This window comes from Desulfoplanes formicivorans, from assembly GCF_001748225.1.
In the GTDB taxonomy this organism is placed as follows: domain Bacteria; phylum Desulfobacterota; class Desulfovibrionia; order Desulfovibrionales; family Desulfomicrobiaceae; genus Desulfoplanes; species Desulfoplanes formicivorans.
The window spans coordinates 1-115,343 of sequence record NZ_BDFE01000016.1; the positions used below are offsets into that span (position 1 = coordinate 1).

Consider the following 115,343-nt stretch of genomic DNA (forward strand, 5'->3'; position numbering starts at 1 on the left):
TTAATTTCGATAATATATACTAAATTTTGTATATTTTGTAAATAGTATAGGTAGTAATTTTTCGTTATTGTAGAGAGTTTTTGCAGTCAAATCTGAACAGGTGTGATGTGGGCTGGCAGGATTTTTCTTCCGAGACCATGCAGACCTTTGCCCGGGAACTTCAGATCATGAACCGCGAATGGGGACTGGAACTGACCACCTGCGGGGAATCCATTGATTTGAGCCCCTGGGGAGTGGAACACGGCCGATGCATTGATGATCGGCTCATGGTGCGCCTGTTTTCCGAGGACAGGAAACTGATGGCGTTCCTGGGAGCCCGTCCTGCCCTGTTCGGCAAAATGGAATGGGAATACATGAAAGACAAGGGACAACGAAAGGAATGCGGGTGCATTGTCAGCAAGGACATCGGCATGTACAATACCTGCCCGCACCTGTGCAGATATTGTTATGCCAACACCTCGGAAAGCGCAGTCATGAAAAATCGTCAGGGACACGCCAGTACCAACGAAAGCATTGTACCCTTTTGAGGATGCCGGCAAAGACCGTTGTCCCCACATTGTCCCATAAGGGCCATCAGACAATCGAGTAGGGTGAAGCAGAGTGATCAACTCTGCTTCACCCCTCTCACAGAACCGTGCGTACAGGCCTCGTACACGGCTCCTGTTCTATCTTATCCCCGATTTATAGGGGGGAAGCTCACCCGTACCCCTGTGTCAGGGAAGTTGTCGCCTCTTCTGAAATAATTGCTTTTTTAACTAAAGAAATTTTTGTAATTCAGTATTTCAATTGTTTACCACGACACATATTGATTTTTATTTAATTGCATAACGCCACCATAATTTAACGTTTGAAGCGCAGCGTAATACGTTCAAGTTAATAGCTTTGTTAAGATTATTCCACAAAATCTGCATTTGAATGTCCTAAAAATCCGCTTAAGGGGTGTCGTAGTGGCCCTTCACTACCGAACTTATTAACCAAACCGTCATTCAGCCATTTGATAAACTCTTTAAGATCGCTAATGCATTTTTTTGCATTCTTTTTTGAAACAATTTTTTCAAAACTACTTGATATAGCTTCAGGGTGTTCGCCCGATTTATGTTTAACTCTCACTTCGAATGGATCAGGTTTGCCATGAGCTACTGATGCTCGCAGTTTTTAAAGCACTTTAATACTCTGATAAGGTCTCAGCATCGGGAAAGTTTAATGACGATAATTCTGAGAGCTTTTTGAGTTTTCCTGGAGTTCCGTAATAATCTTTACCCGTGAAGTAGGTCCTCTCGTGTTCGTATATGTCTGGAGCAACTTTGTGGAGCGCGTGATTAAGATAAGCTTCATAAGCAAAATAAGCCATACTCATAGACGTGAGCCAAAAATATATTTTACCATCCGGTATTTTCTCGGCCAGTTCAATCTGTCTCTGGCAACAAGACCAGAGAATTTCGTATGTATATCTTTCGCCACTAACGTCATATTCTTTAGTCATATCTATTCAGCTGGCATTAACATTGCGATAATCGAATCTGTTTTTAGTATCCTGTCAATTGGTTTATCGTGATATTATGTTATATTTCGTTAATATTGTAACACCTACTTGTTATGCTCTTGCATTGCAGAAATTCTTTCTTAACGATTCCAGTTTCGACAATACATTAAGCCATAGCTTTTTATCATTAAATCATATTTTTCAGGTTCAAATTTTTTAAGCTTAAGCAAACCATAAACTTTATTGCTCGCCTCAATCATCAATTGTTTCATTTCTTCATTTGAGATCCTGCTTATTGATTTATCTTTCAAAAGGTCTGAGGCTTCTCCAGCATGAAGGTCTTCTATCATGCCATTTCGAAAACAATATGCAGTTATTGCATTAGCCTCATCTTTTAACGAAAAACCATCAGGAAAGAAATCCTCAATTAATTCTTTGGGCAATTTATCCAGATCCATACAAAACCTCCTCCTTTTAAGAGCACAACAAGCTATCATGTGGTTCCTGATAAATCTAGGAAACCATGCCATTGGCAATATAAAATCAGATGTAGGTAATTTCTAACATGACAACTCTGAATTTGGCATGCTATCAAGATTTGACACTGCTACAGATTTGATGAGTCGGAGTGAATCCATTATCCTGCAAAGGCAGGAAAGATGGTTGTACTTTTCTATTCGATAACAAGATGAAACATTAATAGTATTTATTTAGTTGTTTTAAAAATCTTTTAGAAGAATTGAGACTAAGATAAAATCCAAAATATTCATGGCCTTTAGAATAAGTACATTTTCTAATTCTATAAAATACAATCGAGTAATCTGATTCCTTCTCTATTTTTAGATGATTATTTTTATACTCGACTTTCGGGGTTAAGCGTTAGCAATTAAATGCATGTTTTTATTGATAATAAACGTTTTTTCGCTGGTAAAACTATTCATATTTTCTTGAATCATTTCCAAAATTTTGTTGCGGATATTCGCGGGTACTGCTTTGATTTTATGAAGATTTTCTACGATTTCGCAGAGAATTCTGCCGTTGGTTTTCAGTGCTTAACTACGAAGGTCAAAGTTTTTATCTCCACAAAGGCTCGATTTTATTGTCACAAAATTGTTTTTATGGCAAATGTATCCTTGCGAGAGCTCGACTTACTTCTTGACAAGTATCTGGAGAGTTTCCCATTGCCTGTTCTCGAGCATGAAATGCAGTGCCACTTATGTATATAGAAAGGTATGTTTTGTGTTCCGCAGATCCAGGAGGAAATTGCCTGTCAATCCACTTGCCGACCCTATGAGATTCATATTGAGTATCGATTCCGCATCCCGAAGCTCTTCCTAAAATTACTGCATATGTTGTCAATTTATCAATAACATCTTTTTTTGATAAATCGTTATTATTGCTATACGGATACGAATTATCTTCTATGCTTAGTCTTCTGTGTCTAGTGTTCTCTTTTTTTAAACCTTTATTTTCGAATTCTTCATAAAAGAGTCCTGTATCGTTTGGATTTTCTATCTTTCTACTTTCTATTCCTAAAAAAGATGATACTAAAAATGGAGATAAAAATATACCTAGCAATATAAGTAATTTTTTCAGTTTTTCTTTATCACTTTCGTTATCCATAGCGAACTCACCATTTTTATTTTTTTTAAGAACGATATAATTTATTTATATTCATTTTCACTGTGTCTGGAAAAATTGTTTTTGCTGCAGACTTGATGAAATTTGAGCCGAGATTCTATCACGAAATTAACCTAGAAAAGTGGACGAATAATATTACCATGAGCTTTGATGCTTTTCAAATAATAAGAGAATATGCTGTCAACCATCACTTTTTTGTAATTTGACCCTATAGCATCACCCCCTTATATGACACAACCCCCTCTTTGAGATTTTTTTGATGAAAAATCGGCAAAAAATGTGATTTTGCGAAAATTTCATGAGGATGATTTTTTCGCAGAGGCTATCCTCGATTTACTCTTGCCCGTCATATTTTTGGATTCCAAAATTTTTGGTAAACCCATCTCCCAGGATACCCCCTTCCCTTCGGCATCGTCGCCGACATTTTTCTAATATTCTTCCGCATCTCACTCGCATATTCTTCCGCATTCAAAAAATGCGGAAGAATATGCCCGCTCGTGCATGATATAATGCTTTTGGTGAAAATTGTACTCATTTTCGTTGCATATACGATCCATCTCGGACTCGATCTCTCTTGCCCAAGCTTCAGCATCACCTTTTGTCTCAAATGTTTTTGTTTGCAACGGACAGCCTTTCCGTCGAATTTTGACTTGCCATTGTCCTTTGCCGCGTTTGGTGAATGTCGCCATGGGTTCCTCCAGTGTAGCTTGGTTGTCCCAGGAGAAGGCCGTTGTCCCCACATTGTCCCAAAAAGGCCATCAGACACAAAAAAGGGGTTAGATTTTCATCTAACCCCTTTTATTTGCTGGTGCGCCCGGCAGGATTCGAACCTACGACCCTCTGATTCGTAGTCAGCCCCAGGATCAAAACAAAAGGCCAGTTAAAAAAAATTATCTTTTAAAAACAATAACTAACGTTAATACAATATAACTCGATATAACTGAATTTTAATCTTGAGTGTCCCAAAATTGTCCCAAAATTGTCCCAAAATTAGGACGATGCTGATTCCTCGTAATTCTTCAAAATGTATAATAAAAAATAAAATCCAAAGCAAGCTTTTTTCAGTATAATATCGATGTCAGAGGCTGGCAAATTTTGGGAATCTCCGAACTGTCCAGCGTTATTACCATAGTTTGGTAGTTGTTGTCAGATGGATGGTTCAACTGGATTTCCACTCAATTTTTACATGATCAATTATTTTTATTTATTTACAACTCCAAACGGTATATAAACTGAAGGCAACACAGAAGATGAAGGTTTTAAATGTAGTTTTTGATCATCAAAGAATATATGAGGCTTAAGTATATTTAGAACTTTCGACTTTTCTACACCGCCCATAAAGAATGCTTCATTCACATAAATATCCCACGTTCGCATTGTATTAATTACACGTTTATGCGAAGGAGCATTTCGTGCAGTTACAATAGAAATATTCAACATAGGTGAATATGTTGAATCTTCGTTTTTCTTTTTAGATTCAAGTTTTTGTATATCAGATATCCGTTGCAAAAATTTTTTTAATGGACCTGGGTTATGCGGCACATCTACTAATTCTAATTCATGTGCATAGAAATCTTCTATCTGACCTGAATTTTGATAGATACCTTCAGCTTCATCGTCCGCAATCACGCCATCAAAGTCAAAAGCAATCCTTAGTTCCAAATCATTAATGTCGTCTGTAATGTCTCCCTTAAGGATTTGTCCTGCTGGGTAACCGGCAAGAACAGCTTGACGAACATCTTGGTAGTTTGCGGACAGAAACAGATCAATATCGAATGCTGGTATATAAATATAAGGAGATTTTCCTTGAAGAAATACTGCTCTCGTAATTCCTAGTTCGTAATGCTCTATTGAATTCATTACCCGTAAACCTGTATCAGGATCATTGCGTGAAAGCAAAATAACTTCCACTAGAGGATCTTTAGGTCGTAACATATTTAACTTCAATATACGTCGTACAAACGGAAAAGCTACCCCTCTTTGAAGAGGACTATCCTGTTTTGTTCTCTGATAATTCCTATAAACTTCTTCACCTTGTTCCCTGAAAATTTTATCAGAATTTTGCAAATCGAATAATGCGCTTGAAGATAATCCAACAACAAGTCTTTTGGTTAAATCATATGGCACTTTTATTATCTCCTACATAATAACGATTTACAGACAACGGTGCCCGCAGGGAAGAATCGCTCTTTGCGAGACTCTGATTCTACGCTACTCGTTGGTAAGGGATGATTTCCTTTATCTGGAAAAACAAAGTAGTTTTGACGTCTCAATCAACACCGCGAAATAGATACAATCTCTGTACATACCACCATAATTTCATCGAAATACAAAATCGTACTACAATTATTTGGCCACATTACGACGCTACGTTTAAACTCATCATCATGGCTCCTGCGAATATTGCTCATCCACTCCTCGTGGTTGCTTGTCATTATAGTGGCTTAATTCCGACTCCTCAAGTCTGTAGCAGGACCAATGCGGAGTACTTTTCGTATGGCTAACGGCCCGCGGATGAGCGGTGGCCGCAGGGACAAGTTTACTTGGACTTGTGGACATCCGCTCGATCCGCTTGTTGTGAGGCTCTTTGCGCCGAGCAACAAGCGTCCGGCAACAACGCTGCAAATCACCGGAGGCCAAAAGCAGAGCAAGGGACGAACGGCGCTTTTGGCCTCCGAGTGCGTTTGCCTTGTTAGGCGATTTTTTACCAATCCATATTTCCGGTACAATCATACACTCCTATTAGGTAGTCAACAAAGCTCTCCATATCCGCTGTCGAGGCCATAGCATCTCGATATGTGGAGTCTGATGCGTACGTGAGAATACTTGGCAGTGTGCTTTTAACATAAATTACTTCCGGAAAATCGTTTGACTCCCAATAGAACTGCATAAACTCTTCAATAGCGCTTATTGCTTCTTCTTCCTGGAACTCAGTTCCGCCTTGCATTGAGAAGCGAGAACTTCCTTTCTGATGCGGCATAAGCAATGGAACTGCTCCCGCTCCAGAATGGATTTCAAAAGCTTCACCGTTCTTACCAAATGCCCCATGAGTCATGTAGTTTCTTATTTGCCTTTTGATCACGACTAATCTGTCATAGTGCGGCTTTACCGAATTGTCCTGAACATCAAGACATGCTTTGAATTTTGATGCCCAATCTTTGTCTGCTAAATTTGCTACATCCTCGCCTGTCAACAAATGACCTTTCAAAATTGCAGCATGGATAAAGACATGCTCAGTAAAACTGTAAAACGCATCAATTGCTGAAAGCGCCAACCATTCTGATTCCTTCTTCAGTTCATAATATGGCATACGAACACTCCAAGAGCGTTCAGAATGCTGCGTCTTTATTCTTTCGTCCTTCCTAGAAATTGCCTCTTCTAGCTTTTTCTTATACTCCATTAATAGAAACGTATATCTATCATGCAATCTCATGCTGTGATTCAAAACATTTAATTTTGATTGTTTTGCAGCTTCATTCGCATGCCACTCGAAATACGGTTGGGCTGCTTTTGCCGCTTTTTTTATCTTCCTTACAATTTCTTGGCATTCACCTTCTTGGTTTTCCTTATCCGCAGCAAATAAACCCATCCCCATTTTTCTGTGTTCTAGAAGATAGGCTGTCCCGTTATACTCAATTGGTACTGACCATGCGACTTTCTCAAATTGACCTAGGTTTTTATAACCGAGTAAATCCACAAATAGAAAATAAACCAGATAATATGGAGGCAAGCTCCTCCCGGCATCTGTTCGGTTAGCTGTAAATAGGAAATCCTTCACAGCCTTGGCACATCTATCTGACGCTGATGCAATGGGGTCAAGGATCTTCTGAATTCGCTCTCTCAAGCTATCAATATCATTTGGAAGATTCATCGCCTTTTTCCTACACGCCTAACACATCGTTAAGAGACAAATAATATGTTGGCTAAAATTAGCGACGCAGGAGCAAAAGCAAACTGTTATTTGCCTTTATTTAACGACTTGTTATACGCTAAAGTTATAGTGTTGCCCAGTTTCATAATCATATATGGAAACAAAACTCCCATTGATATTGCCTGAAAAATGATTACTGCTGTGATAGTCGTAACCAGAAAACTTACTGCCTTCCAACTTTAACTGGACATGAGAAGATGTCTCATAATCGTAAAAGTCCAATTTATCATTACTACCACCAGAGAAGTGACTTGAACTACCATAATCAAAGCCAGAAAGTGTTCCATTTTCCACTTTTGCCGATATGCTCTTATGTGAACCTGTAGAATAGTCGTAGACTGACGATACACTCTTTTTCTTATATGCAGCTCCGACGGCGGCTGCGACTTTTGCTCGAGTTGAATCTTTCATAGGTGCTCCTTGCGTATAACGGCCCGCGGATGAGCGGTGGCCGCGGGGGCAAGTTTACTTGAACCAGTGGACACCCGCTCGATCCGCTTGTTGTGAGGCTCTTCACGCCGAGCAACAAGCGGATGGTATCCGCGGGCCGATGTTGCCGGCGCGAAGCGTCCGGCAACAACGTTGAATTCACTGGTTTCGCGCTGTTTGCGAAATCCAGTGGAATGACTTGTTCGGCAAAGCCGATTATCACGAACCACTTTTCTTTGATAGATTGTCAATGGATTCAAGAGCCATTCGCAATAGGTCAACTATTGACCCGGATGTCTTTGACCCATTAATCACTGTCGAATTTTCACTCTGCGCAAAAAGCCGTGAAGCCAATTCCTCTTTTATTTTATGACGTGTTTCAACAGGCAACTCTGAAAGATAAGGGTCTATAGCAGCAAGTTCTAGTTCCATTTTTCTATTTTTTCTTTCAGCTTCTTCATGCTTATCAGCCTGCCGAGCAGCATATGCAGCTAAGATACCAAAAGTAATAGCAACGAATACCCTGGCCCCGACCTTTCCCCAGTGCAAAGTTTCTGAGAATGTTGCTTTGAATGCGACTATAGCGAATGCTATTAAACCAAGAAATGAAAGAACTGCTATGACTTGCCAAATTATTGACGATGTTTTTGCCTTATTTGCAACGGTTTGATAGCCACCAACCATTCCAGAGTTAGTTATTATTGTCACTAACTCTGAGGCCTTTTCTTTTTGTTTTTCGATTTGCTTAATTATTTCTTCCGCCGAAAGTGTCAGTTCTTTATGGGCCTTGTCTCTGCTTTCTTTGACGGCATCTAGGAGCGATTGGAACTTCTCCTGTAACTTTTCCAAGTTGGAATTAAATGACTCTTCAATATCTCCAACAAGAGTTTCGTAGTCTTCCTTACGTTTATCTTTTGCTTGTTCAAATTGCTCTCTTCTTCTGTCTTCTGCCTCTGAAAATTGTTGTTGAAATTGAGTAATAGCTGTATCTAGCCGTCCTTTTTGTGTGTTGATTTCTGCCGTTATGCCTTCAAATTGCTGAGAAATGGCTTCATATTTAGCTGCTAAATCATTATGTTCTACTTCAAGATTTCTTATAAATTGTCCTGCTGATCTTCTAAAAGAAGTTACAGATTCCCTAATTCCATCAATGTCACGTGGCAAACTAGGCGAGACTATATTTGACAAGTTTACAAGAACATTGTCTGCATGATTATTTGCATTCGTTAGGTGGCCTACGTTTCCATTGCTATTGAAAGCATTAATTTCTGACACAACCTGCCTTATTTGATTGTTGAGATTCTGTAGAGGTGCCGCCGGGAACAGCAAAGGGTCGATGCTATCAAATTTGGATTTTATTGCATCCAGTATTAACTTTAATCTTTCGTAACTTTCTATGGCATTAGTGTCTTCTATTTCATCAACAATCCCTTCCGCTGAAGCGATAAGTTGCTCGAAAGATTGAATCTGACCGTGAACTGGGTGATTATCAAATCTATCTAACCATTGACCCATTCAATTTCTCCATTTTTTATGCCGAACGCCCGGCTCACGCGCCGGTTTGGAGCTGCGAAGCAGCGGAAAAGCGGTCGCCGTGCAGCCGATTGTTATGCACTGTACTGTCCGCTAAGTAAACGAACAAGCACCTGAGCCCATTTGATACTATCAAATACAAGCGGTTTGAAAACAGGCTTTGTGCCATGCACATCAGCCATGTTAGCTCGAAGAGTTTGCATTATGAATGCAGCCTGATTTAGTGCACCTTCGAAATTTTTTCGAAACGGAACTAAACCAGACACTTTCCATTCAATATCACGAAGCTCTTGATTTACAGCATCAAACACGCCCACCTTATTTAAGGAAACTTTGCATCGCTCTTGAAATGATGCCTTTGCCGCATCTCCCAACCCATGCTTTTGATATATTTTAACCGTTAGGCTATCAACCGCCCCACATGCTGCTGACAAAGCCCCACTTAAATCACCGTCTCTATATCTGGTTGCAGCTTTAATTAAGTCTTGTTTGGAAACCTCATCAAGTTCAATCATGTCGTCACGATCAAGAACTTCAATGGGTAAAACCTTGTTCTCAATAACCTGCCAACCCAGCCTCGTTAAATATCTTTCAAGCTGCTCTTCAACTCCTGAGCAGCGAGTTAACATTTCTTCTATAACGATATTCAAAAAGTGTCGTTTATCATTATCGCTAAAATTATTTAACTCTCTTTCGATCTCAGATATTAGTTGACCTTTACTTACTGATGAGCCGGATTTCTGAACAAGGTGTGCAATTTTTCCTGTATCAAAGCCAGCCAAGCCAACAATTTCTTTAATGTCATAGAAAGAGAACGTGTTTTTCAGGACAGCGCTTGTCGCACTCCAGGCTGAATTAACATTTAGACTCACGATTTCTCCTTATGCATAACGGCCCGCGGATGAGCGGTGGCCGCGGGGGCAAGTTTACTTGAACCAGTGGACACCCGCTCGATCCGCTTGTTGAGAGGCTCTTTGCGCCGAGCAACAAGCGGATGGTATCCGCGGGTTGTTGTTGCCGGCGCGTAGCGTCCGGCAACAACAAGTTATTATGTGGTTTCCTGATAACTCCAGGAACCCCTGGCCATTGACAAAAAATTAAGATTGGATGTTAGTAATCCCTAACGTGATAACTCCGAATTTGGCTTGTTATCGAGATCTTTTTAGCGATCAAAGGCTATGATTAACATTTCAAAAGATATTCGAGATAATTTTGAGAAATGCCTCGCTCATGAGTCCATCTCCGAGAGGGTGAGGCCCTTCTACCGCAAATGGCTGAGGTATTATCTTGATTTTTGTCATAAGTATCAGCATGACCTATCAGACCGGACAAGTTTGAATCTCTTTATGGAAAAGCTTGCCGCGAAACATCAACCAGGCAATTTGATACGGCAGGCATCTCATGCCGTATCGATTTTCTACAAACATTGCCAAGCCGACCAGATAAAAGGAAAAGACCACACCCGCAAGCATCCTTGTCTTCTTTTCAATCCAAAGGCTCTCAAATATCATCTGTAGTTACTGTTATTACTCCCTCGGCTTCCGTCATTCTTTTGCCAGCCATCTGCTCAAAGTCAAATATGACATCCGGACCATCCAGAAAATGGACCATGGTCTATACTCAATGCTATCAAGAGCACGACCAAAAAAACAGAAAGAGACCGCTGGATTTTTGATTCCGAAAACGGCCTTCTGTTGCAGGAACGATCAGTGAGTCCGCGGCTTATGGTAATAGCCGTATCCTTCTGTGCGGTTGGTCATGTTTGGGATGACTGTGGAATGTGTCAGCCTGGAAGATTTCCCGCCTGATTGTCTGATCCTTCCCATAATGTATATCATATCCAGCCAAGCATCACCTTTTGGTGCTTTGTTTTTAGCATCACGTCCATGTATGACACAACCCTCCCCTGTTGAAATTTTTTTTAAAAATCTCCCCCAAAAAAATTTTAGTTTTTTTTGGGGGTAATCACGAGGGGTGATTTTTTGGCGCGACTATCCTCGGTTGACTTTTGGACCGACATATTTTTTCGGGATTCCCAAAATTTTGGTAAACCCTTCCACTAGGATACCCCCCTCAACTTCGGCATCGTAGCCGACATTTCTTTGATATTCTTCCGCATCCAACACGCATATTCTTCCGCATTCCAAAAATGCGGAAGAATATGCCCGCTCGAGCTACATGATGAAAATTTTGGATAAACCTGATCATTTTATCCACACATCAACGTATCATTTCTGAGAGCGGGCACAGGGTATCCCTACAACAGGTTTACCCTGTGGATGGAAATCCATTTTACAGGCAATCCATATGGAACGAGGAAGACATAAATTTATCAGAAGATCGCCAAGTCCCTTCGTGTCTTGCATTTTGAGATCTATATATTATACTACTAATAGATCTTAAATTTGAGGATATCGATATGAAATTAAAAGAGGCTGTTTCATATGCAAAAAAAATAGTTCGTGATATTGGTATAAAAGACGTAGAGGATAAAACAAAAGATGAATACATGAAAATATTCAAACAAATAACAAAAAATAAAGACGGATTTTTATATAAAGGTTCAAAAAGCTACTACTACAAAAAGAAAGCTGCTTTGCGGTATTGTATACAGCAATATATGATGTTGTATCTCAGAAAAATGAATTCAAATTCTCTGGATGAAAGTAATCTCAAAAAAAATAAAAGGATGTTACTCTATCTCATCAAGTTGTACCAGGAACACGGTCGAAATACTGGAAATTGTCCAGTGAAAACAAAAAGCCCTGGAAAATCTAAAAGGAAAGCGTTGCGGGGAATGGCCACAAACTGGCGTGAAATAATGTGGGACCGGTGCAGTAATGATGATTACAAAGGTGCGCTTGCCATTCTTCACCTCACAGGGGCCAGGCCGAGCGAAATCGAACGGGGTGTAACCGTGATTGGAGATGAGAACTCGGAATTTTTAGAATTTGTCATCAGGGGTTCAAAGGTAGGCAAGGCAAAACAGAATGGGCAGCCCGAACGAAAAATTTTTATCAATATGCGTGGCCTTGTCTATGATGGCTCACCCGTAGATTACCTGTTGAGCTGTGTCGCGGATTCCGGACGTGTTGTCATTAGAGCAAAAGCCAAAAGATTGAATGATTATGTACGCAGACTTTCTCAGAAAATCTGGCCGCGGAGAAAAAATCACATTTCACCGTACTGCTACAGGCACCAGCTATCAGCAGATTTAAAGGGGGAGAAATGCCTGCCTCATAAAATTTCGATGATTTTGGGGCACAGATCAACACTCTCCAAAAAAAAATATGGGACCAGCGGACAGGCTCGGGGAAATACGCATATAGAAGATGTCCAATGTAGTCATGCACTCAGGGAACCACCCTCAAGTCCGTTCGGGGAAGAGGTAGCAAGTTACGATATTGGTTTAAGACCATGAGTACCATTTGAGTATAACGAGGGCGAGATGAGCTAAAAATAAAAAAAACTTCAATTATACCACAAATTTTTCACTGAAAAAAAATAATGTTTTTTTGATCATGAATAAGCGAATTTGAAAAAAATATTTTTTACCCACAGATGATGTAACCATCTAATATATAAGCATTTTCGATACATGCAGCAATTATGGTATATACTTATACCCGTTTGCATGACTTTATTATAACAAATATTGTTTACATTTTGTTTATTAAATTTTTTTTCATATACTTATAAAAACGTGCATGAGCACACAATCAATTCAGGAAATGTTTATAGAAAATTTTTCAACTGCACTTACAAAAAATGATGTTGCTTAGTATTTAAGAGTCGACAAATCAACCGTTTTCTCCTGTTTCAGGGAAGTTTTCGCCTCTTCTAAAATCAATTTAATGATACCACTTCACAATACAACAACTCGAGTCATAATATTCAACAAAACAAGCATTTTTAATGGTTAGAAAAAATTTCGCTACATAAAGCAAAGAAAACGTTGTCGAGGAAACATATGAAAAAACTTTTAACAGTAAAAGATTTGGCAGCCATTTTTAAAACATCAGAAGCAAGCATTCGCATGTCAATGTATCGGAAACGCTGGGATTGCGTTCCGCCGCCCATAGAAGTTGGTAAACGCCGGTATTGGCGAGAATCACAAATCGAAGAATGGCTAAACAAAAAAATTGAAATGGCAAATAAAAAAGCCTTTGCCAGCCATCCGCGAAAAAAACGTGGAAGGCCGACAAAGACAGATACAATCATCCAGCAGAATACTCCAGTTATGTAAAACGGATTGAGCTTAACGCATTGAATTGCTTATGATTACTGTTAATGCGGAGTTGTTTCGACTTAAACCGAAACCTTGTGGCCACAATAAAGCAGGTAACTTGGTGTGGCAATTTGTAGTATGATCATATAGTGGCAACATTTGACTACATAATTTTATAGAAAGTTCAAAAAAATTAGAATCCAATCTGTAATTTTTTGTTTTTTATTTTTTTTATTTTATAATGAAAGTAAAAAACAAAATAAGGTGATCAGATTGGAATTTTTAAAAAAAATCAAAAAATCAAAAAAATTTATTGGCGACAAAATTACTCAAAAAGACATTGAATCATTTTGCTTTCCAACAAATAAAGAAAGCACATCATAGAAATTTGCTGGTAAAAATAAAAAACATGAACGATTTAGATACTACGATGCAGAAATGATCAATGATCACAAATTTCTTTACTATAATCAATTTCAAACAAAAATATTGGCTATAGATGTTGATGACATTTATATAGACAAATTGCCTTTAAATAATCCAGAGTCAAAATATGAGCCTGGTCTTGATAAGAACACATTCTGCGATATTCCGGCACCAAATTTTACTGTTTGTACTGGCAAAGGGCATTTTCAAGCTTTTTGGCGTTTGAAAAACCCGATTCCAATGCGAGGAGCTGCACGAACTCATGAGTACTATTCTGATGTGCGAACAAAATTAAACATCGCACTTAATGGAGATTTTGCATTTAACAAAAGGGGAAGTGCAAGAAATCCATTTTATAGAAATTATTGGGTTAGAAAATGGCATGACGATGAATACGAACTTAGTGATTTAAATTTGAACATCAATTTATTCACAAATGTATCAATTTGTGGATTGAACAAAATCTATGAACATGGTAATAGGAATATAGCGACTTTTTATCGTGCTCTTTATTATTATAAAAAAAATACAAATATTTCATTCGATGATCTTTTAAAGAAAACTATTTCTTGGCAACAAATGCAGGATGAAGAAAATCTTTCTCAACGAGAAAATATATCCATTATAAAGTCAGTTTTAAGAAATGGATACAAATATAAAATACGTGCAGATAGAAATTATGGCGCGATGAATTTGCCGAAAATCGATTGGAAAGCAATGACAGCAAGAAAACGCAAGAATGAGATCCGAAGAAGACAATCACTTGGAGCTCATTATGTTAATAAAAATCAAGTTATTAAAAATTCTAAAATTGTTCGTGATTACTTTAAAGCCAATCCTCACTCAAGCATCAAAAAAGCAGCTCGTGAGCTTAAAATGAGTCGTAATACTATCAAAAAATACTACCAAAAAAGTTAAATTATGATATGGGGGGGGTCAAAATGGTTAACAGGTATCTACGGTGGTGTTGTATACATAGGCCATATAACCTATATGATCTCACTCTCAACACCACCGTTTAAAATATGAATTTATAATTTCTTGATTTTGTAATTTGTATTTATGATTCTAAATATAAATCGATATCTATCATTTTACATGTAAAATATTTTTAAGAATCAAATTACAAAATCTTAGTCGTTTTAAGAATTATTATTATGTTTTAATTTTTGGAACAAACAATTCAAACAAATAATAATAAATAAGATTTTAAATATATAATCATTCTTTTAATAAACTGTATGATATACTGATTTATATTTTTATTTTTAATATATTTTGCAACAAACATCTTATAATCAAATTTCAAATTATAAATAAAATTAAATTTTATGTTTCAGATGATTAAAAAACAAAATAGAGCATCAAAAATTGATAACTTTTATTTATTAATACAATCTATTTTTAACAATATTGCAATCATTTTTAAAAAACTATTATCTATAATATTAAGTTAGAATGAATAACTTTTATATATGCATATATTTACAAAACATAAACTATATCTCTAGATCAATTCAATAAATAAAAATAACATATCAAGACAATTTACTATACAGATTACCAGAAACACATTAATAGAATCTCGAATTTCGAGGTTTATTTTACTTTGAAAAACAAAACAAACATGCTGAAATGACTGTTTTTCACCTGAAGAGATCCTTGTAATTTAGTATTTCTGTTGTTTCCATGCAATAAGAAACAAGAATTTCATATGTAACCTACGATTAAAGCTATTGATTTGCAATTTGTAAGGAACGAATGCAGCCACCGAAGTGACTCGTTTTTCAAGAGATTTCGCATTGCAAGTTTTTTCTGAAACTCTCAAACAAAAAATAAAAATGATATTCATCCGTCTCCATACTCAAAAGCATTTTTATATTTCCGTTTGTAGTAAAAAATATTTATCGAAGTATTGTAATCAATCCAGAACCTAAAATTACTAAAGATGCAATATATGACTTTCTTCGTTCCAGTCGTTTTAGCTGGAGAAGATTTCTTTTGGCCTGGGGGCTTCAGTCTCATGAAATGATTGATGAATTGACGAGTAAGGCACATAATCCAGTACTTATCTTTGATGATTCAACAATATCACGTCCCAGGTCAAAAAATGTTGAGCTTTTGGCCAAGGTTTTTGATCACACAACAGGGAGGTACCTGAAGGGTTTCAGAATGCTCACCATGGCCTAGTCTGACGGATCGACACTACTACCTCTTGATTTTGCCCTTCTCTCGTCGACAAAAAAGAAAAATCGATACCAAAAAGCTGCTAAAAATCTGGATAAGCGAACGTGCGGAGCCAGAAGACGACAAGATGCAGTGACCAAGGCCACAGATCTGATTACCCCTATGATCGAAAGAGCATTACGTGCTGGAATCAATACAAAATATGTCCTTATGGACAGCGGGTTCGGAGTGCCATCTTTGATTGCCAAAGCTCGCAAGCATTTAGATGTCATCTGCATGGTCAAACGGACCCCAAAAATTCATTATATCTTCGAGGGACAAGAACTCAACGCGATTCAAATCTATCGTAAAATCAGAAAACGCCGGGGGAAAGCGAAAGTTCTCGCCAACGCTCAAGTTCAGATGAAAGATGGAGGCACGGCAAAATTGGTTTTTGTCCGCAACCGGAGCAAAAAAGATTGGCTTGCATTACTGTGTACAGATAAAAATCTTCCGGATGAAGAAATTGTGCGTATCTACGGTCGGCGCTGGGATATTGAAGTTTTCTTCCGTACGGCCAAACAGCATCTTGAATTGGAAAAAGGATGCCAGAGTAGTGATTTTGATGCGCTCATCGCTCACACAAGCATTGTAATGGTTAGATATATCTTTCTCAGTATAGAAAACGTCGGGCAGACGATCCAAGGACTCCGGGTATCCTATTCCATCACTTCTGCGAGGAAGCTGTGGACTGCCCCCCTGATTGAGGCACTCGGCAGAATTCTCGGCGAAATCGTAGAAAATCTTCATAAAATCAAAGCAGTGCCCGCGAATATCCGCAACAAAATTTTGGCAATGATTCAAGAAAATATGGATAGTTTTGCCAGCGAAAAAAACGTTTATTGCCAATAAAAACATGTGTTTAATTGCTAACGCTTAACACCGAAAGTCGAGTTAAAATGTATAAAAAAAGGGCCATCAACCCTCTCTCCCTCTGGATCAATGGCCCTTTTCTTCTTTTTCTCACATCTGGAAGTTGCTATCTTTCGGCTGGATTAGTTTGCTGTACACCCCGCTTTTCTCCTTCAAGTCGTTTTGCGAGTCTATCAGCGCGTAAATGGGCGTATCTTGCAAGCATTTGTAAAGTTTTATGCCCTGTTATTCCTTTTATTTCCATCACGTCCAAGTCAGTGTTCTCGAAAAGTCGACTGGTGGCTTCATGGCGAAGATCGTGGAATCTCAGATTTTTGATATTCGCTTTCAGGCATGCAGCACGAAAATTTTTGGAAAGTCTCCCTTTGGACAATTGAAACACCCGTCCATGGATAGGGATGGTTTTGTCCGGAATGAGCTCCTTGAGAATTTTGATAGCTTTGGGTGACAAGGGGACAGTCCGGGCTTCGCCGTTTTTTGTGTGCGGTAAATAGGCGGTTCGGGTTTCAAAATTCACTCTGTCCCAGGTAAGCGTTACAATTTCTTCACGCCGCATGGCAGTTTCCAGTGCAAACTTGATAATGGGCTTCAAGCGTTTTGAAGCATGTTGCAAAAGCAGAGTTTCTTCACTCATAATTTTTCCATCAACTTCAACTTGCCGCTTCAAACGCCTATCCCTTCCTTGCGGAATTTTTGGCTTGGTCATTCGCTTTACAGGATTAGATAGGGAGTCCATGCCCCAGTCTTTTCTTGCAACCTCAAAAATCTTGGAAATCAGTGCCAGGTCCAGCCTGATAGTGTGGGCTCCTACCCCCTCTGCTTCCCTGGTTTTTATGTATTCGATAAGATGTTTCGTCCTGATCGAAGCCATAAACTGTTCGGCCAAGGGATAGTTGAGCAAATGATTGAGCCGACTTTCTTCCTTCTTTGGATGTGCATATCTCGGTATGTACTCTTCCCTGAATCTCTCGATCACTTCTCTGAATGTTGAGCATTCTGCTTCCTTTCGCGACACAAAAACACCTCGATCCATCTCGGACTCGATCTCTCTTGCCCAAGCTTCAGCATCACCTTTTGTCTCAAATGTTTTTGTTTGCAACGGCCAGCCTTTCCGTCGAATTTTGACTTGCCATTGTCCTTTGCCGCGTTTGGTGAATGTCGCCATGGGTTCCTCCAGTGTAGCTTGGTTGTCCCAGGAGAAGGCCGTTGTCCCAAAATTGTCCCAAAAAGGCGATCAAGCACAAAAAAAGAGGTTAGATTTTCATCTAACCCCTTGTTTTTACTGGTGCGCCCGGCAGGATTCGAACCTACGACCCTCTGATTCGTAGTCAGATACTCTATCCAGCTGAGCTACGGGCGCGACAGGAGAGGTTTCTAGGGAGTGGGGTCCATTTAGTCAAGAAAAAAATTGAAAAAATATTTTTTTTATATGAGGACATCTATTATTTCAGATGATGTCATGCACCGGCGCATGACAGATTCCCGCGCCAGACGGAGCTCAAAGCGCATTCACCGGAGATGGAGAAAGTTCATCATGAAACTGGGAACAAAACTTTTCTTGGGCATTTTCGGCATCGCTTTTCTGGTTTCAGGAGCAACAGGCTCCTACTTCTATGTCCAGGCACGAGATGCCGTGATGCAGACCCTGCAACAGGAACTCAAGAGCACGGCGCGCTCGGCCGCCCGCCTCATCAATGGCCGGGCCCTTGATAGCCTGCAGACCCCGGACCAGGCCGACTCTCCGGCCTACAAGGATATTCAGCACATTCTTCAGGCCGTGGTGGATTCCAATCCCGATTTTCTCTACGCCTATACCATGCGCCTGGTAAAGGGCGAAGTCCGTTTTGTTGTTGATTCTCCTCCCTCGGACGACAATGGGGACGGCAAGATATCCGACGACGAGCTTCCCCAGGACATTGGAGCCTTGTATGACGATCCAGCCCCCAGCCTGCTCAATGGATTTCTCAAGCCCAGTGCCGATGACCAACCTTATGAGGATGAATGGGGATGGACCCTTTCAGGGTATGCGCCCATTTTCGATGATGCCGGACGATCCGTGGGCCTTCTGGGTATCGACATGAGTCTTGATCAGGTGGCTGCCAAACTCAAGGCCATTGAGCGAGCCGGAATCTTTTCCCTGGGCATCACGGCTGCCCTGGCCTGCATCCTCACCTTTTTCTTCAGCCGCCAGGTGGTCAAACCCATCAGATCCCTTCAGCAGGCCTTTCAGGACGTGGCCCAGGGAGACTACACCGTACATCTCAAGCCCTCTTCCCGCGATGAAATGGGCGAGCTGGTGCGCCACTTCAACCTCCTTGTGACCGAACTCAAGGAAAAAGCGCTTATGAAGTCCCATTTCGGCAAAATCGTTCCCCCGAAAATCGTGGAACAAATGCTTGCCTCGGATTTCAAACAGAACAGCGAAGTGGTCAACGTCACGGTTCTTTTCTGTGATCTCAGGGGATTTACCACCATGAGCGAAAACCTGCCTCCTTCCATGCTCGTGGGACTTTTGAATGAATATTTCACCGCCATGGTCCAGATCATTGAATCCCACGGAGGCATGGTTGACAAATTCGTGGGAGACAAGGTCATGGCTGTTTTCGGTCATCCCGTTCCCCTGGCCAACGAACAACAGGCGGCTCTGGATGCCGCCCGGAAAATGCTCGCCACATGCGATGCCTTGAACCAGAAACTCTGCCTGACGGGCAACTTCAAACTGGTCAACAGCATTGGCATGCATTCGGGCCCGGCCCTGGCCGGGATCATCGGGTCTCCGGATCGCTCCGAGTACACCCTCATCGGTGACAGCGTGAACGTGGCGGCCCGCCTGGAAACCAAGACCCGTCAGCTTGACACGCGCCTGGTTATTTCGGCTGACGTGGCCAAGGGCCTGGACACCATACCCTCCGACCTGGTTGCCAAAGGGGCCCATCAGGTGCGCGGTCGTCACGATCCCATTGAAATCCTTGCCCAGAAGGATATTGAGCATTGACATTTTCTGTTTCGTGATAACACATATCCCCTTGCATCTGCACCTGGCCGATGAATTGTTCTTTTCTGCCCGGCACATGCTGCAACAACACGCTCATGAATACCTGATACAGGTTTGATGGAGGATATAATAGAGTGACACAGGAAATGCACGGGACCACCATTCTGGCGGTCAAAGACAAAAACGGTGTTGCCATGGCCGGTGACGGTCAGGTTACCCTGGGCCAGTCCATTGCCATGAAACATGGAGCCAGAAAGGTTCGCAAGGTGTACAAGGACAAGGTTCTTGTTGGTTTTGCCGGGGCCACGGCCGATGCCTTCACCCTTCTGGAACGCTTCGAGGCCAAACTGGAAGAATTTGCTGGCAATCTGCTTCGGGCCAGCGTGGAACTGGCCAAGGACTGGCGCATGGACAAATACTTGAGACGGTTGGAAGCCATGCTTCTGGTTGCCGATGCCGAACATGTGCTCATATTGAGCGGCACAGGGGATGTTATTGAACCCGACGACGGCGTAGTAGCCATTGGTTCGGGAGGTCCTTATGCCCTGTCCGCTGCCCGGGCCCTGGTGCGCAATACCCAGTTGCCGGCAGAGGAAATCGTGGCCAAGTCCATGGCCATTGCTGCCGAACTTTGCGTTTTCACCAACGACAACATTATTGTCGAAACCGCACCCCAAAAGAAGTAACGAGGATTTGCATGAGTACCCTTACCCCACGGGAAATCGTTTCCGAACTGGATAAATTCATCATCGGACAGAAAGAGGCCAAGAAGATGGTCGCCATTGCCCTGCGCAACCGCTGGCGCAGACAGCAATTGTCCGATGCCCTGCGCGATGAGGTCGTGCCCAAGAACATTATCATGATCGGGCCCACGGGTGTGGGCAAGACGGAAATCGCCCGCCGCCTGGCCCGCCTGGCCGGTTCGCCTTTCTTCAAGGTTGAAGCCACCAAATTCACGGAAGTGGGCTATGTGGGCCGGGATGTGGAGTCCATGATTCGTGATCTCATGGAAATCGGCATCAACATGGTTCGCAAGGAAGAGGCCGAAAAGGTCAAGGTCAAGGCCGAGGCCAACGCCGAAGAACGGTTGCTGGATCTGCTCCTGCCCGCCAAAAAATCCTCTGGCCCCCAGGCCAGGTACGGAACCAGCACCCCGGCTCCGGGAGAAGCCATTCCCCTGGACAACGGAGAGGACTCCACCCGGGAAAAACTGCGCAAACTCTGGCGCGACGGGAAGTTGGATGATCGCATGGTTGAAATCAATGTGACCACCTCCGGCGCCAATGTGGAGGTCATGGCCATTCCCGGCATGGAAGGCATGGAAATGCAGATGCAGGACATGCTCAGTCGGGTCTTTCCCAAAAAACGCAAATCCAAGAAGGTCCGCGTCAAGGACGCCTATGACATCCTGATCCAGGAAGAAAGCGAAAAACTCGTGGACATGGACAAGGTCACGGAAATCGCCAAGGAACGGGTGGAAGAATCCGGCATCGTGTTCATCGACGAGATCGACAAGATCTGTTCGGGAGGCCAAGCCTCCACCAAGGCCGATGTCTCCCGCGAAGGCGTGCAGCGCGATCTCCTGCCCATTGTGGAAGGTTGTGTGGTCAATACCAAGTACGGCATGATCCACACGGATCACATCCTGTTCATCGGAGCCGGAGCCTTTCACATGTCCAAGCCTTCGGATCTGGTGCCCGAGCTCCAGGGTCGCTTCCCCCTGCGGGTTGAGCTCCGCGCCCTGACCAAGGAAGACTTCTACCGCATCTTGACGGAGCCCCAAAACGCCCTGACCACCCAGTACATCGGCCTTCTGGCCACGGAAAATGTGGAAATCCAATTCACTGACGAGGCCCTGCTGGAACTGGCCGCGTTCGCCCAGGAAATCAACGAGGAAACCGAAAACATCGGTGCCAGACGGTTGTACACCATCATGGAAAAGATCCTTTCGGACCTCTCCTTTGATGCCCCTGACAGATCCGGTGAAAAGGTGGTCATTGATTCCGAGTTTGTGCGCGAACAACTCAAGGACGTGAAGGAAGACAGGGATCTGTCGCGGTACATTCTCTAACACATCATTGCCCGACACGTGGGGGATTCCCCTGCCCCCACGCCCTCACCATATCAGCCAACAAGGAGAACAAGGTGGAGCAGGATATTTCCAAGGCCAGGGTCTTACTGGAGGCCCTGCCGTACATCCGTGAATTTTATGGTCAGACCGTGGTCATCAAGTACGGCGGGCACGCCATGAAGGATGAACACCTCAAAAAGAGTTTTGCCCTCAATGTCATCCTGCTCAAATATATCGGGATCAACCCGGTCATAGTCCACGGGGGCGGCCCCCAGATCGGCAACATGCTCAATCAGCTGGGCATTGCCTGCCAGTTCAAGGAAGGCTTGCGGGTGACGGATCAGGCCACCATGGACGTGGTTGAAATGGTGCTGGTGGGCAAGGTGAACAAGGAAATCGTCAACCTCATCAACCTCAACGGCGGCAAGGCCGTGGGCCTTTCGGGCAAGGATGGAGAAACCATCCGGGCCAGAAAACTGGAAATGGCCGTGCAGCATGATGACGCTCCACCGGAAATCATTGATCTGGGCAAAGTGGGCGAGGTGGTGAACATCAAGACGAGCCTCATTGGCACCCTGGAACGGGAAGGATTCATCCCCATTATCGCCCCGGTGGGCGTGGATGATGCGGGCGAAACCTACAACATCAATGCCGACTCGGTGGCCTCCAGCGTGGCCACGGCCCTGCAGGCCAAGAAACTGGTCCTGCTTACGGATGTGCCCGGCATTCTGGATGAAAACAAAAATCGCATCTCAACTTTGGATCGCAAGAAAGCGGCCAGGGCCCTTGATTCAGGCATCATCACCGGCGGCATGATCCCCAAGGTCAAATGCTGCATGGAAGCTGTCGAGTCAGGAGTGGAAAAGGCTCACATTCTGGATGGCCGTCAGGAAAACTGCATCATTCTGGAAATGTTTACCAAGGGCGGCATTGGTACGCAGATCGTGGCCGGATAAACGGGCTGTAGCGACCAATTCCCATAACAAGGTCCAGGGCAAATGCCTTGACAGCACGAGGTCATACGTATAATCGGTTCTCCTCGTTTTTACGAGAACATGCCCCCGTAGCTCAGGCGGATAGAGCACGGGATTCCTAATCCCGGTTAGCCCAGGTTCGAGTCCTGGCGGGGGCACCACAAACCAGCAAAGGCCAATGGGTAGCTACCCATTGGCCTTTTGTGTTTCGTTGTCCGGCAGCCTTCACTGCCAAAAGCCTTCACAAACAGATCATCATCCTTCCGGCTGGACAATGGTCCCGTTGGCCAGCATTTCCTCCATCTGGGCCACGTCCTTGTCGCCACGACCCGAGAGGTTGACCACGATAATCTCTTCCCTGCCCAACGTGGGGGCAAGGTTCATGGCATGGGCCACGGCATGGGCGGATTCCAGGGCCGGAACAATGCCTTCGGTCCGGGACAGGGCAAAAAAGGCGTTCACCGCATCCTGGTCGCTGGCCGTAAAGTATTGGGCCCGACCCATATCCTTGAGAAAGCTGTGCTCCGGGCCCACGCTGGGGTAGTCCAGGCCTGCGGCAATGGAATAGACAGGACCGGGTCCGCCTTCATGGTCCTTGATCATGTAGGAATTGAAGCCGTGAAGTATGCCGGGGGTTCCCGTTGTCAGGCTGGCCGCATGATCCCCGAGGTTCATGGACCTGCCCGAGGGTTCCACCCCGTGGAGCTTGACTTTCTCGTCCTTAATGAATTCCGCAAACATGCCGATGGCGTTGGACCCCCCGCCCACACAGGCCACAAGATAATCGGGCAATCTTCCTTCCTTTTCCAGAATCTGTTCCCGGGCCTCCTTGCTGATCACCGACTGGAAATATTTGACCATGGTGGGATAGGGATGCGGGCCCACAGCCGATCCCAGCAAATAAAAACTGTTGTCAATATCTCCAACCCATGCCGCAATGGCCTCATCCACCGCCTCCTTCAGGGTCTGCTGACCGCTCATGGCCGGTACCACCCGGGCTCCGAGCATCTCCATGCGAAAGACATTGTGGCGTTGACGCTTCATGTCTTCGGCACCCATGTAGATGGTACACTCCATGCCCATGAGGGCGGCCGTGGCCGAGGTGGCGACCCCGTGCTGGCCCGCTCCGGTCTCGGCAATGATCCTTTTTTTGCCCATGCGCTTGGCCAGAAGAATCTGACCAATGGTGTTGTTGATCTTGTGCGCGCCCAGATGATTGAGATCTTCGCGCTTAAGATAGATTTTTGCCCCGCCCAGCTGGCTGGTCAGATTGCGGCAAAAATACAGGGGAGTGGGACGACCCGAATAATCCTTGAGATAGGATTCAAATTCCCGGACAAAAGCGGGATCTTGGATGCTGGCTTCAAAAGTGGCGGCCAACTGGTTCAAAATGACCTTGATGGGCTGGGGAAGGAATTGTCCACCGTACTCGCCGAAAAATCCATCGGCCCCGGGATTGGATTGCATGTCTGCCTCCTTGGTTGGTCTGGGCAGTGCAAATGCGGGCAAACAAAAAAACCGCGGTCAGTTTGCACTGCCGCGGTATTGTTTCAGGGATTTCCTTGTTTCGATCTACGCCATACCGAATTGCCGCGGCTCTGTGTACCAGAGCCACCACCAGGAACCAATGTGCAGGGTATGGGAAGTCGTCATGTTCATATGGGGTTTGTGACCAAGATTCATGGACATGTCAAGAATATGCAGCCTGTTTGCCGGGTGAATCAGATCCCGGCCCCCTGCTCGTAACTGGCTTCCATGGGGCGTGATTGGCGGATCTGCGCACCAGCCGGAATATCCCGGGTAATCCAGACGTTGCCGCCAATGGTTGCCCCTTGGCCCAGACGCACCCTTCCCAAAATGGTTGCCCCGGCATAAATGGTCACATCATCCTCCACAATGGGGTGCCGGGCCAGACCCTTGACCAGGGAGCCGTCCTTGCCCTTGGGAAAACTCTTGGCCCCCAGGGTCACTCCCTGATAGATGCGCACGTTCTTGCCGATGATACAGGTCTCGCCAATGACGGTCCCGGTTCCATGATCAATGAAAAAATGCTCACCAATGGATGCCCCCGGATGAATGTCGATCCCGGTTTGGGAATGGGCCATCTCGGAAATGATTCTCGGAATGATGGGCACACCGAACTTGTACAGCTCATGGGCTACCCGGTGATGAATCAGGGCACTGATGGACGGATAACAGAAAATGGTCTCCCCCGGAGTTTTGGCTGCCGGATCGCCCACATAGGCAGCGTCAACATCAGTGGTCAGCAGATGACGGATGCGGGGCAAGGCATGAATGAATTCCCAGGCAATATCATGGGATTTGGTCTCGCAACGAAGACACTCGGGCCCGGGCTGTTTGCGACAGACAAAACATTCTCCGCGCAGAATCTGCTCTCCCAAAGAACGTTGCACTCGGTCCAGATAGCCTCCGATGTGGTAACGCATGGACGTGGAAGAAACATCCGAGGGTCCAAAATAGCCCGGGAAAAGTACGCTTCGCAGGTCATGGACAAGGGAGGCCAGAATATCCACCGAGGGCATGGGGGCTTCCCCGTGCTCACGCAGACAGACTCTGCTTCCTGTATTCTGTTGGCACAGGGCCTGAACAACAGCATCTATATCGTTTTGGGGCATAGGGGCATTGTTTTCTTGAGTCATTATGTTCCAGATGAATGGTATGGGTTAAACAGGGAACCGGCCTGACTCCCACAACCCGTTTTCAGAACAAAACCGGTGTCATCATGCGCTGTCTTCCAGGAGAGGCAGGTGCGCATGCCCAAAGGGGGATGAACCAGGATCGCAACAAAAGGCAATCTGTTGGCCCTACATTTCTCCAAAAAGAGCCGTACTCAGATAGCGTTCACCTGTATCGCAGACAATGAACACGATGGTTTTCCCCTGATTTTCCGGCCTCCTGGCCAACTCCATGGCCGCATGGCAATTGGCTCCCGAAGATATCCCGCAGACAATACCCTGCTCACACATGAGTTTCTTGGCTGCAGCAACCGCATCTTCGTTGCTTACGGGAACAATCTCGTCAAGAAGGTTTTTGTCCACCACCTTGGGCACAAATCCGGCACCAATGCCCTGGATCATGTGCGGTCCCGGAGCATTGCCCGAAAGCACGGCCGAATCCTCGGGTTCCACGGCAACGATCCGGATCTGGGGATTGCGTTCCTTGAGATACCTGCCCGTGCCCATGATGGTCCCACCGGTGCCCACGCCTGCCACCAGAATGTCCACACTTCCATCGGTATCTTCCCAGATTTCAGGCCCTGTGGTCTCATAATGCATGGCTGGATTGTCCATGTTGTCGAACTGCATGGGCATGAACCCTTGGGCAGAGGCCTCCAGCAGCTCCTGGGCCCGTTCAATGGCCCCCTTCATGCCCTTGCTGGCCGGAGTCAGTACCAGTTCAGCCCCCAACCCCTTGAGCATTTTCCGACGCTCAATGCTCATGTTTTCGGGCATGGTCAGAATGAGACGCAACTTTTTGACCGCACAGACAAAGGCCAGACCAATACCCGTGTTCCCACTGGTGGGCTCGATGATGACGGAATCAGGACCAATGTCCCCGCGGGCCATGGCCGCTTCAATCATGTGCAGGGCAATTCTGTCCTTGACGGAGCCGCAGGGGTTGAAAAATTCCAGTTTTCCCAAAACCTGTGCCCCGCTTTCCACAGCCGTGTTCTGAACCCGTACCAGGGGTGTTTTCCCCACCAGGTCCAGCATGGAATCAGCAATATTCATTATCATTCTCCCTTGTTGCAACAAGGTGGTCTTGTACCTGAAACCCCTGGCAACCCTGCCATGATCAGGCAACATGGTGCCTCGTCGCATTGTTTCAACTATACCACCACAGGAATACTTCAACCCGATGGCCGGGGTTGAATCCACCCGATCCATGCCCCAATGGGCAACGGATGCGGATCAACACACGCCCTCATCCCTGGGCAGGCCCTGAAAATTAACGACAAGTGGCTCCCTGTCAAATACTCATGGTCCCGGGAACACATCGGCCAAAACTCAATGACATCATCCTCATGCTCTTGAAATGCGTCACAGGGTAACCCGATGAGCATATACATGCCACCAGGAAGTTATGTCTTCCCTCAACATCATCACCAAGGGCTCAAGCGACCTCAAAGCCGTGGCCCTGATCTGTTTCATCATGACCTTCAGTGTGGCCCTGTTCTCAAGGTATCTGGAAAGAGTATTCAACATCGGATCCATCTGATCACCTCATCCCATCAATGGGGAACGATCTTCTCATACCGTTCGTAGTAGCCGAGCAGTTCCCCCCTCTCATCACGTACGGCCCGCATGTACGTGTACTTGCCGTCTTTGTTCGATATGCACTCTTCCTCAAGACCTTCCTGCATTCGAGCCCAAACCATACGAATGGTTCGACACGAGGCCGGATTGTGGTAGTCGAACAAGGAGTTTCCAACAAGTTCGCCTCCACCGTATTTTTGCAACTGCACACAAGCTGCGGGATTCATATACCGAATAATGTGTTCTGCATCGACGAAAACAATCGGCTCCATCAGGCTATTCAGCAAACATTCACAAACCTGCCCGTCCATCAATTTCCTCCTCATCACCTCTGCAATCAACAAGAACATGCGCGTTACCTCATCCAGAGGTCACGCGCATGCAAGTCATGCTCACAATGATGAAATATTGCCAGGATTACCGGCAACATACAAGCATCTCTTTGCCCCTTTTCTCCAAGAAAAAGAGGCATCCTTTTCAGCCAACATAGCACACGATAAACCCGGCGTGTATGGACCATCTGCCCATATGCGCCGGGTTTTTTACATGCCCCTTTCCTTTGGAAATATAATGCGTTGGCCGTTACAAGATCTGGCCCAGAAACTCCTGGGTCCGCTGTTGCTCAGGGTGATTGAAAATGGCCTCTGGAGTCCCGAATTCCAGGATGGATCCCCCGTCCATGAATCCGACCGTGTCGGCCACCTCCCGGGCAAAACCCATTTCATGAGTGACTACGATCATGGTCATCCCGTCCTCGGCAAGATTGCGCATGACGCTTAAGACTTCACCCACAAGTTCCGGATCAAGGGCTGAAGTCGGTTCGTCAAAGAGCATGGCTTCAGGCTCCATGGCCAAGGCCCGGGCAATGGCCGCGCGCTGCTTCTGCCCACCGGAAAGGGTTTGAGGATAAGCATCCTCCTTATCGGACATCCCCACTTTGGCAAGATAGTGCCGTCCGATCTCAACTGCTTCCTTTTTCTTCATTTTTTTGACCTGGGTGGGACCCTCAATGACATTTCCAAGAACGGTCATATGGGGAAACAGATTGAAATTCTGAAACACCATGCCCAGCCGGGCGCGCAGCTTGTTGATGTAGCCCTCGTCCTCTGGCACATCCTCCCCGTGAACCCTGACAACGCCCTTTTCATACGTTTCCAGACGATTCACGCAACGAAGCAGAGTACTCTTTCCTGAACCGCTGGCCCCGATGATAACGATGACATCCGAGGAATCAACGGTCATGTCCACGCCCTTTAAGACATGATGTTCGTCAAACCATTTGTGAAGACCACAAATTTCAATGGCTGGTTGCTGAAGGTTCATGTGTTCTCCTTGCTTTACCCGGCCTGACTGACATTAAGGCGGGTTTCAATCCGGTTAAACAGCCAGGTGAATATCCCTGTGTACACGAGATAGAAAAAGGCTGCGATACTCAACATTTCCATCATCATGAAATTGGATGAAGCCAGTTGCTGGGATTTGAGCAGCAGTTCGTTGATGGTGATGGCACTGGCCAGAGACGAGTCCTTAAGGGCAATAATAAATTGATTGCCCAAGGCAGGAACAGCCCGCTTAAAGGCCTGGGGCAAAATGATTCTGATCATGGCCCGCATATAGGACATACCGATACTCCGGGCTGCCTCCATCTGTCCGCTGGAAACCGAGACAATGGCCCCACGAAAAATCTCCGCAATATAGGCCCCGTTATGAAGCCCGAGAGCCAGAACCGCTGAAGGCAGTGCTTCCAGTCCAACAAGCCCGCGCATGCCAAAATAGATGAACAGCAACTGGAGTAAAAGAGGTGTTCCCCTGATGAGATAAATATAAGCAAGCGTCGGAAACAGAAATATCCTACGCTGCGAAATCCGCATAAATGCCGTGATAAGGCCAAGAATAAGACCCAATCCGATACCGAGAACGGTTATCTCAATGGTCATCCATGCAGCAGGTAAAAAATAGGGAAAGTATTCTGCCAGCACTGTAAAGTCATAGTACATTATAAATTAATCCTTTTACTTAACAGTAATATCAACCCCAAGCCATTTTTGACTCAATTTTGAAAGCACTCCTTCAGCATGCATATCCTCAAGAATGGCGTTGACTTTTTCCCGGAGGGTGCTGTCGGACTTGCGAAAAGCCACGGCAATATCCTCACTGCGAATAGGATTGCCTACAAGTTTGATCTTAAAGCCACCATTATTCATGGCATTGACCCCCACGACCCTGTCGGTGATGACCGCATCAATGACGCCATTATTGAGTTCCATAAGGGTTTGGGTGTCGTCTTTGTACAGACGGACCTCTCCGGCACCCAATTGTTTAGCATCCTCTTCAAAGGTGGTGCCGGTCACAAGCCCGATGGTTTTGCCCCTGAAGGCCTGGGGTGTGGTTTCAAGTGCGTCTGCGCGAGCCATGACCTGGGCACCTGAATAATAATATGGTACGGAAAAATCGACCACTTCCTGCCGTTTGGGGGTTACGGCCATGCTGCCAAGAATCCCATCATAAGTGCCTGCACGCAGACCTTCGATGATCCCGCTCCACTCGGTGGTCACCGGTTTGAGCTTTACATCCAGTCGCTTGGCTATTTCTCTGGCCACATCCACATCAAATCCCACCAATTCGTTCATGTCATTGTAAAAATTGAACGGAGGATACCCTCCGCTCATGGCAAAGCTGATCACCCCGGCTTTCTTCACTCGTTCGAGTCCGTTTTCTTGTTCATTGGAACATGCACCAATACATAAAGACATAGATACGATAATGGCACAAAGAAACCATGTGTATTTCATGATAACTCCTTGTTTTGAAGATATGAACTCACTGCATGAAAAAAATTTTACAACATACTGTTTTCCATACAGGAGATTCCTTTATGGTCTATCTACGGTTTTTCGAGCATGAGAATACAAACAGGAACCACTCTTCAGGACAAGGTGATAAATGGGGGAGGAATCGGGTAGAGGGGCCTACCCAATGGGAAGCAAATGATGAGACTAACAATCACTATCCAGATCGTAAGGATTGTTTTCTCTTGCCTTGAATGTCCCGGAAAAACAGGCTCTTCTCAAGGGCAACCTGCGTATTCACCCCTGATTGAACGACAAGGACATGAAAGGGTACACCACACAACATGATGTACCCAGAATCAACATCTTGATTTTTATGGGAGGAGAAACATCAGAGTCACAGAAGACCCCATGGGCCTTTGCAGGACAGAGGGCAGTGAATGAAAAACAAAGGGCACAGTCAAAACATCATCCCGAACCTGATCCGGGATCTTGGATAAAAAGACGACAGATTCACATCAGAGAGAATTTTCATGTGGTCCGATACCCAACCTTGGCCCGAGACCACGGAAAAGATCCCACAAATGGTCTGAAGTGCGGGTCAATACAGGTTGTTGTTTCCATCAGGATGCACCCAGATACCCCTGGCTGTTCAAAAAGGCATACAGAGAAACACGTTTTCCCCGGATACCCAGTTTCTTACGGATATTTTTGCGATGGGTCTGGATGGTATCAAAGGATGAGCCCAGCAATTCACCGATTTGCTTGCTGCTCTGGCCAGCAGCTATAAGTTTGGCGATTTCCAGCTCCCGGGGGGTCAGGGTGAGGACAAGGGCGTCCAGGGGATCAGCAGGATCATGGGTGACAGCAACGAGACGGTCCTTGAGCAGGCCGTAGTAGTCTTCACGTACCTCAGGACACTCCTCCCGAGCCATTCTGTCCAGGGCAGGCAGGATCTGATCCTTGACCTGTCTGGAAATCTCCTCACGCAAATCCTGTTTTTCCTCTTCAACGGAATTGAGCACATTACGCAGCGTCACATTCATGCCTTCGACCTGGGCCTTGCTCTTGTGCAGGCCCTTTTCCAGGGTGTTAAGTTCTGACAGATCCCGCAGAACAAGGTGATAAACACGCGAGGCATTGAGATCCACCCTTCTCAGAGTGAGCTCCACGGGAAGCCGTTTGTCCATACCTTCCAGAACATGCATCTCCCTGGTCCAGGATTTGCCGGGCCGAAGGGTTCGCATGGCCTCGTGGAGGATGTCGGGGTCTGCCGGGCGGATGATCTCGAGGCAGTTCTTGCCCGGAGAATACGATTCCTTGTACAATGCCTTGGCGGCATCATTGGCTGAAAGCACACGCTGCTTGGCATCCACCAGAAAGGTCGGATCCGCAGTGGTCTCGAACAGGGCATGAAAAAGCGCCATGCTGTCATCCCATGCAGTGATGTTATCGGACAACCGTTGCTCGTAGGCGCCGCACAAATCCATGAGCGGAGAGTTGCTGGTGACCACGACCACGAATCCCCCGGAAGCACAAAAATGCTCGGGCAAAGGTACGATACGCAGGCAAAAGCTCTCGCTTTGATGAGCCGAAAAAATCTCCTGAATATCCTCGGGAGGATATTTGGCAAGCAGCTCGGAAATGTCATTTACCTTAAGGCCGAGAACCGACCAGACCGTCCTGCCTATCACATGATCCGTCTTGAAAAAGGTAGATATGGGCCCCTTGGTGCCCACAATGAATCCGGCAGCATCAACGTATAGAACTACGTCACAAAAATCTTCGACAACCGTGGACAACTCAAGGGAAAAAACATCGTTGGAAAGAGAGGAAGAGGACATGACGTGGGGGATATTCTTGGGCAGCTCTATGACAGATCGAAACAGAGCACCATTCCGGATTTGATTCGAAACCTTATGAACTTGGCGTTGCCTTGACGTTTTGGACACGCCCTTGGCCTTCACGAATGCGGTCTAGGCCGCGAATAGCGACAAAGAACGAATTTGATTTGAAAAAAACAGTTTTTTTTCACAACATGAAACGGAAAGGCAGTAAAAATGAAAAGACATCTATCAATTACAACACACTGGAATAACATACAGAAGAATCGCAAAAAAATGAAAGACTGTTCCGGCAAGGACAAACAGGTGCCAGATGGCGTGATTGAATTTCAGGCTCCGCCACACATAAAAAATAACGCCCAGGGTATAGCAAAGCCCCCCGGCAACAAGCAGCTTGATTCCTCCCGGAGGCACAGAGGCCAACAAAGGTTTGGCCGCTACGACCACAGCCCACCCCATGCCCAGATACAGCCCGATTTGAAGCGTACGCCATTTTCGAAAGGGGGAAAGCTCGATCGCTATACCGGCAACAGCCAGGCACCAAATGGAGACAAAAAGGGTCCATCCCCACACGCCGTGCAGACTGACCAGAGTAAACGGGGTATAGGTTCCGGCAATCAGCAGAAAAATGGATGAATGGTCCAGCACCCGCAGGACCATCTTGACCCGGGGAAGGGGAATGCCATGATACAATGTTGATGCCGTGTACATGATGATCATGGTCCCGCCGAAAATGCTCACGCTGACAATATGCCACCCATTGCCAAAGGCCGTGGCAAATGCGGTCAATACCCCCAGCCCGGCAATGGAAAAAAGAACGCCCAGACCATGAATGACGCTGTTGGCAATCTCCTCGGTCAGGGAATATCGGAGAGTCAGAGAGGATGTATCCATAAAGATCTCCCATTGATGCTGTTTCGATCCAAGCAGCCGGTATTGGCGTCCCGGCATGAACCGCGTATACAAAGAGTTTACATCTATGCCCAAGTATTCGCACAAAGGCAAGCACTCACCACAAAACAACACCTTTCCCACCACGCGTATTCCCCCATATTTCTTGTGAAGACAGACCATGACCTGATCGCCCGAGCCTCGAAATCATGACAACCAGCATCCCTGTTTCATGCACACAACACGGAACACCCATTGGCCCCGACCCGGGATTTGAAGCAAACACTTCCTATTGCCCGCACTGGCCACAAGGAGTACAGGCTTCCCTTCCGTAAGGCAAAGAAGAATACAAACATATGCCTACCAGGGGAGTATCATGAGCGACACCCGAAAACCCATGCATTTCTGGCAAGATCATTCTGACAATTATATCAAGATGGCCTTCAGTTACGAACGGAGCAAACGCATTGAAAACCCCGACGGGTACGGCAGGCAGACCGGACAGTGCGGGGATACCATCGAATTGTTCCTGCTCATGGACAACGACCGCATCAGCCAGGTAACCTTTGAGATTGACGGGTGCCTGCATACCCGTGCCACGGCCAATACGGTTGCCATCCTCAGCGAGGGCAGACGCCTGGAAGAGGCGTGGGATATCCACCCGGAAACCGTATGCAACTATCTTGAAACCCTGCCCAAAGACCATTTTCACTGCGCCGAGCTGGCTGTGGGTGCCCTCTACCTGGCGCTGGCTGATGTGGAGCACAAGCAGGCCGCACGTCTGAAATAAGGAAGCATCTCTCTGCTGCTTCCACGCACAAGGGGCCAAAACATGGTGTTTTGGCCCCTTGTGCGTGTGCTGTTGCGTCCTGTGAGCCCCCAAGGCCCTGAAAACTATTTCATGTTCACGAACTGAAACGGCTGCTCAAAGCCCCCTTCCCTGACCAGACTGATCACGGCCTGCAAATCATCGATCTTTTTGCCGGTCACCCGGACCTGATTGTCCTGAATGGCGGCCTGGACCTTGAGTTTGGCTCCCTTGATCAACTTGACCAGTTTCTTGGCCGTTTCCTTGTCAATACCTTCCTTCAGGCGGACCTGCTGCTTGAGCTGCCCCTTGGACGTTCCTTCAGGTTCGCTGAAATCCATGATCCGTGGGTCAATCTTGCGCCGCACACAATGGGCACTGAGCATGTCCCGCAACGCCTTGATCTTCATCTCATCCCCGGTGAGGATGCTGATCCGCTTGTCCTTGCGATTAAAGGTGATTTCCGTGGTCACGCCCCGAAAATCATACCGGGAATCGATTTCTTTCTTCACGTTGTTGATGGCATTGTCCACTTCCTGCAAATCCACCTGGCTGACAATATCAAAAGACGGCATGTCTGTTTCCTCCCTATAGATAGCAATATTCTGCAATTATATCCTTACATCTAACGTCAACCCTGATCAGCACCAGGCCCTGCCTGGCCTGTTGATTGGCTCCCGGGCTGTGAAACAACCCTGCCAATGCCATCAGGGGGCACACTCGATCAGGCAGCGCGCAGCCTCATAACCGCAACCTGCCGAACACCTTACCCTTCATCGCTGGTACAGACTTCCACGGCTCCCCGGAACAACCGGACAGGACTGATCTCGATGCCCAGTTCTTTTCTGAACCGTTGGACAATCCGGACCTCCTGGGGGGTAACCAGGGACAAGGCACAGCCCTGGGCCCCGGCACGGCCGGTTCTGCCCACACGGTGCAGGTAATCCTTGCTGCTCGACGGAATATCCACATTGAAAATGTGGGTCACATCCCGGATATCCAATCCCCGTGCTGCCACATCCGAGGCCAACAGCAGGCGAACCCTGCCCTTTTGCAAATCCTCAATGCCCTTTTGACGACTGAGCTTGTCGTGAGCTCCGTGAATGTCGGCCACAGGAAGCTTGTGATAACGCAGCCTGTCGGCAATGATTTCTGCGGTTCTGTTTCTATGCACAAAGGCAATGGCCCGATGGGGATGAAGGGCATGCATGAGCTTTCGCAAAACATCACCCTTTTCCCGTTCCTCGCATACAAGATACTGATGGCTGATGGTCGAACTGACCTGGTTGGCATGCACATGGATCTCGATCACTTCAGGCGCCAACACCTTCACTTCCCGCAGACTTACCGGCTGCACCGTAGCGGACACGTACACAAGTCGTCTGGACCGTGATGTGCGGGCTATGAGATCCCGGACCTTTTCGGTTGTGTCGCCACCCAGCAACCTGTCCACCTCATCCACCACAACCGTAGTTATGGTATGCCCATTGATCTTTTTCAAATCCATCAGATGGAGTATCCTTCCGGTCGACCCCACAATGAGATGCGGCTTGTGCTTGAGCCCTTCAATCTGGCGTTTGACAGCAACCCCGCCAATGAGGGCCAGGGTGCGAACCCCCATGCCGGAAGATTCAGCCAGTTTCTTGGCCTGCCTGAAAATCTGCATGGCCAGTTCGTGGGTGGGAGCGATAACCATGGCCTGCACGCTCTTTTGCCGGATATCAATGTTCTGAAAGAGTGGCAGCAGGTAGGCCAGGGTCTTGCCCGTACCTGTGGCCGAGCAGACATAAACGTCCTTTTTCTGCAAAAGAACCGGAATGGATCGTTCCTGGATGGGCGTGGGCGTGGTGATACGCTCGTCCGCAAGCCCCTTGACCAGTTCTGGGGCAAGTCCCAATTGTTCGAATGTCATCATGTTTCCTTTTTGTGCAACTGATCATTTGTCGGCAAGGCCGCACAGCATGAACCCCAAAATGGGTTGACATTTTTCCGTGCATGCCGGGTAGAACCTTCCATGCTTCTTGCTGCCCGAACGGTTTTCAAGTCCCCAATAAAATTCGGCAATACCCAAGGGAATCCATTGATTGTGCACGGCATGGTTGAGCAATTTTGGGGCACAACAATCTCCGGTGCCCGTGGGCATGCCTCCAGGCCCCTCAAAAACATCCGCCATCAACCGCGTTTCTCCGCGAAAATTGGAAACCGTATACAATCCATGAATCTTTTTCATCAGGCCTTTTGAAAGGGCCCGACGCTTGTTCACCAGATCCCTGCGCAAGGGGTCATCATCCGAAAGCCCGGCAATGGTCCTGCCAAGTTCCTTGATGGTGCGTTCCACCGGTCTGCTGATCCGGTCCATTTCACTGGTATCCACAAGGGGACCAACCCAGCCGTCCACATGCCATATGCCATTGTATTGACCGGAAAAAGCCTTGGCACAACCAACCTGTCCCCGATCATCCACATATTCCATGACCCCGAACATCTGCCCCCGGGCCGGACCAAACAGATAATCTGTTGTCAGCCTCGGGTCAGCCTGCTTTGGGGGAACATGCCAGTCAATCCGTTTTGTTTGCTCCAGCTCGAGCATCAATCCCCGGCACAGGTCGCGGGCATGGCCCATGGGAAGAGTGTGTACCTGCTTGCAGCGTCTGCACCATCCATAGCACGACCCCAGACGGGTTGCATGCTCATTATTCGCTTGTTCCGGGCACATAGGCTTCCACTCGATTTCGTCCCTTTTCCTTGGCCATGTAGAGGGCCTGATCGGCCATGCTGACGAGCTGCTCATCGGAAAGAGCGTGTTTGTCGGGATAGGATGTTGCTACACCAAGACTCATGGTGACCACGCCCCCCTTGAGTTTTTCATGGGGTATTTCCAGGCCGAGAATGTTGTTCCGGATTTTTTCGGCCACAAAACAGCCTCCCTGAAGCGAGGTATTGGCAAGGATGGCAACAAATTCTTCACCACCATAACGTGCACAAAAATCTCCCGGGCGATCAAGACTCTGCTGAAACGCATGGGCAACCTTTTTGAGACACTCGTCACCTTCCCGGTGCCCATAGGAATCATTGTACCATTTGAAATGATCCACGTCTCCCATGATCACCGTAAGGGGAGTCTGCTCCCTTTGACTGCGATCGCATTCGTTTTGCAGCCGTTCCATTAAACTGCGGCGGTTGGATATGCCGGTCAGGCCATCTGTATGAGACTGCTGTTTGATGGATGCATAGGCATGTTCCAGCCGGCCACCCAGTAAAACAATACCGAGCAAACCGACCAGCCAGATGCTCACATGCCCTATCTGCAAGGCAACAAGGGAAATCTTCGGGACAAAGGGCAGGGTCACACTGATGCCACCGCGTATATCTCCCTGCGCATAGCCCTGCTTGGCATGACAGGACAAACAGGACTTTTCCGTACGCAGCGCCCCCATGTAAAAAAAAGAACGATGGCCGTCTTGCACCATGACCCGACCGATCTCCCGGGTTCCGTTATCAAACAGCACAAGGCCCTCCCGCTCCAAAGGGGTCGGCCGATTTTCGGGCCGTAACGGATTCAGGCTGGTAATATGGAAGCGAACCCATTTTTCCTGCTCGGACAAGGTGGAAATCTCTCTGGTCATGAATGCAGGATTGAGCTTGGTCAACGTCAAGGTCGCATTGAAGTGCAGATCACGATGAGGATCTTCAAGATATATGTTGGGGCGGGTAGACTCGGTCACGGGCACATAGACGCCGTTATGCAGAGCGTTCCACCGTCTTGTGATCAGGATCTGATCAAAAAAGCTCCGGGCCGTTTGCAACGCCAGCCGGAACTCCACCTTCCTGGCACTGTGATAGCTGAACAGAAACGAAGCTCCAATAAAACAGGACCAGATGAGAGCAACGAGGACAATCCGCCTGGACACCATGCATGCTTGAAAATATGTGATCATCTTGTCCCGGATTCACGCTTGGTACTTGTCGTTGCCCGATGCAACCTGTCTCAAACCCATTTTCTACAAGTATCATCAGGCAAGGTCAATCTGCCCCCTCTGCCCTCTCCGGAACCCTCCACGCAGGAAAAACCATTCTCGGCCGAGGCTTTCTGCATCGCGTTTTTGCGGAAAGAGGAAGGTCGCCTGAAGGACACCGTTGCCATCACTCTGACATTGCCCATATATCTGCCTGACCTGCACCCGAGTTTGACCTTCCTGCACATGCCATGCATAAATACGGCATGAGTCCATTATCCAATATTTTTCCAAGGAGTTCTCCATGCCCGATTCCGTTCATACCTCAGTAACCCAATCGACTCTGGAAACCCTGAAGCAGACCATGGCTCACGAAGCAGACCAAATAACACCATGGTTCTATGCCAACATGCACCCCTACTACTTCAAGAGCCATACCCGGGAAGAAGTTCTGACCCATCTGCACGGCATTGTGTCCGGACAGGTGACAACCATGAACAGAACACTGACCTTACGAAGTCCCTGCAAGACCAGGGTGACCTACATCAACCCGGGAACAGCCACCAAGGATATGGTGGACATCCTTGAGGGATTGAAAGGAACCAACCTGCAGACAGCGCGCATTTATACCAGTGCCGACAAGGCCATCACCCTGTGCACCTTTCATCAGGCCCCCCAAAAACTGGCCGACCCGGATGATCCAAGCATGCATAAGGCCCTGGCCAAGCTCAAGGAACTTTCCCTGGTGCCTGCCAGCGAAGAAGATTCATTTTCCTCGTTCCTGACCTGCGCCTCCCTGGACTACATCGAAAAGTTCGACCCCCAACGGGCTGCCAGGCATTACGAGATCATCCGCCAGATAAGGGGCACGGAACGGGTTCACGTCACCATGGAACCCCTGCCCAACAACCAGGACCGTATCACTATTGCCATGACCGAGCCCATGCAGGACGGCATGCTCCTTGAAGTGATCAAAATCCTCAACCGAGCCGATGTCCGCATTCACCGGGCCTATGCGGATCTTTTCGATCTCGGCCAGGAAGGCAACGTGGGCATCGTCAGTCTGTATGTGAGCTGTGCCAATGGCGAACCGGCTTCCACGGGACATTGCTCGGCCATACTCAAACAGGAGCTTGCATGGATCAAATGGCTGCAGCCGGGCGACCTGGAACGCTTTGCCGACGATCACGGGTGTACCCTGGCACAGGTCGCACTCATTCAGGCGTCCTGCCTGTTCGTGCATCAGTTTTTGCACCGCAAGGACAAATATGCCTATACGTTGAACCGTATTCGCCAAACCGTTCTCAAGCATCCGGAAGCAACCCGGGCGCTGGTGGACTATTTTGAAGCCAGATTCGATCCCCAGGAAACCCGCAGAAACGACCGGGTCCAAACCGCCCGGGCATCGGCCACCCAGATCCTTGATACCATTCCCCAGGATCTGGAGCAGTCCATCCTCCAATGCATCCTGCAGTTCATGGATCACGTTCTCAAGACCAACTATTACGTGACAAACAGGTTTGGTCTGGGTTTTCGCCTGGACCCGGCCATGCTCAAGGACCTGTTCGAGGGGGAACTTCCCTACGGCATATTCTTTTTTATCGGCCCCCGCTTTCATGGATTCCATGTCAGATACCGGGACATGGCCCGGGGTGGGGTCAGGGTTGTGCGTACCCGAAACAAGGAACATTTCGAACTGGAGAACGCACGCCTGTTCGACGAGGCAACCGCCCTGGCCAGTTCCCAGCAGCTCAAAAACAAGGACATTCCCGAGGGCGGATCCAAGGCGGTACTGCTCCTGGCCCCCAACGGTTCCGTGGATCTGGCGGTCAAGAGCATGACCAACACCCTCCTGGACATGATCATTTCTACCAGGGAGCTCACCTCACCTGACAACGTGGTCGACTATCTGGGACACCATGAAATCATCTATCTCGGCCCCGACGAGAACATTCTCCCCCGACACATCGACTGGATCGTGGAAAGGGCTGAAAAGCGCGGCTATCCATGGGCCCGGGCGTTCATGAGCTCCAAACCGGGTGCCGGGATCAACCACAAAGAATACGGTGTCACCAGTCTCGGAGTAATCGTTTTCATGGAAGAGATTCTGAAAACCCTGGGAATAGATCCGTCCAAGGATGTTTTCAGAGTCAAGATGACGGGCGGACCTGCCGGGGACGTGGCCGGAAACTGCCTGCGTATCCTCCTTGCTAAGTATCCAGAAACAGTACGCATCGTGGCCATGACGGACGGCCACGGGGCCATCTTTGATCCTGAGGGACTTGATCATGAAGAACTCAAGCGGCTGCTTGATCAGGGAGAACGATGCAATGCCTTCTCCCCACACAAACTCCACTCTCCCGAAGGCCTGGTTGTGGACGCCTCAACTCCCGAGGGCGCCAAGATCCGCAACAATCTGCACAATACGGCCCAAGCCGAGGTGTTCATTCCGGCAGGCGGCCGACCCGACACCATCAACGCCAAAAACTGGGGACAATTCCTGCTTCCTGACGGTACCCCCTCGGCCAAGGCCATTGTTGAAGGAGCGAATATTTTCATCTCTCGGGAAGCCCGGGACCACCTCCAGGAAGCCGGAGTCATCTTCCTGCACGGCTCGTCGGCCAACAAAACCGGCGTGATCTGTTCGTCGTATGAAGTTCTGGCAGGACTCATTCTTTCGGCCGATGAATTTCTTGCCATCAAAAAGGAGTACATAGCCCAGGTTTTGACCATCCTTGAACACCGGGCCCGGTCCGAAGCCAGGATGCTGACCAGGGAATTCCGATATTCCGGGGGCAAGACCCCCATGACCGAAATCTCCTTTGCCGCTTCACGCGAGATCAACGAACTCGGTGACATGATCAGCGATATTCTGGCCGAGCATGTCTCGGATCTTCACGGAGATCCCGACCTGTGTGAACTCATCCTGGATTATTGTCCGCCCGTACTGGTTGCAAAATACCGGGATCGAATCATCTCGGACATCCCGGTCCGGCATCAATTCGCCCTGCTCGGAGCCGTGTTCGCATCGTCCATGGTGTACCGCGAAGGCCTGGGCTGGCTCAAGCGGATCAGCAAACTGAGGAACATTCTGGACGTGATCCATGCGGATTTGCAGGAACGCAAACATCTTCGACGCATTGAGAAAATCATTGCCTCCTCGAACCTTGACGACCGGGAGACCATTTTAAACATCGTCAGATCCCGGGGGCAAAGGTATCTGACAACGACGCGACTGGGACTGGAAAACTAGCCAACAATGGAGGGCAGCATGAGTCATGAACACATCAATACGGATGAACGCCTTCTGGAACAGGTGGACCAGGTCAAGCGTCAACGGCGTCAGGCCGGTCTTTCCGGGCTTGTGGGGGGGCTTGAATGCGTCATCATCAACACCGAGGAGAATCGTTTCGAACCAGCAGTCAAGGAACTGCTTCGTTATACGGGCCTTGATTGCAGCCTTGCCTTCCAGGATACGGCACGCAAGGTGGCCGTGCTCCAAAAACAGGGATCTGCGGATTTTCTGATCACGTCGGGCAAACCCGGCGTCAATCCGTTTGCCCCTTTCAATCAAGGGCCCAAGTCAGCGCATCTTCCCAACACCAGACTGGAAACCCTGGTCTTCAGAACCAAGGATCTTGCCGCCTACGTGGACATCCAGAAAAAACGGGGCAAACAGTTCATGACCGAGGAAATCATCAGGGCCCCGCATTTCTCGTTCATCCAATCCCGACCATCCCCCTACACCGGCAATTCCCTGGGATTCATTGAATGGCACACCCAAGAACGCAATTACATGGGCACCAAGGCCCGTTCCCTAGACATCTCCTTTGCCAAACCCGATCTGCCCCACCTGGCGCATATCGGCCGTCTCGACCATTGCGCCACCCGGGTGAGGGCCGAAGAACGCGACAAGGCCATTCTGGAATTCATGGACATGACCGAATATGATTTCGAATTCGCCATATACGTCGAATCCCTCAATTCCATCACCAACGTGGCCCGACTGCGTCTCGGAGAATTTGCCATGGTCTTTACCTCGGGCATTGCGCCATTCACGGATGTAGACCATTCCGGACCAACCGAACTGTATATCCACAACTACGGTACCCGGGTTCACCACATGGCCTTTGAAACCGATCACATTGAAACAACCTTCCAGGCACTCAAAAAGGACGGCATGGGATTTCTGGTGGATCTGGTCGGGTCACCGGATCAGGGCCTCAAACAGACCTTTTCGGCCATGTCACCCAACACGTTGCTGGTGAACGAATATATTCACAGATACGGCGATTTCACCGGATTCTTCACCAAGAGCAATGTCACCATGCTGACCAAGGCTACGGAAAAGCAATGACAGACTGAACACGTTTTGGATCTTGCCGGCATGGGACCGTGGCGCTCTGGAGGGGATGAGGCATGCATGGACGCCTCCAGAAACGACAAAGGCGTATCACCGCCTCCGTCCCTGCCCGGCAAGCACGCAAACACGCGCGGCTTGGGAAGAGTATTCCCGGGCCGCGCGTTCACGTTCAGGCAAACAACTAGGTGAAGGCCCTGCCATGGCGAATATTCAGATCATGCTTCTTGAACAGTTCATAAAGGCGGGCCCTGGAAAGTCCTGAAATGGAGCAGGCCTTGCTGACATTGCCACAGGAAACCCTGGCAAGGGCACTCAGGTAGGAAACTTCAAGGGTGGAAATCGTTTTGTTGCGGACCTCTTTAAGGGTAGGCAGGTTTTCCGGTTCCAGCTCCGGAATATAGATCTGGGGATCGGTCACATCCAGCTCCTTCTCCAAGGGGCTGTGGCCGCCGTTACCGGAAAAGGAAGACTTGGCCACGGCCACCCGAATGTCAAGGGGAAGGTGGTGAGGGTAGATTATCTTTTCATTCAACGCGTTATCAATGCAGGCATACACCGTATTGACCAGCTCACGCACGTTTCCCGGCCAGGTATAGCGACAGAGAACACGCATCAATTCCCTTGAAACCGATTTCAGGGCAATGCCGTACTCATTGCAGATCTCTTCCATGTAATGCCGGGTCAATACAGGGATGTCCTCCTTGCGTTCCCGCAAGGGATGCAAATGCAAATTATGGGCGTTCAGACGATAATACAAATCCTTGCGAAAGACACCATCCTCGACCATTTTCCGCAGGTTCTGATTGGTTGCGGCTATGACCCTGAAACTGCTCGAAACCTCGACATTGGCGCCCACAGGACGAAATCGCCCTTCCTGCAACACCCGAAGCATGGATTTTTGAAGGGGGGAAGCGAGCTCGGCTACTTCATCGAGAAAAATCGTTCCTCCATCGGCATTCTTGAACAATCCGATTTTCGATTCATGAGCCCCGGTAAAAGCGCCCTTGACATGACCAAAAAGCAGTGACTCCCGCAGTTCCCTGGGCAAATTCGTGCAGTCAACAACAACCATGCGCCCGTCCCTGCGATCGCTGTTGTCGTGAATGGCCCGCGCAAAAAGTTCTTTCCCGGTTCCTGTTTCACCGGTTATGAGCACGTTCCCCTTGCTGCGTGCCGCTCTGGCAAGCTGTTCCAGCGAAGCAATAAGTTGTCTGCTCGTACCGATTATCTTGTCCCTTCGCACGGTCTTGTGACTGAGAAATTCCTTTTTCTTGTTCCTGTATTCCAGAGAACGCTTCAAGATTGTCCGCAACGTTGTCATGGCAATGGGTTTTTCAATATAGTCCCAGGCCCCGTTGCGCAGTGCCAACTCGGCACCATCCCCATCACCATATTCCGTAATGATGACCACTTCCGGAGAGGAAGGTGCCATCTGGAAATGTCTGATCGCCTCCAATCCGTTGCCATCAGGCAAAATCACATCCAACAAAACAAGATCATACGGATGGGCAAAGACCTCCTTTATACCTTCGGCAAGAGACCTTGTGCCCACATGACGTTGTCCCATGTGGGTCAATACGCGACCGAGTGCGTTCAAAAATTCAGGATCATCATCCACAATGAGTAAACGAGGCATATAACGACAATGTTGTGTTGAGGGGTTGGTATGATGGCCCCGTGAAGCCGTGCTTCACGCTACGCCTGCCTGGATGCCTTCACAATGCTCTTTAAAAGCATAAAACATACCACAACCCATCCAAGATTATCTGACTTGTCGTTCATTTGAACCTGTTTTGTGCACCATTCTATTCACTTACAGAACATGTGCACCATCTGTGGCAAGGTGTTCCACACGGCGACACAACAGGATGTCATGCGGTATGACAACACCCGATCTCATCAATGCGATAAAATCAGGTACGTTCCTTGCTCTCACATACATTATCTACTATAGTTTGCATCATCTTTTATGCGCGGTTCGATGCGAATTTTTCCGGACCATTCTTGTACCGTTTGCATGACAATGTTGCTGTCAGGATGTAACAGAGTCCAAAACCATGCATGTCCTTTCACCCTCAGAACACAAGGAGTTGTCACCATGTTCGTCCTTCGCCCGCTTCTCGCCAGTCTCTTCATTTGTCTGTTCTGCCTGCCCGTGCACGGCATGGCCCAGACCCTGCCAACCTTTGTACTCGGTCCCGAAGATGTTCTGGATATCTCCGTATGGAGGGATGAAACCCTCAGCAGAAAGGTCATGATCATGCCCGACGGCAAATTCTCCTTTCCCCTTATCGGCGATATCCAGGCCAGCGGCCACACGGTAAGCGAAGTCCGGGACATGATTCAGGAAAAAATCAAAAAATTCGTCCCTGATGCACCCGTGAGCGTGGTCATGGATGAAATCAAAAGTCCCAAGGTGTACATTGTGGGCAAGGTCAACAAGCAGGGCACCTTTGTCATGGAAGGAACACCCTTGAGCGTTGTGCAGCTCATTGCTCTTTCGGGTGGGCTGACTCCTTTTGCCGAAGGAGACGACATCCACGTGCTGAGGGAAGTCAACGGCAAACAAACCGCCATTCCCGTGGATTATGAAAAAATCATCCAAGGCAAGGACCTTGAGTCCAATATCGTTCTCAAACCCGGTGATACCGTGGTTGTTCCCTGATGCACCAGGAAGAGGCCCAGACCGTGTTGCATGGACAAACAACACCTTTGTCCATGCAACACGGTAAATAACAGGACAACAACCAATAATTCAATTACCGCATCACAAAAAGCATGTCTGATTGATGTGCTGTACATACAACAAGAATATTTCAAACCTTAAAATCTATACTTTTTTACAGGCAGTTATTCGACCAATGCAATTCATTTGCAAATATCGTTAAAAAAAGGTTTTGCCATGAAAAATAAAATTGCACTCTACCTATTTGTTATTGCAGGCATTCAGCTTCTTTCCAATCCTTCATTTGCTCTTAAATATAAACTTGTGCCCTCTATAGGAGTAAAAGAAACGTATGACACAAAAGTTGGATACACGGATGAAGACGATTTCATCCATTCAATCATTTCAGGACTTGTCTATGATGCTGAAACAATGACTTCAAAAGTTCATTTCAGCGGCATTCTCGATTATTCATGGTATAACAAAGAAAGTGAATATGATGGTTTTGACCAGACATACGATCTCAACCTTTTTCATGATTTTTCTGAACGTTTTTCATTCGGAATGAGAAACAATTTTATTTATGATGCCAATTCAAAACGTTCTTTTGAAGAAACAGGTGAAGATCTTCATAGTGTGGACCGCATCATGTATGGTGTATCCCCCTATTTCACCTTTGATATTGATGAGCGCACCAGGTCACGCATAAGCTACAAAGTGAAAGGGTCCGACTACCAGGGATACAGCCATGATGACACCTATAGTGACAGCATGGTCCACAGCTTTGGGGCCAGTGTTGAACGTGATCTGACGGAATTGTTTACCATGGGCATTGCTGCCAGTGCGGACCTCCGCTCCTATGAAAAGGAGGAAGGGGAAAATCATTACGACCATTACAAGCTTTCCCTTTTGAGCAAATACCGCTTTTCGGAACGAACCAAACTCAGGTTCAGTGTCTCCACAGATCAGTTTTATGAAAACGAGGTCAATGACGACAGTGATACGACCCGATCCGTCAATGTGTCTGCCGGAGCGAACTACGCGGTCAACGAGCATTGCGGCCTTGATGTGTTCATTGGCACGGGCGACCAGACCACTTTTGATGAAAGCGGCACCCTGGGATTTGATCTGACCTGGAAGGAAGAAACCTGGAATGTTGCCGGAGGATACAAAAAGGATGTCACGTCCGGGGCACGCGGGTATGACCTGAATCGTGACCGGGTCCACCTTACAGCCGAATATCTTGCAAGTGAACGTTTGCTGTATGGCGTTCAAGGCGTCTATGTCTACTCTGATCAGACAGACACGGATGACAATGACGATGAAAGGTACACCTATTATGGCATGGAACCATATTTGCAGTATGAAATAATCAAAAATTCCTTCATAAAAGCAGGATACAGTTATGGTGTCTATACGGACAGGGATGCTGATCGCGACATAACCAGAAACAAGGTCTACGTCATGTACACAATGACCTTTCCGTATGAGAAATAAATCACGTCAACTGAATTTCAATACAAAAATGGTGATGCCATGCAGGATAACATGCACAGTTTCAAAAAAGTTTTTAAAAGAAGAAAGTGGTACTTTATCATTCCCCTATGCAGCATCATCATTATTTCCATCTTCATAGCCTTTGTCATTCCACCCAAATACACATCAAAGGCAACCATTCTTATTGAAACGCAAGTGGTTCCTGAAGATCTTGTCCGGTCCACCATCACGGGGCTCATTGAAGCACGACTGCACAGTCTGTCCCAACGTGTTCTCAGTGTTCCCAATCTGTCCAAAATCATTGACCAATATGGATTGTACGAAAACATTCGTGCGAACCATACCAATCAGGAACTGGTGGAAAAACTTCGTCAAAGCATCGAGTTGACCCCCATTACCACCCAGTGGGGCAAGAGAAGTGACCAGCTTGCCACCACGGCCTTTGAAATCGGATTCACTGGGCGTGATCCCCAAACGGTTGCCAAGGTCACCAGCAAGCTGACCTCGATATTTCTCGAAGCCAACGTGCATGACAGGGAGGCCAAGGCCCAGACAACAGTGGACTTTCTAACCAAGCAACAGCAATCCCTGCGCATGGAAATAGCGGAAAAGGAACAAGCCATTGCCGCTTTCAAAAACAAGCATCCATCTGAACTGCCCGAAATGATTCAAAGTAATCGCAACACCATGGAAAGACTGGCGCAGCAGATCGAACTCAAGGAGAGTGAACTGCGACGGATCACGGACCACAAGGCTCTTCTTGAGGGGCAGTTGGCAACCATTGATCCCTACATCTTTGACAATGCATCAGACACGGATGTTGCAACGCTCAAGCGTCGTTATACAGCGCTCAAGGCGACCCTTTCAGAGAACCATCCCGATATGCTCATCCTCAAAAACAAGATTGCCGCCCTGGAGCATGACTCAACAGGGTACGACAACCGGCCCGACCTCCAGGCAGAATTGCAGGAATTGCAGGCTCAAAAGGTCATCCTGGAAAAACAGTATTCCAGCCTGCACCCCGATCTGATCGCCCTGAACAAAAAGATCAAGACACTCAAGGAGCAACTGGCCCTTCCTCAGGAATCCGTTACCCCGTCACAAGCACCCAAACTCCGGCCCAACAACCCGGTGTATCTGAACACGGCCCACCAAATTCAGAAAATCGCCATTGATATCAGGGAAACCAAAAAAGATCTCCGGGACCTGAAAAAAAATTATGCGCTGTACGCCAAACGAGTGGAAAACACCCCCAGGATCGAACAGGAATACAAAGCGCTCATGCGGGGTTATGCCAACGCGCAACAACAATTCGAGACCATTTCGGCACGACTCATGGTCGCCCAACAGGCTCTCATGCTTGAAGAGGACCGGATGGCCGAAAAAATGACCATCATTTCTCCTCCTTTTGTTCCGGAAAAGCCTTCAAGCCCCAACAGGCTGGCGATTCTGTTCCTGGGATGCGCCCTGGCCTTTGCAGGGGGACTGGCCATGGTGGCCGTGGCGGAAAACCTTGATCACAGCGTGCATGATGCCCACGAGCTTGCGGAACTGGCTGGTCAGCCTGTCATGGCCGTCATTCCCGTAATAGCCACCTCACGGGAAAAGATGTTCAGGAAAATGAAGATGTTTGCGATCCCATCGGGAATCATCCTGACTGTTGTTGCCGGCCTGCTTGTCGTCCACCTGTTCTATCGGCCCCTCAATGTGCTCTGGATCCAGTTGAGTCACAAGTTCAATATCATGTTCTAGAAGGCGATGGTATGAGGTTCGTATCGCCGTTTCCACCATGCCGGTACACATTGCGCCCGCCTGCAACGCCTGCGCGCCGCATTGCAAAGAAGACAGGAAGCGATTGGCACCCGTAGCACCTCGTAACCCGAAGCCTCAAACCGTCGCACAAACAGGCTGCGCAGGCCCAGCATTTGAGAACAAGATCCGTACCTTCAACCCCCGAGATACCCATGAGCAAAATCGCAAAGGCCCTTGAAAAAGCCCACCAGAATCAGACATCATCCGAATTTCTCAACGCTTCGGCGTACCAGGACAAGGCCCCTTCCATTCAACAAAAACCCATTGTCTATACGAAGACCCGAATCCATTCCCTGTCATCACGTGATCTGGAAAAATTCAGGATCATGACCGCCATTGAGGACCCGGACATCACGGATTATTATAGTCTGCTTCGTACGCAGGTCATGTCGCGAACCCGGGGACGCAATCAGAATGCGCTCATGGTCACCAGTTCCATACCTCGCGAAGGCAAAACCACAACGGCCATCAACCTGGCATTGAGCATTGCCCGCCATGCCGTGCAGACCTCCCTGCTCGTGGATATGGATCTTCGCAATCCGGACATCAGCACCTATCTGGGGCTTGATCAACGCCATGGACTTACCGACTACCTGATCAACGACATCTCACTGGACACCCTTCTGGTTCACCCCGAGGGCATGGAAAACATCGTTGTCCTGCCGGCAGGAAAACGCAGCAGGGAATCCACGGAACTGCTCAGCGCGCCGAAAATGAACTCATTGGTGCATGAGCTCAAGACAAGATATACCGACCGGTACGTCATTTTCGATTGTCCTTCACTGGTGAACAACCCCGATGCCCTCCTCTTTTCATCGTACGTAGACGCGATCATTCTTGTGGTGGAAGAGGGAAACGCCTCCAAGGACAAAATCAAAAAGGCCCTGGAAATGCTCAATGGGAAGGACGTTGTCGGCCTGGTCATGAACAAGGCTTCCTAGCCTTGGGGACTGCACATGTATAAGGATTTCTACGGGCTCACCGCCAAACCTTTCAGTATCGTTCCCAATCCGGACTGTCTGTACATGACGTCAAAACATCAGTTGGCGCTCACGTATCTCCAGTATGGCATTTCGGAAAATCTGGGATTCATCCTGCTTACCGGTGAGATTGGAACGGGCAAGACCACCCTTATCCGGCACATCCTCCGTCAAATCGACATGAACATGGAAGTGGCGGTCATTTTCAACACCCAGATATCGGGCAATCAGCTCATCGAAATGATTCTGTCGGAATTCGAGCTGCCCCATGAAGCGAATGACAAATCCAAAAATCTTGATATACTGAATGATTTTCTCATCGAGAAATACGCACAAAACCGCAAGGTTGTCATTGTCATTGATGAGGCCCAAAATCTTTCCATGGAAGTCCTTGAAGAGGTTCGCATGCTCTCCAACCTGCAAAGCGAATCCAACATGCTCTTGCAGATCATGCTTGTGGGCCAACCCGAGCTCAAGGCAAAAATCAAGCGTCCCGAACTAGCCCAACTGACCCAGCGCATTGCCGTCAACTATCATCTTGGTCCCCTTTCTCGCGAGGAAGTGGGCAACTACATTGCCTTCAGGCTTGACAAGGCCGGCGGCAACCCCAACCTGTTCACCCCTCAAGCCGTTGATCTGATTCACGAATTTTCCGGGGGCATTCCCCGCGCCATCAATCTTCTTTGTGACGCAGCCCTGGTCTACGGATTTGCCGATGAACTGACTTCCATTGAACCCGCGATCATTGAACAGGTAGCTGCGGACAAGCAGGGAATAGGGATCAATTCTGTTGCCACCCCTGGCGAACCAGCCCCCCCGAATTCTCTTGCCAAAGACCAGGATGCCAGCGCATTGCTGCAGCGCATAGCCACTCTAGAACGAACAGTGGAAAAACTTTCCCTGCAGGTGCAATGGCAAATGCAGGAGCTGGAGAACAGGGCAACCTCTTTTCAGGACAAACTGATAACCACCCTCAAGGAACAATTGAAGCTGGAACGGGAAAAGGCTGATGCGTCTCAAATCCAGTACACCAGAATCAAGGAAACCTATCTGGCCCTGAAACGCACGATCCAGGCATCCCGAAAACAGGATACCCAACCGACCCCTGTGATACAGGCATCACTGGACAAGCCCAGCCCTGTGAGCCTGCCCCACCATGACCCGGCACCTCCCGACGACCCTGAAGACGACAACCGACCTCACAAACCCGCTGTCTGGAAACTGAGCATGAGCTGTGCCAGCCTTTTTGTCATCATCCTTGCCGGTATTGTTCTGTATCGAACCTGCTGACACCTTCCTTTTGATCACCGATGTCTCGGCCATGATCGGTGCGTGATCCCGAACTTCTTGATCTTGTAATTGAGGGCCCGCGGACTCACCCCCAGCCGCTCGGCTGCCTTTTTCTGAACCCACCCGTTTTGCTCAAGGGCATCAAGAATAACCTCCCGCTCCAAATCCTTGAGCGTGGGGACAGATTCCTGCTGTTTAACGTCGGCACTGGAGTGCTGCATCCTCGTGACCCCAAGGGCATTTTTTTCCGAAAGTACGATATTTTGCATACGAATATGATCCGTATCCTCCAAAATGGCCGCGCGTTCGATCACATTCTTCAACTGGCGCAGATTCCCGGGCCAGGGATAGGCAAGAAAGGCATCCAGAACATCAGGAGCAAATCCAACAATCTTTTTTTTCAAGTCGCGCACTATCTTGTCCAGCATGTATTGGGCAAGAGGAACAATACAATCCTTTCTCTCCCGCAGGGGCGGCAGATGGATGCGCAAAACATTCAACCTGTAATACAAGTCCTGGCGAAAGGAACCATGGTGTATCAAATCTTCCAACTCACGGTTGGTTGCTGCTATGATCCTGACATCCGAAACAATGGTTCGGTTCCCCCCGAGACGTTCAAAACTTTTCTCCTCAAGCACACGAAGCAGCTTGGCTTGCAACGAGGGAACCATTTCCCCAATTTCGTCCAGAAAAACTGTACCCCCGTTTCCCTGCTCCAGCCGCCCAACGCGCACCTTGTCAGCTCCGGTAAATGCTCCGCGTTCATGACCGAACAATTCGCTTTCCAGCAACGTTTCCGGGATGTTGGCACAATTGATGGTAATGAATGACTTGGTCCGGCGCCCGCTGTTGAAATGCACCAAACCAGACAAAAAACTTTTGCCGGTTCCGGTTTCCCCGGTCATGAGAATGGTTGCGTCTGTTGCGGCAAATTTTTTAAGGGTGGCCATCACCTCGCGCATGACCGCGCTTTCAGCAATTATCTTATTGAAATCGTATACAAATCCCTGGTCATGCCTTAAATAGTCAATCTCGTCTCGAAGCTGACGGTGCTCAATGGCCCTGGAAAACACCAATCTGATTTTTTCACCCGAGGTGGGCAGGACAATGCAATCAAAGACACCTTTCTTCACGGCATTGACAATGGTTTCTGCCTCCAGGTGAGTACCAAAAATGATCACAGGGGTATGGACCAACTGGGATTGAACCTCCTGCAGGATCTTCTGGTCCTCAGCATGCTGCTCGTCAAAACAAATGAGAACAATATCATAGCCTCGGTTTTTCAAGGCCTTGAAGCAGGCATCAACCGATTCCGGATAATCCAGTTCATGATCCTTGCCTGCATGCTGACGCAAAAAGGATTCATGACGCTGTAATGGATCTATGACTAGAATTCTTCCCATCACTCCTCACTCGTTATGTGTCCTGTTTCACCCCCCACTCACCCATCTTCTGCCCTTTCCAGATATGATGACTGTGAACAAAAACTAGGCAGACCATGGCATGGTCATCCGGGTGTTCGGTGCACAACAGGTTGTTAACGACCATGATTGCTGACAAATGCTATCATGCTCTTGCAGACTGGTACATCAAGCAAAACATAAAAAAACCATGAAACAGCGTATTTTTCAAACTCATTGAAAACGTCATCTTTCCCTCTTGTAATCCATGCAATTATCGGGCGCATGCGTCTTTTTTTCCTGTTCGCTCAGCATGCCACAAATCACTGGATGCAGCTCATGACCGAGGGACAACAGAGGATACGGCCAGCTTATTCCCGAATTTCCCATAACACGCTCGCGGGGAACATCCAGTCCATGCTGCGGCACTATCTGAGCACGTCTGAAACATACTTCGGATACAGGCATACAGACAAGAATTTCATCAAAAACAAAATCATTTCAATATGTTCTTCACAATGATTGCCGAACATGGCTGCTGCAACCAAGGATTTACCGATTGTCTTACATATTAGTAAGCGATTATGGTAATAGTTCCCCCGACTTTTCCATGATGTCTTATTGGGACGATGCGGGACGCATGAAAAAACCCTTCATGGTTACAGTCAATTATCCTACAAAAAGCCGACAAAAAAAGTCTAACCGGTCCGGTTGGACCACGGCTTGCTTATGCCTCCCCCAGACAAAGGCAAACCATTTGAAAAAATGGGACGCAAAGCTACCGCCTACGTTCATCATGAACAAGGCAGTGGGGCTGCCGGGGATGGTCAGACAAACGATGACACGCTGCATCTCCCGGTGCAACCATCATGAGGAGGAGGCAGCCATGCCATTACAACGAACACCCAGCCTGATCTTGATTTGTTTTCTAGCCGTTTTTGTTGTTCATGCAATGCCCGCACGAGCAACCGCGGTAACCATTAGCTGGAACGCCAATAGCGATAAGAACCTGAATGGTTATCGCGTTCATTACGGAACCAAAAGCCGTGACTATCAATACATCGAAGATGTTGGCAACATCACCAGATACGTTACGGACGACCTTCAGGAAGGAGAAACCTATTTTTTTGCGGCCACGGCCTATGACCTCTATGGAAATGAAAGTGATTATTCCCAAGAGGTCAGCTATACGGTGCCCACGACAGATACCCCGACACCTGATCCGGAGCCGGTCTCCCAGGGCCGGTTACGCATGGAAACCGGTGAGGTGGACGTGGATCACAACTGGACCACCGTGGAACTGAGCCAGACCTTTTCCGATCCCATAGTCATTGCCAACCTCATGGGCTTTGTGGGAAGCGATCCTTCGGTCATCCGCATACGCAATGTCAGCCCCTCGGGATTTCAGATTCGCGTTCAGGAATGGGATTACCTCGACGGTATCCACAAAACGGAAACCATCGGGTTTGTAGTGGTGGAACGTGGTCTCCATACCCTTGATGACGGAACCATGATTCGGGCCGACAGTTTCAGAACCAACCGGACAACTTCCTTTGAAAACGTCCAATTCGGCACTGAATTTTCCACGGTTCCCGTGGTGGTCACCAGCATTGCCACGGTTGAAGATGAGGCAGGTGTAGCCGGAAGAATGAAAAACATTTCCACCAAGGGATTCCAGTACAAGATGCAGGAAGAAGAAAATGCTGACCAGGTGCATGCTGCGGAAACCGTCATGTACATTGCCTGGGAAGAATCCCAGGGGCAATGCGGTGATATTGCCTTTGAGGTCAAAAATTCACATCAATTGTTTGGCAATGGGTTTCAGACCCAATATCTGGACACCCAATTCACATCATCTCCCGTGTTTGTAGCCGAGATGCAGACCTGTTCTGGAAGCAACCCTTCTACATTGAGATATACCGACAAAACCATCAACAGAATCGATATCCAAGTCGTTGAAGAACAATCCAAAGACAGCGAAATGGATCATTACAACGAATGTATCGGCTATCTGGCCTTTACCGCTGGTTCTGCCACCATTCAGGACTCTGACAATGGCGGCCAGGAACCCTCTGATCCCCCGACCGATCCGGATGACTCCCAGCAGGAGCCCGGCACTGCCATGAATATTGAATTGGGTGAGGTCTCCGTGGATCATGAATGGACAACCATCACATTTGACAAGACCTACACTGATCCCGTTGTTATTGCCTCTGGCATATCCTATGCTGGCTATCACCCTTCGGTCATCAGAATCCGAAACCTCACAACACGTGGTTGCGAAATCATGGTTCAGGAATGGGATTATCTGGATGGCACTCACACGACCGAAACCATTGGATATATCGTCGCAGAAAAGGGAACCCACGTGCTTGCCGATGGAACCATGATCAGTGCGGGAAGCACCCAGGTTCGGGTCACCAACGCATTTGTCCCCGTTACCTTTGACAAAGCCCTGACAACCGCACCCGTTGTGCTTACGTGTATTACATCAACGAACGACAATGCGGCTGTTATCACACGGATGCAGAACATTACGGCAACAGGATTTGAAACAAGCATCCAGGAACAGGAAAAGAGCGATCAAAACCATGGCACGGAAACCGTTTCCTACATCGCGTGGGAGCCTTCCGCTGGCGTTATTGACCAGCAGGCATTCCAGGTAGGAACGACAGGATCTGCCATTGACAGCGCCTTTTCCACCGTTACCTTTGATGCCCCCTTTGACCGCACTCCGGCCCTTATGGCTGCCATGCAGACCATGCATGGCGACAATCCGTCCGGTGTGCGTTACGACAAGCTCACAACCAAAACCGTGAAAATGATGATTGAGGAAGAACAGTCAGCAGATACGGAAATGGATCACCTTGATGAAAATGTCGGGTATATCGTCTTTGAAAAATAGACATTGATCCCTGCTTGTTATGATCAACGGGTCCTTTGGGTATGTTTCCCAGGGGACCCGTTTTTTTATACGGCTTTTCAAGCCATGAGATGCAAAAAAGTTGCTCAAAGCCCCTTCATACTCTACCCTTAGCAAAAGCCTGGAACGTGGGGATGGTTGCTGTTACAATCTTCCACCCGTGACCATTGAAGGAGGCGCCCTATGCAGGAAGCCGTGCTCTATGAACAGTACAACGCCGACACGATCCGTTGTGGTCTCTGTGCCCACCGATGCGTTATCCGAAACAGGCATCGGGGGTTGTGCGGAGTCCGGGAAAACCGGGACGGCAAACTCGTTTCCCTGGTTTACGGAACAATCATTGCCGAACATGTTGATCCTGTTGAAAAAAAACCTCTTTTCCACTACCTTCCCGGCTCCACGACCTTTTCCATTGGAACCGTGGGATGCAATTTCCACTGTACCCATTGTCAAAATGCGGATATTTCCCAATTTCCCCAGGAACATGGCGGGTCCATCGTGGGACAGAAGCGCACCCCCCAGGAGATCGTAGACCAGGCTCGGGCCCATGGATGTGCATCCATAGCCTACACCTACAACGAACCAACCGTGTTCATGGAATTTGCCCACGACACGGCCAAACAGGCTGCCCAACACGGCATCGGCAATATTTTTGTGAGCAATGGGTACATGACCCGCGAGGCAGCCGAATATATTGCCCCGTATCTTGATGCCATCAACATCGACATCAAGGGATTTTCGCAATCTTTTTACAAAGACGTGTGCAAAGCCAGCCTTGAACCGGTTCTGGATACGGTCAGAACCATGCATGAAGCTGGTGTCTGGGTGGAAGTGACCACGTTAATCATTCCCGGGCATAACGACAGCGACCAGGAACTGGAACGCATTGCGGATTTCATTGTTTCCGTGGACCCTCATATTCCCTGGCATGTGACCCGGTTTCATCCGACCTATCTGATGACCGATGTTCCTCCAACACCCATCACGACCCTTCGCAAAGCACGGCAAATCGGCCTTTCCAGGGGGCTTGCCCATGTTTATGAAGGCAATATTCCAGGTACCGGGGATGAAAACACGTACTGCCCGGATTGCGGGGCCTTGTGTGTGGAACGTTACGGTTTCGGGATCAGGACCAATGAGCTTGTCCATGGCAGATGTCCCCAATGCCATGCCAGACTGCACGGTATTTTCGTCTGATCAGGCAAACAGTCGGGATGCATGGGCCAGGGATGGCCTTTGGGGATAAAAAAGGCTTGTTTACCAGCCAAAAAATAACTATCCGTGCCATGTTCATCAATTTTATCCACGGAGCCTGTCATGCATGAACTGTCCATAGCCGAAGGGTTGCTCGACATCATCAAGGAAGAGATGGCCAAGAACAACGTGACCAAGCTGTTGTCCATCAAGATCGTTCACGGTCAGATGGCTTCCGTGGTCCCCGAGGCCCTGGACATGGCATTCAAGGCCTTGACCGTGGATACCCCCATGGAGGGGGTCCGGCTGGAAATGGAAGAGATTCCCACCAGGGTCAGATGCTGCCAATGCAAATTGGAATTCTCCCCTGTTGAGGATGATATCTACCTGATGACCTGTCCCCAATGCGGGGCGGAATTGGGCCATGAAATCCTCAGCGGAAAAGAATTGTATATTGAAAGTATTGAGGCCGAATAAACCGGATCAGGCGCACCCAGCCCGGGAAATTCATTCCGGTTCATTGAAACCGGTCCGGCCTGATCATCCCACGTTGTCCGCACAAGACCAGCAAGGAGAGAAGCTACATGGAAATACCCGTTATCAGAAACATCCTCGAAGCCAATGACCGCATCTCCGAACAATTGAGAAACATGTTTCGGCAGATGCACATCCTCACCCTCAATCTCATGAGCTCCCCGGGATCGGGCAAGACCACTCTTCTTGAAAGAACCCTCACCGACCTCAAGGAAGAATTCACCATGGCGGTCATCGAAGGTGACGTCATGACTTCCAACGACGCCAAACGGGTTGCGGCAACAGGAGCCCAGGCCCTGCAGATCAATACCGATGGCGGGTGTCATCTGGACAGTTCCATGGTGCTGCAGGCCTGCAATCAGATGCAACTTGACGATACGGACATCTTGTTCGTGGAAAATGTGGGCAATCTGGTCTGTCCGGCGGAATTCGAAGTGGGAGAGGATTACAAGGTAACCATCCTGAGCGTCACCGAAGGGGATGATAAGCCTGAAAAATATCCCCTCATGTTTGCCGAATCCAAGGTCATGATCCTGAACAAGATTGATCTGCTCCCCTATGTGGATTTCAGCCTGGAGCGGGCCACCCGCTTTGCCAGCCAGCTGAACAAGGATATCAAGGTATTTCCGGTTTCCGCACGCACCGGCGAAGGCATGGATGCCTGGTATGAGTGGCTTCGTCAGGAAGTGGCGACCAAAAAAGCCTAACATCTACCCGGAAACGGGCTCCAATTATGCATTTTCCCAAGGAACTGCCGTGTGAGGCCATTTTGGACAGTATTGGTGACGGGGTATTCACCGTGGATCTGGAATGGAACATCACCTACTTCAACACGGCAGCTTCCCGGATCACCAAGATCGCGCCAGAGGATGCCAGGGGCAGAAAATGCTGGGAAGTTTTCAGATCAAGCATTTGTGACGGAGCATGCGCCCTTGGACGAAGCATGGAACAACAGCAGCCCATTGCCAACAAGTCCATCTTCATCATCCGCCCTGACGGCAAAAAGATTCCCGTGAGCATCAGCGCAGCCCCCCTGCACGACAGGCAGGGACGAATCATTGGCGGAGTCGAAACTTTCAGGGATTTGAGTGCCATTGCCCAGATGCGCCGCAGCCTCAGGGGCAAGTACACCTTTGAGGATATTGTCGGTAAAAGCCCGGCCATTTCCAAAATTTTCGCCATCTTGCCGCAAATTGCCAAAAATCCGGCCACGGTACTGCTTACCGGAGAATCAGGAACCGGCAAGGAACTCTTTGCCAGGGCCATTCACAACCTGAGCCCCCGAAAATCCGGCCCCCTCGTATGCGTCAATTGCGGCGCCCTTCCGGAAAATCTGCTGGAATCGGAACTCTTCGGCTACAAGGCCGGTGCCTTTACTGACGCCAAAAAGGACAAACCCGGCCGCTTCAAGCTCGCCCATGGGGGCACCCTCTTTCTGGATGAAATCGGGGACATGCCCCTTTCCATCCAGGTGAAGCTTCTCAGGGTGCTTCAGGAAAAAACCTATGAACCCCTTGGTGCCACCCGCAGCGAAAAAACGGACGTCCGGATCATTGCGGCATCCAACAAGAACCTCATGGACCTGGTCCAGCAGGAACGCTTCCGTCTGGATCTCTACTACCGTCTCAATGTGGTCCAGCTGGAACTGCCGCCTTTGAGAAAACGGCGGGAAGATCTTCCCCTGCTCATTGATCACTTCATCCAGCGGCTCAATCTTCTCCAGGGAAAGGACATTCTGGGTGTCTCGGAAGACGTGCTCGCCCTGCTCATGCGTTGCGACTTCCCGGGAAACATCAGGGAACTGGAAAATATCCTCGAGTATGCGTTCATCCTGTGTTCCTCGGGATTCATCCAGGTGGAACATCTTCCGGAATATCTGCAGCCCAATCAGCCCGCCCCGCCGTCTGCCCATGATGCAGCATCATCCCCCAGGACACTGGAGGATATCAAATGCAAGGCGGTTATGGACGCTCTTGCCCGCAACAAGGGCAAAAAGATGCAAACCTGCCGAGAACTGGGCATTTCCAAGGATACCCTGCGCCGCATGCTCGCACGTTGCTCCCAGGCATCAGCTCCTCACAACCAGAACCGCAATCAGGGACACAAATCATGAAACGTGACCATCAGGATATGTTCACCTCCATGCCCCTTTGTCCCCTGGGCATCCCCCATCTTCTTCTGGGCATCTATATCCTGATTTTTCTTCTTCTGGGATATGCCCCCTACGACCGGGGAGTCTGGGTGGCCGAAAATCTGCCCATAGTGCTCATTGTTCTCGGCCTGGTTCTGACCTTCAGGAAACACCGGTTCTCGGACACAGCCTACGGCCTCATGGCGGTTTTGATCTTTTTGCATACCATCGGGGCCCATTACACCTTTTCCCGGGTTCCTTTTGACCTGATCACGGATACCTTCGGGTTCACACGCAACCATTTTGACCGCATCGCCCATTTCAGCGTGGGCTTTTACGCCTTTGCCGCTGCCGAGCTTCTCCTGCACCGCCGATGGGTCGTCTCCAGAACCATCCTCATGCTGTTTCCCCTTTTCTTCATCTTTTTCGTGGCTGCCGGGTATGAAATCCTGGAATGGATCTTTGTGATGATCATGGACCCTGATGCCGGAATGGCCTTCCTCGGTGTTCAGGGAGATCCCTGGGATGCGCAAAAGGATATGCTCGCCGACGGTTTGGGCGCCATCACCGCCCTGATCCTCTTTGGGGCCATGCATTACCGGGAAATCAGGGATCTGCCATCAGCATTTGCCTCCACCAGACCCCACTAACCCCGCTTCTATTCCATGCGCCGCCGGTACAGGCTTCGCATCAGCCGTCGGAGACCAAAGGCTTGGGGCTGCAGATTTTGGGGCACCTCAAATCCGTCCAGGACAAAATCCCGTGGAGTCATCCAGGGATACACCACGTTTTCGGGAAATGCCCCGGCAATATCCTGACGCACACATTCCCTCCAGATGGGCACATCCCTGGGCTGCAACCCCAACATTTCATAAACAGCCGTATCCAATGCAACGGTATCCATACTGGCACCCACCATGGAGCAGTCAAAAGGTTCCCCATGGGTCGGCCCGGTTTTGTGCATGGCAATGATGCCGTCCACAAGAGAAAGGGTGGGGGGAAGCGCGCGCATGAGATGGACAAAAAAGGCAGGAAACTGCCCCTTGCGGTCGCCGTGCCTGCAGTGGATAAGGGGTTTCCTGAATCCGCAAACCGTACCGAAAAGATTTTTCACGCCTGCGGATATACGCATCTGACAATGAGCCTTGAGCTTGGGAAGATTGACCACCAAAGCGGCTTCCAGGGCCTTGCGGGAAATTCCGGAAGTAAAATGACCGAAATGTTTGGTAACCGGAACGTCCAGGGTCACCAGTTCCACATCCAGATCCTGAAGAGCTTCCAGCAGACCGCAGGCTTTGGCAACCTTGCGGGCCGAACCAAAGGCCGGTGAATCACCAATGACCCCGCGACATCCCTTGGAAAGAAAATACCTGGCCACCGCCCGCACCACGGCCGGATGGGTGCAGGCAAGGGTTGCCTTGCGCGAGGAAATCAGATTGGGCTTGATGAGCACATAGCCGGTGGAAGGGACAACAACCGGCAGAGCCTCCAGAAGCCGAAATACCACCGGCTCCACATGTTCATAGGAATCAACCTGCTGTAAAAAGACTTTCATCATCACCCCCCCCAAGACGTCCCTGGTTGCGCCATAAAAAAAATCCCGGAAGAAATCTTCCGGGATTGCAAGCGCCATGCATGAAAAGTTATTGGGCAGCCGCAGCAAATTCCTTCTGGATATCATCAAGAAGCTGCCGGGCCTGAAGAATCTTGGCGGCCTGTTCCTTGGATGCGGCCTGAGTGCCCAGATAGGCGGCCTTGTTGGCCATTTCCTGGGTCATGGTGCCCATGAGCATGTATTTGGTTTTTTGAGGCAGGGTCTTGAGGGCGGCAACATCCTGTTCAAGGGTCACCACACGTGATTGCAGACCGTTTAAGGCCTCCACCTTGTGCCTGAGTTCGGTAAAATTCTGCCTGAACCCGAAATAAAAAACCACCAGCAATATGATGGACATGATGGAGATGGCAATGGCCACCTTGCCCGAATCCTTGCGGGTGTCGATCAAGTCCTTTTGCACGTCTTCGGCGTAGTTCACACTCTGATTTTCCGTCTGCATATCCTGTTCACGGGCTTCCATTCTTCTCTCCCTTTACTCGGCACATATCAGGTACATCTGGCTGCGGCCAACCGGCCATGAATCATTGTCGTGTATCCAAAATTCCTTCCAAAGGCAAGACAGTCCATCCTTCAGGACCAAGGGATCAATCCAGGAATGACAACGTTTTTGCCGGGTTCCCCTGTCGCCTGACGTCCGTCAACTGCTTGTTAATTGATCATGCTCTGCAAGGGCGCGGGAATGAGTCCGCCCCGACGCACAAAGACCTTTGAAGCACCTGGAGAACGAACCGGCATGATCTCGGCCTCGCCGAGCAATCCGCCGAATCGGGCCATTTCCCCGGCCTTTTTGCCGGGCACGGGAATAATGCGTGTGGCCGTGGTCTTCTTGTTGATCATGCCAATGGCCATTTCATCGGCAATAATGGCCGAAAGGGTTTCAGCCGGGGTATCCCCGGGCAGGGCAACCATGTCCAGACCAACCGAACAGACCGCGGTCATGGCCTCAAGTTTTTCCAGGCAAAGATCGCCACAACTGGCTGCCCCTGCAATATTCAGATCTTCGGTCACGGGAATAAAGGCTCCACTGAGTCCGCCCACCCGGGAACTGGCAAAGGCTCCGCCCTTTTTCACCGCATCATTGAGCATGGCCAGAATGGCCGTGGAACCGGGCACACCAATATTGCGCAGACCAATGGCCTGAAAAATTTCCCCCACACTGTCCCCCACATTGGGAGTCGGGGCCAGGGAAAGATCCACGATCCCGAATTGTACGCCCAGCCTGTCGGCCACATTCTTGCCGATGAGCTGCCCGGCCCGGGTAACCTTGTAGGCGGTCTGCTTGATGACCTCGGAAATCTCGCCCAGGGAGGCATCAGGGTTGCTCGCCAGGACACGATCAATGGCCTTTTTCACAACGCCAGGTCCGCTGACTCCCACATTGATCACCGAAGAGGGTTCCCCTACGCCCAGGTACGCCCCGGCCATGAAGGGCACATCTTCGGGAATGTTGGCAAATACGCACAGTTTGGCACAGGCCAGGCCATCCCTGTCGGCGGTCATGTCTGCAGCACGCTTGATGATGTGGCCCATTTTGGCCACTGCATCCATATTGATCCCGGCCCGGGTGGTGGCCACGTTCACGGAAGCGCAGATGCGCTCGGTCACGGTAAGGGCCTCGGGAATGGACTCGATCAGGGCCATATCCCCCGACGCCATCCCCTTTTGCACGAGACATCCGAATCCGCCAATGAAGTCAATATTCACTTCCTTGGCGGCCTGGTCCAGGGTCCTGGCTATGGAAACCATCTGGGGAGCCGCAAACGGGGCGCCCACCACACCAATGGGACTGATGGCAATGCGTTTGTTGACGATGGGAATGCCGTATATATCCCCGAATTCATCGCAGACCTTGACCAGATCAGCGGCCAGACCGGTTATCCGCTCATAGATGGCATCCTGAAAACGGTGCACATCATCCGAGGCACAATCAAACAAATTGATGCCCAGGGTAACAGTACGCACATCCAGGTGTTCGTTTTTGACCATCTCTATGGTTGACAGGACTTCACGTTCAGTAAGCATCTTCATTCCTCATTTCAAACAATGGCAGCCTAATATAGGGCAGATTGTGTCTGATTCAGCTCAGATCCGGTTGATGCATTCGAAAATTTCCCGATGCTGCACGGAATAATCAAGTCCGAGCTCGCGACATGTTGCCTCAAGATCACGCCGAAGCATGGCATGATCCAGGGACGCAGGGAAATCAATCTCGAAAATCATGATAAAACGGGGATCATCCGTTTCCATGTGGCTGACGGCCTTGAGTTCGCTGATATTGCCACCTGCCCGCTTGATAACCTCGGACACCCTGGCTACCTGTCCCTGGCAATCGGGCCCGCTGGTGGTCACGACAAGGGGCTTGGTCGGCTGTGCTCCCCGCTTTGGGGGGGAGGCAGCCGTGCGAACGATGACGCTTAACTCCAAAGGCTCCAGTGCCTGCTTGAGGTCAGCCTTGAGATTATCCAGACAGGACGAGGGACAATCAACCAACAGGATGGCCGCAAACTCGGCCTGTAAAATGGTCTGGGAAATATCCTCGATATTGCACCCATGGGCATAAAGAATGTTCGAGACAGTAGCCACAATCCCCGGACGATCCTGCCCCAAGACGGATACCACAATTTTTTTCACTGTTTGTGCTCCTTGAACGATCACAGGTTGAGCAAAGCCCGGATTTCCCGACGGACAATATCCATGTACCGGGGAAAGGCCTTTTGCAACACAGGGGTCATTTCCATTTTCCACGTATTCAGTTCCTTGGGCTCGATTCCCAGCACCGTGAGTTCCGGTTTGTTGCCCAGCAGTTCAGCCATCTTCAGGGAGTCCAGCAGATCAATGTCGTGAAGCGAAAGGGCCTGGTTCTTGTTTTCCCGCAGATCCTTTTCTTCATGCCGATAGATGGTTCCTGGCTCTCGACCACCCCGTACCGCATCGAGAACCAGAAGTTTTTCATATTCCTGAAACAGATAAAAAATATCCTGGGTAAAGGTTCCCCCATCAATAAAATCCACCCGGTCCAACGGCCAGTCTGCTTCCTTTTGCAGTTCCTGAACCGCATAGACCCCCACGCCTTCGTCCATGAGCAGAAGATTTCCCACCCCGAGAACAAGCAATTCTTTCATCGCACAATCTCCACAATTACAAATGCCTTGCTGACGGATACGAAAAAAGGCCGGACAAGATCCGGCCTTTTAGGTTCTTTGGGCGCTGGTTGTCCAGCACGAGGTTTAGATGCAGTCGTAGGTAACGACGTTCTCTTCACCGGTTTCAGCGTGCAGCACGTGCACGGCACAGCCCAGTCACGGATCAAAGGCACGGATCAACCGGCCCACGTTGACGGGGTTCTTGGGATCGGGAACAGGAATACCCACCAGACATTCCTCAATGGGTCCGCGCTGACCCATGTCATCCATGGGGTTGGCGTTCCAGATGGTAGCGGAAATGATCTGGTAGTTGCTGATCTTCTGATCCTTGACATCAACATAGTGGAGCAGGGCGCCACGAGGAGCCTCGGTCATGCCAAGCCCTTCGCCGGACTCGGGCACTTCATATTCCATGTAGGTGGATTCACCGGGAACGATCTGCTTGAGCCAGCCGGCTATGGCATTGGCAACATACAGGGTTTCCTCGGCACGGGCCACGTGACGGCCCATGATGGAGAAGGCCTTGTCGCCCAGGTCGCGGACCTTTTTGGCATTGATGCCGTATTTTTCCTTGAGCATCTTCTGACCGACTTCACTGAGCTCGGGGTTGGTGACCCACATGCGGGCCAGAGGACCTGCTTCACAGGCCTTGTCGGCATAGCGGGGAGATTTGATGAAGCTGTAGGCACCGGCCTTGTCAACATTGGGCACGGTTTCACCCTCGGCAAAGTTGAGACCGGACTTGCTCTGGTTGAACCAGGAGTGACCGACATATTCCTTGATCTTGGCGGGATCGACTTCAACATCCTTGCCGTCGATGTAGGCACCGCGCTTGAGCAGAAGATCCAGAGGATCCGTATCACTCAAGGGAAAGACTCCCCAGGAAACACAGTTCTTGTACCCGGCTCCGGTTTCAAAAAGATCAGGATACACGGTTCCAAGGGTGTAGATGAGAGGCAGATATTCGTCCTTCACAAAAGCGATGACTTCCTTGAACCGAGCGTAGTACTTGGCGATCTTTTCCTTGGACGGAGCTTCGGTAGTACCACCGGCAACCATACCCTGGACATGGGGCATCCTGCCGCCCAGCAGGGCGACCATTTCATGACAGATGCGGCGTATTTCAAGGGCCTTGAGGTACTGATCCAGACCGTACTGGTTGACGGCTGCGGCCTTTTTGGCATCCTTGATCCGGTCGGTGAGCAGATCCGGATTGTCATACCGGGGAATGAAAGGTGCGGCATCAGGGCCCTTGACGTAGTCCAGGGCGGCCAGATGATAAAAATGCAGAATATGGGACTGCAGATAGTTGGCACCAAGGATGAGGTTACGGGCAATGCGACCGTTGGTGGGAACCTTGACGCCAAAAGCATCATCAAGAGCCAGAACCGATGCCGTGGCATGGGCTGTGGGACAGACGCCACAGATTCTCTGGGTCAGCTGGGAAGCATCCCGGGGATCACGACCAACCAGAATGTTTTCAAAACCACGGTACATGCCGCCGACACACTTGGCCTCGACCACCTTGCCATCCTTGACCTCGACCTCGACCTTGAGATGACCTTCAATACGGGTCACCGGGTCGACGGCAATCTTGATTTTCTTGGAAGAAACTCCTGCAACCGGAGCCTTACTGGGCTTGCATCCTGACATATATGAACTCCTTATTCAGAATTTCGATTCGTGGTTAGCCTTCTTCGTAGAACGGGGACATGTCATCGGGAAAACCGGGTTCAACGCAACCAATACAAACGGCATTCTCGATACACCAGTTCACGCCGCCGTTCCAACGCCGTTTGTAGCAATCCGCATAGGCATTGGGGCCTTTACAGCCGATCTGATAGCGACACTTGTCCTTGTCCATGAACGTATCGGCCAGTTCATCATTGTCGAACTTGTCAAGGAACGGACAATTTTCATGAATATTCTCGCCGAAGAAAAGCGTGGGCCTGCCGTCACTGTCCAGTTCGGGCAAGGGTCCTTTGCCAAGAGCGTACTGCCAGGCAGCCAGAAGCGTACCTATCATCCAGTCGGGATGCGGAGGGCATCCGGGTACATTGACGACCAGTTTGTCAGCAAGTCCGTTGGCCGCAAAGAAGTCCTTGACGCCGGTGGCACCGGTAAGATTGCCCTCACCGGCCGGGATACCACCATAGGCAGCGCAAGTACCAACAGCCACAGTAGCCAGAGATTTTTTGCCCAGCTCAAGGGCCAGATCCTTCATGGTAATCTCATGACCATCCTTTTCGCCTACAACGCAGTACCGACCGTCAGCCTTGGTCGGAATGGCACCTTCAATGAGCAGAAAAAACTTGCCCTGAAACTTTTCGGCAACCTCGTACATGTGTTCCAGGGCCATGTCGCCCTCGGACGCCATGACAGTGGGGTGATACTCAAGGCTGATCACCTTGAGGAGGACATCCTTGATCTTGGGATGAACCGAGTTGAGCAAGGAAACCGAACAACCCGTACACCCCTGTCCCTGGAGCCAGATCACAGGAGCCTTTTTGGCACCCTCTTCCATGGCCTGTATGACCTTGGGATTAAAAACCTGCGAAATCCCGAGGCCGGCCACAGTGCCGGAACAAAGTTTGACAAATTCTCGTCTGTTTAAACCCATACCCTCCTCCTTATACTGATGATTTATACGTTACGTATAACCTGCATCTTTTTAGGTGGGCGGAAAGTAGCCAGCTCAATTACCTATGTCAATATTTACTTGATTTTTTGATCCCTTTTTTCAATAGCATTGTATGACGAAAAATATACCAACCCAAGAAACAGACGGCATATCAAAAAAAATATCGTGTTACGATATTTTGAAATTTTCCTTTTCCAAAAAGAGAACAAGGAGGTATGACACAAAACTTTTCAAAAAGTAACACGGAAAACATACGGGTTAGGCATCAAAATTCCCTGAAATAACAGACAAATCATATCGGGAAATGGAATTCTTGCCATTTCAGACATGAAACAGTAATCATTTTACAAGTCAGGTGCATGCTGTGGGCTACCTTTTCCCGACTTGACACGATGCAACGCTCTCAATCACACCCTTTGCCACCCAAGTTGAGAACCCCATCATCACCCCTTTTATGTTTGTACGGCAATACGAGGAGCCATATCAATGAAAACCATGTTCAAAGCGATGTGCGGGCTAGTTGTGGCTGCCGTCCTTATCAGCGCGGCAATTCTGGGCTACATGAAATTTTTTGAATCAGAACTTCCGGACATTTCCCTGGTTCCCGAAGCCCAGACAGTGACCAACAAGACACGCTTCATCCTCAAGGCCCATGACCAAGGCTCCGGTCTTGAAATCGTTCAGGTAGCCGTGCACCAGAATGGACGACAGGCAATCGTCCTCAGTCAGACCTTCAGTACTACACAGCATTCCTGGTCCGCCACTTTTGATCTCAAGACTGCCAAGCTGCAGGAAGGTCCGTTTGAACTGCTTGTCTCATGTACCGACAAATCATGGAATCAATTGGGCAAGGGAAATACACGCCTCATCAAGTATGATCGCATCCTGGACAACCATCCTCCAGTGGTCAGTGTTGTTTCCAGACAGCACAATATTGCCATTGGAGGTTGCGGTATGGTCGTGTATACCATTTCCGAACCTGTCAGCAAATCAGGAGTCATGGTCGGCCAGCGATTCTTTCCCGGATTCAGGCAGCAGGGTACTGAATATTATCTTTCTCTTTTTTCCTTTCCCTATGATGCCGATACCCAAAAGGATGTACCCAGAGTCATTGCTGTGGATGATGCCGGCAATACGGGTCAAAGCGGCATCTATTACCATCTCATCCCCAAACGGTTCAGAAAGGACACCATCCGCATCACCGACGGGTTTCTGGAACGCAAAATGCCCCAATTCACCAACATGTTCCCCAACGAATCCAGCCTGCTGGATGTTTTTCTCAAGGTGAACAATCAGGGTCGAGCCGAAAACAGGGCCCAGTTGCATACCTTTGCACGCCAGACAACCCCGTCCTTTGTGTGGAACAAACCCTTTTTGCGCCAACCAGGTGCTGCCAACCGGGCAACCTTTGGTGATCAACGCACCTATACGTACAAGGGGAAGGTCATTGATCACCAACGCCATCTGGGCATTGACCTGGCATCTGTTGCACGGGACAATGTTCGGGCCGGCAACAACGGCAAGGTTGTTTTTGTCGGATTCATGGGTATTTACGGGAATGTGATCATCATTGACCACGGAATGGGCCTGCAAAGCCTGTACGCCCATTTGAGCCAGATCAATGTGCACAAGGGAGATACCATCACCAGAGGACAGGTTATCGGCAGAACCGGGGCCACAGGCATGGCTGGCGGGGATCACCTCCATCTTGGCATTATTCTGGCCGGTCTTCCGGTGAACCCGGTCGAATGGTGGGACAGTCACTGGATCAGGGACAATATCGAGTCCAAACTCGAAATTGTCCGTCAGGCAGCACGGCCGGCACAAACAGGGGAGGTCGCTCCATGAGCACGAACCAAAGGCTTCATGTCCTTTTCCTGCATGGCTTCACCTCCTCGGCCCGGTCGGGCAAGGCGAATTTTCTGAAGGACCAATGCGCCTGCCTGCCCCATGTTGATTTCACCATCTTTGACTTCAACCCCACTCCCAAGGATTTCGAATATCTGACCGTCACCGGCATGATCAATCGGGTCAGGCAGTTTTTGCTGGAACGGACCTGGGACAAGGTGTTCATCATTGCCAGTTCCCTGGGGGGGCTGGTGGCCACCCGTTATGCCCGGCAATTTGGCGGCATCCATCAGATGTTGCTCCTTGCGCCTGCCCTGTTCTATCACCCTTGGGGAACCTCACAGGAGCAGATCGCCCAATGGAAACGCATGCAGGTGGCTCCTGTGGACCATCATGGTTTCCAAAAAGCAATTCCCCTGCGCTACACTTTTCATGAGGATGGCCTCAGGTACACGGAACCTGTTCCCCCGGCAGTTGATACCACCATTATTCACGGCAGGCAGGATCAGACCATTCCCATTGCCTACAGCCGCGACTATGCGGCAGCCTATCCCCACAAGGTGAAACTGGTGGAAATTGATGCCGACCACCGGCTCACCGATCACCATGAGTTTCTCTGGAAAATGGCCCGTCCCCTCTTGCACCCGTAAAAACAGCCCCCCTGTTCTCACGACAAAACGCCCAAGGCCCTTGCATGCAAGGGCCTTGGGCGTTTTGAATCAACTGGAGTACGGGCAAGCCCATCAGAACAGATGGGCCGGATCAAGCAGCAACATCAGGGGAGACTACGGGACAGGGGGTAACCTGACCTGATCACCATCGGCAAGATCCCCAAAGAGTATGATCCCATCCTGGAGTCAGTCAGAAACAGACAACTAAGCATCAATATCCGGTTTGATATCCAATATGGGAGTCTTGTTGCGCATATCAATGCCCTTGACCCCAATAACATTCCCGTTGATGTGAAGAACCGTGACCACGGACAGACCAATGGCATTGGGTCGGTGGGGAGAACAGGTGGCAAAAACCCCTTTTTTCCGGCCATGGGCATGGGGAGGACGCTGCAGCAGAGAATCCGGGGAAAAAGGCGTACTCTCGTGAAAATGAAACAAAACCACGATTCTGCTACCTTCCTGAATACCTTGAAGCCCCAGGGTATACGATTCTTCAAGAACCAATTCCCCTTCCACGTCCGATACAGACCAATGGCGTGGAAGCGTGGTGGCGGTTGTTCGTACATACCCTATGGGTTTGAAAACAACGGACATGAACATCTCCTGGTATTTGTGCCATGTTGAGCCTGCCTTTGGGAAATGGCACGCGCATCATCAGAAGGCAGAGTCAATCCGGACTGGATGCGCAAGGGCAATACACATCTTGAAATCGTTGCAACGGCAAAGGTGCACAACCCTCACAATATTCCGACACCTGCAAGGACTTATCTGTGTCCCGCTACTGCTCCCTCATCTCAATTTGCGTTTGAGACGCTGACGGGCCTTCTTGAGTTGGCGCATCCTGAAACGGCCTGCTTCTGACGGCTGGTTGTCAGGGGGAGCCAGCACCAGATGCTCAAGGTGCGTCTTGTATTCCGGGGATCTGGTATCCCATGCCAACAGACAATGCTCATTGGCTGCGTGTTCAAAGGAGGTATAATTGCCCTCCCTGCCTGGCAGATAGGCCCGAACCGCTGCGATCATGTCCCGAAAGAGTCCTCCCAGGGCGCGAATACTTGGGCCGGGACTTTGGGCATACCAGGCACAAATCTGTGCCACAAACCGAAACTTCTCATGATCCGACACAATAACTTCCCTGCACTCGGCAAGGGAAATCCGGCCCTGTTCCAGCCGGGTCATGAGCTGATCCAGGCTGTTGAGATCTGCCTCATGAATCTCGGGACGGGACAACAATCGAATGATATGACCCAAAAAACCATAACGTCCATTGGGAAGGGAAATGTTACCCCCGCAGGTCGGACAACCTGGACGACTCTGCCCAGCAAGACATATTCGCCCCTCAAGGGTCCCGCCAAAACCATCAATAAAGGATCGGCCACATTGGTCACAGACAGCTGGAAACGGTATCATTTACTGTAAAGCCTCCACCCAAACCCTGGTAACCCCCTGATCAAGCATGTCCAGCTTTTTGGCCGCTGCCCAGGAAAGATCAATGATCCTTCCCTTTCCATGCTTGAATGGTCCCCGGTCATTGACCCGCACCAGAACAACCCGATCGTTGGCAATATTGGTCACCCGCAGGATGGTGTCAAAAGGCAGGGTCTTGTGCGCACAGGTCAAGGCCCGATAATCATACGGTTCGCCCGAAGCCGTCATCCGTCCCTGGGCGCTTTTCCCGGTCCAGGAAGCCAGCCCCCGCTCCCTGTATCCATAGGCTTCATCCTGTGGATGATACTTTTTGCCATACACGGAATAAGAATCTTTGTAAGGCGGCACGGGATCAGGCTCAATACTTTTTTTGGCACAAGCAAGACAACTTCCAAACACCATGAAGACCAATGTCCAGACAATTGCACAATCGTACTTCACTTCATCTTACCTCATTTTCATACATTGAACCAATACCACTTTTTTTTATTGTACGCAGCACCAAGGCAAACTCATGCCGGAGGGACTACTTCCATGGTGGGTAAACTTTCTTCGGGTTTGACAATGGCATGATAATACCGTTGCCCACTGGGGTTGGATCCGTAAAGGATCTTGACCTTGTCTCCAACCGAAAACTCCTCAAGGGTCATGTTTTCATTCACGGGATAATAGATATGACCATTTACGGTTATGGCATTGTTTTCCTTTTCCTGGATAACACCTATTACCACTTGCAAGCCATCCGCCCAAACCAGAGGAGTCATCACCACGAGTAACACAACCAGGCACCAAACAGCTTTTTTCATATCCCACAACCTCTTTTGAGGTATGCCGCACCCGAAAAACGGATGGGCTTGTTTAGATTGCAAGTTATTCCCTTTCCCGTCAAATCAGCTGATAGGCGCCCCTGTTTGGAGATCGACCAAAGAGACGTCTAGAATTTGCTCCATCTACTCATCTTCATCGGCATATTTCCACCAGTAAAGATGGGTTCCCAAATCCGACTCAAGATACCTGTTGATGATCTTGCTGCCGGCGCTAGCTTTGAGAATGACGCCGCCCCCAGGACCGGATATGAGATTGATGGACGAAGGTGGCGTGCTCTCTTTCACGCTGAAATATCGATCCGTAATGGTTTTTCCGGCATTATTCGGATCCAGATCAAAGGCAGCGTCTCCATAACAATATCCCAGGGCATAAAACAGAGCGATGCCTTTGGGATTGCACGGGTCGTCAACCGTTGGAATGTATGAATTGAAGTAGATTTTCTTGTTGAACAATCTGGCAGCATTGGTGATTTTCTCACCATCATGGCTCATACTTCCATAATACATGGGGCAATCATCTTGCCCATCCAAAACAATATACCAGCCCTGGGCCTGGGTGTCATAATCATCACCCAGTATCCCCTTGAGGTCGAGCTTTTCATCTTCCGTCAGGGTTCCATTGCTGTCCAGTTCATCACAGGTGATATTGAGCAGATCAGTTTCATCCAGAGGAATCAGGGATGCATTGTGGCTCATGTCAAAAACCGCATAAAACCGGTTGCTCACTGCACTGGACTTGGGCTGGGCCTTGTCCCCCGTTCCAAAATAAATCACCGGGCGATCAGTGGAACAATCTCCTGCATAGGAAACTTCGGGCGTTGCAAAACATTTGCGAAACTTGTCCTGGGCATTATAGTCCCGCGTTCCATCCAGCTTGTCCACAAATCCACTCAAGGCCGAAGCTCCCCCCGCCATTTGCGGTCCATTGGCCTCAAAGAGCATGGACACTGACCACGCAGTACCATTGTGGGCGACTTTCCAGACCCGGCTGGCAATATCAATGGCATAAATGACAAGATGCTGACCATCACTTGCCTGGGGATCGGTAATGACCGTTGAAGAACCCGGAAAACAGAAATCCATGTCGGTTCGCGTGATCGAAGTAAGGGTGCTGTTGCTGCTCGTGGAGTTGCTTGCTCCATGGGTCACCCGGAAAACAGGGGAACCGTCATGCACATTGACGACAAAAATGCCACGACCCTGTGTATCTGCAGCAGGCAATGTCCCATTGTACTCATCTTCCGCCGGATCATATCCGCCGCAAAATATGCCAAGATCCATAAGGCTGTCCGCACCCGTTCCAACGGGTACATCCGTGGCAATAACCATTTCCGACCATGATTGACCCATTTCGGCAAAAGCACCTGTGGGAGCGATATGCCAGGCAACTGTCCATTGGGCAGGATCGCTGCTGGTGCAATCCAATGCCCAATAATGCGATCCGCCTCTTCGTTCCCCGAAAATGAGCAACTCCGGGTTTCTGCCTGTCTGGTACGTGCTCAGATATCCGTCAACTCCGTAAACATGCTGGGACGCATCGGAATAATCCGATAGTTTGGTCCACAAATCAGGAGGCACAAAGGCGAGCTTCTCCCCCCCGGTCTCACTATCAAAAACATGCAGCATGCCATCATTAGCTCCTACAACAACATAGCGATGAGTCAGGTTACGCGCATTGGTACTGCCCACATAGTCCAGAACCAAAGGCTCGGAATGGATGATATCTCCCATGACCCAGGACCGGACACCCACGGGTTTGCCGTCGGCATCCGCGTCATAGGCATACCCGTGCATGTAATTGATGATGGCGTGAGCATCACTATCCTGTTCCACCCCGAAATCCGTTGCATTCATGGTGACGGGAGTAAAATCGACCATCTGATCATTTTTCCAGGTTTTGACCACCCGTTGGTAATACTTTTTCTGAGTATAGGAGGCATCGGCCTGGGTCTTCAAGAGGGCGCCCGCTCCCCCCTTGTCCACCTGTCCACCATCCTGGGTGGTGGACCAATAGGAAGTGGCCGAATCCTTGAAAAGCCCGTCTGAAGTCGTTGCCGTTGCATTGCCCGCATCCAGTATCTCTTCGGTTCCATTGGTATACCATTTGAGATAATACCGTTTGAGATTACCCTGCCAATAACCGTTGGTCACTGGTTTGAAAAAGGCCATGTACAATTCGTTGCCCGATTGGGCACGGTTGGCTTGGTCCACGGAAATGGCCGGAGCCGTGAAGGAAACAGCATCGGTCATGGCCAGGCCAAGGCTGTAAAAGGCATTGACCAGCTGTTCCTGATCATAGGCGGTCAGATGCAGCCCGCCACTTTCATCGGCAATGTCCTGGAGCAGGGGATTTTCAAGACCAAATCCAATGGTATGGGTGGTGAAATGATAGTCGGCCTCGGGGCTGGTGGCCAGCCAACGGGCAACATCATCGGAATAATTGGGCACATCTCCCGCATTCTGAGTCGGGTCCCCTCCCCAGTTGTCATCATCATGGTAGGCGGGATCACTGAAATCAGGATCATCGTCATCCTTGGAAATCCGTCTCCAGGAATCATCACCCGAAGGAAACCCGTCGGTCAGAACCAGCAGATAATTTTGGCTGCACAGGGAAAGATCCGTGTTGGCGGCAAGATAATCATAACTGTAGTCATAGGCCTCCTGCATGCCCTCGCCCATGGGTGTTCCCCCATAGGCAGACAGATTATCCATGGCCGACTGGATGGTGGGCACGGAAGAACCCAGCTGGGCCTCACCTGAAATGCTTTGACCGCTCCACTGCAGCACTCCCCAATTGATGGAGTCTGCGGTGTCTTCAACCACCTGATCCATGGCCTGCTGCACCACTTCCAAACGGGAAAAGATCTTCTGGCCCACACCGTCATCGCCATTGCAACAGGAAAAGGTTCCTGAAGCCGTGGGCTCTGCATCACCAGAGGCAGTGATCCACTTCATTCTGGTGATCCTGAACCCACTATCATAGCCATTGCAATTATCGCCACCCTTTGGACCAACATAAAACTTAGCGTAAATTCTGTCCTGGTCGGAAACATCATAATAGCCGGTCCACCCCCGCTCATCGCATCCGTACAATTTGCCGTCATCGGTCTCCGGAAGCTGACGGGATGACTGTTTGAGAACACGTCCCGATTGGGTGACCAGCGAGACCCCGTCATTGTTGGACCCGGTCGAATACCCACACCAGCACCCTCCATCCCCGCTGTTGTTTTCTATGTCTAGGGTCTCGAAATAGAAGGCAACCCGTGTGACACCGGCAAATTGATTCAAATCGATGAGGAAGTGCTCTTCATTACGGTTCGAGCTGTAATCGCTAGGATACTGCTTATTGCTAACAGGTCCCACATCCGTAATGGTCCACTGGGCGGACGAAGGCTGGTAGCACAGATTTTCCCAGCCCTCTCCCGAAAGATTGCACGCCCCTTCATCCTCCATATCCTCGATCAGTTTGATAAAGCTCAGAAAATTGCCCGTGACAAAGGCGTAAACACGCTGCTTACCGTTCGTTGTAGTTGAGGCGTTATCAGGATCGTTTGTCAGCCGAAACGGGGGGCTACCTGTCTCAAACAATCCGGAAAAATACAAACCAGCAGACTTGAGATACCCGACAAATCCATAATCCTTGGCAATATTGGTTCTGGGGTCCGTACGCTGATCCGTCACCAATATATTCTGATAATTGAACAGGGTATGCCCGGCAATTTCGTCCGAAACATAAGCAACATCATAGTCCGTGCGACCCAAAGGGTAGGTATCGATCAACTCCGGGTAGACCACATACCCGTCCTCGTTTGTGGCAATGGTATTCCTAGTGACATCATCCCAGTCGGTTATCTGCCATCCCGTATCAATAACCCCCCCAGTAACCCATTTCTGACGCAGGGATGAACCTTCATACATGGGATCGCCAATAACAGCATGGGTTGTCCCTTGGGGGTCCGTGATTTCGCTGTACCCGATGTAGGCGCTGACAAGATAGATTTTGTTCTTTTCCCAGGGAAGATTGTTGTAGGCAACACCCAAATCGTTGTCATCAGACGCATACCCGTTAGCCACGGCCCAGGTAAAAAACGCCTCATAATCGATATTATGATTGTACACCGGCCACTCCATGCTTCCCGAGGTATCAATAGCCAGCATGGCATTGCTTTTGACGGACGGAGCAAAGGCGTCAATGTCTTCGGATAATGCCGGGCCTGGAAGACAAAGCATACCAACCACCAAGCATATGAACCAGATCAGTTGTCGTGCACCTGACATGTCCCACCTCCTTCCACCCCTAATTGGCCACCCGTCTGTACACCTGACACATGAGACTTGCACTGCCGGACCTCTTGGCCTCGATTTGATTGAAAATGATATCAACCGTTCGTGCGCCTTCACCTTTGATAATGGCCTGCTTTCTGGTGATAAACTTGACAGCGTATTTATATTCGTGATTGCCGACGTAATGAGCCGTTGCATTCATTGGAATAGTGTCTGTACTATTATCTTCAGGGAATCCACCATCCATGCTTTTAACAATATAATATGGTTCATGATTTTTCTGTTCGGCCTTGGTCAACACAACCGGATAGGAAAAAACCAACGAGGACTCTGCATTCAGTCCACCATCGGCGACGAAAAAATCCTGCTGATAGTCACGATCATTGGAAGCAATCATCAATTCAGTGAGCGTTGTATTGGTGGCCACCATTCCCATGACTGTCATCACCACAAGAACGACAAGAATGGTGACCAGAATAGATCCGTCATTATGGTACAGGAAATTTGAATTATTCATAATTTGAAGTTTTTATATAAGAAAAAGTCGAGTTCATCCCATCAACAGATACGACAATCTGTACTTCCTTATGCTTGAGTGTTGCGTTTTCGTTGACAGAACATGTTATATCGTATGTTTTGTTGTTCATGATAACCGATGCATTATAGTCCTGGCATTCGTCATAGGGCGTGTTTATCATCTTTTCCAATTCAGTATTGGCAAGCATGGTTGCCAGGGAAATGGTTTGGGATTGGGCATTCCCCGTGGCATTGCGCCCCTGAAGGGTAGAAAACCCCATCACCCCAATGGTCAGGATGAGTAGGGCCATCAACACCTCAATAAGGGTGAATCCTGTGGCAGCATGCGAAGTGTTCATTCCAGTCCCAGATTCCTGCATCGTACCGTAGCGTTCAGACAACGCGGGGCATCATATTTTTGCGCATAGGGACCCGAAATCCGGCCACAGAGCTGAATGCTTACCATTCTGATATCGTCTGTGTCCCAGGGACTTGTAGTCAAGGTTCCATTGCTCATACCATATACAAACTCACACGAAGCAATATCATAAACAACAGGTTGATAGCCACCTGCATCGGACAACTGAACCTTGAGGGCCCCCTCGGCAGCAACATACTTGAAGTCCAGATCATTCTCGCACATACCGTCCCCTTCCTGATCATATTGCAGGTGCAGGGAGGTAGCGTTGGCTCGTGTAATGCCTGCGCATGAAGCGTTCCTGCTGGGATCAAGTCCTGCCATACGCAGATGCCTAGTCACCAAGGCCAGGGAAGCCCTGATATCTTGCCGCAAGTGGACTATTTGTTCCTGAGAAGTGAATATCTCGCTGCTGGAACGAAACAGGACATACATGGCGCCAAGAAGGAGTATCCCGGCCACCATGGCCACCAGCAACTCCACAAGGGTGAATCCCTGTCGTGGGCGTAATACGGTCATATCAGTACGCTTCCCACCTGGTACCATTCCACCGTTTGGCCAGAATGGTGCCGATTGTTAGGGTCCCAACGGCACGGGCCTGGCCCGCATCATTGGTAATGTAGGCATACCCGGCATGCCTGGCAGTGCCTCTGGAAGTAAAAACAACCCGGTTGGCTGTATAGGAGATTTCGTCGGCTCCAAAGCTCTCGCCAATGGCCTCCGTCGCCTTGCCATGCCCGTACCTGATGCCGCTGGCATAGGAAGCCAAACGCACGATCTGGGGGCAGGTATTGTCACCTCTGGTAGACCATTCTCCGTCGCCATTGGCCGTACACAGGCTGTAGGTCCCGTTGACAGGATCAAAAAAAACAGCGGTTTCGGCATTGTTCCGAATAGCCGTCATGCGTGACTTGTGTAAAGTGCCGATCAAATCACGAGTAGCCGCATTGATCCTGTAGTTATCCAGATTGACGACCAGGTAGACACCGCCCCAGGCGAGAAGAAACCCCAGAATGGCCAGGACAACAAGCAACTCAATCAGTGAGAAACCCCACCAGGTACAATACCCGGCAGCATCAATATGATGCCCCCAAGTGCCTAGTCTGGCCTTTGGAACACGAATCCATGAATCGGACATCTCTCACATCCTTGCAATGCCTGCGGCGTAACGAACACCATGGTTGGACGGAAAGTCAGCAGGAAGAGGGAAAAAGCTCGGAAAAATGCGTGACAGAAGAAAATGCGGCAGGAAGACAAACTCATATCCGGCAACCTGGCGATCTCCGTGAGACCCATGGCTTTCCGTCCCTGCCTCGCGACAGGTTTGGCATTGTTCGCGAATGATTATATACTTGGGAATATTGAATGAAAAAAATGGTTCCGTCAATCAGATTTCAGAGGAAAAGTCTGACGCCGGAAGGCATGAAAAGCTCGTGATTCTTTTCCCATGGGTTGACTTTCGCCTCACGACAACCCCAAGTAAACAAAGTTTTGTATACTGCGCAGTAGTGAAACGCATCCCACACATGCAGCGAGGCCTCCTTGATCATCGGAATAGGTACCGACGTTGTCGAAATGGACCGAATCGCATCAAGTATCCGCAGATTCGGCAATCGTTTTCTGGAAAAAGTTCTGACCCGGCAGGAACGGGACCACCTGCCAAATCACCCCACTGCGTATGTGGCAGGCCGATTCGCTGCCAAGGAAGCCTGCGTCAAGGCCCTTGGAACCGGCTTCTCCCAGGGCATTTGGTTTCAACACATAGATGTCGTTTCACTGGACTCCGGACAACCGACCATCGTGTTGCACGGTCCGGCGCTGGCAAGAAGCACGTCTCTTGATGTTCATGGTATTCATATCAGTATAACACATGGTCGTGATATTGCTTCGGCCATGGTCATTTTGGAGGGAAAATGACAAAATCTCGTTTGTGTCCCGCCACCCATTCCTCTGACGACCTGTCCACCGTGTACGCCCCTCTTCCAACCCCCGAAGAAATGGCTCATTGGGACAAGGTATGCATGGATACCTATGGACCGTCCGGTGCTATTCTCATGGAAAACGCCAGTCGTGAGGCCTACCACGTTCTGTCCAAAAATTTCGGGAGTCTCAAGGGCCGCAGCGCTGTGGTCTTTGCCGGTTCCGGCAACAATGGAGGTGATGCCTTTGCCCTGGCCAGACAGCTCTGGAATCACGGGGTCAAGGTGATGATCCTGCATACCAAGGACCGGGACAAGTATTCCGGAGACAGTGCCTACCACATGGATCTGGCCCTGCGCCTGGACATTCCCTGCCTGTATCTTCCGGATTACCATCTGGACTTCTTGCGAAAAATCGACATTGTTGTTGACGGCCTTTTGGGAACAGGCTTTCAGGGCCCTTTGCGCCAAGAATTCCAGACCTGGATCAAGGCTATCAACAAACTTGGCAAAAACAGCTTTGTCCTTTCCCTGGACATCCCTTCGGGTGTTAACGGCACCACAGGCATACCCTCGCCCATTGCGGTCAATGCCCATGTCACGGTCACCTTTGAAGCCGCCAAGCTGGGCCTTTTTCTTCCCCCTGCCAAAGAATTCATCGGCAAGCTTGAAATCAAGAAAATCGGGATACCCAAAATCATCCGCCAACAGCATCCGGCCAAGCACGTGGCCCTGACCGAAGACATTCTCCACTACCTGCCCAAGCCCCATGCCACCATGCACAAGGGCGAAGCAGGTCATGTGCTCATTCTGGGAGGTTCCCCGGCTCTGACCGGCGCGCCCATGCTCAGCGCCCTGGGCGCCATACGCAGCGGCGCCGGACTGGTGACCATTGGCAGTCCCAAACAGCTTGTCCATGAAATCAAGCATGACTGGCCGGACATCATGGGCCTGCCCCTGGGTACAGGCGACGACTGGGATGCCTCATGCGCCCGGGAACTTGAAGACCATCTGTCTCGATTTGATGCCGTGGTTCTGGGTCCCGGCCTGGGAAGAACTCCCGGAGCCCTTGCCTTTCTCACCCGTTATCTGGACAACCCCCATCCCAATACCCTGCTGGACGCCGATGCCCTCTACTTTCTTGCCCAAGACAAACAGGTGATGGCCAAGGTCCCCAAAACATCCATTGTCACCCCGCATCCAGGGGAAATGGCCCGTTTTTTCAATGTCACCTCCCGCGACATCAACGCCGACAGGGCCGCCTATGTCAGAAAATTCACCCAGGAATTCAAGGTGAACATCCTGCTTAAGGGGGCCGCCACCATCATATCCGACGGCGAGGATCCCGTGTACATTTCACCTTTTGCCACGCCCAATCTTGCCCTGGGAGGATCGGGCGATGTCCTCTCGGGCATTATTGCCGCAATCATGGCCCGGGGCGTGCCAACCCTCATGGCGGCCCAGATCGGCGTCTACTGGCACGGCCTTTGCGGTCGTGTTCTGGCCCGGGAATATCCCTTGCGGGGGAACATGCCCCAGGAAATCGCCCATACATTGCCTTTGGCCATCAAGGAGTGGAACGATGCTCACTGCTAAAGATATCATGACCCCCCAACCCCTGACTGTAACTCCGGAAACCGACATTGCCCAGGCAGCTGCCATGCTGCTGCAAAACGATATCAACGGACTTCCTGTCATTGATCAGGACGGCCACCTTGTGGGAATTCTGTGCCAGAGCGATCTGGTTTCCCTGCAAAAGAAATTTCCCCTGCCGTCGGTGTTCACCTTTCTGGATGGCTTTCTTCCCCTAAGCTCCATGTCGACAATGGAAAAGGAAATCCAGAAAATCTTTGCCTCCACTGTTGCGGACGCCATGACGCCCTCCCCCGTGACCGTGAAGGTCGAGACCCCAGTGGACGAAATTGCCGGCCTCATGGTTGACCGCAAGTTCCACTCCCTGCCTGTCATGGACGGGGACAAACTCGTGGGCATGGTCGGCATGAAGGATATTTTGAAAACCGTTGTCAGCTAATGGAAATCCTGCTCGCCTCCCTTGAGGACACACGGCGGTTGGCACGCAAGCTGGCTACCTGCATCCTGAAACAGAATGCCTTTGCGGCCATTCTCCAGCAGGGCGATCTGGGCTCGGGCAAAACAACCCTGACCAGCATGCTGGTTCCCCTGCTGCCAGGAGGTGAGCAGGCAGAGGTGAGCAGTCCCAGCTTCACGGTCATGAATATCTACCCCACACGACCGGAAACCGTGCATTTTGATTTCTACCGGACCGAGGGGCTGGGGCTTGACGGCACCATGGAGGAGTACCTCTACAACACCCAACACCTGTGCATTGCCGAATGGATTGATTACCTGCCCGAACCCCTCTGGCCGGACAATCACCTTTTGATTCAATGGACAGTTGAGGACACGGCTCGAAAGCTTGTCCTCAGCTCCCAGGGCGCTTTGGGCGACCAACTTCTGGCATGTCTGGCCACCTGTTGATTTCCTGCCGCCCACCGCTTATCCATGTACAGGGCTATCACTGTTTTCTAAACTGTCTGCAATATCAGGCAAAAACGGCATGAACCCTGCCGGACGGATGCCAATGAGTGCATCTCTTTGAAAGGTGACCTTGCAACCCACAGGGACATCTTTTTTCAACCACCCATCTGCAACGTATCTTCGAGGAATTCATGCGCATTTTGGTCCAAAAATTCGGCGGTACCTCGGTTGACGGCCACGAATGCATGCTCAAGGTCAGGGAAAAGGTCCTTGGCGGGCTGGACAACGGCTACAAGGTCATCGTGGTTCTTTCGGCCATGCACGGAGTCACCAATTCCCTGCTCGAAACGGCCCATTCATGGACGGAACAACCCGACCGGGCTGAACTTGATGTTCTGGTTGCCACAGGCGAACAGCAATCCGTGGCCCTTTTTACCATGCTCCTCAAAGAAATCGGCATCAAGGCCCGTTCCTGCCTCGGGTACCAACTGCCCATCCGCACGGATCCCACCTATGGTTCGGCCCGCATTCTGGATATCGATCAGAACGCCATATTTGATCTTCTGAAACGGTATGACGTCCTGGTGGTCGCCGGATTCCAAGGATGCGACTGTACCCGCCGCATCACCACCCTGGGCCGGGGGGGATCAGATACAAGCGCCGTGGCATTGGCAGCAGCTGTCAACGCCAGTGTTTGCGAAATCTATACGGATGTGGACGGGGTATACACCACGGATCCCAACATCTGTTCCAAGGCCCGCAAAATCGACACCATCGACTATGAAGAAATGCTTGAAATGGCCAGCATGGGAGCCAAGGTGCTCCAGATCCGGTCAGTCGAGTTCGCCAAGAAGTACAACGTCCCCATCCATGTTCGTTCCACCTTTTCCAACGAGCCCGGGACCATTGTCACACAGGAGGAAAATTCCATGGAAGCAGCCCTGGTTTCAGGCATTGCCTATGACAAGGATCAGGCCAGAATCACACTCGTGGGGGTCAAGGACGAACCCGGTGTTTCGGCCCGCATTTTCGAACCCATTGCCGCAGCCAACATTGTTGTGGATATGATCGTCCAGAATCCGAGCAAGGATAATCGGACCGATCTGACCTTCACGGTCCCCAGGGGCAGTGTCAGGGACACCTTGGCCATCATTGACCGCATCAAAGACGAAATCGGTGCCCAGGACATCTTTCATGACGACAACGTATGCAAGATATCGGTCATCGGCGTGGGCATGCGCACCCATGCGGGCATTGCCTCCATCGCCTTTGCCACCCTCAAGAAGGAAAATATCAACATCCTGATGATCAGCACATCGGAGATCAAGATTTCCTGCCTGGTCAAGGAAAAATACACCGAACTGGCCATTCGCTCCCTGCACGAGGCATTCGGCCTGGACAAGGAAAAATCCCCTGCATGCGAACAGTCCCTGGCCTGAACCTTTCACCCAAAGCCGGTTGGTTATCCTGTTTTGTACAAGGATGACCAGCCGCACCAGCCACATATCGGAAAATCCCGGATCACGCCCGGGTTAACGATAATGCCTCCTGTCCCGTGTTCGCTGTTTTCCTCTCATGATCCCCAACCCCATAACCGGATCCCATACGACCATGCACAACATAGCCATCTACGACACCACCCTGCGCGACGGCAGCCAATCCGAGGAAATCCACCTGTCAACAGCGGACAAGATCAGGATCGCCTGCAAGCTCGATGATCTGGGCATCGGCTACATTGAAGGCGGTTGGCCGGGGTCCAATCCAACGGACATGAGCTTTTTCAAGGAGATCAAGAACTACGAGCTGAAAACCTCCAAGGTGGCCGCCTTTGGCAGCACGCACCTGGCCAATTCGTCACCTGAAACCGACAAAAATCTCCAGTCCCTGATTGCGGCCCGCACCGAGGTCATCACCATCTTTGGCAAAACCTGGGACATTCATGTGCAGGAAGCCCTGCGAACCACCCTGGATCGCAACCTGGAAATCATCCACAATTCCCTGGCCTTTCTCCGTCCCCAGGTGGCCGAGCTTTTTTTTGACGCTGAACATTTTTTCGACGGGTTCAAGGCCAACAGGGAATTTGCCATGGCCTGTCTGGATCGGGCCGTGCAAGCAGGCGCGGACAGTATCATCCTTTGCGACACCAACGGAGGGACCCTGCCCCATGAGGTGGGAGACATCGTGGCCCAGGTCCGCAAGGCCTTTCCCCACACCGTCCTCGGCATCCACGCCCACAATGACGGGGAACTGGCCGTGGCCAATTCCCTTCAGGCAGTGCAAAACGGAGTCAGGCATATTCAGGGGACCATCAATGGATACGGGGAGCGGTGCGGCAATGCCAATCTCTGCTCCATCATCCCCAATCTGGAAATCAAGATGGATATCCCCTGTCTGCCCCAGGGGTGCATGGCCAAACTGACCAATGTTTCCCATGTGGTCTCGGAAATCGCCAATGTCCGCTCTTTCCACCGACAGCCCTTTGTGGGCAAGTCTGCCTTTGCCCACAAGGGCGGTGTGCATGTGAGTGCGGTGCAGAAGAACCCTAAGACCTATGAACATATTCCGCCGGCTCTGGTGGGCAACAAACAGCGCATCCTCCTCTCGGACCTTGCCGGCCAGAGCAACATTTTGTTCAAGGCCAAACGGTACGGATTTGATCTGGACAAAAACGACCCCTTTGTTCTGGAACTCCTTTCAGAGCTCAAGCACCGGGAAAACAGGGGGTATGAGTTTTCCGCTGCCGAGGCGTCTTTCGAGCTTCTGCTCAATCGGGTCATGGGGAGATCACGGGATTACTTCAAGATCATTGCCTTCAGGGTCTTTGATACCCAGCGAAGCGAGGACGACGACCCCTTTACCGAGGCAACCGTCATGGTCAAGGTGGGGGGAATGGTCGAGCATACTGCAGCAACGGGCATGGGCCCGGTCAACGCCCTGGACAATGCCCTGCGCAAGGCCTTGCAGCGATTTTATCCCAATATCGCCACCATGCATCTGGTGGATTTCAAAGTCCGCGTCCTCTGGGACCTGAAAAACGACGACGGTCAATTTGCCGGCACGGCATCACAGGTTCGCGTACTTATCGAATCCCGCGATCAGCATACCCAATGGGTCACCGTGGGTGTGCATTACAACATTCTCGAAGCCAGCCGACAGGCCCTGGAAGATTCCATCAATTACAAGCTGTTCAAGGATGACCAGGCAAAACTGACCAGAGCTCTTCGTGACAGGGATCAATAGTCCAAGTCGGTATGAAAACAGGCAGAGCCTATGCCACAGATAGCCGTCTTCATCGACAACATGACCATGAATCCCCATCTGGCCTGCGAACACGGGCTGAGCATGGGGATTATTCTTGATTCCGGAGAACTGTGGATCTGGGATACCGGTCAGACCGGTTTGTTTATGGGCAACGCCATGGCCATGGGCATTCATCCGGGACGTGCCACAGGAGTGGTCCTGAGTCATGGTCACTACGATCATACCGGCGGTCTGAATCGGCTGTGGGAACAGGCTGATTTCCAGGGGCCCATTTACGGCCATCCCATGATCTTTGCCCGGCGCTTTGCCTCTCATGGGGAGACTCCCCCACGCGCCATCGGACTGCGCACCAATGCTCCCCGCAGACTTACCAAACAGTTCATTTCCGTTGAAAACCGTATGGAACTTGCCCCGGGTCTGACCATGTACACCAACATCACCAGACAACCGGGACATTACGAACCTATCCAGGGATTTTACCTGGATCAAGAAGCCACCCAACCCGATACCATCCCCGACGATGCCTGCCTGGTTCTTGAATCGCCCAATGGACCGATTCTCGTTCTCGGATGCTGCCACAGCGGCCTGGCCAACACTTGCGAACATATAGCCGAATGTCACGGCATCGATCGTTTCCACAGTCTCATCGGCGGACTCCATCTGGGCAGGGCGTCAGACGAGGCCATCGAAGAAACCTGCAGAACCATCAAGCGTTTCGGCTTCGAGTCCGTATTTGCTGGCCACTGCACGGGAGAAACGGCTCTGCCCAGCCTCCAAAAATCCCTGCCTGACATCGTCCACCCCATGGGTTCGGGCCTGTTCGTCAAATTGTAACAGCAGGGTCTTCGACCTGCGAACACAGCGCCATGACCTCTCTGCGATCACGTTCGATCGCATTGCAGAGCTCCCGGGTTTTTTCCGAAAGAATCTGTATCTGACTGAAATGATTCGGTGTCTTCTGCATCATCATGGCATCGACACCAAACCATCCGGGAAGAACCGCTCCGAAGTAGAACCCGCGTCGTCTGAGCCCGGAACAGATCAACCCCGCTCCCGGTGATGCCAGGGAAATGAACACCTGGTTCACCTCAAAAGAATCATCTTCCAGTTCCCCATCCAGAACCTCCACTCCATCCCCGCCCACATGGGACAGATGAATACGTCTGATGGAGGGAGCCTCGAACCGTTCCACCCGCATTTCCGTCGAACCGCTTCCTTCCTCCTGACCGTCCGCCTTGAAACGCCGACTGACCGGAACTCCGGCGTACAGTTTTTTGATCATCTCTTCATAAACCGGGGGGATAAAAAGCGTCTGTCCCCCGTCCTCCTTGATGATGGAGAAAAAAAGACACGCCGTCCTTTCCCGTGAACCAACGTCTTCTGATCTGCCCTCATTTACCGGCATGAGCGCAACTTCCAGCCCTGTATAGGGGAAGTGAAAACTCTCAGCCATTTTCTGGGAAATGAGATGATTGCACACGGCCTCGCCGTACAGGGCATGCAGTGAAGGTGTTTCGTCAAAATAGGTCATGGTTGCTTTGACCAGGTCCGAAGCGATCCCGCGCTTGCGATAGGCAGGAGCCACCATCATCATGCCCAGTTCCTTCATGCCCGGATGAGGGGCACTGCTCTGAAACATGGCATGAACACCCACCACCGTATCATCGGAAGTCAGGCATACCAGGGTATGAACCTCTCCACTTGCATGACGGGCGCAAAGTTCATCGGGATCATACCAGATATCCACCGGGTAGGTTTCGCCGTAAAGAGCATACGTGAGCCGGGCTATGCCGGTTGCATGGTCAGGGGCAAAGGGACAAATACGAGTGGCAAGACCGGGCGTGTATACCCCGGGATCAGCAGCAAGCCGTTGCAAAAGTTGAACGCGCAAGGATGACCTCCTTATTCTGGGTGGCAAGATGGACAGAAGGGACAAACAAAGGATTTGTTATTGCCAAGGCGCTTTGTAATCAGTACTGCACAGGCGTTCAACACGCATTTATGCTGGATACCTTGCACGCGCAACGTATTTTCTTCCAGGTTACCCCCAAGAAGATGCCCATTCCACGAGGCAAAGCATGTCTAACAATGATGTCCGCTCATGTTGCTATCCCGCTCGAAATGAAGCCATCCCCGAGGTAACGGGTTTCATTGAAACAACCGCAAGCCGGCACGGATTCACCCCTCAGGCCAGCATGAAACTCCAGCTGGCCGTGGAAGAAATCGTCCAGTACATTGCAGGGACCGCTCCGGGACAAATGCTTACTTTCATGCTGCAGACCTGGGCCAATCACATGACCCTTTTGGTGGAGCTGGCAGCAGATGCCGTTGACCTGCGTATTTTCAATCTCACCTGGAAAACAGACCTGGAAAGCCAGGCATCCCTCAATGCCATGGGTCTGAACCTGGCCGCCCGCTATGCAGACCGGTTTGCCCTTTCCCAGACGGAAAACGGCATGCTCAGGTTCCAGTTCGGGGTGGACAGGGAAATCCCGGACATGGCCTCCGTAACAACACCCCCTGCGCCTTTTTCCCATTGGAGACTCACCCGGCCACGCGCCCAGCACATGCCCATGTGCCACGCGTTGGCCGCAAGGTGCCTGGGCCGATTCAAAAACCTTCCATCCCTCATCCATGTGGGGCGTCTTCACAACCTGTGCCTCCATGACGAACTCAACGGGGCCGTGGCTGTTTCCGACCAGGACCAGGTGGTGGGATGCGCCCTCTCTGCCCGTGGCCAGGATGGACTGACCTCTTTCTTCGGGCCCTTTGTCAGCCTCTCTTGTTCGACGGAGGAACGGCAGAGAATGGCGGTCTCCCTCACGGAATACGCGCTGGAACAGACCGCCCGCAAAAACATTCCGGGGATGTACTGCCTTTTCAACGATCCGGATTGTTTCCCGGCCCATTATTTCACCCGCATCGGAAAAATGGCCCTGCTGTGCCGGGATGGGAGCCGTGAACACGTTCCCGCCCATTACTTTCCCCTGCGCGACGACCCCGGAGCTGATCTTTATTTTCATCCCCTGGTTCAGGATTTTCTTCAGGCCCGCATCAGGGAACAATATCTTTCAAGACAGATGATCGATGCCAGCCCCCTGCACCAGGAGATCTGTTCCAAACACCCCCATACCGTGTTGGGAGTGGACATGGACCCCAAAAGTCTTACAGTGCGGATGCATCTGCTAATGTATGGAGCCGATGTGGTGACAATCCTTGATGATCATTTGCGCCTTTTTGCTCAAAAGGGCATGAGAACCCTTTTGTTCACGACCGATCTTTCCCGTCCTTCCCATGCCCTTATTCTTCCCCATCTCCTTGAACGAGGATTTGAAACCGCCGTATTTGTCCCCCTGGGCAATCAGGGAGGGGACCAACTGGTCCTCCAATGCTGTCGGGACGAAAACGGGGAGGGAGAACCGTCATGAAATTCCAACCCTCCATGCTCGTTCCCGATTTTGTACGGACCTTTGAGCCCTATATTCCGTCACAACCTGATCATGTGCTCAAGCAACGTTTTGGCGTCGATCATCTTTACCGGTTGAACAACAACGAAAATCCCCTGGGACCACCACCGGCTGCAGCCTCCATTCTGCGTTCCATGGATCCCATGATGGTTTCGCGCTATCCCAGCGGAGACGCCAGTGATCTGCGCACCAAACTGGCCCACCACCTGGATATGGGACCCGATCAGATCGTTCCGGGCAATGGGGCCACGGAAATCATCCAGTTCGTGATCAAGGCCTTTTGTGAGTCCGGGGACAACATCGTCACTGCCGACAAGACCTTTGCCGTGTATGAATGGGTGGCTGAATTCTCCGGCATTGAGAGCCGTCTCACCCCTCTCAGGGACAACCGATTCGATCCCAAGGCCCTGCTCTCCTTTATTGACCGCCGCACCAAAATCGTTTTCGTGTGCAATCCCAACAATCCCACGGGCACGTACTGGACCCTCCAGGAACTTGACGACTTCATGCAGCACGTGGACGGACGCTGCATTGTTGTGCTGGACGAGGCCTATTGCGAATTTGTGGAAGAGCCCGACTTTCCCGACGGATCCCTTTTGGTGGAAAAATATCCCAATCTTCTTGTCTTTCGGACCTTTTCCAAGATGTATGCCCTGGCCGGCCTGCGCATCGGCTACCTGATCGGTCATCCGGCCACGGTCTATGACGTCTGCCGCACAAGAATCGTCTATTCCACCAATGTCATTGCCCAGCAGGCGGCCCTTGCGGCCCTGGATGACAAAGAACACATCACAAGAACCCGAAACATGGTCAGGGAATCGCGAAACTATCTGGAAAAAGAATTTGAACGCCTTGGCCTGCCATGCATCAGTGGACAGGGAAATTATATTGTCGCCCGCATGCCCTTTAACGACCAGCTGGCCTACAGGATGCTCATGAAACAGGGCATGATGGTCAGGACAATGACCGGATTCAGATTCCCCAATCACATCAGGATCACTTTGCACAGCAAACCCGTCATGCAACGCTTTATCAACGCCCTTGAGCACGTTCTGGACCAGTGGTCTGCCTCCACCAGAAATCCGGTCTGAATTCTCCCCGACAACAAACCAGAAATCCACCATGGTGGCCAATATCCAGGAAATCGGCTGCAGTTCCACCTGATTTGACGCCATGGACAATGCATCAGGTGCCCTGCCCTTTGCCACGGACGTCCATCCTCCCGACGTGCTCTGGCCTGGTGCCAAACGGTCAGGGGTTCCCCACGCCATCAACAGGGCCATTCACACGGGCAGGGCCTCGGTAATGGCACGCAACAGGATTCGTCCCATTACTGACGTCCGTGTCTTGGGCAGCATATGGACAGCAGGTTGCAGGCAACCTCCTGTTCCGACTCCTGGATCATGGCCCCGGGTCATCGGATTGATGGTGTGGGATCAATGGCGATTGGTGGTTACCAAATGAAAGATGCCTACGGTTGCTTGCAGACAGACGGCTGTTCATCTGACACCCTTTGAGGCAGCCGGGACACGCACACTACCCCACCCAAAGCGCAACAGGCTGCCACGCCGAAAAGTATGGCAAAGGAAGAGGTCCTGCCCATGATAAAGGCCCCGCACAGGGGACCGACAACAAAAGCCACATCCATCATGAACAGCATGAGGTTGGTGTTGAGACCGCGCAGGTCATCGGGAGAGATCAGGAACATGACAGCGTTGAGCAAAGGCAAAATAATGCCCAGACATATGCCATATATGACTGTAGCCAGAAGGAACTGGGGTCGGCCGGAAAGGTGACCGAAAAAAACCAGGACCAGGCAGAAAAGTATGCCCGTACCCAGCAAAACCCTTTTTTTGTCCCACCTGTCGAAAAACATGTTCCCCCCAAGGCGCATGGCAATGATGGCCGCGGTGGAGACGGTAAAAAACACGCCTGCATTGGCCACGCCGATAGTCGGGGCAAAATCCTTGATCATGTAGAGGATGGTGGTGGAAGCCGTAAAAAAACAGAAGTTGGCCCCCAGGATATACCCAATGCCCGGTGTTGCCAGATTGGCAAGCAACAGGGCCAAGGAAATGGACTGTCTTGGGGGCCGCTTTTGATCCCGTTTTTTTCCGGCAAGAATGCCGCGCATGGGCGCCAAAAACAACAATGCAGGGATAACAAAGACCACGGCCATGGCATAGGTTGTGGACTCATCCAGGCCAAACCGCGCAAGGGCCCACTCGTTGAGTGGCGGCAAAATCGCATAAGGAATCAGGCTGGAAAGGGAAAAGATGCCAAATCCCTGCCCGCTCTTTTCCGGAGGGATGAACAGGACAAGAAGGGTTGCCACCGAAGAAAGCAGCACCACAAAGGCCACACCGTGAAGAATACGCACGGCCACCAATGCGGGAATCGTCAAGGCAAAGGGATACCAAAGAAGAGCCAGACCATTGACCAATAAGGAAATGTACACATAGCGCAGACCATTGCCGGCATGCAGAAACGGACTGATGAAGGGGCGAACCACACAGGCCGTCAGGGGCTGCAGAATCAGAAGAACCCCTATCCATTGATGGGGGATACCAAGGGTTACGAGGTAATGATAAAAGGTATAAAAAATGGCGATATTACAAAAGCCGAACAAGGCTGTCAGACTTAATGTGACAAACCCGTAGGAAAAAAGACTGGATCTGGAGGCCATGGCAAACTCCCACCATCAAGGCGTGATACACAAGACCAAATAGAGAAATGGAACGGGATTCACAACCGGATTCCCCATAGCCCTTGGGGTTGCATGCCAACACAATCCCAGGCCGCATTGTTTGGCAAAAAACACGCTCCTTTTGCACAATACATGCGATAAAACAAGAAAAAAAACAGCGTATTTGCCATGACCCCGGCATGGTGAACGCGTTGCGTCTCCCTGGCCGTAAACCAGCTGCCATATGACGTCGGGCCCCTGTTTTCCCTTGATCCGCAGGCCAAGGGGCTTTAAGAAAGAGGTTATGCCCAACAAACCCCTTGCTGAATCCATGCGTCCCCAAAGCCTGGACGATTTTGTCGGTCAAAGCCATATCAAGCAGCGCATCCGGGCCATGATGGCCGCAACCCGTCTCCCGAGCCTGCTCTTTTTCGGCCCTCCGGGCTGCGGCAAATCAACCCTGGCTCTGCTCCTGGCCCGGCATACCGGTCGTCCCTTTGCCCGTTTCAGCGCTCCGGAAACAGGCATTGCCGCTTTGCGCAAACAGATTGCCAACCTGGAAATCATTGTTCTGGACGAACTCCACCGCTACTCCAAGGCCCAGCAGGACTTTTTTCTCCCCCTGCTGGAAAACGGGGATATCATCCTTTTGGCCACCACCACGGAAAATCCTTCTTTCAGCGTCACCAACCAGCTTTTGTCGCGGCTTCATGTCCTGCGCCTCAGGGGCCTCAACCTGGCCGAAATGGTGCAGATCGCCCAAAAAGGGGCTGCTCACCTGCACGAATACATTCCCGAAGAAAGCCTTGATCTGCTGGGCCGCCAGGCCGGAGGGGACGCCAGAACCCTGCTCAATCTGGTGGAATACACCAGCAAGCTCGACCCCAAGGAACGGGATCCCAACAATCTGAGCGCGGCCCTGCCCGAAATCGTGGCCCGGGGAGACCGCGACGGCGATTCCCATTACGAACTCATTTCAGGGCTTATCAAGTCCATCCGGGGCAGCGACCCCGACGCCTCCCTGTACTACCTGGCCTGCTTGCTGGAATCCGGGGAAGACCCCAAGTTCGTTGCTCGAAGGCTCATCCTCTCGGCCTCGGAAGACGTGGGCCTGGCTGATCCCCGTGCCATGCCCATGGCGGTTGCCTGCCAGCAAGCCATTGAATTTCTGGGTATGCCCGAAGGGTTCATCCCCCTGGCAGAAACCACTGTCTATCTGGCCCTGGCTCCCAAGAGCAATTCAGCCTATGCCGGGTATCTGGCCGCCATGCAGGAGATCCGCCGCAACGGCCCCAAACCCGTTCCCCTGCATCTGAGGAATGCATCCACCAGGTTGCAAAAGGAATGGGGATACGGCAAGGGATATAAATACCCCCATGCATTTCCCGAATCCTGGATCGAGCAGGAATATCTGCCTCCCGAGGTGCGTGTCCGACAGTTCTATCATCCCAAGCAGCAGGGAGAGGAACCCAGACTGCAGACCTGGCTGCAGGCCAAAAAACGATCCGCAAAAGCGCCCCAACCAGGCCCCGGAAAAATTCCGAGAAAACAGGACTCCTGAACCCTCTGTGTGGCCGACTCGGTCTGGAAATGTCAGACAGCCCTCTTGGCTGGCTGCTTCCAACGGTTAACACGACTGGCATTCATTCACCATTGAACACCTTTTCAACCCACAACACTCCATACCTCATGGCAAACACCCTTCTTCCCCGTGATATTCATGCATTTCTGGCCACCCAGGTCCTTGGACAGGACGACGTCCTGCGCAAGGTGTCCGTGGCCCTGTACAAACACATAAACGGCCTTGGCACAGGCAATATCCTGCTCATCGGTAACAGCGGCACCGGCAAGACAACCATCATGAAGGCCGTAAGAAGCTTTTACGCTTCCTACGAAGAACTGGCCCCCTTTCGGGCCACCACCATCCTCAACGCCAATATTCTTCAGGGCGAACAGGCCGGTGACGTGGATACCGGACGCATTTTCCGCAACCTGGAAACCGACGTGCGCACCCGCTTTGGTGCGGATCTTCCGACCGAAACCATTCAGACCTATCTGGAACACGGCACCGTGTGCATAGATGAACTGGACAAGATCGCCTCGCGCATTCTTGGAAAGGTCAATGCCTCGGGCATTGGCATCCAGCAGGCCCTGCTGACCATTCTCGAAGGGGAAAAAATCTCCTTTGAACCGGCCGGAAGTCCCGATCCCATCCTTCTGGACACGTCCAGGATGTTCTTTCTCTGTGGCGGGGCCTTTGAGGACATGTACGACACCGTGTTCAAACTCATTTCCGAACATGGCGACGAACGCCGTTTTCGGGAAAGCCTGGGAACGGATGCCGAAGGACGCATCAGCTATGTGGTTGATTTTTCGCTCAAGGAATATCTCAAACTGTCGGATCTTTTTGTCTACGGCATGGCTCCCCAATTCATTTCCCGTTTCAGCGATATTGCCGTGCTGGAAGATCTGGGGGAATCCGAGTTGAACAATATTCTGGTGTCAGCTCCCGACTCTCCTCTCAAGGCCGCCACCAGCTATTTCAAGGCCATGGGCTTTGACCTGGAAATCACTCCCGAGGCCAGGGAAACCATTGTCAAACAGGCCTTGCAGAACTCACGCATCGGAGCCCGGGCCCTGCGTGAGACCCTGGGACGGGTCATTGCCCCCCTGGAATTTGATCCGGCAGCTTCACCCTGCCTCACAACCGAGAATGACCAGAACATACTCCGCATTGACCCGGCCTGGGTGCAGGAACGACTGAGCCAGGGGAGGTAATCAAGATACATACATAACGGAACGCATCTTGCTTAAGTCAACAAGGAATTCAATTGGCACGCCTCACTTTCTCATATTACTGGAACAGTCTCGAGGTAGCAATGCATACATTCACATCCCTTGTTGAACGCGGCGCCCGGGAAGGTGTCTCCGACATGCACATCAGTGGCGGGCATCCCATTGTCTACCGGAAAAACGGCAGCATAGTTTTTGTGGACACAGTGGTCCTGACCCCCAGTCAGGTCGACGCCCTGGTACTCAAGATGCTTGGTCCGCGCCATTTGCGCATCCTGCGGGAACGCTTGTCCGTTGATCTGGGCATGAACCTTGCGGGCATCCGGCTTCGGGTCAATATCTTCAATACGGTCCGCGGCCTGGCCATTGCTACCCGTTTCCTCCCGGCCCATGTGCCCACCCTGACCGACCTGAATCTGCACCCGGCCCTTACCCGTTTTTGTTCCCTGGATTCCGGACTGGTCCTTTTCTGTGGTCCCACGGGTTCGGGCAAATCAACCACCATTGCCTCCCTCCTGGACAAGATCAACGCCACCCGGGCAGCCCACGCCATCACCCTAGAAGATCCCATTGAATACTCCTTCCGTTCAGGCAAGGCCTTTTTTCAGCAGCGGGAACTGGGGGAACATTTTCTCTCTTTTGAACAGGGGCTGGTGGATATTCTCCGGGAAGATCCGGACATTATCATGGTTGGCGAATTGCGCGATCCCGAAACCATCCGTTTGACCCTCAGCGCTGCCGAGTCGGGCCACCTGGTTTTTGCCTCCCTGCATGCCAGCAACATGCAAGAGGCCATCTACCGCATATGCAATTCCTTCCCCCTGGAAGCCCAGGAATTTGTCAGGCACCAGCTTGCCTCCTGTTTGGGCGGCATTGTTGTCCAAAAACTCATCTATGAAAAACGGCTGGGCTTCAGAATCCCGCATCTTTCCATGCTCTTTCCCTCCCCGGCCATTGGCAATACGGTCCGGGAAAACAAAATCGAACAGATTCATAACATCATGGAATTGAGTAAGGACAAGGACGTGTACACCTTTTCCCGCTACCGCAAAGAATTTTTGAACACCAAAAACCGCTTCACTCCGCCATGGAACACGCTGACTCCCAGGATCACAGCCAAAGCAACACCACGGCACACCTCATCCGTGCTGACTTCTGCCCAGGTAGCTCCACAAGAGGATATAGACGCATCCTCCACGCGGTGCGTGAGCCTGGATGGCAACACATGCCAGGTTGACGAGATCATCACCCGCATTGAATCACGCGGCATGGGGGCATAAACCGCCACCACACGAAAAAATAACGGGCCGGGATCATACCAGATCCCGGCCCGTTATGGTATTTTCCAAGGAAACGACCTCGCCATCAATCGGTTATCACGATCTCCCCGTTGCGCTCCTCAATATGCAATTCACTGGATGAAGGCCGAGATTGTTTGTTGATCACATCCCGGATCACCGAAGCAGGAATGGCAAAATTGAGGTTTTGAGTATGTTTCCCGTCCAGCATGAAAGCTGTCAGACCCAGAACTTCCCCCCTGCGGTTCAAAACCGGCCCCCCACTGCTTCCCGGAGAAATGGAGGCAGTAAGCTGTACATAGTGCTTTCCCCGTACCTTTCTGAAACCGCTTACAATCCCCTGTGACATGGTTTTTTCCAACCCAAGGGGAGAGGAAATCACAACAACAGGCTCACCCGTTCCAGAAGAGGAGGGGCTCAACACCAGAGGAACCCCGGTTTGGGCCGTGCGAAGCAGGGCAACGTCGGCTTCCCGGTCCACGGCCAGGATTTCCAAAACCCGGATGGGCTCATCCTTGAGATCCTTCTTCAGCTCCACATACCCGGCCCCATCCACCACATGGGCGTTGGTCACCACCACGTCAGGGGCAACATAAAAACCCGACCCCACTCCCGTGGGCGATCCCCCGCCAGTCTCATAGGTCAGAACAGTGACCACGGAATGGCGGGGTTTGGCGTACACCGCCTGAAAATCGTCAGAACCCGGAGGAAGCAACGCCCATGTAAAGGTTGATTGCAAAACCATAGCTGCCAGAACCAACCAACACCAACCGAAGATGCGCATGGACACAACTCCATATCCGTTTGTCATTCAATTTCTCTGCCCCCGAAAATTTTCCATACTTGTCTTGGTCAATACGCAACAGCCGAAAGAAAACCACCGCGGTCATATCCGGGCGTAAAAAGCAACAGGGCAAAATCATTGAATGATGCTACACGGAAATTCCCGGAACCGCCTTTATACACATTGCCAAAGGCATGCAAACCGATTTCCGGCACTTTGTAGGTTCCAGAATTCGGGGTGACCAGCTCGGAAATGGTTATGGTTCCGTCGTCAGCCAGTTCAAATACATCAAAATCGATATCCGTGCTGTTGTTCAGACCGTCCCACTGGAACTTATCAGGGGAATCTTCCGAAGTTCCATTTTGAACATGGGTAAAATAATCCGTGTAAGAACTCCACTGGCTGATTTTTCGCGGAGGCCATTGAGGATTCCATGTACCACTGATTACCGGTTCGCCATAGACATACCGCTTTCGGGGAACAATATCGTAGGCAATGCTGTTGGGATCTTCATGATCGGGGATTGAAGGATCTGAAGTATCGTACATGTCCCCATAAAAGACATTAATTTTGTTTACCTTGGTTGTTTTTTCATATCCCTCGCGCATCCGTACAACCAAGGAAGTGTTATCGTGTACAATTTGACCGTCATACGGAGTTCCGTGACCATACTGATTCCCCTGAATATACGGATCGTACGATTCAGGAAGTTCCTTATAGGCCAGCCATCGGCGCTGCAAGGAACCATCGTCCTGCACTTCCTGGTGCCAGAGAACCAAAAGCAGGGTATCGGTAAGATCCTTGCCCGGAATATGGGGCTTGATGCCATCGGGGATCATATCGTGAAGATACGCTTCCTGGACAGTGGCAGATTTATTCCAGTTCCTACCCCAATACAAAGTGTTTCCAGACGTGACGAAATTATCAGCAGAATCATCATAAAGGACCAAAATTTTTCTCTCATCAGGGAGGACATCGACAACGGTCGCACTTACCCAACTCCATTCTCTTATCCACCCCACCTCATTTCCAGCCTTCAACCTATTCGGCAGGTCATCGTTGAGAATAATATACGATGAAGTCCCATATCCCCCAAACTTCATCATGGAAACACCCAGGCAGTCATAATCTCCATTGGAGGGACGCATGCGCACGCTCAGTCCTTCTCCTCCATATTTCAGGTCCTTACCATTGGACAGCTTGACCTGAACATCATAATCCAGCTGATACCCGTTCTGTCTCCACGCGTTTTCTATGGTATCTTCTTTTCTCAGAGCAAACGTGCCCATTTTGGTATCATCGGTACTTGTGGGAATGCTGGTCATGGTGGCAAACAGGGAATTCCCACCTGCAGTGATATACGACGCAACCTCCATGCCTTCCCCGTTCACAGCACTGAAATTGTCACTCAGATCCTTTTTTGTTTTAAAAGTAATTGATTCCGGAACCTCCCCCTTGAAACTGTCGGTCACGGGAACAGCATATTTCACTGTTCTGGATGCACCAAAGGAATCAGAACCAATGCTGCCCGTTGATTCCAAAACAAGATTCTTTTTGAAAACTATTTTTGATTCGGACCCCGGACCAATGGTGATTCCTTCAAACTGTGTGTTGTCCCGATCAAAAACATCCTTCAGGGTCAGGGTTGTTCCATCAATAACTGCCCTTTCGTAAAACAACAAACGATCATCAAAATCACCAATGGTCGTTCCTTGCAAAATTCTGAAATATCCGTTTTTTGGAGGGATACAATATGTTCCTGATTGTAGTTGGTTATTCAAAGCAAGAGTGATATCGCCGCCTGGTTCAACCGTTTGACTTGTTTGAACAGGAAAGGCCAGATAAAGCATATCATCTGAATAGACTCTGCTTCTTACCCTACAGGTAACACGTAAACCGGAACGGTCGAGCACAGCACCGGAAAAATCAAAGGGCGTGCACTCGTCATTGTTTCTATCAAATCGTACAAGTGTCCCGCTGGCAGGGAAATCAAAATTATCCGGAATCTCGGCAGGAAAATACAAAGTTGCCCTGGACCCGGAAGAAAAATCGCTTTTGGCATATAACCAGAAGGTTTTCACGTCCAAAGAAAATTGCCCTGTGCCATCAGGCATCTGATAGGTGCATCCATCCAGCTGGTTTTCCAGAACATCGCGTTTTTCATCATCAGCGTTTTTATCGTCAACTGATCCACCAGGGGCATTATCCGTATTCTTGTACAATGTTGCAGCATACCGCAATCCTGCTTCTGCCAAATAATAGGCATTCTGGTTGCTGTTGTGAGACACGATGTTGAACATGCCCGTGGAATTCAGGGAAACCACTGCGGCTCCCAAAGCCCCAATGAGCACCATGGCGACAATAAGGACCACAAGGATCGAACCGCGATTTCTGGCAGGGCGGACACAAGCATCCAAGGGAAAAAATATTTGATGAATTTCGTGTTCGGTATGCATATATTCTCCTCAACAGCCCTGTCTGGCATTCTAGAGATTGGGCAATACCGCGTTAGCGCGATGGTTATTACGCACGTCGATCAAGGATACGTACTCCACATCAGATCCGTCTGGCCGGGCTAGAATCAAGGTCATCTCGATGAACGCAAGGTCATTGATACTATCACTAACCACCCAATTGGACTCGTCTTCTTTCTTATACGACAAAAACTTTTTACCTGAATAATCTCCCAATCCATCAATAAGCAAACGATCAGGCGTGCCTTTTTCTTTGAGAACAATGGTGCTCTCCGTCCTAATCAATCGGTATTCCTGATCCCCATCACCTCGGGTGGATATATAGTGGAGGCGGTTTTTCGCGGCTCTGGAAATCGATTCCAAAAATCCCAATTCCAGGGCTATGCGTGTTGAGGCAAGCTGGGCCTTTTCCGTCAAAGTCACCGTATCCCGGCTGAACATATACGACTCCACGGTCTGAACCAATCCCATACCTGCAAAGGCGGTGATAATCGCCACCAACAGCAGAGAGACAATGATCTCGATCAGGGTGAATCCGTGTTGCTTGTGGTTCATGAAAACTCCACGCTGTAGGCTCTTTATTCCATGCTATTCAACAAAAACAGAACTCAGGGATTGACCGTTTTTTTCCAGGGTAACCAGCAGAATGGAATTGGAACCCTGGCTTTGACTTATATTCGAGGCCACATAATTTTTCCCCCCGGATGATGTAAACGAAATGAAACCCGTCTTGGAGGAAGAAACATAGGGGCTGATTTCAGTATCCGTATCAATAAAACTTTTGAGAAGTCCCAAATTAAACTCATCCGCCTTGGTATTTTCGAGCAACGTCCTGTATTCCGTGGTAATACGTTCCATGGCTGCATGCAGATCTGTCTGGGTATTGAAACGGATCGCCGGACGAACTGCATTCAAGGAACTCGTACGCACAAACTGGACCATCATGACACCAAGAATAGACCCCACAATGCAGACAAGGATGACCTCCAAAAGGGTAAAACCGTGTGCTGAGTGATTATTCATAGTACACCTACACCATTAACATCATTGACTGATTGAAAGGTTGCATCGGTATGGTATGTATCAGGGAACATACCCCGTAAAAGAAACAATAGATATGGTGGCATTTTTCCCATTAGACGCAATAATGGTAATGATGGCATTATCATCCCGAGGTTGACCTGTCTCATCCAAGGGACACCCCGTTTTATCAAAAGCGAAGCTACCGGGAGTCATAGACGCCATCCCCTTGTCGGCCAAAATGATATCATCCGAATCCTCACCCGGAAACCGAACCTTGCCGGAACGTGCACTGTATAAGTAATAGCTGGTCCCGGTGCTGTTGACTCCCCAGACTTCTTCCATGGCCATGGCCCGGCTTTGGGCATAACGGAGGTGCGATTTGATGACATCTGTCTGACTCACAAGGTCAGCATTGGTATCCAATGATCGTGCAACAGCAACAACCGCCAAAATACCCAAAATGATCAACACGGTCACGACCTCAATCAAAGTAAATCCATCGGACCTGGATGACGATCTTTGCAGCAACATGAAAACCTCATTCCGTTATCAGGCTCATACCTACCCGCCCAACAAAACTATATGTTTCAAAACGATTTTTTTAAAGACAATATGGGGAACGACCTTGCCCCAGCAGAGTGCATTACGGTCTGGGGCAAACATAGCTTTTCTAACCCATCACGTCAACATCATGAACAAAAAAACAGACCCAATGTATTACAATGGTTACCTGCCCAAAAACAAAAAAAGACAGAAAAACTGCCTTCTTTTCTCGGTAAACAACATGCCATCAAGAACTCGCATTAAGTACGCTCCTCTTCCGAAGATTCAGGCATGTCCTGAAGAACATCCCCGACATCTTCCTGCCGGGCAATCCTGACCGTCTGCCCCATGCCTGAAGAAGCCCGGGGACGAGCTTTTTTGTGCAAATCAAATCCGGCCCCGCTATAACTCACCAGCCAGTTGTCCAAATCAGCCTGCAAACCCCGTACCCCAGGGATGCGCACAATCTCCCGCAACATGGCCTCCAGGCCTGATGCGGAAAAATCCCCGCTGGGGTCTTTTTTAAGAATGCCGTTCAGATACACCGTGTTCTTGGTGGTGGTGAAATCCAGTTGGGAAAGATCTGCAAAATGTCGGACCAGGGCACTTTTTACAGACTGATTGATCTGATAACGCGAAAGAGTAAGATAAGAAGAGGAGTTTGAGTTCATAAAGTTCAAAGGGTACGACATAAAGAGAGTACATAACAATTCGGGCTGATTCAAAAATATTGTTCTTCATGTGACAAACATAATACACTAGGCAAATTCACCATTAATTCAGAAAACGCCAGAGAATAAAGAACGTTTTATCCAAAGCGCAAGTTAACATGAAAGATAGGCGTTCGGCAAAATTGTTTTTATCAAAAAAAATGGAAAGAAATATTGTCCTGCATTGCTGTATACCAATAAAAATATTCCTGATAAGTAAATAGTTTTGTATATCTTGTTAGCGTTGGGAAATTGAAGTTTTTTTACACAGCAAAACATCACCTTGAATAGAAAAAAATGTCAAAAAAGATATTTTTATCCAATATTGCTTATACAAATATTGTAATGACATGATACATCTTTCTCTGCATAGAAAAACTCCGGGCAGAAATTCTAAGAGATCTGGACATCCTATTCCATCACTTCTGCGAGGAAGCTGTGAACTACACCCTGATTGAGGAACTAGGCAGAACTCTCGGTGCCATGCTAAAAAATCTTCATACAATCAGATCAGTACCCGTAAATATCATCAACAAAATTTTGGAAATGATTTAAGAGAACATAGATATTTAGCCAGTGAAAGATCGTTTATTGTTAGCAAAAAAATACTGTTAGTGGATAAAAGTTAACTTCGAAAGTCGACCCTTTATTCATATCCATCAATTCCAATAGTAGCAAATAACAGACACCAAAAGACAGTCATAAGCCTGAATTTTAGTGTCTGTTATTTTTTCTATTTTAAGAATTAGAAGCAGGATTTGGCATGGTACACGTTGAATTGTTTACAGAATCAGTATAACCATCAGGCATGTCCAGCTCTATTGTTATAGTATCAGCTCCAAGAGTAACTGTTTTAATATCAAAATCTCCCAAGTCTGTATCAAGAATAGATGTGCTAGTAGCATTACCTATAGCAGCATCTACATCTCCACCATTATTGAGCAAAGAATCAGAAAAGTGCATCAGAATTTGAGAAGAAGCCGCAGCACAGGCTCCAAGTTTAGCTTTTTCACGAGCTTCATCCTGCATATTCATAAATTTCGGCACAGCCACTGCCGCCAAAATACCCAGAATGATCAAAACGGCAATGATTTCAATAAGCGTAAAACCCTGTTCCCTTTTTCTCGTTTCTCTCTTCATCCGGTTCAACCTCCATAATAGATTATTCGGACACATGTGATCCCCAAGGACCATCCTCACGGATCACATGACACAAATACAAGCAAACTTAGGGCCAAATCACAAAAGAGTGGTGTATCCTCATCCGGGCTGCATACTCCTCCAGCAAGGCACCTACCCTGGCTCCAAACTTTGGAGTGTTCCCACCATAATTTGTTGTTCATGGCTCTGTGGCTGATTTCAGAGGCCCATAACGTCTTAATCCTCCGCCAACCATATTCACCTGAATCCCAAACAAGGTGCACAAAAAATTATTGCTTGAATCTGCTCACATCAATTTCCAGCTTTTTGACCCGATGCCACAAACTGCGCACCTGGATGCCCAAAAGTTCAGCCGCGCGCACCTGGACTCCGTGGGAACGTTGCAAGGCATCTTCCACCAGGGTCTTTTCAATTTCCTTGAGGCGATCATTGAGATTCAAGCTCTGCTGATGCTCCATGACAGGAAGAGCCCTCTTCAACGGGGGGGGCAAATGGGCTGGCAGGATCTCTCCTTTTCCGGCCAGAAGGGTGGCCCGTTCAAGACAATGTATAAGCTCGCGCACATTGCCGGGCCAGGAATGAGCCAGAAGCATCTGCCGGGCCTGGTTCGTAATCTTGATCTCTCTGTCTGCACGCTGTGCAAACCAGTCAATAAACAGGGGAATGTCTTCCAACCGGTCCCGCAACGGTGGCAGTTCAACGGGAAAAACATTGATCCTGAAGTAAAGATCCTCCCGGAACCGCTTGTCCCTGACCTCTTGGGGCAAATCCTTGTTGGTGGCGGCAATGACCCGCACATCAACCCTGATGGGTTTGCTTCCGCCCACCGGAATGACTTCCCTGTCCTGCAGCACCCGCAGCAGTTTGGCCTGGGTTTCCAGGGGCATATCCCCGATTTCGTCAAGAAAGATGGTTCCGCCTGATGCCTGTTGGAATTTGCCCTGCTTGGCTGTGGTGGCTCCTGTAAACGCCCCTTTTTCATGGCCAAATAGTTCGCTTTCCACCAGAGTATCGGGAATGGCCGCGCAATTGACCTTGACCAGGGGACCATGTTTGCGCGGGCTGTTGGCGTGAATGCCCTGGGCAGCCAACTCCTTGCCCGTGCCTGATTCTCCCAGAATGAGGGCGGTGGTATCACTGCCTGCCACAACAAGGAGTTGGGAAAACACCGCGCGCATGGCCCTGCTCTCTCCCACCATGTCCGGGAAATGAGTCTTGCTTTCCACCCGGGTGAGCATGTCTGTCACCCCGTCAAGGGCCTGGGTAAAACGCTCCAGCTCATTGCGGGGCGGTGCGTTCTGCTGTGCTGTCGGCACGCGTTCCCCTGGAGACTCCTTTTCCTTGATCTCTTCGATCCTGGAGGCAAAGTCCTCAATGGGGCGTACCATCATGTGCATGATGGCATAGGCAAGGCCAAAGGAGATGGTCCACACGGCCAACCCCCAAAACCGCATGGCCCATGAGGACGGGTCATAATATCCGGCAAGAAGCAAGGCCAGCAAAAAGGAAAGCAGGGAAAACCCGCTAAAAATCACAGGAACCAGAAACCTGAGGCTCAAAACCACACGAGCATTTCTGAAGGGCAAACCAAAGCTCGGCATATGGTGTTCAGACATGAAAACAATTTTTCCGTGACAATCAAAAACAGCCCGTTACATAAAACGATTGCTAGACGTCCCCAACCAATACAGGGTCAAGACAACTGTCCCCTCTTCTACCCTCACATAAAGCGGCCCAGAAGAAAGAGACTCTTTCAGCAATAAACACCCAAAATCCACCTATCGCCACTGCGCCCTGCGTCCTGCGTACTGCGCACTTCCTGTGCCCTGCGCCCACCGTCAGGGAACCTGTCGCCTCTTCCAACCATACATAAAGCAGTCCAGAAGAAAGAACCTCTTTGCAGCAACAAACATCCAAATCCCACGTATAGTCACTGCGTACTGTGCACTGTGTACTGCGCACTTTCTGTTCCCTGCGCCCTGTGCCCTGCGTACTTTTTTAATGCACCATCTTTGTCAAATCCCACATGGGCAAAAAGATGGCCAGGGCAAAAAAGCCCACAACAGCGGCAAGGCCCACAATGAGGATGGGTCCCAAGTTGGTGGACATCTGGGACACGGCATAGGTCACTTCATCGTCATAATGATTGGATACTTCCTGGAGCATCTCATCCAGATTCCCCGACTCCTCACCAATGGCCACCATGTTGACCACCATGGGTGTGAAAAACCGGGCCTGGCTCAGGGGGCCGGAAATTCCCTTGCCCTCCTTGAGGAGTTCCTTGATCTTGTCAAACTCCTTGGAAATGGCTGCATTGCCGATGGTCAGGGAAAGGATGTCCAAAGAGTCCAGGGCCGTGACCCCGCTGGCCTGAAGAATGGCAAAGATGGAGGCAAACCGGGACATGGCCGACTTGGTGAACACCGGACCGACAATGGGGATCTTGAGCAGGACCCTATCCCGCACCAGTCGGCCCTGCGGGGTCCTGAAATAGTACCGAAGTCCCAGTATCAATGCCACGACTCCACCAAGACAGATATACCAATAGGTGGAGATGAATTGGTACAGATACATGCAGATGAGGGTGGGAACCGGCAAGTCGATGTGGGAGGCCTTGAAGATGCCCACGAATTTGGGAATAACAAAGGTGAGCAGGACAAAAAAGGCCACACCAAGGGCAATAAGGACAATGGTCGGGTATTGCAGGGCCGACTTGATATCGCTTTTGACCTTGTGCTCATGCTCCAGAAGATAGATGAGCCGGTTGAGGACCTCGGGCAGGGCGCCGCTGGCCTCACCGGCCTTGAGCATGTTGCAGTACAGGGGCGAAAAAACACGAGGATGCCTGGCAAAGGCATCGGCCAGGGAGGTGCCGCTTTTCACGTTTTCACCGATGTCAGCGATAATCTGCTTGAGCCGTCGATTTTCGGTCTGAGCCTCCATGGTCCTGAAAATTTCCATGATTGATACCCCGGCCTTGAACATGGTCCTGAACTGTTTGGTGAACAGGATGAGTTCCTGGGGTTTGATTTTGGTCAAACGGGTTTGCAATCGCTCCCACAATTCCGAAGACCCGCTGTCCGTAACCACCCGTGTGGGGATATACCCCTTCTCGCTCAGAAGGGCGTTAGCGGCATCGACGCTTTCGGCTTCCAGGGTTCCGGTTATGGTGGACCCAACATCCGTAATGGCCTTGTACGTATATTTCATTGGCTATACCATAACGGCCCGAGTGGCCTCTTCCAGGGTTGTTACGCCTTGCAAAACCTTAAACGCGGCGTCTTCCTTGAGGGTACGAAGGTTACCATTCTTTTGCAGGGTTCTGGTGATTTCCTGGGAAGACGCCCGGTGCAGGATCATATCCTGGACCTGATCGTCATTGACCAGAATCTCGTAAACCCCACTACGCCCCTTGAAACCGGTATTGTTGCATTGGTAGCACCCTTTGCCCCGCACAAAAACAGCATCCTTGACATTGTGCAGCCCCCAGAATTTCAAAAGCGCCGCATCAGGACGATACTCTTCCCTGCAATAAGGACAGACCTTGCGCACCAACCGCTGGGCAATGGTGGCAAGGAGCACCGAAGAAATCAGAAAGGGCTCGATGCCCATGTCCACGAACCGGGTGATGGCCCCGGCGGCATCGTTGGTATGCACAGTAGAAAGAAGGCGGTGACCGGTCAAAGCTGCCTGTACTGCGATATTGGCGGTCTCGTGGTCCCTTATTTCGCCTACCATGACCACGTCCGGATCCTGCCGGAGAATGGAACGAAGGCCACTGGCAAAGGTCATGCCTGCCTTGGAGTTCAATTGGACCTGACGGATATTGCTGACCCGATACTCCACCGGGTCTTCCAGAGTAATGATATTGATATCAGGAGTATTGATCATGCGAAGCATGGCATACAGGGACGTGCTTTTACCACTTCCTGTGGGACCTGTGCACAGCAGCATGCCGTAGGGCTTTTGCAGCACCCGGGTGATTTTGTCCCGATCCGAATCAACCATGCCCAATTCATCAAGGGTATACCCTCCCGCACTCATGTCCAAAAGACGCATGACCACATTCTCGCCATAAATGGTCGGCAGAGTGGAAACGCGGACATTGATTTCCTTGGTCTCCATGGTCACGGTAAACCGACCGTCCTGGGGAATGCGCGTGTTGGCAATATCCATGTTAGCCAGAATCTTGAGACGGGAAACAACCGCCAAGTGAAGGGATTTGGGAGGGGAAGGAATCTCCTGCAGTGCACCGTCAATGCGGAACCGAATCTGTACACTATTTTTCTCAGGACTGACGTGGATGTCCGATGCCTTTTCCCGCACGGCCTGGGACAAAATGGAATTGACCAGACGGATGATCGGGACCTCTGAAGCCATGTCCTCCAAGGAACTGACCGCCACGTCGGCAGTAGCCGAGACCGCGGTATCAACATTGTCTTCCACATCAAGCTGACTGATGTTTTCCATGAGCCCATCCATGCCCGTACGCACACCGTACAAACCAGCAATGAGCTGATTGAGTTCCTGCTCCGTGCAGATGACGGGTTCCACCTCCATGTCGCTTTGGATCTCAATGGCATCTAGGGCGTTGATGTCCATGGGATCGACCATGGCCACCAGCAGAAGGTTGGACTGGGCACGAAGTGGGGCAGCCTTGAATTTGATGGCCATGTCTGCGGGGATGTACTGAATCAGGTCAACATCCAGAGGAAAATCCTGATGTTTGAATTTTTTTATCCGCATCTGCCGACCGATCAAATCAATGGCCTGAGATTCCTTGATAATACTGTTTCGGATCAGGTACTCGCCCAATTTGAGTCCGGTCTTTTTTTGCTCGTTCAGGGCCTGAGTGAGTTGTTCCTCGGTCAGCAGACCTGCCGAAACCAGCATTTCTCCAAGACGCATTCGTTTTCTCAACCTGATATCCTCGCCGTTTCAATATGCCGAGTCGTATTCGACTCAGTCGAAAATCTCACCGTTTGCACGGGGTTGTCATTAGGACCCGGCAGCGGTGTGAAAAAAACATCATTGGCCCATGTGTTCCGATCAATCACCACGGGCTCTTTGTAACGCCCTGACGGATAACTCCTAACAACCCGACTGGCACTCTCTTCATTCAAAAAACCCTGGGCATGCATCAGAGAAAATGAATACCCGTTCTCCCGATTCCAATGAACCACTAGGCACGTATATTCGCTGTCCTGCTCATGAAGACGATACATGGATTCAAGCTCACCCGCATTATCCAGCATCACCCAGTAGCGTCCCCGACCAAAGGGATCCGGCACCGGATCGGGCGTGGGAAAAACCACCTTGGTGCCCACCAGCAGCCGGCCAGGACGATTTTTCAAACCAGGGTTGTGCCCGACCACAACCTGCAACCTGTCCTGAAGGTCTGCCAGGGAAGAAGGGGTATATATTCCCCGAACAAACCGGTACATCACATCGCCGGAACGGACACGGATCACGCCCAAAAACGGGGACGGGAAAACATTGTTCCTGAAAACAGCATCTTCATCCTGAGGAGGAACCGCTCCAAACTTCGAATTGGAAGTTGCCGTAAGCATGGCATCAGCAGCAGTACTGTTTCCTGCGCTCCCGTTATGAGATGCCGTTCCGGCAATCCCATCCGCCTGCTCGGGTACATCAGACGCCATGAATCGGGCCCAAATATCCACCGGCAAAAGGCCCTGGGCATGCCCTACCCATATTCCCGCCATGATCAGCACACTCATGGCCAGGGCACTCTTCCAGGACGTCCGCCGTGATCCAGCACGCGACCGCCCACCCTGCACCGAACTGCCTGCAACCCTGACCATGTCCCACGTGATGCGGGTCTTGCCCTGAATGATCAGGGCAAGGAGAATACGATGACAGATGTGGATCACCTTGCGGGGATACCCCCGGGTCATGCGGTAAGTGAGCCAAAGAGCTGGAAAGGTGAATGATGGCAATCGCCGAACCCCGGGTTGAGCACTTTGCTGCAGGCGGAAACGAATCATGGCCCGCATTTCCCTGAAGGACATGGGTCCGAGATGATACAAAAAATTGATCCGGTCCTGAAAATTCTCCATCTGTTGCAGGGTCTGACCGAATTCCTCCTGGGCAAAAATAACAACCTGAAGAAGCTTGCCCGTATTGGTCTCGTAATTGAGAAGCTCCCGCACTATTTCCAGACAATCCAGGGAAAGTTTCTGCCCTTCGTCAATGAGTAGCACCGAGAGAGTCGACTCCTCCACCCCTGCCGCAAACAGCTGCTTTTTGATACGTTCCTTGCGCTGCCATCTGGAAATCCCCGGCTGGTTGTCCCCGAGCACCATCTTTTCGATGGCCACAAGAAATTCCTCGGCCGAGGCAAAGGACGGGTCAAGAACCAGATGAACACGCACATCACTCTGCCCGTCCAGCCGGCGTACAAGCTCCCTGGAAAGAGTGGTCTTGCCCGTACCCACCCGGCCCATGACCACATTGAGGCCACGGCGGAGATGAATGGCCAGTTCCAGCTGCTGCAGGCAGGTCACATGATGGGCTGATTCGTAAAAAAAAGCCGGATCAGGTGAATTGGAAAATGGCTCCCTTTCCAACTCCAAAAGTGCGAAATAATCCATCAGACATTCTCTCCCGGTCCTACTGGGCGACCTGTTGGCCAAGGGTTGCATCATGAACGGCCAAAGGTGGTTTTCGGAAGGCCTCGGTATGCGTATCCAAAATGGTGGGGGTGACAAAAATCAGAATTTCTTCCATTTCGTCACTTTTACTATTCCCTTTAAACAGCCATCCCAGACCGGGAACATCACCCAGACCGGGAACCTGTGACGTTGCATCGGACAACGTCTGCTTGGTCAACCCGGAAATAACAATGGTTTCATTGTTGCGTACAATAAGATTGGTACTGGTCTGCTTTTTCACGATGGTGGGATTGCCTTCCACTTTGGTGGCCTCACTGAAATCCACTTCATCCTTTTTGACCAGAATCTTCATTTTGAGATAGGTAGAATCAATGACATGGGGCGTAATCTCCAGACGGAGCACCGCGTCCTCGAACTCGACAGTCTTATCCCCGTCGTCATAACTGACATACGGCACCTTGGCACCACTTTCGGTAAAGGCCATGAGATTGTCCATGGTCGTGATGGAGGGACTGGAAAGAATATTGATTTCACCCTTGGTTTCCAGGGCCGTGAGCTGGGCCTCCAGGATGTCACTGGCTGAATTGCCGAGCATGAAATTGAGTCCCAGCCCGTTGGTCCCCATGCCAGGTGCCGCAATGGACCCAAACGGGAAGTTGGAAATCATGCCTTGCCCGCTCTTTCCATCCCCAAAAAGGGCCGTCGCACCGTCTTCTCCCCCCTTGGCACTGCCAATGGTGGCACTGTCCGAACTGCCTGAAAGGTTGTTGCTCCACTTGCCGCCCCATTGCATACCCAGCTCCCTGCCGGTCGTCTTGGTGGCTTCAACAATATATGCCTTGAGGTGGATCTGCTTGGGCGGACGATCCAGAATGGCTATAAGATTGGTGAGCATTTCCATGTCTTCGGACCGAGCCTGGAGGATCAGGGAGTTGCTGTGCACATCCACAAAGACATTGCCCCGATCGGTTTTCTGCTCCGTGCTGACGGAGACATTGCTGGCGGCTGCCCCGCTTGCATCTTCAGTTATGGAACCGGATTTCTTGCTCTCCCCGCCCAGAGCAGAGATAAGCGAGCCCTGAATATCCCAGATATTGGCGTACTTGACCTTGATGACCCGGGTCTTGAGCGGAGCCAGCTTCTTGATGGCCATGTCCTGGCTTGTACTTTTGGCACGCAACGCCTCGATTTCCAACTGCTTTTTCATGTCTTCGATGCTCATAACCCGAATGATATCGCCTTCCCATTCGTATGTCAGGGCATGGGACTTGAGCAGCGCATTAAAGGCCTCGTCCCAGGGGGTTTTGTGAAAACGTACCGTGGCGGTACCCTTGATATTGGTATTGATGAGGATGTTCTGCCGCGCCGCCTTGGCAAGAGCCTGGAGCACGGCGCGAATTTCCGTGTCATGCACATCCAGGGTTGTTGGCATGGTGGGCAGGGGCCGCACGGAGACCGGTTTTTCCTCGCCGGAAAAAACCTCCAGCACGGGATCCGGCTGATCCACATCAATCTTCTCCTGGGTCAGTTCGGGAGAATATCCGCGAGACTCCTGAGCCATTTTCTTCCACTTTTCCATAAAAGGATCTGTGGTCGGTTTCTTGTCAAGACATCCCGTCCCGACCAAAAGCATGGTTACGGCGATCAACGTCCCCGCATACCTCAACATTCTACAGAGAGTCTTGTGTCTTCTGTCTGCTGTTCGCACCATGGATATCTCCAGCTTAATCGATAAGTACTCAAGAGGGCTGATGGGCCCACAACTCACTTGTTGTTCTTGTCATGATAGGGAACGACGATGGTATTGTCCTGGCCGGGACCGGCAATAACCGCCTTTTTGGGCCCTACTTCAAGAAGTCGGTATCCCGGCTCCTTGAGCAGTTCACCTGGTTCGTATTCCCTGCCGTTAATGACCCCGACACAGGTTTTGCCTATGGAAACATACGCTGTATAGCGAAAGGTAACGATCGGCTTGTCACCTTTGACAACGGATTGCTCATTCTTTTCAAGACTCACCTTGCGAAAAGGATCCCGGATCCACGGAGCATTCACCGATTGGATGGCGTATTGCGTGGCATCGGATAGAGCCAGATTACCCATTTCCTTGTTCACGGCTGTTTTGGCACTCTTTGCCTCGGCCAGAGAGTTGTCCGAAACGGATTTCCTGGTACCGGAATCCATGACGAGCATGTATATGCCCGCAACCACGACAACAGCCATGACCACAAGTATTATTTTTTCACGCTTTGACATCGCTTGCCTTCATCCAGATAACAGGTTGAAGAATTAGTGTAACCCGACCCATAATTTCAAACCGTACTCACGATCTTCCGGGATCGACCGGACCTTGATCTGCTGCACGCTCACCAACGAGGGCACCTGCAACAACTGCAGAAGAAATTCCCGAAACCGCAGGAAATCGCCCCGAATGACCACGTCCACCAGCACCATATGCTTTGCCCCGCTAATGGATTCCGGAGAAGGCGTTGCTGCCACGTAATCCATCCCCGTCCGGGTACACAGGGACGCAATGGTATTGCCAAAGGTACTGATATCCTTCTCGCGGGTCATTGTATCCTCGTAGGGGATCAACCTGAATGCTTCCTGGGTCTGCTGCATCTTGAGAAGACGACTATAATCGGGATACAGCTCCTTTTTGACGGCCAGCCGTGTCTGGGCCCGTGCAATCTGCCGATCCAACCGGTTCATGTCCCGAAGCACGGGAAAAAGAAGCAAAAACCCGACAACACCAAGGACAAGCACACCGGCAACAAGGGCCAGGATCGTCTTTTTGGGCAAAATCAGCTTTTGATTACGCATACATCACCGACCACAGGTTAGAGAAAAGATTCAATGTCATTCGCCTCAAGTTCGGAATGACACCATATGAACGACACGGCAGACGCCCCTTATGACATGGTCACACTGACGACAAAATGAATCGTGTCCCCGTTGCCCCCCTGCTCCATCTCCCGACGCTGGATCTCGGGGCTGGTAAACAAAGGAGACTTGTCCAGCATGACAATATAATTGGAAAGATACGAGTCCTGCATGCCGGACTCGCCCGTGACATAACCGTCAATGATAAGAGATCCCGGCTTGTCTCCATTCTCCCCGTTGCTGGTGAGAATACTGGAAATCTCAATGGTGTGCGGCGTAAGGGTGGCAATCTCGGCAAACGCTGCAACAGGTTCAAATCGCTGACGGTATTTCTGCAGATAGTCATGGCGGTCCTTGACGGCGGCAAGCAGATTTCTGGTCCCTGTTGGCGTGATTTTTTCCGGATACGAGGCCAATTCCTGTTCCAGGGAATGGTACTCGGCCACCTTGTGACGACGTTCCTTGCTTGCCCATGCAAAAACCACCAATAGTGCGGCAAGAAGGACCACAAAGCCCATGGCCATCTTTTTATGCAGGGAAGCAAGACGTTTGTCCCGAATACGATCGCGAAATCCATGGAGAAGATTGGAAGCAGGATCAGAGGAAGAAAGCGCAGCAGCACAGGCATCTGCATAACCGAACCGATCCCAGGGAGATTTGGGAATGGGCGTTGCAACTGACAAACCGGGCAGGGCAAAGGGGTCCAGAATTTCCGCTTCCATATCCAGCTGGGCCCCGACATAGTTCACCAGCGGCGTGAAATTGGCGAGTCGGCCCACAAACACGAGTTTGACCGGAGCGGGAATCTGCATGGTGGTACGGAAATAGGCAAAGGTCCTTTCTATTTGACTCACCAGACGACGTGCAGCCGGTTCAATGAACTCCATGATATCCGTGGACGGATTTTCCTCCAAGGTTTCTCCCTGGCCCTGCTGAAAATAGGCATGCAACAATGCCAGGGCCTCCTGGTCGGTCATGGTGTTTGGAGCAACCACCTTTGGGCTGCCGTCATCAGGTGTTTCTTCATCCTGAGTCAGGAGCATGGCTGAATGTTCCCGGATGGCATCGACAAAACTCACCTCGCCGGTCTTGATGCGACGGCTGAATGCCAGGGCATTCTTATGATACAGATCAATCCGGCTCCATTGCGACTTGACATCAACAACCGCCACGATGCCGTTGTCCGTGGTCCCGGTCTGACCCAAAAGATTGCCCGCGCAAAGGGGAAAGGTGGCAATCCCCGAAAGGGAAACGCCCAGCTTGTCGTAAAGGGCCTGCACTTCGCGCATTTTTGTCCTGGGCACAGCATAGGCACCAAAGCGGTTTTTATCGATCCCCTTTTCCGTGCACTTATCAATAAAATAGTAATCAAACACGACCTCGGCTTCATCAAAGGTCTTTTTCTTTTTGGCAGCCCAGTAGACAGCGTTGGGTATTCCCTTGGAGTCAACACTCCTCGGTATGGAGACATTCCAGAAATCTATGGAATCGGAAGCAAGGATGGCCCAGTTCCTGGTTTTTTTCATCTGGAACGTTGCAACAATGTTTTCCTTGCTCAGCATGTCGTATGCAGTGTCCCAGTCGAGATCCCGGTCCGTGTTGTTGGCAAGAAAACGATAAGCAACAAGACGTTTTACCGCATGGACCCGCTCCACGGCGAAAACATGAATCCCCTCTTTGGCAACAGAAAGACCCACAGTTGTCTTGCCGGGATCAAACACGACAGAAGTTACCGCAGAAGTACGCCGAATCCGAATATCTTTTCCAGCCTGTCCGACAACATCCTGTGTGAGGTCCTTTTTACCGCGTATGATTTCGAGTAGATTGTCCGTAGAAGAAATATCCTTGTTTGGCATTATCTGTTCTCTCGTTTTTTCAATAGGTACTCGGGAAACACTATCCTGACACAAACCAGACCATACGGGCTGACACACCAGTTTGACACAAAACAAGTGCGTCCAGTCTGCAACATAAAATAAAAAGTCTTCAAAACAAAGACAATCACACTCCGCTTACCTTAAGACAAAGGATACAATAACTGAACCAAATTTATACCAAACGAGTTCATATCCTACAAAAATTCCAACAACAAGCCAATTTATTAATATTTTTTTACCGATTTTATTACATGTTGCATGACATTCGTCTCATTGCTGCCGATTTTTTATACTTTTTTTGGGAATCGGGCACTAAAACAGTCACGAATAACTACTGTTACACATTGTAATTATTGAAGAAATATATTTCAAACTCGTCCAGTTAAACATTGCTCGAAATTTATTAAGAAAACGCGTAGAAAATAATCCGAACTCACAGATTAAAATTGATTGCCCCCAATACCTCAGGATTAGTATCGTAATACTTCGTAATCTTTTGAATTTGAATCTATATAGCTGTTACTTCGAAGAAACAGGCGAACCTAAAACAACGTACGATTCAAGTAGAAAATCTTTATGGTCTTTCATGTGTGTTCAACAAGAAAAAGTACAAAACAAAACCCAAATAAGGTGCACTCCAAGGACATCTTGGAGTCTTGTTTGAACATAATGTACCACATATATGAAGATGTGCCAAGGACAGTCTTTCCTTTGCCGCCTGACACAAACGTTTTTGTCCAACTTTTTAAGATTGCTTAAGGCCCTACGGAAATTGACTGACTTGACCGTGTCTGGGAAGACATCGCCCACAAGAGAACATAGCTTGATGAGCATATAGTATTCTGACAATTTCCGTGGGTATCCGAAAAGGCACAAACCTCCCCATGCTACATCCAAAAATGACAGGACTGTTCTCGCTTCGTGCACAATGTTTTGATAGAGCCGAAACCAAAAAACCTTGCATATGTAACAAGGTATCAAGGACATACCCTTCAAGAAAGGGTGAACGGATCAAATGACCAACAGTCAAACAATATGAGCAAACAGACTCAAAATGCCATACGTTTCTTGAATTGATTTAAAAAAACGTGGTACGACTTTTTTTGAAATGAACCTGCCCTTGTCTTGACATTTACGCCCATATGATCGCAATGCACCCGGTATACACAAAATGGCATAAACACCATCAACACACAGGTACTCAAATGAGTGTCATCAAACACGTGACAATCACGGCAGCCTTTTGCAAAAAAGAATCACAACGATTCTGGGATACAAAAGGCAAAACATGGTGGAGCTGCGGCAAAACCTTTTCCACTCTGGCCTGCAAAGCCATCCTTGAAGACGCTTTTGGCGGCCAAGAGCATATTGAAACTTTTTGCTACGAGGCACAGAGCGATGAACGGCTCATAAGCAGGGGATGCCAACAACTTACACGATAGTCCAACCTGACTGACCGGGCTTCAGCGAACTGTCGAAATTTCTTGCCGTCCACTCGATACATCCCGTGCCTAGAGCAATCAGACAGTCTGGATCACGACAATGCACTTAAAGTCATAAAAGCAGTTGAACTCGGGTCCATTTCCGTTTATATGATGAGGTAATCAAGACAAAGGGTTTCAACATAAGCATTCCAACACTGGTTTTGTCCAAACGACCATCAAACCCATCGAGTCGATCATGCATACTCATCATCAACAATCCACAGACATGCCCCGTTTTTCATGCGAACCCAACCCGAACAAGCATGCCAAGGACTTTCGTGAAACAGCCGTGGCCTTCAAGACAACCCTGCAGGCAGCCTTCAGGCTGATCAAGGATCTTGTCGTTCTGACATGGGCATTCATCAAGCTTGCTGCGCTTCGATTCTGGGAAATCAAGGGACGCTGCTGGTGGTCCGTGGCCAGGGATTTCAGCAAACAGGGGTTGAGTGCCGTCAAGAAAGACGCGTTCAACGGATAAATGCGTTGCTGGGGATCACCGCAGCATGCGCGTATTCGTGTCCGCCGCCTGAACCGGCACGTCGAACCAGCACATGCCCGATGCCGTGTTTGAAATTGCCCCGTACCATCTGTTGTACTCAAAGGAGTTTGTCGTGATAAAAAATATTGTGGTAGGTCTTCTGGGTTTTATCTTTGTTTTGGGACTTCTGGGTTTTTTGTTCTTTGGTGCCAAGCTGGGGGATGTTTTCCTGCCCATGCTCGTGTGCGCGGGAGGTATCGTGGCTATTGAACTCTATGCCAACCGCGAAGAATAATCACCTTTGTTGTTGCTTAATCACCCCCCTCGATTGAAACCATCAGGACGCGGTCATCTTCCATGATGACCGCGTCCTGATTTTTAAGTGTGTCGGGGCAAAACCCTGTGCAAAACAATGGCACCCAAGACACACGAAAACAGCGATCCAAGCATGATCCCGATGCGATTGATGGACGTACACAACCGGCACCCCTCCATCTCAAAAGCCAACGAACCGATGAACAGGCTCATGGTGAATCCCACTCCGCAAAGAATCGCCACGCCATAAATCTCCTTCCAGGAAAGTCCCGCAGGCAGGTGTACGAGACCCGCACGTACGGCCAGATAGAGGAATCCGAAAACTCCTGCCTGTTTGCCAATGAAAAGTCCAGCCATGATTCCAAGGGGCACGGGGTGTAGCAGGGAAGAAAGCCCCATCCCACCTAGGGGGACTCCGGCATTTGCAAAGGCGAACAAGGGGAGAATGAGGAAAGTGGACCAGGGATGCAGGGTATGCTCGAGCCGCATGGCTGGCGAATGTTCTATACCTTCCCTGACCCGCAATGGAATGGCAAAGGCAATGACCACCCCGGCCAATGTGGCGTGGATGCCGGACTTGAGGACAAAAATCCACAAGATGGTTCCAACGATCAGATAGGCTCTTGGCCTTGTCACCCCCAACAGGTTCATGGCAAAGAGCACGCCAATGGCCACACAGGCCAGGACCATAGACAATATGGACAGGGCGCCGGAATAGAAAAGGGCAATGACAATGATCGCGCCGATATCGTCCATGATGGCCAGGGTGAGCAGAAAAAACTTGAGGGCAATGGGTACCCGCCGTCCAAAAAGGGTCAAAATGCCCAGGGCAAAAGCAATATCCGTGGCCATGGGGATGGCCCACCCGTGCAGGGCCGCTGGATCGGCAAGATTGAACAGGGCATAAATGAGCGCCGGAACGACCATCCCTCCCAGAGCCCCGATGCTCGGGAACATGACCTGGCTCAGGCTTGACAACTGACCTTCGAGCAGTTCCCGTTTGATCTCAAGACCGACCAGCAGGAAAAAAACAGCCATCAGTCCGTCATTGATCCACAAGACAAGGGGTTTGGCCAAAATGAGCTGGCCGATGCTTACCTGCACGGGGATGGTCAAAAAATACGTGTACCACAAGGCCAGTTGCGAATTGCTGAACCACAAGGCCAAAACCGTGGCCACCATGAGCAGAATGCCGCCAGCAGCTTCCAACCGGGCAAAATCAGCAAAGAACTGTCGGGTCCGCGATGCAAGCTTGTTCATGAAGATCATTCCTGCTAAGGTTACTTTCCCATGTAGTTTGTACCGTGATTTTCCAACCGCCAGGCAACACATGTTCTGCTGGACAATCTGTTTATGCTATCATCTTGAACCAATAGATTCAACCGCTGTTTCAGGAGATCATCCCATGTCGACCCATCCTCTTGCAGGCCGCAAGGCTCCGCGTAACATCCTGCCGGATATTCCGGCTCTTGTTGCTGCATACTATGAACACATCCCTGAT

Annotated in this window: 102 protein-coding genes, 2 tRNA genes, 2 pseudogenes and 2 riboswitches (1 of these 108 running past the window's edge); of the genes and pseudogenes, 46 read left to right on the forward strand and 60 right to left on the reverse strand. The window is 50.0% G+C overall.

Annotation, left to right across the window (positions count from 1 at the left end):
• Positions 1–80: 80 nt before the first annotated feature.
• Positions 81–527 (forward strand): DUF1848 family protein, encoded by a 447-nt coding sequence (locus tag DPF_RS07985; RefSeq protein WP_218069973.1) that lies wholly within the window; start codon positions 81–83, stop codon positions 525–527.
• Between the two features lie 638 nt (positions 528–1,165).
• Here DPF_RS07985 and DPF_RS07990 read toward each other — a convergent pair.
• The 9 genes from DPF_RS07990 to DPF_RS08025 all read right to left on the reverse strand — a co-directional run bounded on the left by DPF_RS07990 (position 1,166) and on the right by DPF_RS08025 (position 9,889).
• Entirely contained in the window at positions 1,166–1,483 is a 318-nt protein-coding gene (locus DPF_RS07990) for a hypothetical protein (RefSeq protein ID WP_069858866.1), read from the reverse strand.
• Positions 1,484–1,623: 140 nt separating this feature from the next.
• Positions 1,624–1,941: a hypothetical protein gene (locus tag DPF_RS07995; protein WP_069858868.1), complete on the reverse strand. Its 318-nt coding sequence runs from the start codon at positions 1,939–1,941 to the stop codon at positions 1,624–1,626.
• 658 nt (positions 1,942–2,599) lie between these two features.
• A complete protein-coding gene (locus DPF_RS13905) occupies positions 2,600–3,106 on the reverse strand; it encodes a hypothetical protein (RefSeq protein ID WP_141721091.1) in 507 nt (168 codons plus the stop codon).
• A gap of 464 nt (positions 3,107–3,570) precedes the next feature.
• Positions 3,571–3,813: a DUF2188 domain-containing protein gene (locus tag DPF_RS14230; RefSeq protein ID WP_218069974.1), complete on the reverse strand. Its 243-nt coding sequence runs from the start codon at positions 3,811–3,813 to the stop codon at positions 3,571–3,573.
• Between the two features lie 511 nt (positions 3,814–4,324).
• On the reverse strand, positions 4,325–5,251 hold the full coding sequence (locus DPF_RS08010) for a 5'-nucleotidase (protein WP_069858873.1): 927 nt from the start codon (positions 5,249–5,251) through the stop codon (positions 4,325–4,327).
• Between the two features lie 577 nt (positions 5,252–5,828).
• Entirely contained in the window at positions 5,829–6,995 is a 1,167-nt protein-coding gene (locus tag DPF_RS08015; protein ID WP_069858875.1) for a hypothetical protein, read from the reverse strand.
• Positions 6,996–7,106: 111 nt separating this feature from the next.
• On the reverse strand, positions 7,107–7,466 hold the full coding sequence (locus DPF_RS13910; protein WP_141721092.1) for a hypothetical protein: 360 nt from the start codon (positions 7,464–7,466) through the stop codon (positions 7,107–7,109).
• 237 nt (positions 7,467–7,703) lie between these two features.
• Positions 7,704–8,999, reverse strand: a complete 1,296-nt coding sequence (locus DPF_RS08020) for a hypothetical protein (protein WP_069858877.1) — start codon at positions 8,997–8,999, stop codon at positions 7,704–7,706.
• 92 nt (positions 9,000–9,091) lie between these two features.
• Complete coding sequence (locus DPF_RS08025; RefSeq protein ID WP_069858879.1) at positions 9,092–9,889, reverse strand: hypothetical protein; 798 nt, start codon at positions 9,887–9,889, stop codon at positions 9,092–9,094.
• A gap of 306 nt (positions 9,890–10,195) precedes the next feature.
• Between DPF_RS08025 and DPF_RS14455 the strand changes: the two genes are divergently transcribed.
• From DPF_RS14455 to DPF_RS08050, 5 genes and pseudogenes are all read left to right on the forward strand, one after another.
• The gene (locus DPF_RS14455; RefSeq protein WP_083254565.1) at positions 10,196–10,534 is read left to right on the forward strand and encodes a phage integrase N-terminal SAM-like domain-containing protein; all 339 of its coding nucleotides are present in this window, start codon (positions 10,196–10,198) and stop codon (positions 10,532–10,534) included.
• A gap of 902 nt (positions 10,535–11,436) precedes the next feature.
• Complete coding sequence (locus DPF_RS08035; RefSeq protein WP_069858883.1) at positions 11,437–12,438, forward strand: site-specific integrase; 1,002 nt, start codon at positions 11,437–11,439, stop codon at positions 12,436–12,438.
• A 549-nt stretch (positions 12,439–12,987) separates the two neighbouring features.
• Entirely contained in the window at positions 12,988–13,263 is a 276-nt protein-coding gene (locus tag DPF_RS08040) for a helix-turn-helix transcriptional regulator (protein WP_069858885.1), read from the forward strand.
• Positions 13,264–13,656: 393 nt separating this feature from the next.
• Positions 13,657–14,589, forward strand: a pseudogene (locus DPF_RS08045) (replication initiation protein); the annotation flags it as partial.
• Positions 14,590–15,873: 1,284 nt separating this feature from the next.
• Positions 15,874–16,749 (forward strand): annotated as a pseudogene (locus DPF_RS08050) (IS4 family transposase); the annotation flags it as partial.
• Positions 16,750–16,876: 127 nt separating this feature from the next.
• Here the strand turns inward: DPF_RS08050 and DPF_RS08055 are convergent.
• On the reverse strand, positions 16,877–17,935 hold the full coding sequence (locus tag DPF_RS08055) for a site-specific integrase (protein WP_069858891.1): 1,059 nt from the start codon (positions 17,933–17,935) through the stop codon (positions 16,877–16,879).
• A gap of 118 nt (positions 17,936–18,053) precedes the next feature.
• Positions 18,054–18,130 (reverse strand) — tRNA-Arg (locus tag DPF_RS08060).
• 174 nt (positions 18,131–18,304) lie between these two features.
• Here DPF_RS08060 and DPF_RS08065 point away from each other — a divergent pair.
• From DPF_RS08065 to DPF_RS08085, 5 genes are all read left to right on the forward strand, one after another.
• Positions 18,305–19,765, forward strand: coding sequence for an adenylate/guanylate cyclase domain-containing protein (locus DPF_RS08065; protein ID WP_069858893.1), 1,461 nt, complete (start codon positions 18,305–18,307; stop codon positions 19,763–19,765).
• Between the two features lie 146 nt (positions 19,766–19,911).
• Complete coding sequence (gene hslV / locus DPF_RS08070) at positions 19,912–20,451, forward strand: ATP-dependent protease subunit HslV (protein WP_069858895.1); 540 nt, start codon at positions 19,912–19,914, stop codon at positions 20,449–20,451.
• 11 nt (positions 20,452–20,462) lie between these two features.
• On the forward strand, positions 20,463–21,836 hold the full coding sequence (hslU, locus tag DPF_RS08075; RefSeq protein WP_069858896.1) for an ATP-dependent protease ATPase subunit HslU: 1,374 nt from the start codon (positions 20,463–20,465) through the stop codon (positions 21,834–21,836).
• Between the two features lie 74 nt (positions 21,837–21,910).
• Positions 21,911–22,792: an acetylglutamate kinase gene (argB, locus tag DPF_RS08080; RefSeq protein ID WP_069858898.1), complete on the forward strand. Its 882-nt coding sequence runs from the start codon at positions 21,911–21,913 to the stop codon at positions 22,790–22,792.
• A 101-nt stretch (positions 22,793–22,893) separates the two neighbouring features.
• Positions 22,894–22,971: transfer RNA gene (locus tag DPF_RS08085), tRNA-Arg, on the forward strand.
• A gap of 94 nt (positions 22,972–23,065) precedes the next feature.
• Here the strand turns inward: DPF_RS08085 and trpB are convergent.
• From trpB to cysK, 3 genes are all read right to left on the reverse strand, one after another.
• The gene (gene trpB / locus DPF_RS08090; RefSeq protein WP_069858899.1) at positions 23,066–24,277 is read right to left on the reverse strand and encodes a tryptophan synthase subunit beta; all 1,212 of its coding nucleotides are present in this window, start codon (positions 24,275–24,277) and stop codon (positions 23,066–23,068) included.
• A 254-nt stretch (positions 24,278–24,531) separates the two neighbouring features.
• On the reverse strand, positions 24,532–25,470 hold the full coding sequence (gene epsC, locus DPF_RS08095; RefSeq protein ID WP_069858901.1) for a serine O-acetyltransferase EpsC: 939 nt from the start codon (positions 25,468–25,470) through the stop codon (positions 24,532–24,534).
• Between the two features lie 165 nt (positions 25,471–25,635).
• A complete protein-coding gene (cysK, locus tag DPF_RS08100; RefSeq protein ID WP_069858903.1) occupies positions 25,636–26,562 on the reverse strand; it encodes a cysteine synthase A in 927 nt (308 codons plus the stop codon).
• A gap of 352 nt (positions 26,563–26,914) precedes the next feature.
• On the opposite strand from cysK, the gene DPF_RS14380 reads away from it, so the two are divergent.
• On the forward strand, positions 26,915–27,049 hold the full coding sequence (locus tag DPF_RS14380; protein WP_269433413.1) for a hypothetical protein: 135 nt from the start codon (positions 26,915–26,917) through the stop codon (positions 27,047–27,049).
• A 13-nt stretch (positions 27,050–27,062) separates the two neighbouring features.
• Here the strand turns inward: DPF_RS14380 and DPF_RS08105 are convergent, their stop codons facing one another.
• The 6 genes from DPF_RS08105 to trhA form a co-directional block, all read right to left on the reverse strand.
• Positions 27,063–27,437, reverse strand: coding sequence for a PAS domain-containing protein (locus tag DPF_RS08105; RefSeq protein WP_083254568.1), 375 nt, complete (start codon positions 27,435–27,437; stop codon positions 27,063–27,065).
• Positions 27,438–27,669: 232 nt separating this feature from the next.
• Positions 27,670–28,410 (reverse strand): amino acid ABC transporter ATP-binding protein, encoded by a 741-nt coding sequence (locus DPF_RS08110; protein ID WP_069858905.1) that lies wholly within the window; start codon positions 28,408–28,410, stop codon positions 27,670–27,672.
• A 14-nt stretch (positions 28,411–28,424) separates the two neighbouring features.
• The gene (locus tag DPF_RS08115) at positions 28,425–29,084 is read right to left on the reverse strand and encodes an amino acid ABC transporter permease (protein ID WP_069858907.1); all 660 of its coding nucleotides are present in this window, start codon (positions 29,082–29,084) and stop codon (positions 28,425–28,427) included.
• Between the two features lie 15 nt (positions 29,085–29,099).
• On the reverse strand, positions 29,100–29,879 hold the full coding sequence (locus DPF_RS08120) for an ABC transporter substrate-binding protein (RefSeq protein WP_069858909.1): 780 nt from the start codon (positions 29,877–29,879) through the stop codon (positions 29,100–29,102).
• 620 nt (positions 29,880–30,499) lie between these two features.
• Positions 30,500–31,720 carry a LuxR C-terminal-related transcriptional regulator gene (locus tag DPF_RS14385; RefSeq protein ID WP_069858911.1) on the reverse strand — a complete coding sequence of 407 codons (1,221 nt, stop codon included), beginning with the start codon at positions 31,718–31,720 and terminating at the stop codon, positions 30,500–30,502.
• Positions 31,721–31,951: 231 nt separating this feature from the next.
• Positions 31,952–32,614 carry a PAQR family membrane homeostasis protein TrhA gene (gene trhA, locus DPF_RS08130; RefSeq protein WP_069858913.1) on the reverse strand — a complete coding sequence of 221 codons (663 nt, stop codon included), beginning with the start codon at positions 32,612–32,614 and terminating at the stop codon, positions 31,952–31,954.
• A 373-nt stretch (positions 32,615–32,987) separates the two neighbouring features.
• Here trhA and DPF_RS08135 point away from each other — a divergent pair, with 373 nt between their 5' ends.
• Entirely contained in the window at positions 32,988–33,401 is a 414-nt protein-coding gene (locus tag DPF_RS08135; RefSeq protein ID WP_069858915.1) for an iron-sulfur cluster assembly scaffold protein, read from the forward strand.
• 104 nt (positions 33,402–33,505) lie between these two features.
• Here DPF_RS08135 and DPF_RS08140 read toward each other — a convergent pair whose 3' ends face one another.
• The 4 genes from DPF_RS08140 to DPF_RS08155 all read right to left on the reverse strand — a co-directional run bounded on the left by DPF_RS08140 (position 33,506) and on the right by DPF_RS08155 (position 37,357).
• On the reverse strand, positions 33,506–33,994 hold the full coding sequence (locus tag DPF_RS08140) for a YajQ family cyclic di-GMP-binding protein (protein ID WP_069858917.1): 489 nt from the start codon (positions 33,992–33,994) through the stop codon (positions 33,506–33,508).
• A 191-nt stretch (positions 33,995–34,185) separates the two neighbouring features.
• Positions 34,186–35,331 carry a DEAD/DEAH box helicase gene (locus DPF_RS08145; protein ID WP_069858919.1) on the reverse strand — a complete coding sequence of 382 codons (1,146 nt, stop codon included), beginning with the start codon at positions 35,329–35,331 and terminating at the stop codon, positions 34,186–34,188.
• 24 nt (positions 35,332–35,355) lie between these two features.
• Positions 35,356–36,042, reverse strand: coding sequence for a hypothetical protein (locus tag DPF_RS08150; protein ID WP_231702156.1), 687 nt, complete (start codon positions 36,040–36,042; stop codon positions 35,356–35,358).
• 70 nt (positions 36,043–36,112) lie between these two features.
• Positions 36,113–37,357 carry a sensor domain-containing diguanylate cyclase gene (locus DPF_RS08155; protein ID WP_069858923.1) on the reverse strand — a complete coding sequence of 415 codons (1,245 nt, stop codon included), beginning with the start codon at positions 37,355–37,357 and terminating at the stop codon, positions 36,113–36,115.
• 322 nt (positions 37,358–37,679) lie between these two features.
• Here DPF_RS08155 and DPF_RS08165 point away from each other — a divergent pair, with 322 nt between their 5' ends.
• Both DPF_RS08165 and DPF_RS08170 read left to right on the forward strand, forming a co-directional pair.
• Positions 37,680–40,628 carry an NAD-glutamate dehydrogenase domain-containing protein gene (locus tag DPF_RS08165; RefSeq protein ID WP_069858928.1) on the forward strand — a complete coding sequence of 983 codons (2,949 nt, stop codon included), beginning with the start codon at positions 37,680–37,682 and terminating at the stop codon, positions 40,626–40,628.
• Positions 40,629–40,646: 18 nt separating this feature from the next.
• The gene (locus DPF_RS08170; RefSeq protein WP_069858930.1) at positions 40,647–41,732 is read left to right on the forward strand and encodes a VOC family protein; all 1,086 of its coding nucleotides are present in this window, start codon (positions 40,647–40,649) and stop codon (positions 41,730–41,732) included.
• A gap of 187 nt (positions 41,733–41,919) precedes the next feature.
• On the opposite strand, the gene DPF_RS08175 is transcribed toward DPF_RS08170, so the two are convergent.
• Positions 41,920–43,374 (reverse strand): sigma-54-dependent transcriptional regulator, encoded by a 1,455-nt coding sequence (locus DPF_RS08175; RefSeq protein ID WP_069858932.1) that lies wholly within the window; start codon positions 43,372–43,374, stop codon positions 41,920–41,922.
• Between the two features lie 462 nt (positions 43,375–43,836).
• Between DPF_RS08175 and DPF_RS08180 the strand changes: the two genes are divergently transcribed.
• The 5 genes from DPF_RS08180 (at position 43,837) to DPF_RS08200 (ending at position 49,982) form a co-directional block, all read left to right on the forward strand.
• The gene (locus DPF_RS08180; protein WP_069858934.1) at positions 43,837–44,403 is read left to right on the forward strand and encodes a polysaccharide biosynthesis/export family protein; all 567 of its coding nucleotides are present in this window, start codon (positions 43,837–43,839) and stop codon (positions 44,401–44,403) included.
• Between the two features lie 648 nt (positions 44,404–45,051).
• Complete coding sequence (locus DPF_RS08185) at positions 45,052–45,900, forward strand: hypothetical protein (protein ID WP_141721094.1); 849 nt, start codon at positions 45,052–45,054, stop codon at positions 45,898–45,900.
• Positions 45,901–45,951: 51 nt separating this feature from the next.
• Positions 45,952–47,652: a GumC family protein gene (locus DPF_RS08190; RefSeq protein ID WP_141721095.1), complete on the forward strand. Its 1,701-nt coding sequence runs from the start codon at positions 45,952–45,954 to the stop codon at positions 47,650–47,652.
• A gap of 212 nt (positions 47,653–47,864) precedes the next feature.
• Entirely contained in the window at positions 47,865–48,653 is a 789-nt protein-coding gene (locus DPF_RS08195; RefSeq protein WP_069858940.1) for a polysaccharide biosynthesis tyrosine autokinase, read from the forward strand.
• Positions 48,654–48,668: 15 nt separating this feature from the next.
• Entirely contained in the window at positions 48,669–49,982 is a 1,314-nt protein-coding gene (locus DPF_RS08200; RefSeq protein WP_069858942.1) for an XrtA/PEP-CTERM system-associated ATPase, read from the forward strand.
• Positions 49,983–49,996: 14 nt separating this feature from the next.
• On the opposite strand, the gene DPF_RS08205 is transcribed toward DPF_RS08200, so the two are convergent.
• Complete coding sequence (locus tag DPF_RS08205; protein WP_069858944.1) at positions 49,997–51,385, reverse strand: sigma-54-dependent transcriptional regulator; 1,389 nt, start codon at positions 51,383–51,385, stop codon at positions 49,997–49,999.
• Between the two features lie 734 nt (positions 51,386–52,119).
• Positions 52,120–52,204: riboswitch (cyclic di-GMP riboswitch) on the forward strand.
• 64 nt (positions 52,205–52,268) lie between these two features.
• Between DPF_RS08205 and DPF_RS08210 the strand changes: the two genes are divergently transcribed.
• The 6 genes from DPF_RS08210 (at position 52,269) to DPF_RS08235 (ending at position 58,814) form a co-directional block, all read left to right on the forward strand.
• Positions 52,269–54,287 (forward strand): fibronectin type III domain-containing protein, encoded by a 2,019-nt coding sequence (locus tag DPF_RS08210; RefSeq protein ID WP_176724209.1) that lies wholly within the window; start codon positions 52,269–52,271, stop codon positions 54,285–54,287.
• A 201-nt stretch (positions 54,288–54,488) separates the two neighbouring features.
• Positions 54,489–55,502, forward strand: coding sequence for an AmmeMemoRadiSam system radical SAM enzyme (gene amrS, locus DPF_RS08215; protein WP_069858948.1), 1,014 nt, complete (start codon positions 54,489–54,491; stop codon positions 55,500–55,502).
• A gap of 120 nt (positions 55,503–55,622) precedes the next feature.
• Positions 55,623–55,976 carry a hydrogenase maturation nickel metallochaperone HypA/HybF gene (locus DPF_RS08220; protein WP_069858950.1) on the forward strand — a complete coding sequence of 118 codons (354 nt, stop codon included), beginning with the start codon at positions 55,623–55,625 and terminating at the stop codon, positions 55,974–55,976.
• A 107-nt stretch (positions 55,977–56,083) separates the two neighbouring features.
• Entirely contained in the window at positions 56,084–56,740 is a 657-nt protein-coding gene (gene hypB, locus DPF_RS08225; RefSeq protein WP_069858952.1) for a hydrogenase nickel incorporation protein HypB, read from the forward strand.
• A 26-nt stretch (positions 56,741–56,766) separates the two neighbouring features.
• Entirely contained in the window at positions 56,767–58,146 is a 1,380-nt protein-coding gene (locus DPF_RS08230; protein ID WP_069858954.1) for a sigma-54 interaction domain-containing protein, read from the forward strand.
• Positions 58,143–58,814, forward strand: coding sequence for a DUF2238 domain-containing protein (locus DPF_RS08235; protein ID WP_231702157.1), 672 nt, complete (start codon positions 58,143–58,145; stop codon positions 58,812–58,814). Before DPF_RS08230 ends, DPF_RS08235 begins: the two co-directional genes overlap by 4 nt.
• A gap of 8 nt (positions 58,815–58,822) precedes the next feature.
• On the opposite strand, the gene DPF_RS08240 is transcribed toward DPF_RS08235, so the two are convergent.
• From DPF_RS08240 to hysB, 7 genes are all read right to left on the reverse strand, one after another.
• On the reverse strand, positions 58,823–59,719 hold the full coding sequence (locus DPF_RS08240; RefSeq protein ID WP_176724210.1) for a DUF362 domain-containing protein: 897 nt from the start codon (positions 59,717–59,719) through the stop codon (positions 58,823–58,825).
• A gap of 88 nt (positions 59,720–59,807) precedes the next feature.
• The gene (locus DPF_RS08245) at positions 59,808–60,239 is read right to left on the reverse strand and encodes a hypothetical protein (protein ID WP_069858956.1); all 432 of its coding nucleotides are present in this window, start codon (positions 60,237–60,239) and stop codon (positions 59,808–59,810) included.
• 188 nt (positions 60,240–60,427) lie between these two features.
• Positions 60,428–61,801, reverse strand: coding sequence for a PFL family protein (locus DPF_RS08250; protein WP_069858958.1), 1,374 nt, complete (start codon positions 61,799–61,801; stop codon positions 60,428–60,430).
• Between the two features lie 60 nt (positions 61,802–61,861).
• Positions 61,862–62,410, reverse strand: a complete 549-nt coding sequence (locus DPF_RS08255; RefSeq protein ID WP_069858960.1) for a glycine cleavage system transcriptional repressor — start codon at positions 62,408–62,410, stop codon at positions 61,862–61,864.
• A gap of 20 nt (positions 62,411–62,430) precedes the next feature.
• Entirely contained in the window at positions 62,431–62,901 is a 471-nt protein-coding gene (gene hysD / locus DPF_RS08260) for a NiFeSe hydrogenase maturation protease (RefSeq protein ID WP_069858962.1), read from the reverse strand.
• A gap of 177 nt (positions 62,902–63,078) precedes the next feature.
• Positions 63,079–64,575 (reverse strand): NiFeSe hydrogenase large subunit HysA, encoded by a 1,497-nt coding sequence (gene hysA, locus DPF_RS08265; protein ID WP_069858964.1) that lies wholly within the window; start codon positions 64,573–64,575, stop codon positions 63,079–63,081.
• A gap of 34 nt (positions 64,576–64,609) precedes the next feature.
• Positions 64,610–65,542, reverse strand: coding sequence for a NiFeSe hydrogenase small subunit (gene hysB / locus DPF_RS08270; protein WP_069858966.1), 933 nt, complete (start codon positions 65,540–65,542; stop codon positions 64,610–64,612).
• A 507-nt stretch (positions 65,543–66,049) separates the two neighbouring features.
• Here hysB and DPF_RS08275 point away from each other — a divergent pair.
• On the forward strand, positions 66,050–67,411 hold the full coding sequence (locus DPF_RS08275) for a M23 family metallopeptidase (protein WP_083254573.1): 1,362 nt from the start codon (positions 66,050–66,052) through the stop codon (positions 67,409–67,411).
• Positions 67,408–68,061 (forward strand): alpha/beta hydrolase, encoded by a 654-nt coding sequence (locus DPF_RS08280; RefSeq protein ID WP_069858968.1) that lies wholly within the window; start codon positions 67,408–67,410, stop codon positions 68,059–68,061. Before DPF_RS08275 ends, DPF_RS08280 begins: the two co-directional genes overlap by 4 nt.
• A 225-nt stretch (positions 68,062–68,286) precedes the next feature.
• Here DPF_RS08280 and tsaA read toward each other — a convergent pair whose 3' ends face one another.
• The 9 genes from tsaA to DPF_RS08325 all read right to left on the reverse strand — a co-directional run bounded on the left by tsaA (position 68,287) and on the right by DPF_RS08325 (position 76,696).
• Positions 68,287–68,679 (reverse strand): tRNA (N6-threonylcarbamoyladenosine(37)-N6)-methyltransferase TrmO, encoded by a 393-nt coding sequence (gene tsaA / locus DPF_RS08285; RefSeq protein ID WP_069858970.1) that lies wholly within the window; start codon positions 68,677–68,679, stop codon positions 68,287–68,289.
• 195 nt (positions 68,680–68,874) lie between these two features.
• Positions 68,875–69,336, reverse strand: a complete 462-nt coding sequence (locus DPF_RS08290; protein ID WP_069858972.1) for a hypothetical protein — start codon at positions 69,334–69,336, stop codon at positions 68,875–68,877.
• A gap of 159 nt (positions 69,337–69,495) precedes the next feature.
• A complete protein-coding gene (locus DPF_RS08295) occupies positions 69,496–69,861 on the reverse strand; it encodes a septal ring lytic transglycosylase RlpA family protein (RefSeq protein ID WP_176724211.1) in 366 nt (121 codons plus the stop codon).
• Positions 69,862–70,025: 164 nt separating this feature from the next.
• Entirely contained in the window at positions 70,026–70,319 is a 294-nt protein-coding gene (locus DPF_RS08300; protein WP_069858976.1) for a hypothetical protein, read from the reverse strand.
• Positions 70,320–70,463: 144 nt separating this feature from the next.
• A complete protein-coding gene (locus tag DPF_RS08305; protein ID WP_176724212.1) occupies positions 70,464–74,570 on the reverse strand; it encodes a pilus assembly protein in 4,107 nt (1,368 codons plus the stop codon).
• Positions 74,571–74,637: 67 nt separating this feature from the next.
• Complete coding sequence (locus tag DPF_RS08310) at positions 74,638–75,141, reverse strand: PilX N-terminal domain-containing pilus assembly protein (protein WP_069858980.1); 504 nt, start codon at positions 75,139–75,141, stop codon at positions 74,638–74,640.
• The gene (gene pilV, locus DPF_RS08315; protein ID WP_069858982.1) at positions 75,134–75,499 is read right to left on the reverse strand and encodes a type IV pilus modification protein PilV; all 366 of its coding nucleotides are present in this window, start codon (positions 75,497–75,499) and stop codon (positions 75,134–75,136) included. Before pilV ends, DPF_RS08310 begins: the two co-directional genes overlap by 8 nt.
• The gene (locus DPF_RS08320; RefSeq protein ID WP_069858984.1) at positions 75,496–76,077 is read right to left on the reverse strand and encodes a PilW family protein; all 582 of its coding nucleotides are present in this window, start codon (positions 76,075–76,077) and stop codon (positions 75,496–75,498) included. Before DPF_RS08320 ends, pilV begins: the two co-directional genes overlap by 4 nt.
• A gap of 1 nt (position 76,078) precedes the next feature.
• Complete coding sequence (locus DPF_RS08325) at positions 76,079–76,696, reverse strand: GspH/FimT family pseudopilin (RefSeq protein WP_069858986.1); 618 nt, start codon at positions 76,694–76,696, stop codon at positions 76,079–76,081.
• Positions 76,697–76,822: 126 nt separating this feature from the next.
• A riboswitch (cyclic di-GMP riboswitch) is annotated at positions 76,823–76,897 on the reverse strand.
• A gap of 203 nt (positions 76,898–77,100) precedes the next feature.
• On the opposite strand from DPF_RS08325, the gene DPF_RS08330 reads away from it, so the two are divergent.
• The 7 genes from DPF_RS08330 (at position 77,101) to DPF_RS08360 (ending at position 84,071) form a co-directional block, all read left to right on the forward strand.
• On the forward strand, positions 77,101–77,475 hold the full coding sequence (locus DPF_RS08330; protein WP_069858988.1) for a holo-[acyl-carrier-protein] synthase: 375 nt from the start codon (positions 77,101–77,103) through the stop codon (positions 77,473–77,475).
• On the forward strand, positions 77,472–79,073 hold the full coding sequence (locus DPF_RS08335; RefSeq protein WP_231702159.1) for an NAD(P)H-hydrate dehydratase: 1,602 nt from the start codon (positions 77,472–77,474) through the stop codon (positions 79,071–79,073). The genes DPF_RS08330 and DPF_RS08335 overlap by 4 nt, the downstream gene beginning before the upstream one ends.
• Positions 79,060–79,509: a CBS domain-containing protein gene (locus DPF_RS08340; protein WP_069858990.1), complete on the forward strand. Its 450-nt coding sequence runs from the start codon at positions 79,060–79,062 to the stop codon at positions 79,507–79,509. The genes DPF_RS08335 and DPF_RS08340 overlap by 14 nt, the downstream gene beginning before the upstream one ends.
• Positions 79,509–79,976, forward strand: a complete 468-nt coding sequence (gene tsaE / locus DPF_RS08345; RefSeq protein WP_069858992.1) for a tRNA (adenosine(37)-N6)-threonylcarbamoyltransferase complex ATPase subunit type 1 TsaE — start codon at positions 79,509–79,511, stop codon at positions 79,974–79,976. The genes DPF_RS08340 and tsaE overlap by 1 nt, the downstream gene beginning before the upstream one ends.
• Before the next feature lie 191 nt (positions 79,977–80,167).
• On the forward strand, positions 80,168–81,415 hold the full coding sequence (locus DPF_RS08350; RefSeq protein ID WP_069858994.1) for an aspartate kinase: 1,248 nt from the start codon (positions 80,168–80,170) through the stop codon (positions 81,413–81,415).
• Positions 81,416–81,587: 172 nt separating this feature from the next.
• The gene (gene cimA / locus DPF_RS08355; RefSeq protein ID WP_069858996.1) at positions 81,588–83,216 is read left to right on the forward strand and encodes a citramalate synthase; all 1,629 of its coding nucleotides are present in this window, start codon (positions 81,588–81,590) and stop codon (positions 83,214–83,216) included.
• Positions 83,217–83,246: 30 nt separating this feature from the next.
• Entirely contained in the window at positions 83,247–84,071 is an 825-nt protein-coding gene (locus tag DPF_RS08360; protein WP_069858998.1) for an MBL fold metallo-hydrolase, read from the forward strand.
• Here the strand turns inward: DPF_RS08360 and DPF_RS08365 are convergent.
• Positions 84,061–85,128 (reverse strand): GNAT family N-acetyltransferase, encoded by a 1,068-nt coding sequence (locus tag DPF_RS08365; protein ID WP_069859000.1) that lies wholly within the window; start codon positions 85,126–85,128, stop codon positions 84,061–84,063. The two genes, DPF_RS08360 and DPF_RS08365, sit on opposite strands and share 11 nt — an antisense overlap.
• A 187-nt stretch (positions 85,129–85,315) precedes the next feature.
• Between DPF_RS08365 and DPF_RS08375 the strand changes: the two genes are divergently transcribed.
• The 3 genes from DPF_RS08375 (at position 85,316) to DPF_RS08385 (ending at position 88,168) form a co-directional block, all read left to right on the forward strand.
• On the forward strand, positions 85,316–86,665 hold the full coding sequence (locus DPF_RS08375; protein WP_083254579.1) for an ATP-binding protein: 1,350 nt from the start codon (positions 85,316–85,318) through the stop codon (positions 86,663–86,665).
• Positions 86,662–87,795, forward strand: coding sequence for a histidinol-phosphate transaminase (hisC, locus tag DPF_RS08380; RefSeq protein WP_069859005.1), 1,134 nt, complete (start codon positions 86,662–86,664; stop codon positions 87,793–87,795). Before DPF_RS08375 ends, hisC begins: the two co-directional genes overlap by 4 nt.
• An 82-nt stretch (positions 87,796–87,877) precedes the next feature.
• Entirely contained in the window at positions 87,878–88,168 is a 291-nt protein-coding gene (locus DPF_RS08385; protein ID WP_069859007.1) for a hypothetical protein, read from the forward strand.
• A gap of 7 nt (positions 88,169–88,175) precedes the next feature.
• Here the strand turns inward: DPF_RS08385 and DPF_RS08390 are convergent, their stop codons facing one another.
• Complete coding sequence (locus tag DPF_RS08390; RefSeq protein ID WP_069859009.1) at positions 88,176–89,390, reverse strand: MFS transporter; 1,215 nt, start codon at positions 89,388–89,390, stop codon at positions 88,176–88,178.
• Positions 89,391–89,694: 304 nt separating this feature from the next.
• Between DPF_RS08390 and DPF_RS08395 the strand changes: the two genes are divergently transcribed.
• The 3 genes from DPF_RS08395 (at position 89,695) to DPF_RS08405 (ending at position 93,463) form a co-directional block, all read left to right on the forward strand.
• A complete protein-coding gene (locus DPF_RS08395) occupies positions 89,695–90,951 on the forward strand; it encodes a replication-associated recombination protein A (protein WP_231702160.1) in 1,257 nt (418 codons plus the stop codon).
• 128 nt (positions 90,952–91,079) lie between these two features.
• The gene (locus DPF_RS08400) at positions 91,080–92,168 is read left to right on the forward strand and encodes an AAA family ATPase (protein ID WP_069859013.1); all 1,089 of its coding nucleotides are present in this window, start codon (positions 91,080–91,082) and stop codon (positions 92,166–92,168) included.
• A 101-nt stretch (positions 92,169–92,269) separates the two neighbouring features.
• On the forward strand, positions 92,270–93,463 hold the full coding sequence (locus DPF_RS08405) for a type IV pilus twitching motility protein PilT (protein ID WP_069859015.1): 1,194 nt from the start codon (positions 92,270–92,272) through the stop codon (positions 93,461–93,463).
• An 85-nt stretch (positions 93,464–93,548) separates the two neighbouring features.
• Here DPF_RS08405 and DPF_RS08410 read toward each other — a convergent pair whose 3' ends face one another.
• The 5 genes from DPF_RS08410 to DPF_RS08430 form a co-directional block, all read right to left on the reverse strand.
• Complete coding sequence (locus DPF_RS08410; protein WP_069859017.1) at positions 93,549–94,265, reverse strand: S1C family serine protease; 717 nt, start codon at positions 94,263–94,265, stop codon at positions 93,549–93,551.
• A 68-nt stretch (positions 94,266–94,333) separates the two neighbouring features.
• Positions 94,334–96,721: a hypothetical protein gene (locus DPF_RS08415; protein WP_069859019.1), complete on the reverse strand. Its 2,388-nt coding sequence runs from the start codon at positions 96,719–96,721 to the stop codon at positions 94,334–94,336.
• A 30-nt stretch (positions 96,722–96,751) separates the two neighbouring features.
• Entirely contained in the window at positions 96,752–97,294 is a 543-nt protein-coding gene (locus tag DPF_RS08420) for a prepilin-type N-terminal cleavage/methylation domain-containing protein (protein ID WP_069859021.1), read from the reverse strand.
• Between the two features lie 33 nt (positions 97,295–97,327).
• A complete protein-coding gene (locus DPF_RS08425; RefSeq protein WP_069859023.1) occupies positions 97,328–97,762 on the reverse strand; it encodes a PulJ/GspJ family protein in 435 nt (144 codons plus the stop codon).
• A 60-nt stretch (positions 97,763–97,822) separates the two neighbouring features.
• Complete coding sequence (locus DPF_RS08430; protein ID WP_069859025.1) at positions 97,823–98,293, reverse strand: pilus assembly FimT family protein; 471 nt, start codon at positions 98,291–98,293, stop codon at positions 97,823–97,825.
• On the opposite strand from DPF_RS08430, the gene DPF_RS13915 reads away from it, so the two are divergent.
• The gene (locus DPF_RS13915; protein WP_141721099.1) at positions 98,282–98,569 is read left to right on the forward strand and encodes a hypothetical protein; all 288 of its coding nucleotides are present in this window, start codon (positions 98,282–98,284) and stop codon (positions 98,567–98,569) included. The two genes, DPF_RS08430 and DPF_RS13915, sit on opposite strands and share 12 nt — an antisense overlap.
• Here the strand turns inward: DPF_RS13915 and DPF_RS08435 are convergent.
• The 10 genes from DPF_RS08435 to DPF_RS08480 form a co-directional block, all read right to left on the reverse strand.
• Complete coding sequence (locus DPF_RS08435; RefSeq protein WP_141721100.1) at positions 98,566–98,976, reverse strand: hypothetical protein; 411 nt, start codon at positions 98,974–98,976, stop codon at positions 98,566–98,568. The two genes, DPF_RS13915 and DPF_RS08435, sit on opposite strands and share 4 nt — an antisense overlap.
• A gap of 777 nt (positions 98,977–99,753) precedes the next feature.
• The gene (locus DPF_RS14390; protein ID WP_069859029.1) at positions 99,754–100,155 is read right to left on the reverse strand and encodes a type IV pilin protein; all 402 of its coding nucleotides are present in this window, start codon (positions 100,153–100,155) and stop codon (positions 99,754–99,756) included.
• A gap of 290 nt (positions 100,156–100,445) precedes the next feature.
• Positions 100,446–101,792 (reverse strand): sigma-54 interaction domain-containing protein, encoded by a 1,347-nt coding sequence (locus DPF_RS08445; RefSeq protein WP_083254582.1) that lies wholly within the window; start codon positions 101,790–101,792, stop codon positions 100,446–100,448.
• A 382-nt stretch (positions 101,793–102,174) separates the two neighbouring features.
• Complete coding sequence (locus tag DPF_RS08450; RefSeq protein ID WP_069859031.1) at positions 102,175–103,386, reverse strand: type II secretion system F family protein; 1,212 nt, start codon at positions 103,384–103,386, stop codon at positions 102,175–102,177.
• A gap of 3 nt (positions 103,387–103,389) precedes the next feature.
• The gene (locus DPF_RS08455) at positions 103,390–105,084 is read right to left on the reverse strand and encodes a GspE/PulE family protein (protein ID WP_069859033.1); all 1,695 of its coding nucleotides are present in this window, start codon (positions 105,082–105,084) and stop codon (positions 103,390–103,392) included.
• 8 nt (positions 105,085–105,092) lie between these two features.
• A complete protein-coding gene (locus DPF_RS08460; RefSeq protein ID WP_069859035.1) occupies positions 105,093–106,787 on the reverse strand; it encodes an ExeA family protein in 1,695 nt (564 codons plus the stop codon).
• A gap of 19 nt (positions 106,788–106,806) precedes the next feature.
• Entirely contained in the window at positions 106,807–108,369 is a 1,563-nt protein-coding gene (gene pilQ / locus DPF_RS08465; RefSeq protein WP_176724213.1) for a type IV pilus secretin PilQ, read from the reverse strand.
• Between the two features lie 203 nt (positions 108,370–108,572).
• The gene (locus tag DPF_RS08470; RefSeq protein ID WP_069859040.1) at positions 108,573–109,061 is read right to left on the reverse strand and encodes a hypothetical protein; all 489 of its coding nucleotides are present in this window, start codon (positions 109,059–109,061) and stop codon (positions 108,573–108,575) included.
• 33 nt (positions 109,062–109,094) lie between these two features.
• Positions 109,095–109,628 (reverse strand): hypothetical protein, encoded by a 534-nt coding sequence (locus tag DPF_RS08475; RefSeq protein ID WP_069859042.1) that lies wholly within the window; start codon positions 109,626–109,628, stop codon positions 109,095–109,097.
• A gap of 89 nt (positions 109,629–109,717) precedes the next feature.
• Positions 109,718–111,544 carry a hypothetical protein gene (locus DPF_RS08480; RefSeq protein WP_069859044.1) on the reverse strand — a complete coding sequence of 609 codons (1,827 nt, stop codon included), beginning with the start codon at positions 111,542–111,544 and terminating at the stop codon, positions 109,718–109,720.
• Between the two features lie 1,226 nt (positions 111,545–112,770).
• Between DPF_RS08480 and DPF_RS08485 the strand changes: the two genes are divergently transcribed.
• The 3 genes from DPF_RS08485 to DPF_RS14070 all read left to right on the forward strand — a co-directional run bounded on the left by DPF_RS08485 (position 112,771) and on the right by DPF_RS14070 (position 113,822).
• The gene (locus DPF_RS08485) at positions 112,771–113,007 is read left to right on the forward strand and encodes a hypothetical protein (protein ID WP_069859046.1); all 237 of its coding nucleotides are present in this window, start codon (positions 112,771–112,773) and stop codon (positions 113,005–113,007) included.
• A gap of 238 nt (positions 113,008–113,245) precedes the next feature.
• Positions 113,246–113,527 carry a hypothetical protein gene (locus DPF_RS08490; RefSeq protein WP_069859048.1) on the forward strand — a complete coding sequence of 94 codons (282 nt, stop codon included), beginning with the start codon at positions 113,246–113,248 and terminating at the stop codon, positions 113,525–113,527.
• 133 nt (positions 113,528–113,660) lie between these two features.
• Positions 113,661–113,822 (forward strand): hypothetical protein, encoded by a 162-nt coding sequence (locus tag DPF_RS14070; protein WP_176724214.1) that lies wholly within the window; start codon positions 113,661–113,663, stop codon positions 113,820–113,822.
• Positions 113,823–113,905: 83 nt separating this feature from the next.
• Here the strand turns inward: DPF_RS14070 and nhaA are convergent, their stop codons facing one another.
• A complete protein-coding gene (gene nhaA, locus DPF_RS08500) occupies positions 113,906–115,102 on the reverse strand; it encodes a Na+/H+ antiporter NhaA (protein ID WP_069859052.1) in 1,197 nt (398 codons plus the stop codon).
• A gap of 145 nt (positions 115,103–115,247) precedes the next feature.
• On the opposite strand from nhaA, the gene pgm reads away from it, so the two are divergent.
• On the forward strand, positions 115,248–115,343 hold the 5' end (the start) of the coding sequence (pgm, locus tag DPF_RS08505) for a phosphoglucomutase (alpha-D-glucose-1,6-bisphosphate-dependent) (RefSeq protein ID WP_069859058.1). It continues 1,545 nt past the right edge of the window; only the first 96 of its 1,641 coding nucleotides appear in the window; its start codon is at positions 115,248–115,250; the stop codon falls past the right edge of the window.

What these genes read in the sequence shown, in the direction of transcription:
- DPF_RS07990 (WP_069858866.1), bottom strand. Translation starts at nt 1,483, where the DNA reads ATGACTAAAGAATATGACGTTAGTGGCGAAAGATATACATACGAAATT.
- DPF_RS07995 (WP_069858868.1), bottom strand. Translation starts at nt 1,941, where the DNA reads ATGGATCTGGATAAATTGCCCAAAGAATTAATTGAGGATTTCTTTCCT.
- DPF_RS13905 (WP_141721091.1), bottom strand. Translation starts at nt 3,106, where the DNA reads ATGGATAACGAAAGTGATAAAGAAAAACTGAAAAAATTACTTATATTG.
- DPF_RS14230 (WP_218069974.1), bottom strand. Translation starts at nt 3,813, where the DNA reads ATGGCGACATTCACCAAACGCGGCAAAGGACAATGGCAAGTCAAAATT.
- DPF_RS08015 (WP_069858875.1), bottom strand. Translation starts at nt 6,995, where the DNA reads ATGAATCTTCCAAATGATATTGATAGCTTGAGAGAGCGAATTCAGAAG.
- DPF_RS13910 (WP_141721092.1), bottom strand. Translation starts at nt 7,466, where the DNA reads ATGAAAGATTCAACTCGAGCAAAAGTCGCAGCCGCCGTCGGAGCTGCA.
- DPF_RS08020 (WP_069858877.1), bottom strand. Translation starts at nt 8,999, where the DNA reads ATGGGTCAATGGTTAGATAGATTTGATAATCACCCAGTTCACGGTCAG.
- DPF_RS14455 (WP_083254565.1), top strand. Translation starts at nt 10,196, where the DNA reads ATGATTAACATTTCAAAAGATATTCGAGATAATTTTGAGAAATGCCTC.
- DPF_RS08035 (WP_069858883.1), top strand. Translation starts at nt 11,437, where the DNA reads ATGAAATTAAAAGAGGCTGTTTCATATGCAAAAAAAATAGTTCGTGAT.
- DPF_RS08040 (WP_069858885.1), top strand. Translation starts at nt 12,988, where the DNA reads ATGAAAAAACTTTTAACAGTAAAAGATTTGGCAGCCATTTTTAAAACA.
- DPF_RS08055 (WP_069858891.1), bottom strand. Translation starts at nt 17,935, where the DNA reads ATGGCGACATTCACCAAACGCGGCAAAGGACAATGGCAAGTCAAAATT.
- DPF_RS08065 (WP_069858893.1), top strand. Translation starts at nt 18,305, where the DNA reads ATGAAACTGGGAACAAAACTTTTCTTGGGCATTTTCGGCATCGCTTTT.
- hslV (WP_069858895.1), top strand. Translation starts at nt 19,912, where the DNA reads ATGCACGGGACCACCATTCTGGCGGTCAAAGACAAAAACGGTGTTGCC.
- hslU (WP_069858896.1), top strand. Translation starts at nt 20,463, where the DNA reads ATGAGTACCCTTACCCCACGGGAAATCGTTTCCGAACTGGATAAATTC.
- trpB (WP_069858899.1), bottom strand. Translation starts at nt 24,277, where the DNA reads ATGCAATCCAATCCCGGGGCCGATGGATTTTTCGGCGAGTACGGTGGA.
- epsC (WP_069858901.1), bottom strand. Translation starts at nt 25,470, where the DNA reads ATGACTCAAGAAAACAATGCCCCTATGCCCCAAAACGATATAGATGCT.
- cysK (WP_069858903.1), bottom strand. Translation starts at nt 26,562, where the DNA reads ATGAATATTGCTGATTCCATGCTGGACCTGGTGGGGAAAACACCCCTG.
- DPF_RS14380 (WP_269433413.1), top strand. Translation starts at nt 26,915, where the DNA reads ATGTCTTCCCTCAACATCATCACCAAGGGCTCAAGCGACCTCAAAGCC.
- DPF_RS08105 (WP_083254568.1), bottom strand. Translation starts at nt 27,437, where the DNA reads ATGTTCTTGTTGATTGCAGAGGTGATGAGGAGGAAATTGATGGACGGG.
- DPF_RS08110 (WP_069858905.1), bottom strand. Translation starts at nt 28,410, where the DNA reads ATGAACCTTCAGCAACCAGCCATTGAAATTTGTGGTCTTCACAAATGG.
- DPF_RS08115 (WP_069858907.1), bottom strand. Translation starts at nt 29,084, where the DNA reads ATGTACTATGACTTTACAGTGCTGGCAGAATACTTTCCCTATTTTTTA.
- DPF_RS08120 (WP_069858909.1), bottom strand. Translation starts at nt 29,879, where the DNA reads ATGAAATACACATGGTTTCTTTGTGCCATTATCGTATCTATGTCTTTA.
- DPF_RS14385 (WP_069858911.1), bottom strand. Translation starts at nt 31,720, where the DNA reads ATGTCCTCTTCCTCTCTTTCCAACGATGTTTTTTCCCTTGAGTTGTCC.
- trhA (WP_069858913.1), bottom strand. Translation starts at nt 32,614, where the DNA reads ATGGATACATCCTCTCTGACTCTCCGATATTCCCTGACCGAGGAGATT.
- DPF_RS08135 (WP_069858915.1), top strand. Translation starts at nt 32,988, where the DNA reads ATGAGCGACACCCGAAAACCCATGCATTTCTGGCAAGATCATTCTGAC.
- DPF_RS08140 (WP_069858917.1), bottom strand. Translation starts at nt 33,994, where the DNA reads ATGCCGTCTTTTGATATTGTCAGCCAGGTGGATTTGCAGGAAGTGGAC.
- DPF_RS08145 (WP_069858919.1), bottom strand. Translation starts at nt 35,331, where the DNA reads ATGACATTCGAACAATTGGGACTTGCCCCAGAACTGGTCAAGGGGCTT.
- DPF_RS08150 (WP_231702156.1), bottom strand. Translation starts at nt 36,042, where the DNA reads ATGGGCCATGCCCGCGACCTGTGCCGGGGATTGATGCTCGAGCTGGAG.
- DPF_RS08155 (WP_069858923.1), bottom strand. Translation starts at nt 37,357, where the DNA reads ATGATCACATATTTTCAAGCATGCATGGTGTCCAGGCGGATTGTCCTC.
- DPF_RS08165 (WP_069858928.1), top strand. Translation starts at nt 37,680, where the DNA reads ATGCCCGATTCCGTTCATACCTCAGTAACCCAATCGACTCTGGAAACC.
- DPF_RS08170 (WP_069858930.1), top strand. Translation starts at nt 40,647, where the DNA reads ATGAGTCATGAACACATCAATACGGATGAACGCCTTCTGGAACAGGTG.
- DPF_RS08175 (WP_069858932.1), bottom strand. Translation starts at nt 43,374, where the DNA reads ATGCCTCGTTTACTCATTGTGGATGATGATCCTGAATTTTTGAACGCA.
- DPF_RS08180 (WP_069858934.1), top strand. Translation starts at nt 43,837, where the DNA reads ATGTTCGTCCTTCGCCCGCTTCTCGCCAGTCTCTTCATTTGTCTGTTC.
- DPF_RS08185 (WP_141721094.1), top strand. Translation starts at nt 45,052, where the DNA reads ATGTATGGTGTATCCCCCTATTTCACCTTTGATATTGATGAGCGCACC.
- DPF_RS08190 (WP_141721095.1), top strand. Translation starts at nt 45,952, where the DNA reads ATGCACAGTTTCAAAAAAGTTTTTAAAAGAAGAAAGTGGTACTTTATC.
- DPF_RS08195 (WP_069858940.1), top strand. Translation starts at nt 47,865, where the DNA reads ATGAGCAAAATCGCAAAGGCCCTTGAAAAAGCCCACCAGAATCAGACA.
- DPF_RS08200 (WP_069858942.1), top strand. Translation starts at nt 48,669, where the DNA reads ATGTATAAGGATTTCTACGGGCTCACCGCCAAACCTTTCAGTATCGTT.
- DPF_RS08205 (WP_069858944.1), bottom strand. Translation starts at nt 51,385, where the DNA reads ATGGGAAGAATTCTAGTCATAGATCCATTACAGCGTCATGAATCCTTT.
- DPF_RS08210 (WP_176724209.1), top strand. Translation starts at nt 52,269, where the DNA reads ATGCCATTACAACGAACACCCAGCCTGATCTTGATTTGTTTTCTAGCC.
- amrS (WP_069858948.1), top strand. Translation starts at nt 54,489, where the DNA reads ATGCAGGAAGCCGTGCTCTATGAACAGTACAACGCCGACACGATCCGT.
- DPF_RS08220 (WP_069858950.1), top strand. Translation starts at nt 55,623, where the DNA reads ATGCATGAACTGTCCATAGCCGAAGGGTTGCTCGACATCATCAAGGAA.
- hypB (WP_069858952.1), top strand. Translation starts at nt 56,084, where the DNA reads ATGGAAATACCCGTTATCAGAAACATCCTCGAAGCCAATGACCGCATC.
- DPF_RS08230 (WP_069858954.1), top strand. Translation starts at nt 56,767, where the DNA reads ATGCATTTTCCCAAGGAACTGCCGTGTGAGGCCATTTTGGACAGTATT.
- DPF_RS08235 (WP_231702157.1), top strand. Translation starts at nt 58,143, where the DNA reads ATGAAACGTGACCATCAGGATATGTTCACCTCCATGCCCCTTTGTCCC.
- DPF_RS08240 (WP_176724210.1), bottom strand. Translation starts at nt 59,719, where the DNA reads ATGAAAGTCTTTTTACAGCAGGTTGATTCCTATGAACATGTGGAGCCG.
- DPF_RS08245 (WP_069858956.1), bottom strand. Translation starts at nt 60,239, where the DNA reads ATGGAAGCCCGTGAACAGGATATGCAGACGGAAAATCAGAGTGTGAAC.
- DPF_RS08250 (WP_069858958.1), bottom strand. Translation starts at nt 61,801, where the DNA reads ATGCTTACTGAACGTGAAGTCCTGTCAACCATAGAGATGGTCAAAAAC.
- hysD (WP_069858962.1), bottom strand. Translation starts at nt 62,901, where the DNA reads ATGAAAGAATTGCTTGTTCTCGGGGTGGGAAATCTTCTGCTCATGGAC.
- hysA (WP_069858964.1), bottom strand. Translation starts at nt 64,575, where the DNA reads ATGTCAGGATGCAAGCCCAGTAAGGCTCCGGTTGCAGGAGTTTCTTCC.
- hysB (WP_069858966.1), bottom strand. Translation starts at nt 65,542, where the DNA reads ATGGGTTTAAACAGACGAGAATTTGTCAAACTTTGTTCCGGCACTGTG.
- DPF_RS08275 (WP_083254573.1), top strand. Translation starts at nt 66,050, where the DNA reads ATGAAAACCATGTTCAAAGCGATGTGCGGGCTAGTTGTGGCTGCCGTC.
- DPF_RS08280 (WP_069858968.1), top strand. Translation starts at nt 67,408, where the DNA reads ATGAGCACGAACCAAAGGCTTCATGTCCTTTTCCTGCATGGCTTCACC.
- tsaA (WP_069858970.1), bottom strand. Translation starts at nt 68,679, where the DNA reads ATGTCCGTTGTTTTCAAACCCATAGGGTATGTACGAACAACCGCCACC.
- DPF_RS08300 (WP_069858976.1), bottom strand. Translation starts at nt 70,319, where the DNA reads ATGAAAAAAGCTGTTTGGTGCCTGGTTGTGTTACTCGTGGTGATGACT.
- DPF_RS08305 (WP_176724212.1), bottom strand. Translation starts at nt 74,570, where the DNA reads ATGCTTTGTCTTCCAGGCCCGGCATTATCCGAAGACATTGACGCCTTT.
- DPF_RS08310 (WP_069858980.1), bottom strand. Translation starts at nt 75,141, where the DNA reads ATGAATAATTCAAATTTCCTGTACCATAATGACGGATCTATTCTGGTC.
- pilV (WP_069858982.1), bottom strand. Translation starts at nt 75,499, where the DNA reads ATGAACACTTCGCATGCTGCCACAGGATTCACCCTTATTGAGGTGTTG.
- DPF_RS08320 (WP_069858984.1), bottom strand. Translation starts at nt 76,077, where the DNA reads ATGACCGTATTACGCCCACGACAGGGATTCACCCTTGTGGAGTTGCTG.
- DPF_RS08325 (WP_069858986.1), bottom strand. Translation starts at nt 76,696, where the DNA reads ATGTCCGATTCATGGATTCGTGTTCCAAAGGCCAGACTAGGCACTTGG.
- DPF_RS08335 (WP_231702159.1), top strand. Translation starts at nt 77,472, where the DNA reads ATGACAAAATCTCGTTTGTGTCCCGCCACCCATTCCTCTGACGACCTG.
- DPF_RS08340 (WP_069858990.1), top strand. Translation starts at nt 79,060, where the DNA reads ATGCTCACTGCTAAAGATATCATGACCCCCCAACCCCTGACTGTAACT.
- tsaE (WP_069858992.1), top strand. Translation starts at nt 79,509, where the DNA reads ATGGAAATCCTGCTCGCCTCCCTTGAGGACACACGGCGGTTGGCACGC.
- DPF_RS08350 (WP_069858994.1), top strand. Translation starts at nt 80,168, where the DNA reads ATGCGCATTTTGGTCCAAAAATTCGGCGGTACCTCGGTTGACGGCCAC.
- cimA (WP_069858996.1), top strand. Translation starts at nt 81,588, where the DNA reads ATGCACAACATAGCCATCTACGACACCACCCTGCGCGACGGCAGCCAA.
- DPF_RS08360 (WP_069858998.1), top strand. Translation starts at nt 83,247, where the DNA reads ATGCCACAGATAGCCGTCTTCATCGACAACATGACCATGAATCCCCAT.
- DPF_RS08375 (WP_083254579.1), top strand. Translation starts at nt 85,316, where the DNA reads ATGTCTAACAATGATGTCCGCTCATGTTGCTATCCCGCTCGAAATGAA.
- hisC (WP_069859005.1), top strand. Translation starts at nt 86,662, where the DNA reads ATGAAATTCCAACCCTCCATGCTCGTTCCCGATTTTGTACGGACCTTT.
- DPF_RS08385 (WP_069859007.1), top strand. Translation starts at nt 87,878, where the DNA reads ATGGACAATGCATCAGGTGCCCTGCCCTTTGCCACGGACGTCCATCCT.
- DPF_RS08390 (WP_069859009.1), bottom strand. Translation starts at nt 89,390, where the DNA reads ATGGCCTCCAGATCCAGTCTTTTTTCCTACGGGTTTGTCACATTAAGT.
- DPF_RS08395 (WP_231702160.1), top strand. Translation starts at nt 89,695, where the DNA reads ATGCCCAACAAACCCCTTGCTGAATCCATGCGTCCCCAAAGCCTGGAC.
- DPF_RS08400 (WP_069859013.1), top strand. Translation starts at nt 91,080, where the DNA reads ATGGCAAACACCCTTCTTCCCCGTGATATTCATGCATTTCTGGCCACC.
- DPF_RS08405 (WP_069859015.1), top strand. Translation starts at nt 92,270, where the DNA reads ATGCATACATTCACATCCCTTGTTGAACGCGGCGCCCGGGAAGGTGTC.
- DPF_RS08410 (WP_069859017.1), bottom strand. Translation starts at nt 94,265, where the DNA reads ATGCGCATCTTCGGTTGGTGTTGGTTGGTTCTGGCAGCTATGGTTTTG.
- DPF_RS08415 (WP_069859019.1), bottom strand. Translation starts at nt 96,721, where the DNA reads ATGCATACCGAACACGAAATTCATCAAATATTTTTTCCCTTGGATGCT.
- DPF_RS08420 (WP_069859021.1), bottom strand. Translation starts at nt 97,294, where the DNA reads ATGAACCACAAGCAACACGGATTCACCCTGATCGAGATCATTGTCTCT.
- DPF_RS08425 (WP_069859023.1), bottom strand. Translation starts at nt 97,762, where the DNA reads ATGAATAATCACTCAGCACACGGTTTTACCCTTTTGGAGGTCATCCTT.
- DPF_RS08430 (WP_069859025.1), bottom strand. Translation starts at nt 98,293, where the DNA reads ATGTTGCTGCAAAGATCGTCATCCAGGTCCGATGGATTTACTTTGATT.
- DPF_RS08435 (WP_141721100.1), bottom strand. Translation starts at nt 98,976, where the DNA reads ATGAACTCAAACTCCTCTTCTTATCTTACTCTTTCGCGTTATCAGATC.
- DPF_RS14390 (WP_069859029.1), bottom strand. Translation starts at nt 100,155, where the DNA reads ATGAAGAGAGAAACGAGAAAAAGGGAACAGGGTTTTACGCTTATTGAA.
- DPF_RS08445 (WP_083254582.1), bottom strand. Translation starts at nt 101,792, where the DNA reads ATGTCTGAACACCATATGCCGAGCTTTGGTTTGCCCTTCAGAAATGCT.
- DPF_RS08450 (WP_069859031.1), bottom strand. Translation starts at nt 103,386, where the DNA reads ATGAAATATACGTACAAGGCCATTACGGATGTTGGGTCCACCATAACC.
- DPF_RS08455 (WP_069859033.1), bottom strand. Translation starts at nt 105,084, where the DNA reads ATGCGTCTTGGAGAAATGCTGGTTTCGGCAGGTCTGCTGACCGAGGAA.
- DPF_RS08460 (WP_069859035.1), bottom strand. Translation starts at nt 106,787, where the DNA reads ATGGATTATTTCGCACTTTTGGAGTTGGAAAGGGAGCCATTTTCCAAT.
- pilQ (WP_176724213.1), bottom strand. Translation starts at nt 108,369, where the DNA reads ATGGCTCAGGAGTCTCGCGGATATTCTCCCGAACTGACCCAGGAGAAG.
- DPF_RS08470 (WP_069859040.1), bottom strand. Translation starts at nt 109,061, where the DNA reads ATGTCAAAGCGTGAAAAAATAATACTTGTGGTCATGGCTGTTGTCGTG.
- DPF_RS08475 (WP_069859042.1), bottom strand. Translation starts at nt 109,628, where the DNA reads ATGCGTAATCAAAAGCTGATTTTGCCCAAAAAGACGATCCTGGCCCTT.
- DPF_RS08480 (WP_069859044.1), bottom strand. Translation starts at nt 111,544, where the DNA reads ATGCCAAACAAGGATATTTCTTCTACGGACAATCTACTCGAAATCATA.
- DPF_RS08485 (WP_069859046.1), top strand. Translation starts at nt 112,771, where the DNA reads ATGAGTGTCATCAAACACGTGACAATCACGGCAGCCTTTTGCAAAAAA.
- DPF_RS08490 (WP_069859048.1), top strand. Translation starts at nt 113,246, where the DNA reads ATGCATACTCATCATCAACAATCCACAGACATGCCCCGTTTTTCATGC.
- nhaA (WP_069859052.1), bottom strand. Translation starts at nt 115,102, where the DNA reads ATGAACAAGCTTGCATCGCGGACCCGACAGTTCTTTGCTGATTTTGCC.